This window comes from Alphaproteobacteria bacterium (assembly GCA_041396705.1).
Lineage (GTDB): Bacteria > Pseudomonadota > Alphaproteobacteria > CALKHQ01 > CALKHQ01 > CALKHQ01.
The window spans coordinates 1-112618 of sequence record JAWKYB010000013.1 but is presented as its reverse complement, the minus strand read 5'-3'; the positions used below and the strand labels follow the sequence as shown (position 1 = coordinate 112618).

Here is a 112618-nt window from a genome sequence, read left to right as displayed (position 1 = left end):
GATGGGCCACATGCCGGACGCCGCCTATATCGGCGCGGTCGCGCTCGGCGCCGTGGTGTTCAGCTTCGTCTATTGGGGCTTCGGCTTCCTGCGCATGGCGACCACCGGGCTGACGGCGCAGGCCTTCGGCCGCTGGCAGGCGGTCGGCGATGCCGAGGCGGCGTTGGCGCTGCGCGCGGCGCTGGCCCGGCCGCTGGCGCTGGCCGCGGCGCTGGGGCTGGCGCTGGTGATCCTGCAGTGGCCGATCGGCGCGGTTGCCTTCGCAGTGCTGAACGGCAGCGAAACGGTGGAGGCACTGGCTTCCATCTACTTCACAATCCGCATCTGGGGCGCGCCGTTCACGCTCGGCGGCTATGCCGTGCTCGGTTGGCTGCTGGGCCAGCAGGCGACCCGCGCCGCGGTCGCGATGCAGATCGCGACCAATCTGTTCAACGTCGGCCTCAGCCTGCTGTTCGTGCTCGGCTTCGGCTGGGGCGTGGCCGGCGTTGCCGCCGGCACGCTGGTCGCCGAGGCCGCCGGCCTGGTCTTCGGCCTTTGGCTGGTCCGCCGCCGGTTGTGGCGGACGACGGGAAATGCCGCGATCGCCGTGCCGCGCCCTGTGCTGTTGGATCGGGCCGCCCTGCGGCAGCTCGCCGGCGTCAACTTCGACATCTTCGTGCGCACGCTGTGCCTGGTGTTCGCCTTCTGCTGGTTCACCGACCGCAGCGCGCAGATGGGCGACCGGCTGCTGGCCGCGAATGCGATCCTGCTGCAGTTCCAGAGCTTCATGGCCTATGCGCTGGACGGCTTCGCCTTCGCGGCCGAGGCGCTGGTCGGGCATGCCATCGGCGCGCGCCGGCCGCAGGCCCTGCGTGCCGGCATCCGGGCTGCGGCCGGGCTCGGCTTTGCCGCGTCGGCGGTTTTCGCGGTAGCCTATGGCCTGTTCGGCGATCTGCTGGTCGCGCTGATGACCGACCTGCCGCAGGTGCGCGCGGCCACCGCCGACTATCGCTGGTGGATGGCCACGCTGCCGCTGGTTTCCGTCGGCAGCTTCCTGCTGGACGGCATCTTCATCGGCGCCACCAAGGCGGCCGAGATGCGCAACGCGATGCTGGTCTCGGTGGCGGCGTTCATTCCGGCCGGCTATCTGCTGTCCGCCCAGTTCGGTAACCAAGGCCTGTGGGCCGCCTTCGCCCTGTTCATGCTGCTGCGCGCGGTGACGCTGGGGCTGTACCTGCCGCGGGTGCTGCGGGCGGCGGATCGGCGGTAAGCGTGGCGGCGGTTTACGCGGCGCGTAACAATTCGGCTAAGATCGTCCGGCAGCAGCGAAGGAACCGCGATGGCGCGCCGGTCTGACCATAGTCTGGAGGAGAAGCGGGCGCTCGCGCTGGCTGCAGTGCGCGAACTGGCCGAGGAGGGCGGGCTGCGCGCCATCACCGCCCGCGCCGTGGCCGACCGCATGGGCTATGCGGTCGGTACCATCTACAACATCTACGGCAATCTCGACGAGCTGGTGGCGCGCGCCAATGCCGAGACGCTGGACGCGCTCTACGACGACCTGAGCGCGGGGTCGCTCGGGCGCGCCGCGCACGACCGGCTGCGCGAGCTGGCCCGCCGTTACGTCGCCTTCATCGCCCGCCATCCCGGACGCTGGAGCGCGGTGATCGAGGCGCCTTCGGTAGCCGAGCTGCCGATCGCCGAATGGTATGGCGAGAAGGTCGAGCGTCTGCTGCGGTTGGCCGAGGATGCCATCGCCAGCTTCTTTCCCGCCGGCGAGGAGGCGGCGCGCGCCGAACATGCCCGCGTGTTGTGGAGCGCCCTGCACGGCATCACCATCATCGCGATGCAGGGCGGCAAGCATCGCAACGACACCATCGAGGCCCAGATCGAGACGCTGATCCGGACCTATCTCGCCGGGCTGGCTGCGCCGCGCCGCGCCTGAGTCCGCCTTTCCCAGTAAGCGGCTTCGTATTGAACATCGTTCATTTGATCCCCATGTTAAAATGAACGACGTTCAGTTTTTCGTTCGGAGTTGGGGATCATGCGCTATGTTCTCGTGCTCGCGGCGCTGGTGCTGGCGCTGGCCGGCATGCAGCTGCTCGGACCGGCGGCGACCGCCGGCTGTGTGGAGCGCACCGGCATGGCGGCGGCCTATGACGTCAGCGGGCTGGCCCGGTCGCGCTGGAGCGCGATGCCGCCGGACGTGCAGGCCGCGATCGACCGCGATATCGGCTCCGGTGCCCTGCGCTGTGCCGCCGTCGCCGCCGGTCGCTAAGCCGGCGGACGCCCCGCAATGCCCTGGCACGAGGGTGGCGGGCCGGTGCATGGTGCGGGCGTGACCGACACGCGGCTCAGGGTGCTGATCATCGGCGGCTATGGCGCCTTCGGCGGTCGGCTCGCCGCGCTGCTGGCCGACCGCGCCGGACTGACCCTGCTGGTCGCCGGCCGCTCGCGCGAGAAGGCCGTGACCTTCTGCGCCGGCCTGGCGGCTGCGGCCAGGCTGGAGCCGTGCGCTTTCGACCGCAACGGAGACGTCGAAGCCCGGATCGCCGCGCTGCGCCCGGACATCGTGGTCGACGCCAGCGGACCCTTCCAGGCCTATGGCGCCGACCCCTACCGGGTGGCGCGTGCGGCGTTGGCGGCCGGCGCGAGCTACATGGACCTCGCCGACGGTTCCGATTTCGTCGCCGGTATCGTTGCGCTCGACGACACGGCGAAGCGGCGCGGGCTGTTCGCGCTGTCGGGCGTCAGCAGCTATCCGGTGCTGAGCTTCGCGGCCGTCCGCCGGCTCAGCGGCGACCTGGCGACGGTGGAGCGTTTCGCGACCGGCATCGCGCCGTCGCCGCGCGCGCGGCTGGGCCTCGGCGTCATCCGCGCGATCGCCAGCTATGCCGGCCGCCCGGTATCGCGGCTTCGCGACGGACGCCCGTCGCGCGGCTTCGGTCTGATCGAGGCGCGGCGATTCACGGTCGCGCCGCCCGGGGTCCGGCCACTGGCCAGCATCCGCTTCACGCTGGTCGACGAGCCGGATCTGCGGCTGCTGCCTGCGCAACGGCCGGCGCTGCGCGACACCTGGGCCGGCGCGGGGCCGACGCCGGAGATCCTGCATCGCGGGCTGAGCGCGCTCGCCTGGCTGGTGCGGCTGCGGCTGCTGCCGTCGCTGCAGCCGCTGGCACCGCTGTTCCACTTCGCGAGCGATGCGCTCGGCTGGGGCCCGCACCGCAGCGGCATGTTCGTCGCCATCGAGGGTCGGACCGTGCAGGGCGAGACGATGCGGCGATCCTGGCACCTGCTGGCCGAGGGCGCCGACGGTCCGATGATCCCGTCGATGGCCGTGGCCGCCCTGGTCCGGCGCATCCTCGACGGCGTCACGCCGGCGCCGGGCGCGCGGCCGGCAACCGACGAACTGGAGCTGGCGGACTACGCGCCGTTGTTCGCCGGCCGCCGGATCTTCGGCGGAGTCCGCGACGACGGGCCGGGAACGCAAGCGTTGCCGCTCTATCCGCGGTTGCTCGGCGATGCCTGGGCGGCGCTGCCGGCGCCGGTCCGCGCCCTGCACGAGGCCGGGCCGCTGATGGCCGCGACGGGCCTTGCCACGGTCGAGCGCGGCCGCAACCCGCTGGCCCGGCTGGTCGCCGCGCTGTTCCGCTTTCCGCGCGCCGGCGTCGATGTACCGGTGCGCGTCGAGATCGCGGCCGCGAACGGCCGGGAGACCTGGCGCCGCGACTTCGCCGGCCGCCGTTTCGCCAGCACCCAGGAAGCCGGCACCGGCCGCTTCGAACGGCTGGTGGTCGAGCGCTTCGGTCCGTTCGCCTTCGGCCTTGCGCCGGTGGTCGAGACCGGCAGGCTGCGCCTGGTCCCGTGCCGCTGGACCCTGTGCGGCCTGCCGATGCCGCGCGCGCTGGTGCCGCGCGGCGACGCCTTCGAGGCGGTCGAGGACGGCCGCTTCGCCTTCGACGTGGAAATCGCGCTGCCGCTGATTGGCCGCGTCGTGCGCTACCGCGGCCGCCTGCAGCAGAGCGCGGCGCGCTGACCGCGCCTCAATCGGTCAGTGGATCTCCGGCTCCGCCACCGCCTCGGCGGTCTCGTGCAGGAAGTCGAAGTCGCAGCCCTTGTCGGCCTGGGTGACGTGAGCGGAGAACATGGCGCCGTAGCCGCGCGGGAAACGGGCCTTCGGGGCCGTCCACGCCGCCCGCCGCGCCGCCAGTTCGTCGTCCGGCACCTCCAGCGTCAGCCGGCGGTTGGGCACGTCGAGCGTGATGCGGTCGCCGGTGCGGACCAGGGCGAGCGGGCCGCCGACATGGCTTTCCGGCGCTACGTGCAGCACGCAGGCGCCGTAGGAGGTGCCGCTCATCCGGGCGTCGGAGATGCGGACCATGTCGCGCACGCCCTGCTTCAGCAGCTTCTGCGGGATCGGCAGCTGGCCCCATTCCGGCATGCCCGGCCCGCCGAGCGGACCGGCACTCTGCAGCACCAGCACCGAGTCAGCGGTCACGTCCAGGGCCGGGTCGTCGATCCGCGCCGCCATGTCGTTGTAGTCGCTGAACACCACCGCCGGGCCGCTGTGGCTCAGCAGGTGCGGCTCGGCCGCGCTCTGCTTGATCACGGCGCCGTCGGGGCAAAGGTTGCCGCGCAGCACGACGGTGCCGCCTTCCGCGGAGATGGCGGTGTCGCGGGTGCGGATGATGTCCTCGTAGCCGGGCCAGACCTGCGCGCCTTCCAGGTTCTCGCCCATGGTGCGGCCGTTGACGGTCAGGCAACTGCGGTCGATGGCGTCGCCGAGGTTCGCAATCAGCGCACGGATGCCGCCGGCATAGAAGAAGTCCTCCATCAGGTACTTGCCCGACGGGCGGATGTTGGCGAGGAACGGGGTCGTGCGCGACAGCGCGTCGAACTCCTCCAGCCTGATCTCGATGCCGGCCCGGCCGGCCATGGCGACCAGATGAATGATCGCGTTGGTCGAGCCGCCGAGCGCCATGTCGACGGTGATCGCGTTGCGGAACGCGGCCGCGGTCAGGATGCGGCGCGGGCGCAGGTCCTCCCAAACCATGTCCACGATGCGCTTGCCGACCTGGCCGGCCATGCGCGCATGGCGGCTGTCGGCGGCCGGGATCGACGAGGCGCCGGGCAGCGTCATGCCCAGCGTGTCGGCCAGCGACATCATCGTTGCCGCGGTGCCCATGGTCATGCAGGTGCCCGGCGCCCGGGCGATGCCCTGCTCGATCTCCGCCCACTCCGCCTCGGTGATGTTGCCGGCCCTGAGTTCGGCCCAGTATTTCCAGACGTCGGAGCCGGAGCCCAGCGTCTGGCCGCGCCAGTTGCCGCGCAGCATCGGCCCGGCCGGGAAGTAGATGGTGGGCAGGTTCATCGTGGTGGCGCCCATCAGCAGCGCCGGCGTGGTCTTGTCGCAGCCGCCCATCAGCACGACGCCGTCGATGGGGTGGCAGCGGATCAGTTCCTCCGTCTCCATCGCCAGCAGGTTGCGGTAGAGCATCGTCGTTGGCTTGACGAACGGCTCGGCCAGCGACAGCGCCGGCAGCACGACCGGGAAGCCGCCGGCCTGCCAGACGCCGCGCTTGATCTCCTCGACCCGCTGCGGGAAGTGCGAGTGGCAGCAGCCGATGTCGGACCAGGTGTTGACGATGCCGATCACCGGCTTGCCGGCGTAGTCGGACTTGTCATAGCCCATCTGCGCGGTGCGCGAGCGATGGCCGAAGGCACGCAATGTCGGCACGCCATACCAGCGGTGCGAACGCAGGTCTTCGGGCGCGACCCGGCCTTCGGTCTTGCGGTCGGTTGTCGGGTCGCTCTCGGCCATGCTGCGTCCTCCGGCGTTTCTGCTGCTGGGTTTGCCGGCACATTGTGCGGGTGGGCGGCGACTGTCAAACGGCTCGCCCGGTCCTGGCGTGCGGTGCTCCGGCGGCGCCTCATTGCGACCATATTCCTGGCTAATCTCGGCCCATTGGCGTATCCGGCGCCCGACAGCTAGAGTTGCGAATGGCCGACCCCCGCTTCATCCGCAAGACCTCGACCAACGACTTCCATGCGCTCAGCGCCTCCGGTGCGCCGGTGGTGCGTGCCCATGGCCGAATCCGCGACTTCCTGACCGCCAAGCTGGGCCCGGAGGCCGGCGCCCTGTTCGCCGAGCCGGTGATGGCGCGCGAAGACGGCGGGATGTCGGACAAGATCTCGTGGTATTCGGGCCAGCGCGGCGACGTGGTCAGCCTGGCCGAGCTGGAAGGGCCGCGCCGCGCGGCGGCGGAGGCCGCGCTCGGCGACCGGCTGACCAAGATCGGCCGTTATTTCCGCGACCCGGAGATGGGGCCGCTGCTGCGCCAGGCCGCGATGCTGCCGGGCGAGAACGACATCTACGTGATCGACGGCGAGCCGGTGCTGACCAACTGGGGCTTCGTGCCGGCCGCGGTCGGCAACGATCCTGAGGCGCAGCAGCGCCATTTCCGCGCCACCCTGGGCCGTTTCTTCGATGCCGACCGGCCGAAACGGCCGGTGTCCACCGGCGGGATCCGCCGCCCGGCCGTGGTGGCGGGCGCCGCCGCGGCGGGAGTCGGCGCCAGCGCCGGCATTGCGGCGGCGGCCACCGGCGGTGGCGTTGGCGGCGCGATGCCGCCGCCTCCGCCGGGCGACGGTCGCCGGCCCTGGTACGGCCAGCCGTGGTTCTGGGCGTTCAGCATTGCCGCGCTGCTGCTGGTCGGCGTGGTCGCCTGGCTGGTGTTCCGCGAGCTCGACAAGGATCCCGTGGCCGTGGCCGATGCGACGCCGCCGACGGCGCCGCAGCCCGCGGCCGACGCCGGGCAGGGCGCGGACGCCGGCGCCGATGCCGACACGCTCGACGCGGAGCAGGTCGACGAGCTGCTGGCCGTGCAGCAGGCGGTCAACGACCAGCTCGAGGACCAGATCGCGCGGCTCCGGACCGCGCTGGAGGACGATGTCTGCACCATTGCGGATCCGCTCGGCCCGCCGGTGACGACGACGCCGGTCGCGCCGGAGCAGGGCGCGGCGGCCCCGAACCACGAGGGCACGCTGGTCGACCTGCTGGAGGCGGCGACCGCGCTGGTGATCACCACGCCGGGCGGCAGCGGGCTGGAAATGGGCACCGCGTTCTTCGTCGCCCCGGGCCTGCTGGCGACCAACAGCCATGTCGTGGCCGCGGCGCGGCCCAACGAGATCTTCGTCACCAGTGCGGCGCTCGGCCGGCTGGTGCAGGCCGAGCTGGTCGCCCGCACCAGCACCAGCGATCCGGGCACGCCCGACTTCGCCCTGCTGCGGGTGCCGGGTGCGGCCGACGTGCCGGTGCTGCGCTTCACCACGGCGGTGCGCAAGCTGGACAGCGTGGTTTCCGCCGGCTTTCCCGCACTGATCGTGCTCAACGACCAGAACATGAACCTGCTGCTGCGCGGCGACCTCAGCGCGATGCCCGACCTGGCCATCACCAGCGGCGAGGTCAGCGTGATCCAGACGCTCAACGGCGGGCTGCCGGTGGTCGCCCACACCGCAGTGATCTCCAGCGGCAACAGCGGCGGGCCGCTGGTCGACCGCTGCGGACGCGTGGTTGGCATCAACACCTTCATCAACGTCGATGCGCAGGAGGTCGGCCACGTTTCCTATGCCATCGCGACCGATTCCCTGCTCGCGTTCCTGGCCGACAACGGGGTGAGCGCATCCCCGTCCGCCGAGCGATGCGACGCCGACGCGGTCGCCCAGGCCGAGCGGCTGCCGGTCCAGCCGGCCGCAGAGGAACCCGATGCGCCGGACCCGGCGCCGGACGAGCCTGTCGACGAGGCGGGTGGCGAGGTTGCGGAGGAGCCGGATGGCAGCGCCGCATCCGCTGACGGCAGCGAACCCGCCACCGAGTAGAACCGGCCAGTCAACCATCCGCCGTTCGGCGCGCGCCAAGTCGACTGCCGGCCGGCCTGGCCGGGCCGGCGTGTCGGCCCGGGCGATGCACCCATTACTTCGCGGTAACGTGATGCGGCCGACTTGCCGATTACTGCGCAGCGACCGGCGAATTGTTCGAATTACCGTGACGTTAAGATCGTGTTAACCAAACGGGCCGTCTGATGGTCCGAGCGGCGCCGCCTGGCGCCGCGGCCAATGCCTTGGAGCCGGCAGGCTGGAGCAACGGGCCATGACGCGCTTACCGCACAGCTACCTCAGCGTTCGACGGCTCATATTCGGCGCGCTGACCCTGGTGACGGTCATCCCGCTGCTGATCTTCTGGTTCTGGCCGTTCTCCCGCGCGATCGACGAAGACCTGAACTACGTGGCCCGGGCGCACTTGCTGATCGCCCGCAATCTCGGCGTCGCGCTGGACCGCTACTACACGGACGTCAACACCGTCTTCAACCTGCTGAGTGCCAACATCGCCGCGGGCGACGCGATCCTCGACGTCGAGCCGCTGCTGGTGGAGATGCATTTTCGGCACGTCTGCCTGGTCGAGCCGGACAGCGGCCGCGTCGTCGCCAGCTTCATCCACGACATGCTGACCTGCCCCGACGTGGTGCCGGTCGAGCGCCTGTCGATGTTCCGCACCATGGCGGAAGGCGGCGAGACCGCGCTGAGCGGCGTGATGGCAGGCCCCGACGGGTCGCCCCTGATCTACATCGTCCGGCAGACCGGCGACCTGCTCGCCGTCGGCGCGCTGCAGACCACCTACTTCACCGAGCTGGCGGCGCAGATCAGCTTCGGCGAGCGCGGCCATGCCGCCATCGTCGACCAGTTCGGCCATGTGCTGGCGCACCCGAACGCCGCCTGGGTCCGCGAGACGCGCGATTTGTCCGGCCTGAACGTGGTGCAGCACATGCTGGCCGGCGAGTCCGGCGCCACGACCTTCTATTCCCCGGCCATGCAGGCGGACATGATTGCCGGCTATACCGCCGGCGCGGTCAGCGGCTGGGGCGTGATGGTGCCGCAGCCGATCGCCGAGCTGGAGAGCGAGGTCGGTGCGCTGCGCAGCACCGGGCTCAGCGTGCTCGCGCTCGGCATGGTGGTCGCGCTGCTGGTCAGCTGGGTGCTGTCCGGCCTGCTGGCCAAGCCGATCCGCCAGCTGCTGGCGATCACGCGCTCGATCGACACCGCGCAACCGTCGGCGCGCCTGGCGCCGCTGGCGTGGTACGCGCCGTCGGAGATGCGGGCGCTGGCGACGTCGTTCAACAGCATGCTGGCGCGGATCGGCGACGCCGCCGAGAAGGTGATCCAGGCACAGCAGCGGGCGGAACATGCCAATCGCGCCAAGACCGAGTTCCTGGCCAATATGAGCCACGAGCTGCGCACGCCGTTGAATGCCATCGTCGGCTTTTCGGACGCGCTCGGGCACGGCGTGTTCGGGCAGATCTCGGCGGAGCGCCAGCAGGAGTATATCGGCCACATCCACGCCAGCGCGCTGCACCTGCGCGACCTGATTGCCGACGTGATGGACGTCTCCAGCATCGAGAACGGCGCGATCGAGGCGCACGAGGGCCAGTTCGCGCTGGACCGCGCCATCGACGACGCGATCAACCTGGTCCGCACCGACGCGCTGGCCAAGGGCATCAGGGTCATGGCCGAGCATCCGGACTGCCGGGTGACGCTGTACGGCGACCAGCGGCAGTTCGCCCAGGTGCTGATCAACCTGCTGAACAACGCCGTCAAGTTCACCCGCGGCCCGGCCGGCCGGATCACGGTGACCACCGCGCTCGACCCGGCGGCGGGGCTCAGCATCGCCATCGCCGACAACGGCATCGGCATTCCGTCCGGCCAGGTCGGCGCGATGCTGCAGCCGTTCAAGCGCGGCGAGAGCTCCTATGTGCGCAGCCAGCCCGGTTCGGGGCTGGGTCTGTCGATCGTCTCCAAGATCCTCGACCTGCATGGCGCCAGCCTGAAGATCGACAGCGCCGAGGGCGTCGGCACGACGGTGACCATCCGCTGGCCGCTCGACCGGGTGCTGACATTGCCCGCCGCCACGCCGGCCCGCCCGTCGGAAGCCGACCGTGCCGTCGCAGCGGGCGACGAGCCGCGCCAGCCGGCCGCGGCGGCCGCCGGCAATCTGCGGCTGGTCCACGCCCAGCGCGGCTGAGCGGAGCGGCTCTCAAAAAGCCGATCGGCACTCGATCTAGAAGCCGCGCAACGGCAGCGTAACCGGCCGTTGCAGCCAGTTGTCGGTCGGATAGTCTGCGGCAGGGTCGATCACGTGCAGGGTATAGGCATGACGCGAGCGGCCCGAGCGGTTGGGCGCGCTCCAGTGCGGCAGCAGGCCGTGCAGCACCACCATGCTGCCCTTCGGCACTTCCAGCGGCACGCCATGCCGGAGGTCGAACGGCGCGTCGTCGAAGACATCGGTGGTGGTCCCGCCTTTTCCGTCGCGGCGGAACCGTCGCCGCAGGCCGTCGCGATGGCCGCCGGGCAACGCCCACAGGCAACCGTTGTCGCGATCCGCATCCTCCAGCGCGAACCAGAAGCCGAGGCATCGCGGCGGCTCGGTGACCAGGAAGGTGCCGTCCTGGTGCGGAATGACCTCGCCGCCGATCCGCGGCTGCTTGAAGATGTACATGGATTGCAGCAGCAGTGCCGCCTCGAAGCCCAGGTCGGCCGCGACCTCCGCGATCCGCGGGTCGCGCGAGAAGCGGTCGAAAGCCGGGTCGAGGTCGTGCATGGCATGGCCGAACTTGTTCAGCGACAGCGCCTTGGGCTGGCGCAGCGTGCCGTCCTCGGCAAAGGCCTCTTCCTCGAAGAAGAACGAGATGTTGCTGCCCGACGCCAGGAAGTAGGCGTCCTGGGCGTGGGTCTGGCTGGTGGTCGAGAAGACGGTACGCACGCTGTCGGGGTCGAACGCATCGACCATCGCATCCGCCCTTGCGCGCAGGGCATCGCACTCGGCCGCGGGCTTGAAGCGCTCAAGCACCAGATAGCCGTTGGCTTCGAAGAATGCGCGCTGCTCCGGGGTTAGCATGCCAGTCCGCCCGCCGATCGTCCGTTCGCGACGAATATGGCATTGCGCGACGTTCCCGGCCAGCCGGCCGCGGCTCGGGCCGAACGAGCCCAGTTGGGTGCGTGTCTACGCCTGCGGTCGTTTCGGCGGGCGCCGGCCGTACTTGCCGCTGAGGAAGAAGTCATATCCTGCCCACAACGCCAGACCGCCGAACAGGAACATCCACAGCTCCTCGCCGAGGAACAGCGCTTCGAAAACGACCGCGCCGACGGCGATCAGGAATACGATGATCCGTCGGTAGAAGCGGCTCGAACCACTCGTCGTTCTTGGCCATTGCGCTGCAGGCACCCCGTCGTTTGGTCACGCCCGCCTTGCATAGCCGCGATCGCGCTCTCAGCCAAGCGGCCCGGCTTGACAGCCGACGGCCGCTTCGCGGATGACCGGCTTCATGGTGCGAAATCCCGCGCAGACATCCACCCCGCCGGTCGCCGGCGTGATCCTCGCCGGCGGCCTGTCGCGGCGCATGGGCGGCGGCGACAAGGGCCTGCGCCTGCTGGGCGGTCGCCCGTTGCTGGGTCACGTGATCGCCCGCGCGCAGCCGCAGGTCCGCGCGCTGGCGCTCAATGCCAACGGGGATCCCGCGCGCTTGGCGGGTTTCGGTCTGCCGGTGGTCGCAGACAGCATCGCGGGATTCGCCGGCCCGCTGGCCGGCATCCTCGCCGGCATGGACTGGGCCGCCGCGCACGCGCCGGACTGCCCCTGGCTGGCGAGCTTCGCCGGCGACGCGCCGTTCCTGCCGACCGACCTGGTGGCGCGGCTGCTGGATGCGGTGGCGGGTGGCGACGCCGCGATCGCAACGGTCGCCTCCGGCGGGCAGGCCCATCCGGTGTTCGGGCTCTGGCCGGTCGGTCTGCGCGCGGCGCTGCGTAAGGCGATCGTTGACGAAGATGTGCGCAAGGTCGATGTTTGGACCGCCCGCTTCCCCCTGGCGACAATCGACTATGCAATCGAGCCCTATGATCCCTTCTTCAACGCCAACCGGCCCGACGACCTGTCGGCGGCTGAACGCATCCTGGCGCACCTGAGCCGATGAATCGCACCGTCCGAAGCCGGCTCGCCAGCGGCGCGCTTGGGCTGGCGCTCGCCGTCCTGCCGACGGCCGCAGGCGCCCAGCACCCCGACCCGGATCGCATTGCACAGCTGACCGCGCTGGCCGAGCGCGGGCTCGCCGACGCGCAGACCGCGCTGGGCTATGCACTTGCCACCGGCGACGGCGTCGGCCGCGACATCGCGGCGGCGGAGCGTTGGTACCGGGCCGCGGCCGCCCAGGGCGACGCGACTGCGGCGTTCAACCTGGCCGCGCTGATCGAGGCCGAGGGCGGCGACGCGGCGGAGGCGGCCGGCTTCTATCGCATGGCGGCCGACGCGGGCCTGCCCGACGCGGCGGCGGCGCTGGCGCTGATGTATGAGCAGGGCCGCGGCGTTGCCCAGGATTTCGCCGAGGCGGTGCGCTGGTACCGCATTGCGGCCGATGCCGGAAACCCGGCCGCCCAGGTCAACCTCGCCCGCTACTATCTGCGCGGCGTGGCGGTGGAGCCGGACACCGCGGAAGCCCTGCGGCTGCTGGAAGCTGCGGCCGGGCAGGGCCTGGTCGATGCGCAGCTGGCGCTCGGCCGTCTTTACGATCGCGGAGAAGGGGTGCCGCGCGATGCCGCGCGCGCACGGCGCTGGCTGGATGCCGCAGCGGCGCAAGGCGACATGGCGGCCGCGGCAGAGCTGGGGGCGCTGATCCTGAAGAGCGACGGCGATCCGGCCGAGGCGCATCGCTGGCTGACCGCTGCGGCCGAAGCCGGCGACCTCGGCGCCCAGCTCGACCTCGCCGCGCTGGCCGAGGCCGACGGCGCAATGGAGGAGGCGGCGAACTGGTGGCGCGCGGCCGCCGAGCAGGGCGACATCGCCGCCCAGAACAACCTCGGCCGGGCCTACGACCTCGGTCGCGGCGTCGAGCGCGACGTCGCGCAGGCGCTATCCTGGTACCGGATGGCGGCGGAACAGGGCTATGCACCCGCCCAGTTCAACCTCGGCCTGAAGCTGCTGGAGGGCGACGGGCTGCCGGCCGACCCGGTGGCGGCGCAAGCCCTGTTCGCCAGCGCGGCCGAGCAGGGGCACCCGCCGGCCATGCTGAATCTCGGCATCATGCTGGCCAATGCGGCGACCGAGCCGGACGATCTGGTCGAGGCCTATTCCTGGATCCGGATTGCCGTGGATGCGGGCGTGCCGCATGCGTTCGACGCCTTGCGCACGCTGTCGGAATCGCTGACCGACGAACAGATTGCGGCCGGCCAGGCCCGCGCGGCGGAGCGGCCTCCGGTCCGGTTCTGACCGCCCGCCGTTGCGTTCCGTTCCGAAATTGTGATGCCCGTCACTTGGCGTCCCGTCGCGGACGATGTATGTAAGAAACGTCTTACATTCATGCGACACCAAGCAGGAGGGCGACATGCAGGCACATTCGGTGGTCGGGCGGGACCAGTGGCTGGAGGCGCGCAAGGCGCTGCTGGCAGAAGAGAAGGCGTTCATCCGCGAACGCGACAGGCTGGCGGCTGCACGGCGGGCGCTGCCGTGGGAACGCGTGGAGAAGGCCTATGCCTTCGAAACCGAGACCGGACGCAAGACGCTGGCCGACCTGTTCGAAGGTCGCAGCCAGTTGATCGTCTATCACTTCATGTTCGGTGCCGACTGGGAACAGGGCTGTCCCAGCTGTTCGTTCCTGGCAGAGAATTTCGATGGCTCCGCCGTCCACCTGTCGCATCGCGACGTCGCCTTCGTCGCCGCGTCGCGTGCGCCGCTGGATCGGCTACTCGCCTACCGCAAGCGGCTCGGCTGGCGCTTTCCGTGGGTCTCGTCGCTGGGCAGCGACTTCAACTACGATTTCCATGTCTCGTTCACGCCGGAGCAGATGGCTGCCGGCACGGTGGACTACAACTATCGCGAGGGCCAGTTTCCCAGCGAGGAAGCGCCCGGCCTCAGCGTGTTCGCGCGCGGCGACGACGGCGCGATCTTCCACACTTACTCGACCTTCGCCCGCGGGCTCGATCCGCTGATCAGCACCTATCAGTATCTCGACCTGGTGCCGAAGGGCCGCGACGAGGCGACACTGCCCTGGCCGATGGCCTGGGTACGGCGGAACGACCAGTATGACGACTGACGGCGGATGCTGCGGCGCGGCCGGCCTGTCGCAGGCCGTCGCCGCACTGCCGCCGGGCTGGTGGCGGCGGCCGGTCTATCGGCTGAGGTCGGCCACCGCCCGCCTCAGTGCGGGCAGCGTCTCCGCGGCGAACCACGGGTTGCGCTTCAGCCAGGCGGTGTTGCGCCAGCTCGGGTGCGGCAGCGGCAACATGCGGTCGGGCAGGTAGTCGGCGAAGGCGCGAACCGTGTCGGTCATCGAGGCCTTGCGCCGGGCGTCGAGATAGCGCGCCTGGGCATAGCTGCCGACCAGCAGGGTCAGCCGGATATCCGGCATCAAGGCGCGCAGCGGCGCATGCCAGGCCGGCGCGCATTCGCGCCGCGGCGGCAGGTCGCCGCCCTTGGCGTCCTGCCCGGGAAAGCAGAAGCCCATCGGCATGATCGCGATCCGCGCCTGGTCGTAGAAGGCGTCGCGGTCCATCTCCAGCCACTCGCGCAAGCGGTCGCCGCTGGGGTCGTTCCAGGGAATGCCGGTCTCATGCACGCGGGTGCCGGGCGCCTGGCCGACGATCAGCAGGCGGGCCGTCGCCGAAACGCGCAGCACCGGCCGCGGTTCGTGCGGCAGCGGGCACAGGCGGCAGGCCCGCGCCCGTCGTGCGACATCGTCCAGCGTCTCGACGTCAGCCATCGCCGCCGCACAGGGCATCGACGAATGCGGGCACCGCAGTGCCGGCGGGGCCATGGATGCGGTGGACGAAACGGCTGGCGCCCTCCGACGGTTCCAGGTTGATCTCGACGGTGACGCAGCCGCGCGGGACCGCGTCGACGAAGCCGGCCGCCGGATAGACCGTGCCGGACGTGCCGATCGCGGCAAACAGGCTGGCCTGGCCGAGCGCGTGATAGATCCGGTCGAGCTCCAGCGGCATCTCGCCGAACCAGACCACATGCGGGCGTACCCCGCCGGCATTGCCGCAGGCGACGCAGGGGTGGGCGGGCGCCAGGTCCTCGCGACATCGGATCACCGTGCCGCAGCCGCCGCAGCGCGCCTTCAGGAGCTCGCCGTGCATATGCACCAGCGTGCGGCTGCCGGCCCGCTCGTGCAGGTCGTCGATGTTCTGCGTCACCACCAGCACCGCGCCGGGCCAGTCGCGCTCCAGCCGCGCCAAGGCGGCGTGGGCCGGGTTGGGCAGGACGACCGGGTCGAGCAGGCCGCGGCGGCGCTGGTTGTAGAAGGCGTGGACGCGGGCGGGATCGCGGGCGAAGGCCTGCGGCGTCGCCACCTCATCGATGCTGACGCTGGCCCAGATGCCGTCGGCGTCGCGGAAGGTGTGCAGGCCGGACTCACGGCTGATCCCCGCGCCGGTCAACACCACGACCGCACCATGCGCCGCGCGCAGGGCGGCCATTCGCTCGCGGAAATCGGACGCTTCCCATGCCATGATCGGGCATGATGGGGCGCCCGGGCGCGGGGTCAAGGCCGGACACGGCCGCCTCCCGAAGCCGTCATTGCGCGTGAAAGGCCGTGCCGCATCCATGCGTGTGCTGTTCGTCTGCACCGGCAACATCTGCCGCTCGCCCAGCGCGGAGGGCGTCCTGCGCAGCCGCCTGCGGCACGCCGGGCTCGAGGCGGCCGTCGCGGTCGATTCCTGCGGCACCCACGGCTACCACACCGGCGACCCGCCGGACCCGCGCGCGATCCAGATCGGCGCGCGCCGCGGCCACGACATCGCCGGCCTGCGGGCGCGGGCCTGGCGGCGCGGCGACGCGGACGCTTTCGACCTGATCCTGGCGATGGAGCAGCACCACGCCCGCTGGCTGCGCGACCGCATGCCGGCGGCTGCGCGCGCGACTGTCGCGCGCCTGCTCGACCGCGCCGAAGGCCAGCCGCTGCGCGATGTGCCCGACCCCTACTATGGCGGCCTCGCCGATTTCGAGCGGATGTACGACCTGATCGAAGCCGGCGTCGACGGCTGGCTGCCGGTCCTGGCGGCGGCGCGGTGACCGCCGGCACCGCAAGCCTCGACGCGGCCGACGCGCCGGACAACGTGCCGGTCGGGATCGGCCTGATCCTGGTCGCGGTCCTGCTGCTGTCGAGCATGGACGCGGCGATCAAGCTGCTGGGCGAGCGCTATCCGCTGATGCAGCTGGTGTTCCTGCGCTCGCTGATCGGGGTGGTGCCGGTGCTGGCCCATGTCGCCGTGACCCGCCAGTGGCATGCGCTGCGCACGCGCAACATGCCGGGGCACCTGCTGCGCGGGGTGTTCTCGCTGTGCGCGATGGGCCTGTTCTTCGCCAGCCTGCAAGCGCTGTCGCTGCCGGATGCGACTGCGCTGTTCTTCGTGGCGCCGTTGATCATGACCGCACTTTCGGTGCCGCTGCTGAAGGAGCATGTCGGGCCGCGTCGCTGGGCCGCGGTCGTCGTCGGCCTGTGCGGTGTGCTGATCATCGTGCGGCCGGGCAACGGCGTCTTCGGCTGGGCGGCCCTGCTGCCGATGGGGGCGGCGCTCAGCTACTCGCTGATCATCGTCGCCACCCGCTTCGTCGGCCGCAGCGAGACGGCGCCGGCGATGGCGCTATGGTACACGGCGGTGCCGATCACGGTCGGCGCGGCGGCGATGCCCTTCGTCTGGGTGGCGCCGACGCCGGTCGACTGGCTGATCTTCGCCGCCGCCGGCTGCTGCGGCGGCTTCGGCATCCTGCTGCTGTCGGCCGCGTTCCGGCTCGCACCCGTCGGGGCGCTGGCGCCGTTCGACTACACCGCACTGCTGTGGGCGGCGGCATGGGGCTGGCTGATCTGGTCGGACCTGCCCGACCTGTGGACCCTGGTCGGCGTCGCGGTGATCGCCGCCAGCGGACTCTACATCATCCGGCGCGAGGCGGTGGCGCGGCGCGCGGCCAAGAAAAATCCCCGCCCGGGCGGCCCGGGCGGGGACGGCTAGGCACGACGCTATCGCCGGCTATTCGGCCAGGTCGACGCCGTAGAAGATGTGGCCGCCGAGCGGATCGATGCGGTAGTCGATCACCTCGTTGCGCACCGGCATGAACACCACCGAGTGGGCGATGGTCACCCACGGCGCCTCCTGCTTGAAGATCACCTGTGACTGCTCGTACAGCGCCGTGCGCTCGGCGATGTCGGTGGTGCGCTTGGCCTGCACCAGCAGGTCGTTGAACTCCTGGTTGCACCAGCGGCTGCGGTTGGCAGAGCCGACCGCGTCGCAGCCGAGCAGGACGTAGAGGAAGTTGTCCGGATCGCCGTTGTCGCCGGTCCAGCCGAGCATGAAGGTCTGTTGCTCGCCGTTCTTGGTCCGCTCCAGATACTCGGCCCATTCGTAGGTGACGATCTCCGACTGCACCCCGATCTCGGCCCAGTCGGCCTGGATCAGTTCGGCCATGCGGCCGGCATTGGGGTTGTAGGGCCGCTGCACCGGCATCGCCCAGATGTCGGTGGTGAAGCCGTCGGGGAAGCCGGCCTCGGCGAGCAGCGCCTTGGCGGCATCCGGGTCATAGGGATAATCGACGACATCGTCGTTGTAGGACCAGATGGTCGGCGGGATCGGGTTCTTCGCGACCGTGCCGGCGCCCTGGTAGATGATGTCGATGATCGCCTGCTTGTCGATCGCCATGTTCAGGGCCTGGCGGACGCGCACGTCGTCGAAAGGCTCCTTCTCGACGTTGAAGCCGAGATAGCCGACGTTCAGGCCTTCCTGCTCAAGCAGGGTGATGTCGGCGTTGCTGCGCATGTCCTCGATGTCGGCCGGGTTCGGATACGGCATCACATGGCATTCGCCGGCCTGCAGCTTGGCATAGCGCACGCTGGCGTCGGGGGTGATCGAAAACACCAGCGTGTCGATCGCCGCCGGCCCTGCCCAGTAGTCCTGGAACGCCGCATAGCGGATCACGGCGTCCTGCTGGTAGTTGACCAACTGGAACGGCCCGGTGCCGATCGGCTCCAGGTCGATCTTCTCCGGCGTGCCGGCCGCGGTCATCGCCTCGGCGTGCTCCAGCGACATGATCGAGGCGAAGTCCATCGCCAGGTTGGCCAGGAACGGCGCCTCGGGCGCATTCAGCCGGAAGCGCACGGTGTAGTCGTCGACCCGGTCGATGCCGGCCAGCAGGTCGGGCATGCTCATCGACACGAAGTACTCGTAGCTGCCGCCGGACAGGTCGTGATAGGGGTTCGCCGTGTCCAGTTGACGCATGAAGCTGTGGATGACGTCGTCGGCGTTGAAATCGCGCGTCGGCGTGAAGTCCGCGTTGCTCTGGAACTTGACGCCCTGGCGCAGGTGGAAGGTGTATTCTAGGCCGTCGTCGGACACGTCCCACGACTCCGCCAGGCCGGGCACGACATTAGTGGTGCCGCGGTCGAATTCGACCAGCCGGTTGAAGATCGTCTTCGAAGATGCATCGAACGTGGTGCCGGCGGTGAAGAGTGCGGGGTTGAACCCTTCCGGGCTGCCTTCCGAGCAGTAGACCAGCGTCTTTGCCTGCGCCGCGGCGCCGGCGCAGACCGCGATGGCGGCGCCTGCCAGCAGGCGTTTCATCAGATTGCTCATGACGTCTCCCAAAGCCTGTTCTTCGGTTGCAAAGGTCGATCGGCCGGTATGCCGGCCTGGACGGGCGAAACCGTGCCTTGGCGGGAGACTGTAGCGGCGTGCCCAGCCGGGCGCAAACGGATCGCACTTGGCTGTGCACACCGCCACAAAGCGGAACGGCGGCCCGCAGGCCGCCGTTCGTTGCCGATCCATGTGCCGCTTCGTGCGGCCGGGCGGTCAGTAGCCGATCACCAGCCCCAGCATCGCCGGCAGCTGGCTCGGATCCTGCACGGCGTTGATCTCGCCGATCGAGACCGGGGCCGGCGGGTTGAGCACGATGCCGAGCGAGCCCGATGGGTTCTGGTAGTCCTCCAGGAACTCGCCGAAGGCGTCCAGCGCCGACGAGGCCAGCGGGTCGCTCGCGAACATCGGCTGCACCTGCTCGAGCTGGGCGAAGATGCCCTGCATCATCTGGTCCTCGCTCATGCCTTCCTCGGCCGCCGCGAAGGCGATCACCCGGCGCAGGAAGCCCTGGTCGGTATAGCTGAGGGCCGCATTCTCCAGCAGCGCCGAGGCCATCGCCTCCGGACCCATCATCGCCATGCCCATCAGCGCGGCTGGGTCGACCTGCGACATCTGCAGGGTGAAGGTGAAGGTGCCGAGATCGACCATCTCCACCGTGATGCCGTTGACCGCGAAATCGCCGGTCGCCGCGTCGAGCGCGTAGTCGATGTAGAAGTTCGCGTTGACCGGCTGGTCGCCGAGGATCTGCTGCAGGTCGTTGTCCATCTCCTCGGTCGGCAGCGAGACGCCCTGGGCCGCCAGCTGCAGGAACATCGGCGGGCTGCCGGCACCGATCGAGGCCATGTCGATCCGCGCCACCGACAGCATCTCCATGTCGATGTAGTCGCCCGGCTCCGGCTCGAAATGGACGCCCGACAGGATGAAACCCTCGGGGCTGTCGCTCAGCACCTGGTCGTAGGTCAGCGCGCCGTCGGGCATGCCCGAGGCCGCGGCCATCGCCATCAGCGTCGCGAAGGCACCGTCGCCGGTGGGCGCCGCCGGCGCCACCTCTTCCGTCGCCGGTTCCTCGGTCACCGCCTGGTCGGTGCGCGTCCCCTGGCCGAACAGGCCGCCGCCCTCGGACGGCGCCTCGCCGGTGGTCTCGCCGGACGGAGCGGCCGGCGCGGAACTGCCGCTGCCGTCATAGCTGGCATTGAGGCCTAGCATCGAGACGATGCCGGTCGGGTCCTGCAGCCCGGCCAGCTCGGCCAGGCTGACGGGTGAAGGCGGATTGGCCGTGATGACAAGCGGACCGCCCGGCGCGGCGTAGTCGCCGATGAAGCCGCTGATCGAATCGAGCACGCCGGCCGCGATCGGGTCGGCGGCGAACATGGCGCCCATCGCCTGCATCTGCGGCAGCATCGCCTGGTTGACGAAGCTGTCGACGTCCATGCCTTCGTCGGCGGCAATCATCTCGAACAGCGCGGCCAGGCCGCCGTCGTCGTCCAGCGTGATCGAGACGCCGTTGATCATCACGCCGGTCAGCGCCTCCGGGCCCGCGAACATCGCGCCCATGATCGATTCCATCGACATGCCGGCGACGTCGGCGCTGACCTCGATCCGGCCATAGTCCGGCATCGCGAACATGAACTCGTTCAGGTCGAGTGCCTGCGTGGTCGGGTCGAGCGTGTAGTCGAGCCCGATGTCGAACGTCATGCCGTCCGGGAACATCTCGCGCGCGTCCGCATCCATCGCGTCGGCAGGCACGTGGATGCCCTCGGCCGTGATGTCCATGAAGGCGGGTGGCGCCTGCGTCTGCATCCCCGACATGTCCATGGCGTCGATGCGCAGCCGGTCGATGGTGACCACGCCTTCGCCGGGCTCCGGCTCCATCCGGACACCGGTGATCTCGAAGCTGGTGTCGGTGTCGGAAACGACCTGGTCGTAGGTGAACGCGCCACTCGGCGCGCCCGAGGCCACCATCATCTGCTCCATGGTCTCCAACAGCGTCGCGGCGTGCGACAGCGAGGAGAACCCGGCGACGGCGACAATGGTCAGTGCCGAGGTGCGAAGTAAGCCCTTCTTCATGCCATCCTCATTTGTGCATTACGAATGTATGTTCGCGCGACATGCGGCCGGGCGCGGGGTGCTGGGTGGACGGGACGTTCGCTCGGCTCGTCGGGGTCGGCGGTGGCGCCGCCCATGTTCATGTCGCAGTGTTAATAGGCTATCGCCAAATTGTGGCAGCCGCTAGACCGAACTGCGGCGGATTTTGTCAGAAGGGGAAGGCGGATGGGCGGCGACGCCTCAGCGGGGGCCGGTGCGGCGGCACTGGAATGTCTGGCGGCGCCGGTGATCGGCCTGGTCGAGCAGGCCGGCCGCGCGATCCTGGCGGTCTACGGCCGGTTCAGCGGCCGCGCGGCGTCCAAGGACGACGGCTCGCCGGTGACGGCGGCCGACCATGCCGCAGACGCCGTGCTGTACGACGGTCTGCGCGCGCTGACGCCGGACTGGCCGGTGGTGACCGAGGAGCGCGCCGCGACCCATGGCCTGCCGTCGTTCGCCGGCCCGGTGTGGCTGGTCGACCCGCTGGACGGAACCCGCGAGTTCCTGGCGCGCAACGGCGAGTTCGCGGTCAGCGTCGGCCTGCTGGTCGACGGCCGGCCGCGGTTCGGCGTGGTGCACGGGCCGGTCGCCGCGCTGACCTGCTGGGGCGTGGTCGGCGCCGGTGCCTGGCGGCGGCGCGGCTGCGGGCGGGCGGAGCCGTTGCACTGCCGCAGCGTGCCGACGGCGGGTCCGGTGGCTGCGGTCAGCCGCCGCCACGGCCTGAACGACCGGCTCGACGCCTTCCTGGCCGCCGCGGGAGTCGCCGAGCAGCGCGCCTGCGGCAGCGCGCTGAAGTTCTGCATGATCGCGGCGGGCGAGGCCGATATCTATCCGCGCTTCGGCCCGACCATGGAATGGGACACCGCCGCCGGCCAGGCGCTGGTCGAGGCGGCCGGCGGCAGCGTGACCCTGCCCGACGGCGCGCCGCTGGCCTATGGCAAGGCCGACCTGCGCAACCCGGGCTTCGTCGCCCGCGGGCTGACGCGGTGAATGGCGGGCGCGAACGGCAACGAGGCACGCGTTGCGGCCGGGTGAACACGGCAAGCCGAAATCGGCAGGAGGCATTCCGATTCCGCTTGAAAGCCTTCTGGAATGTGACCAGCTAGAAATGTGAAGTACGCAAAATCTTATTAGAAGAGATGGCGATGACGCTTTGGGAGTTTCTGCTGTCTTCGGAGATGGTGCCGTTCACCGCCGGGTTTGCGCTGATTCTCCTGGTTCTATTCTTGGAAATCGTCGCACTGATCTTGGGCGGCTCGCTGCTTGGCGCGCACGGCGGAGCCGAAGTTCATGCACCCGACATCGACGGCCCGGCCGTCGACGCTCCGCACATCGACATGCCCGATGCGGATCTGCCAGACGTGCATGCGCCAGACGTGCATGCGCCAGACGTGCATGCGGAGGTCGGCGGTGCCGCCGGCATTCTCGGTGCGCTCGGCCTGGGCGATGCGCCGTTCATGGTCTGGCTGATTGCTGCCATCGGTGGCTTCAGCGTCAGCGGCTATGTTGCCCAGTTGCTCGCCCGTGAGGCTCTCGGCGCGCCGCTATCGGCATGGCTGGTCGGGACGGGTGCGCTGGTGTTCGGCCTTGCTTTGGCCAAGAGGGCGTCACGATTCATCGCTAGGATTCTGCCGAAAGTGCAGACCGAGGCGGTGTCCGAGGCGCGGCTGGGTAGCCGGGTCGGCGTGATCACGGTCGGTACCGCCCGCGCCGGGCGGCCGGCGGAGGCGAAAATCACAGACCACTTCGGCAACACCCACTACATCCGGGTCGAGCCGATGCGCGACGGCGAAGAACTGACCGCGGGCACGCAGATTGCTGTGATGCGCCGCAAGGGCCGCGTCTACAGCGCGGTGAAGCTTGAAGACTAGTCCTGTCAAAGGAGGGGTCCATGTGGGAGTTTCTGTTGCCGGTGATCGCCGTCGTCGCGATCATACTCGTGATCGTCCTGATTCTGATGCGGATGTGGCGGCGCGCCACCCGCGAGGTCAGCCTGGTGCGCACGGGCAGCGGCGGCCGCAAGGTGATCATGGACGGCGGCTGCGTATCGCTGCCGGTTTTCCATGAAATCACCCGCGTCAACATGAAGACGCTGCGGCTGGAGATTCGGCGCTCGGCCGAGGCGGCGCTGATCACCAAGGACCGCATGCGCGTCGACGTCGGCGTCGAGTTCTACGTCCGCGTCAATGCGACCGAGGAGGGCGTGTCGCGCGCGGCGCAGACCCTCGGCGACAAGACCTTCAACGTCGATGCGCTGCGCGACATGATCGAGGGCAAGCTGGTCGACGGCCTGCGCTCGGTGGCGGCGCGGATGACCATGGATGAGCTGCACGAGAGCCGGTCGGACTTCGTGCAGGAGGTGCAGAACGGCGTCAACGAGGACCTGGCCAAGAACGGCCTGGAGCTGGAATCGGTGTCGCTGACCGCGCTGGACCAGACCCCGTTCGAGGCGCTGGACGAGAACAACGCCTTCAACGCGGTCGGCATGCGCAAGCTGGCCGAGGTGATCGCCAAGTCAAAGAAGGAGCGCGCGCAGATCGACGCCGAGGCCGACGTGGCGGTGCGGCTGGCCGCGCTGGAGGCCGAGCGGCGCAAGATCGAGATCGCGCGCGACGAGGAGCAGGCCCGCATCGAGCAGGTGCAGCAGCTGGAGACCCTGCGTGCCGCGCAGGAGGCCGAGATCGCCAAGCGCCAGGAGGACAGTGCCCGCCAGTCTGAAGAGGCCCGCATCCAGAAGGAGCGTGAGGTGCGCGCCGCCGAGATCGCCCGCGAGCGTGCGATCCGCGAGGCCGAGATCCAGAAGGACCGCGAGCTCGAAGTCGCCGAGCAGGAGCGGCAGATCATCGTCGCCCAGAAGTCGGAGGAGGAGAGCCGGGCGCGGGCCAGCGCCGACGCCGCGCGGGCCGAGGCGGTGCGGGCCACCGAGGCGGTGACCACGGCGCGCACCGTCGCCGAGGCCGAGCGGTCGAAGCAGGTCGCGCTGATCGAGGCGACCCGCGAGGCCGAGCGCGAGGCGACCCGCATCCGCGTGTCGGCCCAGGCCGAGAAGGAGGCCGCCGCCGACCGCGCCGCCGCGGTGCGCGAGGAGGCGCAGGCCGAGGCCGACAGCATCGCCATCCGCGCCGAGGCGAAGAAGGCCGACCTGCTGGCGCAGGCCGAGGGCCAGCGCGCGATCATCGACGCCGAGAACGTGCTGTCGGCCGAGATCATCCGCATGAAGGTGGAGCTGGAGAAGCTGAGAGCGCTGCCGGAGATCGTCGCGCAGATGGTGAAGCCGGCGGAGAAGATCGATTCGATCCGCATCCACCAGATCACCGGTCTGGGCGGCATCAACGGCGCCGGCGGCAACGGCGCGGGCGCCGAGAAGACGCCGGTCAACCAGGCGATGGACTCGATCCTCGGCATGGCCCTGCAGCTGCCCGCCATGCGCAAGCTCGGCGAGGACCTCGGCCTCAGCATGGACGGCGACCTCGCCGCCGTGGTCAAGGGTGCGGTCTCCGGCGGCGGCGCGGACACGCAGGCGGCGAAAGCGACCGCCGCGCCGAAGAACGGCCGCGGCGCCGACAAGGGCTGAGCCGACCGACAGCGACGGCGCCGCGCGGCACCTCCGCGCGGTGCCAGGTCCATACAATCGAAATGCCCATCATCCCCGGCCTCGTGCCGGGGATGTTTCTTCACGCTCCGCCCGATGGGGGCTGCGACGGCAGTGGAGGTCAATGCGTCCGGCCTCTGCTAAGCATGGCCGCGCATCGGCCGCGCCGGCAACCGTCAGGACCTGTCCTCATGAAGCTCTTTTTCAGCCGCAACCCCAATCCGCGCCTCGCGGTGGCCGTCGCGCGCCATCTGCGCTCGCCGGTCGCGTTCGCGTTCGCCGCGCCGCTGGCGCCCGGCGAGGCCGAACGGTTCCGCCCGCTGAACCCGAACCTGCGCATCCCGATCCTGGAGGAGAACGGCCGCGGGCTGTGGGAGGCCGACGCCATCGCCTGCCGGCTGGCGCGCCTGGCCGGCTCCGGCTTCTGGCCCACCGGCGTCGACGACGAGCCGGAGCTGATCCGCTGGCTGAGCTGGGGCAAGGCCAACTTCGTCCACGCCTGCGACATGGTGCATTTCGAGCGCGGCACCAGGCTGCGCTACGGCCTGGGCCCGGTCGACGAGGCCAAGGTGGCGGAAGGGATGGCCGGTTTCCGCGCCGGCGCCGCGTTGCTGGAGGCGGAGCTGGCCGGCCGCGACTGGCTGCTGGGCGACGCCCCGACCTATGCCGATTTCCGCATGGCGACCTTCCTGCCCTACAACGACGTCGCCCGCCTGCCGCTGGCGGAGTTCCCGGCGTTGCAGGCCTGGTACGGCCGGCTCGACGCCATCGACGCCTGGCGCGACCCGTTCGCTGGCCTCGACGCGCCGCCGCTGCCGCCGATTCCGGCCTGAGCGCGGCGCCCGCCCGTCGCCGGCCTTGCCATTCCGGCGGCGATGCCGGAGCATCGCCATTGCCGCCCCGCGGCGGCGCCCGGCCGCACCGCCGGCGCGCCCGCGGGCCGGACAACTGCGAGGCTTCGGCCATGACCCAGACTTCGCCCGCCGCTGCGCCGGCCGCTGCAACAGGCAACCCGGCGGTCGCGGCCGCCCGCGCCCGCTACGACCGCGACGGCTATCTGTCGCCGATCCGGGTGATGGCGGCCGACGCGGCGACCGCGCTTTACGATGCGCTCGAGGCGCAGCGCCACGCCCAGCCGGACCGCGCGCAGAAGGCGATCGGTCCGAACTGCCACCTGCTGTTCCCCACGCTGTGGGACCTCGCCCACGACCCGCGGGTGCTGGACGCGGTCGAACCGCTGATCGGGCCCGACATCCTGATCTGGTCCGGCCAGATCTTCGGCAAGCCGGCGATGAGCGGCGGCTATGTCTCCTGGCACCAGGACTCGACCTATTGGGGGCTGGAGCCGCCGGACATCGTCACCGCCTGGGTGGCGCTGACGCCGAGCACGGTGGCGAGCGGTTGCATGCGGGTGGTGCCCGGCAGCCACGGCTGGGGCCAGCTCGAGCACAAGGACAGCTTCGCCGACCACAATCTCCTGAGCCGCGGCCAGGAGGTGCAGGTCGACGTCGACGAGGCCACGGCGGTCGACATCGTGCTCGAGCCCGGCGAGATGAGCCTGCACCACGTGCGCATCGTCCACGGCTCGGCGCCGAACCGCGCGGCCCACCCGCGCTTCGGCTTCGCCATCCGCTACATCCCGACCTATTGCCGCCAGGCCCGCGCCCGCACCTTCGCCGCGCTGGCCCGCGGCACCGACGCCTACGGCCACTTCGACCAGCCGCCACGGCCCGACGCCCCGCTCAGCGAGGCCGCCTGGTCCGCCCACGCGGAATCGCTGGCGCGGATCAACGCGGTGATGATGGCAGGGGCCACGCAGGACAGCCGGATCGCGGGGTACCGGGCGGGTTCGTAGGTCGGTGGCCGACGGTTGGCGCTGCCGGGGTGGGACATATTGTGACGCCGCCCGGTGGTCAGAACCCGGCTGCCCGGCCGGTCCATGGCACGCCGAGCGGCACGCCGCAGCTGCCCCAGCTGCCCTGGAAGGCCACCTCCGGCTCGGTCCAGATCACGTCGAACGTGCCCCAGACATAGAGCGGCTGCTGGAACTGAAAGCCTTCGCCGACCAGCTGCGGCGGCGGCGGCAGGGCGATCGGGCAGGCCACCGGCCCGCCGGCGCGGACCCAGCTGCCCTGCCATCGCCCGGTCGCGATGTCCAGCGTGCCCCAGACCAGGCGGGTGCCGTCCTCGTAGATGCCGTAGACGAACAATGTGGGCAGGTCCGGCGCCTGCTGGACGTTCTTGAGGCGCAGAGCGCCCTCGCTGGTATTCCACAGCGCACCCGCGTGGTCGAAGGGCGGTACGGTCCAGACGCCGTTCGACTGGGTCGCGCCGAAGCCCGGGCCGGGTGTCGGGCCGGGCCCCTGCGGCGCGCCCGCCACCGGCACGCAGGCGGCGAGCCCCAGACCCAGGGCGGCGGCCGTGGCGGCAATGGCGGAGGTGCGGCCGGCCGCGAGGGCCCGCCGGCTGTGCGCATGCGACATGTTGCTGTGTCCTTCCGGTCCTGCGGACGGCCGCGGCCCGGTCATTGAACCCGGGGCACGCCCCTCGATGCCCGCAGTCTCGCCCATCGCCGCCGGCATGGCCATGGGGTCGATCCCCCATGTGCGGCCACCGCGGCGGCAGTTCCTGGGCTCGGCCATCGATAACGACCGGTGAGAGTGAGGGCTTTTTCTCCGCTTCGGCGGCGCGCTCGGCTGCCCGGACCTATGAACGAGCCGTCAATGAAGCGAGACCGTCGGGCTTCGCCGATAGCGCGACGAGCGCGCGTATCCGCCGGCCGCGTCGCGCCCATCGGCCTGTCACCCGCGCCGGGCCGCCTCGATCGCGGCGACGTCGATCTTGCGCATCTCCATCATGGCGGCAAAGGCGCGGCCGGCCTCGGCGCCGCCGGCGGCGATCGCCTCGGTCAGCACCCGCGGGGTGATCTGCCATGAGACGCCCCAGCGGTCCTTGCACCAGCCGCAGGCGCTTTCCTGGCCGCCGTTGCCGACGATCGCGTTCCAGTAACGGTCGGTCTCCGCCTGGTCTTCGGTGGCAATCTGGAACGAGAACGCCTCGCTGTGCTTGGCCTGGGGCCCGCCGTTCAGGCCGATGCAGGGGATGCCGCAGACGGTGAACTCCACCACCAGCGCGTCGCCCTGCTGGCCCGACGGATAGTCGCCCGGTGCGCGCCACACGGCCCCGACGGCGCTGTCGGGGAATGTCGCGGCGTAGAAGCGGGCTGCCGCCTCCGCGTCCCCGTCGTACCAGAGGCATATCGTGTTCTTTGCCGTCGTCATCGCTTCGATCCTTCCTGGTGCACGCTGCCGTTTGTCGGGCCGGCGCGCTCCGCCCCAGCATAGCTGGCGGGCAGCGTCCGTCGCCATGGTCGCCGCGTCGGCCGCCCGACAGGTGCCATCGAAACGCGGCGGACCCATTGGAGGAAGGCCGCTTCGCCTCGGTCGGCGCTGCGTGTAGGCGATGCCTCGCCGTTCAGCGATTCCTTGGCCGTTGGCGCCGGCCGGTTCGATGCGCGCGAACGCCGGCCCGCTGACGCGCTATCCCACCTTGTAGTAGACGAACTCGGCGAAGTTGAAGGTGGCATAGGCCTCGGCCCGGAAGAATTGCTGCAGGAACCACGGGTGGAACTGGTCGGCGTTCTTGAAGCACATCAGTCCGCCGTTCGGATCGAAGAACATGAACTCCTTCGGTGCCTTGTACGCCCCGACCATATGGTTCTGTTTCATGGTCTCGGAGCCGAAGCCCATGGTGCAACCGCAGCTCTCATAGGTGTTCCAGAAAATATTCGCGGTGGAGGGAATCAGTTCGTAGCCGGAGACCCTGGCGAGCGCGGTGCTCGCCACATAGGGATCGCCGATGCGTGTGAGGTTCAAGGCGCCGAAGCCGCGGCTGGTGCGGTCGCCGGCGAGGAACCGGTCGAGATAGTCGTGGTCCTTGTTGTGCCGGCCCAGCCGGGTCTGTCGTTGATCGATGTGCTTCATCCTGACGTCGGAGTGGATCAGCCCGACCGTCTCGTTGGTGAGGTAGCCGTGCTTGTGCGAAGACTTCAGCCAGCCGAAGACCAGGGCCTTGCAGACGCCGCCCTGGTTCGACTTGGAGAATGTGGGTTTCTTCCAGTATTGATCGAAGCCGAAATGCTTGGCGTTGTATTGCCGTGCAGTGGACTGCATCAGCTCATAGATGTGCATGGCGAAATACTCGGTGTGCGCGCGAGGCGCGGGGGATTGTCGGTGCGGCCTGCGGGCGGCGTGGCTGCCGCGCCGCCGAGGCGGGGCTAGGGCGGATAGGCCGCGGTCCGGCGCACGTGCCACGCGCTGCACGGGGCCTTCGTCCAGATCGGGCTTTCGATCCGCATGCCAGGCACCCGATTCACCCGCGTCCGCGGCGCGCGCGTCGGCACGGCCGCCGCTTTCACCGGGCAGGCTGCCGGAGGCCAGCGATGCGTCGCGCTGCTTCCCTGTGCCTCCGCCCGGAATGCGTAAGCATAGCGCTCCGGCCGGGAGGGAAGCGGATTAAGCTTGGGCTATCTGCCGGTAATGGAGCCTGACAGGCGAGATCGGTGACGACCCGGCTCGCGGTCGTCGTCGGTGCGCGCCTCGCGCCGATGCGGTCTCAGGCGGCTCCGCTCGGCGCGGTGTCGGCCCGCCTGTCGCGGAGCGGGCGCATGGGCGGCGGCGCGGGCAGCAGCGCGCGGATGTCGGCGAACGGAAAGGCCGGCTCGTGCCGGATCGCTTCGGCAAAGCCGTCATGGCCGCATTGCGCGGCGCGAAACCGCGCCTGCAGCCGGGCCTGCTCGACGAAGCGGTGCGGGTCCTGGCTCGCATGGCAGAGGATCGCGCGCGCCTTCAGGTCGTCGTCGGCGGTGATGTCGACATAATGCGTCGGCTGCTGGCCCACACCCATCGGCGTGTCGAGCCAGGCCAGCGGTGCGCGGAACGAGACCGCCGCGGCCGCCGCCTGCGCCACCGCGCGGTGATCGGCGTGATAGTCGTGCGGACCATGCGACAGCACGAGGTCTGGCGCGACGGCTGCCAGCCGGTCCGCGAGCCGGGCTGCGAAGTCCGGCGCCGCGGCCAGCGCGCCGTCGGGAAAGCCGAGCAGCATCAGCTCGGCGCCGAGCAGCGCGGCGCCGGCGCGCGCCTCGGCGGCACGGCGCCGGGCCAGATCGCGGGGATCGCCCGGGCCGCCCTTGGCGCCGTCGGTGGCGACGACGATCGCGACCTCGGCCCCCATCCGGCGATAGGCCGCGACGATGCCGCCGGCGAAGATCTCCGCGTCGTCGGGATGCGCGGTGACCAGCGCGATGCGCATGTCAGGCCGCCTTAAGGAACTCGAGCACCATCGCGGCGGTCCAGGTGAACGAGGTGCCGCCGCACGGTTCCCCGGTCATCGGATCGTAGTATTCGGCAAAGCCGTGCCGCTCGATCAGGCGCAGGCTGCTCTCGGTGATGCGACGGGCAACCGCCGACTGGCCCTGTGCGGCCAGCCCGTGGGCAACCATGAAGTTCACGATCAGCCACACCGGTCCGCGCCAGTAGCGGCGGGCGTCGAAGCGCGGGTCGGCGGGGTCGTGGCTCGGCACGACATAGGTCGTCGCGCCGGCCAGACGCTGCACCTGGCCGGCTATGGCCTGCGCCCGTGCCGGCGGGATCGGCGCGAATGCCGCGAGGATGCCGGCGACGGACGGGCTGTCGACCCGCTTCGCCGCCGCGCGGTCGTAGCAAAGATACTGGCCGAGACGGTCGTCCCACAGCGTATCGAGCGCGGCAATGCCGCGGGCGACGCGGGCGCGCGAGGCCGCGGCGATGGCGTGCTCGCCGAGCTGTTCGGCCAGGTCGGCCAGGTCGGCGCAGGCGCGAAACAGGATGCCGTTGAAACCCGGATCGACCAGCCGGAACGGCGAGGCGTCGTGCAGCCGGCTGTTGTCCCAGCCGAGCCCGCGGAACAGCTGCACCAGCCAGATGTAGCGCTCATACTGCGCCTGGGTCGGGCGATGCTCGGGATTGGCGTGCTGGGTGTCGCGGCGCACGAAGGGCGCGACGCCGTCGTTCGGCACCCGCTCGAAGGCCTCGTCCCAGTCGATGGAATTGTCGCGGCCGGTCTCCCAGGGATGGATGACGGCGACGAGGCCGGTGCCCTCGGGGTCGCGGCAGCGGAAGAACCACTCGTGCCAGGCGTGGACGCGCGGCAGCAGCGCGCGGGCCTTCGCCTCGGCGAGCGCCCGGTCGCCGGCGCGGGCGAAGAGGCGCGCCACCGCGAAACCCGCGACCGGCGGCTGGGTGATGCCCGAGGTCGGCACCGGCCGGCCGGTGGCCCAGACGTCGGGGCCCGGGAAATAGCCGTCGTCATTCTTGTGGAAGACGATATGGGGAACCATGCCGTCGTCCCACTGATGGGCGAACAGCGTCTCGATCTCGCGCCAGGCGCGGGCCTCGTCGAAATGCGCCTGCCCCAGAGCGGTCAGGCACGAATCCCAGTTCCACTGGAACGGATAGAGGCCGTGGGTCGGCACGGTGTAGTCGCCAAGGTCGTTCTGGCGCAGGATCGCGGCGGCGCGGTCGATCAAGGTCGCAGACATCGGTCACTCCGGAAGGGGGATCAGGAGACGGCAAGAGTCGTTTCGGGGTCGAACCAGCGCACGCGGTCGGCCTGCGGGGCCAACGTCAGCGTGTCGCCGGGCCGGATCGTCAGGTCGCTGTCGAGCACCGCGCGGAACATCCGGCCTTCGACATCGCAGGTGACCAGAAGATGCGCGCCGAGCGGCTCGACGACCTTGGCCACCGCCGCTAGCCCGCTCTCGGCCGGGCGCAGATCCTCGGGACGGACGGCGAAGTTCAGCGGCCGCGACGCCGCGGGGCCGGGCATCCGGCGCCCGGCAACGGTCCAGTTGCCGTCCCCGGCCGGGACGGCGGGCAGGAAGTTCATCGGCGGGTTGCCGATGAAGCCGGCGACGAATTCGGCGGCCGGGTTGCGGTAGACCTCGATCGGCGAGGCCGCCTGCACGACCTTGCCCTGGTGCATCACGCTGATCCGGTCGGCAAGGCTCATCGCCTCGACCTGGTCGTGGGTGACGTAGATCGCGGTGGTCCGGCTTTCCGCCAGCACGCCCTTCAGTTCGGCGCGCATCTCCAGCCGCAGCAGCGCGTCGAGATTCGACAGCGGCTCGTCCATCAGGATCACGTCCGGCTCCATCGCCAGCGCCCGGGCCACGGCGACCCGCTGGCGCTGGCCGCCCGATAACTCGCCCGAATAGCGCTTCAGCAGCTGCTCGATATGCATCAGCGTGGCGGTCCGCTCGACCCGGCGCGTGACCTCGTCGTTCGGCAGCTTGCGCATGCGGAGGCCGAAGCCGATGTTCTCGAACACCGTCAGGTGCGGGAACACCGCATAGTTCTGGAACACCATCGCGATGCCGCGATCCTTCGGCGCCAGGCGGTCGACACGCCGCCCGCCGATCCAGACCTCGCCGGTCGTGGCGGTCTCGAGCCCCGCGACGATCCGCAGCAGCGTGGTCTTGCCGCAGCCCGACGCGCCGAGCAGCACCATGAATTCCCGGTCGGCGATGGTCAGGTCGATGTCCCGCAGCGCCTGGTAGCTGCCGAAGGCCTTGGCGACGTTCTTGATCAGGATTTCAGCCATTGGTCCGGTTTCCTTGCGCACCGCCCTAGCGGTTGGCGATGCCCCACATGGCGAAGAGGTATTTGCGCACGGCGAAGATGAAGATCAGCGCCGGCACGACCAGGATGAAGCCGCCGGCGAACTTCAGATGCAGCGGCGCGGTGTCCAGGTTCTGCAGCAGGAACGCGGTCAGGGTGCGGTTCTCGATGGTCAGGACCGCCGCCGCGAACACCTCGTTCCACGAGATCACGAAGGCGAAGATCGCGGACGCAGTGATGCCGGGAAGGATCAGCGGCAGCACGACCTTGGTGAAGGCGGTCAGCCTTGTGCAGCCCAGGGTCCAGGCGGCCTCTTCCAGTTCCAGCGGAATGCCGGAGAAGAGCGAGAACGTGATCAGCACCGCGAACGGGATCGCCAGCGTCGTGTGCACCAGCGCGAGGCCGAAGACGGTATCGTCCAGCCCGGTGCGGATGAACATCACCGCGAGCGGCAGCGCCAGCAGCGGCAGCGGGAAGGCGCGGGTCAGCAGGATCAGGAGCCGGAACAGCGCCTTGCCGCGGAACTCGAAGCGCGACAGCGCATAGCCGGCGGGCGCTCCGATCAGGATGGACAGGACCATGGTCAGCCCGGCCACCAGCACCGAGTTCTTCAAGGCGCTCAGCATGCCGGCGAAATTGGCGAAGAAGGTCAGCGCGCCGAGGTCGAGTTCGGGGATGAACGGCTTCGGGAAGCTGTTCACCGTTTCCGGCGACGACAGCGTGTTGACGAGGAGCAGGTAGAGCGGGCCCAGCACCCAGGCGCAAAGCAGCACCACAGCGCCGATGTAGACGGCGCGGCCGGCGCGCCTTGCGTCGGGTGCCGCGGCGTCGGTGGCGGCGGTCATATCGTGGCCCCCTTCGGCACGCGCAGGGCGCGCAGAATGACCAGCGTGAAGCCGATCGAGATGGCGAGGACGATCAACGCCATGGCCGCGGCGGCGCCGCCGTTCATGAGATCGAACTGATAGGCGTAGGTTTCGCCCATGAGCACCGGGAACAGGGTGCCGCCGAGCGCCGCGACCACCGCAAACACCTCGAACGCGAGGATCACCCGCAACACCAGCGCGGTCTGCAGCGACGGCCGCAGCAGCGGCAGCGTGATGCGCGTGAAGCGCTTCCACGGCGAGGCGCCGAACACCTCGGCGGCCTCGTAGTACTCCTTCGGGATCAGGCCGATGCCGGCGACCAGGATCACCAGCATGATCGCCGTCGCCCGCCAGATCTCCGCCAGCGCGATGGCGAGGAATACGATGCCCGGGTTCTCGTAGCTGAGGAAGTTCACCGGGCGCTCGACGACGCCGAGCCCGCTCATCATCGAGTTCAGGAAGCCCGACTGCTCGAAGATCGCCAGCCAGATGATGCCGGCGGCAAGGTCGGAGATGCCGAGCGGGATCGTCCAGACGTAGAGGACAAGATCGCGGCGCTTGCCCATCCTGTTGACCATCGTCGCCATCAGCAAAGCCAGGGCGAGCTGGACCGGCACCACGGCGGCGGCCAGCAGCAGCGTGTTCTGGAGCGAGATCGGGAACTTCCAGTAGCCGATCACTTCGCGGAAGTTGTCGAGAGAGAAGCCGGCGTCGGTTTCGAAGGCCTGCCTGGCGACGAGCACGAACGGGTACAGGAAGAACACGCACAGGAACAGCGTGACCGGAAGGATCAGCACATAGGGCAGCAGCCGAGCGTTCATCGGATCGCTCCTTCGCGTGCGCGTGTCGGTACCTGTGGCCGGCAGTCGGGGGTGCCCGGGCGCGCGATGCGGCCCGGGCACCGGGGGGGATGCGTCTGTCGCCCTTACTCGACCGGGCAGGCGCCTTCGGAGGGGGCGTCCGGCGCCCAGCAGGGCGCGCCGGTGGCGTCCATGATCTCGGCGAGCCGGACCTTCTGATCGTCGAGGACGGTACGGATGTCCTGGCCGGCAAGGATGATCCGCTCGAAGGTGTCGACGAAGACGCGGTTGAAGTCGCCGCCCTTGTCGCCGAGGCCGGCCGGCAGGAGGCCTGGGTTGGCATCGGCCGAGGCGCTCATCAGCGCCACCGCGTTGCCTGCCGCCTGCACCGAGGGCGGCAGGTCGGCGGGCAGTTCGACATCGACCACCGGGAAGAAATTGGTGGCACGCAGCGTGGCGACCTGGGTCTCGGGCTGCAGCATGTACGCGACCAGCGCCCTGGCGGCATCCATGTCGGGTGCCGTGCGCGGGATCGCAATGCCGGCCAGGACCGGCATGAAGCCGCGTCCCGTCGGTCCGGCCGGCGCCGGGAACGCCACGAAGTCATCGGGGCGCTCGTTGAACGCCTGCGCCAGACGCGAGGTGTGATCGAACACGATCCAGGCGTCGCCCGACAGGAGCTGTTCCTGCATGAACGAGAAGTTGGTCGAGGCGGGGTTGGTGTGGGACCACAGCTCGCGGAACTTCTCCCAGGCCGTCACCGCCGCGTCGGACGCGAAGGTGCGGACCACGCCGTCGGTGTAGGAGGGATAGAGGTAGCCCTGGAAGAAGCGGTGCTTCAACCCGTCCGGCCCGGCGGGGAAGCCGAACTTGGGCTCGCCGGTCGCCTCGTGGACGTTGGCCGCCCACGCGATCAGCTGGTCGTAGCTCAGTGCGTTGATATCGGCGCCGTCGGGCAGGTACTGCAGCGCTTCCTTGTTGGCGGCCATGATGTAGCTGGCCTGCATCCAGGGGATGTATTGCAGGTTGTCCGTGCCCAGCCGGGCCAGGGTGTTGAACGTTTCGCTGGCCGAGCCGATGCCGAGGTCGTCGAGGTCGACGAGATCGTCGGGGTTCATGGCCGAGAAATCGCCGTGCAGCGCGCCGAGAACGCCGATCGCGCCGGACCCGGCCTCGAGCTCCGCCTGCAGGCGGGTCAACCAGGGCCCGCCGTCGTTGGGCTGGTAGTCCACGGCCTGGCCGAAGCCGGCGAGTACCTGGTCGCGCATCGCCTGGGCTTCCTCCACCGGCTTCGCCTGGGTCGACCAGAACAGCACCTCGGCATGCGCGATCGTCGCCGATGCCAGGATCGCAAGGCTGGAAGCGACTCCCGCGGCTCTCACTTTCACAGACATGTTTTCCTCCGCTTTGAATTCTTCGTGGCAGTTGGCGGGCGTCTCTCCCGCGTGCGTCACAGGAGCACCCGCGCCTATTCGCCCGGGCCGCCGTTGTACGCAGCGGCTGCGCCTTGACGTGCCGAATGGTGGTATAACGTTATATCACCTGTCAATCCGAATTTCCTGCCGGATGTCCGGCCGGCTTCGATCTGGATGGCCAAATCGATTGATCGGACCGCGAGCGAACCCTTATATGGCCTGGCAGGACATGGCGTTGCACAGAGACGATGGAAGACAGGCCGAAACTTGCGACCGTCGCTGAGGCGGCCGGGGTCTCCACCGCCACGGCCAGTCAGGTGCTTCGCGGCACCGGGCGCATCTCGGACGCGACGCGCAGGAAGGTTCTCGCCGCGGCGCAGAAGCTGAACTATGTCCGCGACGCTCGCGCGGCCTCGATGCGCTCGGGCGAGAACCGCGAGATCGGCTTCGCCATCCACCAGATCGCCAACCCGTTCAACGCCGAGGTGATCAGCGGCGTCGCCGATCTGCTCGAGACCGAGGACTATCTGGTCTCGATTCTCGACAGCCGCGACGATGCCGACCGACAGCGCCGAAACCTGGAGGCGTTCATCCGCTCGTCGCGCGGCGGGCTGCTCTGGGTGCCGGCCGAGAACACCGACGACGGGACCTATGACCTGCTGAAGGCCAACGGCATCCCCACCGTGACGTTCCTGCGGCGCTCGGGGCGAGGCCGGTTCGACCATGTCGGTATCGAGAACGCGGCGGCCACTGCCGCCGCCACCGGCTACCTGGCCGATCTCGGCCATCGCCACATCGCGTATTTCGGCGGCACCGCCCGGTTCGGCGTGCGGATCGAACGCTTCGAGGGCTATTGCCGGGTGATGGCCGAACGCGGGCTGGCGCCGCCGATCATGTGGGAATGCGCCGACGACAAGCTGTCCGGCATGTCGGCGGTCGCCGCGTTGCACGCGGCGGAGCCGCAGGTCACCGCGCTGGTCTGCAACGGCGACATGGTGGCGATCGGCGCGTGCTCCGGCATCGTTCGGCTCGGCATGAGCCCCGGAAAGGAAATCTCGGTCATCGGCTTCGACAATGTGCAGGACGCCGCCATCGCCTCGCCGCCGCTGACCACTCTGGCGGTGTCGCCCTATCAGCTGGGGCGCAAGCTGGCGCGGGTCCTGCTCGACAGGATCGACGATCCGCAGCTGCCGAAGGCGGTGTCGCTGGTGCCGGCCGAGCTTGTCGTGCGCGAGACGACGGGGCCGGCAATCGCGGCGGCGCCGGGCTAGAGGCCACCCCGCGACCGGCGAGCCGGCGACCCCCGATCCAAAGCCGGGGAGAGCGCGGCGCGCCTTGACGGTTGCGCGAACCCCGCTGCGGCGTCGGTTGTTGGGCGACCGCGCCCGGCCCCGCTATAGTCCCCCGGCAGCGTCGGATGCCAGGGTCGCGCCGTCGGCCGCTCGACCGGCGCCATCGAGAATGAGGGGAGGAAGCATTGGAAAAGGTCCGTTTCGCCGTGGTCGGCGCCGGGTGGATCTCGCAGGTCGCGTTCATGCCGGGGGTGGCTGGGGCCGGCAACGCGGCGATGACGGCGATCGTCAGCGGCAACGCCGGCAATGCCCGCAAGCTCGCCGACTTCTACGGCATCGACCGCATCTACAGTTACGAACAGTATGACGCGATGCTGGCGGCCGACGTGTGCGACGCTGTCTATGTCGCGCTGCCGAACTCGATGCACGCCGACTACACCATCCGCGCGGCGCGCGCCGGCAAGCACGTGCTGGTCGAGAAGCCGCTGGCGGTCACCGAGGCCGAATGCACGGCGATGATCGCCGCGGCGGCCGAGGCCGGCGTTTGGCTGATGACCGCCTATCGGCTGCACAACGAGCCCGGCACGGTGGAGGTGCTGGAGCGCATCCGCCAGGGTGCCATCGGCACGCCGCGGATGTTCTCGTCGGTGTTCGGCTTCCAGTCGACGCCGGACAATCACCGCCTGCTCGCCGAGCATTGGGGCGGGCCGCTGCAGGACCTCGGCGTCTATTGCGTCAACGCCGCCCGCCACGTGTTCGGCGCCGAGCCGGTGGAGGCGATCGCCATGACCGTGCGCGGCGACGGCGACGACCGCTTCCGCGAGGTGGAAGAGGCGATCGGCGCGACGCTGCGCTTCCCCAACGGCGGCATCGCCCAGTTCATCGCCAGCTTCGGCAGCGCCGGCATCGACCACTATCGCGTGGTCGGCAGCGAGGGCGAGATCTCGATGAACCCCGGCTACCGCTTCGAGACCGCGACGCGGATGCGGCTGACCCGCGGCGCCGAGACCACCGAACGGGTGTTCCCGCAGATCGACCATTTCGGCGCGCAGACCGCCTATTTCGCCGAGTGCATCCGCAACGGCACCCGGCCGGAATCCGACGGCGAGGAGGGGCTGGCCGACATGCGCGCGCTGCTGGCGATCGAGCGCGCGGCGCAGACCGGTACACCGCAGCGGATCGCCTCGCCGGCGCGGGAACGGCACCCGACGCCGGATATGGTGCGGCTGGTGCCGGTGACCGAGCGGCGACTGATGCTGTAGGCCGGGGCTCGGCCCGGCGGCCGATCCGGGTCAGTTCGCGGCGGCGCCCCGGCCGAGGGCGGCGGCCTGTTGCAGCGTGATCGGATGGGCGAGCGGGTCGGCGTGCCGATGCACCAGCCGCCAGCCGTCGGCCTCGCGGCGGTAGACCAGCGTCAGCCGCAGCGCCCAGTCCTGCGCCGGCAGGCCGCCGACCTGCGCGTTGACGCGCTCGATGGTGGCCAGCATCACCATGTCGTCCGACACCACGGTCTGCACGACCTCCTGGGCGAAGGTTCCGTTCTGGAAGAACCGCGCGGTCGCGGCGATCGCCTCGGCCGAGCCGTCGGTGCCCCGGCGCGGCGCGCCGCCGAACGGGTTCATCAGCACGAAGTCGCCGGAATGCGGGATGCGCGCGTAATAGGTTGCGAGGTCGCCCTGCATCAGAGCGGCATTGCCTTCCTCCGACAGTCGGACCAGCTGCGGCAGCGCCTCTGCGCCCGAGGCGGTTGCCGGGGGCAGGTCTGTTCCCTGCGCGCCGGTTGCCGCGGGGATGGCGAAACATGCCGCGCCGGCGAGTGCGGCGCATGCGAAGCGATTCATGGCTGCTGTGTCCTCGTTGCAGGCCGACGGGGTCGTCCGCCGGGCACCGGCTGCTGAGATCGCATTCCCGTTGTGCTGAATCCAGTGATACGATTTCATCGATATGCTGAAGAAAACCGATCTCTCGCGGCGGGACTTGAACCTGCTCGTCCTGTCCGACGCGATGTTCGAGGCGCGCAACGTGCGCCGCGCGGCGGAGCGCCAGCATCCGTCGGCTTCGGCGGTCGGTCACGGGCTCGTGGGGCTGCGCCGCATGCTTGAAGACCCGCTGCTTCTGCGCCCGCCGCGGGGCGTGGAGCCGACGGACCGCGCGATCGAGCTGGCAGCGCCGGTCGCAGACGTGCTGATCCGCGCGCGCAGCCTGATCGGGCGGGGCCTGAACTGGCTCCTGGATCTGCTGACGACACCGCAGGGCCGCCCCCAACTCGTGTGTCGGCTCGCCGCATGACCGCAGCGCGCGCCTGTCGGCGTGCAACGACAGTTCCGGCGGCGGCTGCGACGCGGGCCCGCGGGCGACGGCTCTAGCCGATCTCCTCCCGCGCGAGCGCGGCCAGCCGTTCCGCCGCGTCCCAGGCGTCGACATGGCGGTTGAACAGCGGGGCGAAGCCGAAGCGCATGGTCTCCGGCGGGCGGAAGTCGCCGATGACGCCGGCGGCGATCACGCGCTGCATGATCGCGCCGGCCTTCGGGTGCAGGAAGCAGACCTGGCTGCCGCGCACCGTGGCGTCGCGGGGCACGTCGAGGCGCAGGCCGAGGCCTGCGCCGCTTGCCTCGACCCGGGCGATGAAGGTCGCGGTCAGTGCCATCGACTTGGCGCGTACCCGGTCCATACCGGCCTCCAGCAGCATATCGACGGCGGTGTCGAGCGCTGCCATCGCCAGCACCACCGGCGTGCCGCACTGATAGCGGTCGATGCCCGGCGCCGGCTCGTAGGCGGCGGCGAATTCGAACGGATTGCGGTGGCCGATCCAGCCGGCCAGCGGTTGCTGCGCCTCGCCCTGCAGCCGCTCGGCCACATAGACGAAGGCCGGGCCGCCGGGACCGCCGTTGAGGAACTTGTAGCCGCAGCCGACCGCGAAGTCGGCATGGGAAGCGTCCAGCGCGACCGGCAGGGCGCCGGCGCTGTGCGCCAGGTCCCACAGCGTCAGCGCGCCGGCGGCATGGGCCGCGGCGGTGATCCCGGCCATGTCGGCGATGTGGCCGGTCTTGTAATGGGCGTGGGTCAGCATCACCACGGCGACGTCGTCGTCGATCGCGCCGGCCAGCGCGTCGCGCGGCGCCTCGCGCAGGCGGACGCGATCCTGGCCCAGCAGGCGCGCCACGCCCTGGGCCATGTAGCCGTCGGTCGGGAAGGTCGCGGTTTCGTGCAGGATGGTGCGGCGGTCCGGCCGCATCGCCAGCGCCGCGGTCAGCGCCTTGAAGATGTTGACCGAGGTGGAATCGGCCACCACCACCTGGCCGGGCGCGGCGCCGACCAGCCGGCCGATCTTGTCGCCCAGGCTGCGCGGCAGGCCGACCCAGTCGTTCTTCCACCAGCTCTGGATCAGGTCGGTGCCCCACTCCCGGTCGATCACCTCGATCAGGCGGGCGCGCACGTCCCTGGCCAGCGGGCCCAGCGAGTTGCCGTCAAGGTAGATCACGCCCTCGGGCAGCAGGAAGCGGTCGCGGAACGGTGCCAGCGGGTCGGCGGCGTCGCGCGCCTCGCATTCGGCGCGCGAGGCGGCCGGCGGCATCGGCGTCATCGCTCCGCCCCGGCCCGCAACGCGGAAGCCGCCGCGCGGCGCCGGAGCGACGGCGCCTCAGCTGCTCTCATAGATCGCTTCCAGGTTGCGCAGCGCGCGGGTCAGGCCGAGCAGCGACAGCGGGATGGTGGCGACGCTGCCGTCGGGGCTGACCACCTCGAACTGCCCCTCCAGGCCGCGACGGAAGGCCGACAGCAGGTCCGAGGCCGCCTCCTCGTCCTCCGGCGAGCGGGCGACCTGGCAGTCGACCTGCTGGGCGTAGTTCAGCGGCAGCTCGCTGATCATCTCGTCGTCCACCTTGACCCGCAGCATCGAGCCGTTCGGCGCCGACGGCGGGCACAGGTGGAAGTGCACCACCGGCGGCTCCGAGCCGGGGATGAAGCCGACCGAGACGGAGACCGTCACCGGTTCCGGCAGCGACGGGTCGAGCTGGGTGGCGTCGTTGTAGATCCAGCAGACGCGCTGGTGGGTCTCCGCCATCACGTCGCAGCGCAGGGTCCAGTCGCGATAGCGCCGTTCCTCCTGCGCGGCGGCGTTGCCGGCAAGGACGGCGAGGGTGGCCGCGACCGCCAGGCCGGCGGCGGCCCGATGCAGGATCCCGATGCCGTTCGCCATCAGCAGAACTCCCTGGCCATGGGCGCGCGCCGCGGACCGGCCTACTGGTCGGCCGGTGCCGGCGTGTCTTCGCCGGCAGGCTCGGCCGGCGGCTCGCCGCCGTCGCCATCGCCATCACTGGCGCCGCCTGCCGCGCCGCCGTCGCCGGTGCCGTCGGCGGGCGTCTCGTTCGCCTGGGCGGCCGTGGCGTCCATGGCGCGCTGGTGGATGGTGAGCAGACGCTCATAGGCCGCGGTGAAGCCGAGCAGCGACAGCGGCATGTCGACCTGGCGGTCGCTGTCCTCCAGCTTGAAGCTGACCGTCGCCCGCGAACCGGCGCGGAACTGGGCGATCAGCGCGTCGGCGATCTCGCCGCTGGCGGCCGATCGGCACCAGCCGGTGGTGCAGTCGACGAAGCGGCCGGAGAAGGGCTGCTGGCTGTCGACGCGCAGGCCGAAGCCGGTTGCCGGCTCGGCGGTCTCCGGCACGTCGAGGAACACCACCGGCTGCAGCTGGTCGTTGATGCCGACCATCAGCCGCGTCGCCAGCTCGCCTTCCTCGTTCTCGCCGACCGTGACGGTATAGATGAAGCAGATCACCTCGCCGGTTTCGGTCTCGGTCTCGCAGCGGCCGACCCAGTCGCGGTACTCGTCCTCCTCGGCAACGATCTCGGCCGAAGCGGGCACCGCGGCGAAGCCGAGGACCAGGGCAAGCCATGTCCAGCCGACGCGGCACAGGGCGGGGCTGAGGGCGTCCCTTCGGCGATGCGTCATGTGTCCCCATCCGAATGCTGATCGTCGGCCCGGCCGCCATGGCGGCGTGCGCACGGGCCGACTCGCGCGGCCAGCATATCGCCGCGCCGCCAAGCGGGCCAAAACTTTGCGGGCCCCGTGCCAATTCCGGTTGCGGCCGACCAAACGTTGCACTGCAACACAAACCGGGCTAGACACGCGCCGACCTCTTACCCCCGTTGACTTCTTTGTGGCAAGGACCCTCAGACAATGGCACGCAACAAGATTGCGCTTGTCGGCGCCGGCAACATCGGCGGCACGCTTGCGCTGCTGACCGGCCTGAAGGAACTGGGCGACGTGGCCCTGTTCGACATCGCCGACGGGGTGCCGCAGGGCAAGGCGCTGGACCTCGTCGAGGCCTCGCCGGTCGAGGGCTTCGACGCCCGCTATGTCGGCGGCAGCGACTATGCGGTGATCGCCGGGGCGGACGTGGTCATCGTCACCGCCGGCGTTCCGCGTAAGCCGGGGATGAGCCGCGACGACCTGATCGGCGTCAACACCGGGGTGATGGAGCAGGTCGGCGCTGGCATCCGCCAGCATTGCCCCGACGCGTTCGTCATCTGCATCACCAATCCGCTCGACGCCATGGTCGGCGTGCTGCGCGAGGCGGCGGGCCTGGCGCCGGCCAAGTGCGTCGGCATGGCCGGCGTGCTCGACAGCGCCCGCTTCCGCTATTTCCTGGCCGAGGAATTCGGCGTGTCGGTCGAGGACGTCACCGCCTTCGTGCTCGGCGGCCACGGCGACTCCATGGTGCCGCTGGTGCGCTATTCCACCGTCGCCGGCATCCCGGTGCCGGACCTGGTCGCCATGGGCTGGACCACGCAGGCGAAGATCGACGCCATCGTGCAGCGCACCCGCGACGGCGGGGCGGAAATCGTCGGCCTGCTGAAGACCGGGTCGGCGTTCTATGCGCCGGCCTCGTCCGCCATTGCCATGGCCGAATCCTACCTGCGCGACAAGAAGCGGGTGCTGCCCTGCGCCGCCCATCTTTCCGGCCAGTACGGCGTCAGCGACCTCTATGTCGGCGTGCCGGTGGTGATCGGCGCCGGCGGGGTGGAGAAGGTGATCGAGATCGCGCTGAACGCGTCCGAGAAGGCGGCTTTCGAGGCCTCCGTCGCCGCGGTCCGCGGCCTGGTCGACGCGACCGAGAAGATGCGCGCGGCCAAGACGTGAGGCCGGGCCCGGCCGTGTCGGTGCCGGCGTCGCAATTGATTCACCGGTTCGTGGAACACTTCGGGTCCGTCCCGCAACGCGCAGGATCGCCACATGAATATCCATGAATACCAGGCAAAGGAACTGTTGCGCCGGTTCGGCGTGGCGACGCCCAGCGGCGGCGTGGCCTACACCCCCGACGAGGCGGTCAAGGTGGCCGAGGGCCTCGGCGGGCCGGTGTGGGTGGTCAAGTCGCAGATCCACGCCGGCGGCCGCGGCGCCGGCCGGTTCAAGAACGACCCCGACGGCAAGGGCGGCGTCCGCGTGGTCAAGTCGATCGACGACGTGCGCGCCAACGCCCAGGCGATGCTGGGCCAGGTGCTGGTCACCAAGCAGACCGGCCCGGCGGGCAAGGAGGTCAAGCGCATCTATGTCGAGGGCGGGTGCGACATCGCCCGCGAGCTCTATCTCAGCCTGCTGATCGACCGCGCCAGCAGCCGGGTGACGGTGATCGCGTCGGCCGAGGGCGGCATGGACATCGAGGAGGTCGCGGCGACGCGGCCGGAGGCGATCACCAAGGTTGCCATCGACCCCGCCGTCGGCATGCAGCCGTTCCATGCGCGCCGCGTGGCGTTCGGGCTGGGGCTGAAGGGCGGCGAGGTCAAGTCCGCCACCAAGTTCCTGATCGCGATGTACAAGGCCTTCACCGACCTCGACGCCAGCCTGGTCGAGGTCAACCCGCTGGTGGTGACCGGCGCCGGCGAGGTGCTGGCGCTCGATGCCAAGATGAACTTCGACGACAACGCGCTGTTCCGCCATCCGGACGTGGCCGACCTGCGCGACGAGGACGAGGAGGACCCGACCGAGGTCGAGGCCGCCCGCCACGAGCTGAACTACGTCAAGCTGGACGGCAACATCGGCTGCATGGTCAACGGCGCCGGCCTCGCCATGGCGACGATGGACATCATCAAGCTGCACGGCGGCGAGCCGGCCAACTTCCTGGACGTCGGCGGCGGCGCGACCAAGGAGCGGGTGACGACCGCGTTCAAGATCATCCTGTCCGATCCGAACGTCGAAGCGATCCTGGTCAACATCTTCGGCGGCATCATGCGCTGCGACGTCATCGCCGAAGGCATCGTCGCGGCGGCGCGCGAGATCAGTCTGAACGTGCCGCTGGTGGTGCGGCTGGAGGGCACCAACGTGGAGCTGGGCAAGAAGATCCTGGCGGAATCCGGCCTGCCGATCCTGGCCGGCGACGACCTTGCCGACGGCGCCCGCAAGGCGGTCGCCGCGGTCAAGAACGCAGCCTGAGGAGCGGCAGGATGGCGGTACTGGTCAACAAGGACACCAAGGTCATCTGCCAGGGCTTCACCGGCAGCCAGGGCACCTTCCATTCCGAGCAGGCGATCGCCTACGGCACCCGCATGGTCGGCGGCGTCACGCCGGGCAAGGGCGGCGAGACCCACCTCGACCTGCCGGTGTTCGACACCGTGCACCAGGCCGTGGCCGCCACCGGCGCCGACGCCAGCGCGATCTATGTGCCGCCGCCGTACGCGGCCGACGCGATCCTGGAGGCGATCGACGCCGCGGTGCCGCTTGTGGTGTGCATCACCGAGGGCATTCCGGTGCTGGACATGGTGCGGGTCAAAAGGGCGTTGATGGGCTCGAAAACGCGCCTGATCGGCCCTAACTGTCCCGGTGTGATCACGCCGGAGGCCTGCAAGATCGGCATCATGCCCGGACACATCCACCGCAAGGGCCGGGTCGGCATCGTGTCGCGCTCGGGCACGCTGACCTATGAGGCGGTGGCGCAGACCACCGCGGCCGGGCTCGGCCAGTCGACCTGCATCGGCATCGGCGGCGACCCGGTCAACGGCACGAACTTCATCGACTGCCTGGAGTTGTTCCTGGGCGACCCGGAGACCGAGGCGATCATCATGATCGGCGAGATCGGCGGCTCGGCCGAGGAGGAGGCGTGCGACTTCCTTAAGAAATCCGCGGTAAAGAAGCCGGTCGCCGGCTTCATCGCCGGGGTGACCGCACCGCCGGGGCGGCGCATGGGCCACGCCGGCGCGATCATTTCGGGCGGTACCGGCGGCGCGCCGGGCAAGCTCGAGGCGATGCGCGGCGCCGGCGTCGTGGTGGCGGATTCGCCGGCCGGGCTGGGCGAGGCGATAGTGAAGGCGATGGGGCGCTAGCCGGACCGACAGACCGGCGCCGATTTGCCCCGAGCGGAGACGAGACGATGGATACGACGTCGTTCCTGAACGGGCAGAACGCGACCTATATCGCGCAGCTCTACGAGCGTTTCATCCGCGAACCGGGCAGCGTGGACCCGGAGTGGCGTCAGTTCTTCGGCGGTCTCAACGACGACGAGGCGGCGCTGCTGGGCGAGCTGCACGGCGCCAGCTGGGCGCCGAAGGACGCCGCGGTGATCGGCGTTGCGCTGAACGGCGGCGCCAACGGCGCGGCCCCGGCGGCCGCAACCAACGGCGGGCTGGCGGCCGGTTATCCGGCGCCGGCGATGCCGGCCGAGCAGATCCGCCGCGCCACGCTCGACGCCATCCGCGCGCTGATGCTGATCCGCGCCTATCGCGTGCGCGGGCATCTGGAGGCCAAGCTCGATCCGCTGGACTGAGCAAGCCCGAGCCGCACCCGGAGCTCGATCCGCGCACCTACGGCTTCGGCGACGCCGACATGGACCGGCCGATCTTCATCAACTACGTGCTCGGGCTGGAGACGGCGACGCTGCGCCAGATCATGTCGGTGGTCACCCAGACCTACTGCGGCAAGATCGGCGTCGAGTTCATGCACATCCAGGACCCGGACGAGAAGGCCTGGATCCAGGAGCGCATCGAGGGCGCGCGCAACCAGACCGATTTCACCGAGAGGGGCAAGAAGGCGATCCTCGACCGGCTGACCGCCGCCGAGGTGTTCGAGACCTTCCTCGACAAGAAATACACCGGCACCAAGCGTTTCGGCCTGGACGGCGCGGAATCGCTGATCCCGGCGCTGGAGCAGATCATCAAGCGCGGCGGCCAGCTCGGCGTGCGCGAGATCGTGCTGGGCATGGCCCACCGCGGCCGGCTGAATGTGCTGGCCAATGTGATGGGCAAGCCCTATCGGGCGATCTTCTCCGAATTCCAGGGTAGCCCGGCGACGCCGGACGACGTCCAGGGCTCCGGCGATGTCAAATACCACCTCGGCACCTCGTCGGACCGCGAGTTCGACGGCAATATCGTCCACCTGTCGCTGACCGCCAATCCGTCGCATCTGGAGGCGGTGAACACGGTCGTGCTGGGCAAGTGCCGCGCCAAGCAGCGCCAGCGCAACGACACCGAGCGCGACCAGGTGATGCCGCTGCTGCTGCACGGCGACGCCGCCTTCGCCGGCCAGGGCCTGGTGGCGGAGACGCTCGACATGTCGGGGCTGAAGGGCTACCGCGTCGGCGGCTGCATCCACGTCATCATCAACAACCAGATCGGCTTCACCACCTCGCCGACCTACAGCCGCACAGGGCCCTATTGCTCGGAGGTGGCCAAGATCGTCCAGGCGCCGATCTTCCACGTCAACGGCGACGACCCGGAAGCGGTGGTGCACGTCGCGCGCATCGCCATGGAATTCCGCCAGAAGTTCAAGCGGGACGTGGTGATCGACATGTTCTGCTATCGCCGCCACGGCCACAACGAGGGCGACGAGCCGTCCTTCACCCAGCCGCTGATGTATGCGGCGATCCGCAACCATCCGACCACCCGCAGCATCTATGCCGAGCAGCTGACCAAGAGCGGCGTGGTCGAGCCGGGCTTCGCCGACGGCAACGTGCAGCAGTGGATCGACCGGCTGGAGCAGGATTTCGACGGCGCCGGCAGCTACAAGCCGAACAAGACCGACTGGCTGGAGGGCCGCTGGTCGGGCATGGCAGTGGCCAGCGGCGAGGCGCGGCGCGGGGTGACCGCGGTCGGCACCGAGGTGCTGCGCCAGGTCGGCTTCCAGATGACCGAGATCCCCAGCCACATCAACGTCCATCCGAAGCTGCAGCGCGTGCTGAAGAACCGCCGCGAGGCGATCGAGCAGGGCAGCGGCATCGACTGGGCGACGGCTGAGCATCTCGCCTACGGCACCCTGCTGATCGAGGGCGTGCCGGTGCGGCTGTCCGGCCAGGACAGCGGCCGCGGTACCTTCAGCCAGCGCCATGCGGTGATCGTCGACCAGGAGAACGAGGACCGCTTCGTGCCGCTGAACAGCCTCAGCTTCGGCCAGGCGCCGTTCGAGGTGATCGACAGCCCGCTGTCGGAGGCGGGCGTGCTGGGCTTCGAATACGGCTATTCGCTGGCCGAGCCGCACTGCCTGGTGATCTGGGAGGCGCAGTTCGGCGATTTCGCCAACGGCGCCCAGGTGATCATCGACCAGTTCATCAGCTCCGGCGAATCCAAGTGGCAGCGCATGTGCGGCCTGGTGATGCTGCTGCCGCACGGGTTCGAGGGGCAGGGCCCGGAACACAGTTCCGCCCGGCTGGAGCGCTATCTGCAGCTGTGCGGCGACGACAACATGCAGGTTGTCAACTGCACCACGCCGGGGAACTACTTCCACGTGCTGCGGCGCCAGATCCATCGCGACTTCCGCAAGCCGCTGATTGTGATGACGCCGAAGTCGCTGCTGCGCCACAAGCGCTGCATATCCGACCTCGCGGAGATGGCCGATGGCTCGACCTTCCATCGCGTCCTCTACGAGAACGACCCGCCGTACAAGCCGAAGGACGTGAAGCGGGTCGTGCTGTGCTCGGGCAAGGTCTACTACGACCTGTTGGAAGAGCGCGAAAAGCGCGGGGGCAAGGAGGTGGCGCTGCTCAGGCTGGAGCAGCTCTATCCCTTCCCCGACGGCCCGCTGAAGGAGGAACTGTCCAAATACCCGAAGGCCGAGGTGGTCTGGTGCCAGGAGGAACCCAAGAACATGGGCGCCTGGACCTTCGCCGACCCCCTGCTGGAGGACCTGCTGACCGAGCTCGGCGGCAAGTCGAAGCGGGCACGCTATGTCGGCCGCAAGGCCACGGCGTCGCCGGCGACCGGCCTGCTGTCGCGCCACGTCAAGGAACAGAACGCGCTGGTCGACGAAGCGCTCACCCTCTGACTTGCCAGCCAGGCGAGCCGATCATGACTGAGGTCATTGCATGACGACGGAAATCACGGTGCCCACGCTGGGCGAATCGGTGGTCGAGGCGACGGTCGCCAAGTGGCTGAAAGCCGTTGGCGACAGCGTCGAGACCGACGAGGCGCTGGTGGAACTGGAGACCGAGAAAGTGACCGTGGAGGTCAACGCCCCCCATGCCGGGGTGCTGGCCGACATCGCGGTTGGCGAGGGCGAGGACGTCGCCGTCGGCGCGCTGCTGGGCCACCTCGACGAGCAGGGCGCCAAGGGCGCGGCCGCGCCGAAGCCGGCCGCCAAGGCGGCGCCGGCCAAGGGCAACGGTGCCGCCAAGGGCGACGACGACACCGTCGACATCGTCGTGCCCACGCTGGGCGAGTCCGTCACCGAAGCCACGGTCGCGAAGTGGTTCAAGGGCGTCGGCGAGGCGGTCGAGGCCGACGAGGCCATCGTCGAGTTGGAGACCGAGAAGGTGACGGTCGAGGTGAACGCGCCGGCGGCCGGCGTGATCGCCGCGGTGGCGGCGAAGGAGGGCAGCGACGTCGCGGTCGGCGGCCTCCTGGGCAAGCTGCAGGTCGGCGCGGGCGCCGCGCCCAAGGCACAGCAGGCGGCGAAGCCGGCCGCCGCGCCGAAGGCGGAGCAGGCTGCCAAGCCGGCCGCGAAGGAAGCGGCGCCGGCGCCGGCCGCCAAGGCCGACTCCGCTGCGGCGATGGCGGCGAAGGCCAACATGGCGCACCCGCTGGCCCCTGCCGTGCGCAAGCTGGTCGACGAGCACAATCTCGACCCTGCCGCGATCCCGGCCACCGGCAAGGACGGCCGGCTGACCAAGGCCGATGTGCAGGACTATCTGGAGGCGCGCCGCGCCCGGCCGGCCCCGGCCCCGGCAGCCGCCCAGCCGGTCGCGGCCGCACCGCTGCCGCCGCGTGAGGAGCGCGCCGACGAGCAGCGGGTGCGGATGACACGCCTGCGCCAGCGCATCGCCCAGCGCCTGAAGGAGGCGCAGAACACGGCGGCGATGCTGACCACCTTCAACGAGGTCGACATGACCGCGGTGATGGCGCTGCGCAACCAGTACAAGGACGCGTTCGAGAAGAAGCACGGCGTGCGGCTCGGCTTCATGTCGTTCTTCGTCAAGGGGGCGATCGAGGCGCTGAAGGAGCTGCCGGCGGTCAACGCCGAGATCTACGGCGACGAGCTGATCTACAAGAACTACTACGACATCGGCGTCGCGGTCGGCACGCCGCAGGGTCTGGTGGTGCCGGTGCTGCGCGGCGCCGACTCGATGAGCTTCGCCGAGATCGAGGGCGCGATCGTCGACATGGCGGTGCGGGCGCGCGACGGCAAGCTGTCGATGGCCGAGCTGACCGGTGGCACCTTCACCATCACCAACGGCGGCGTCTACGGCTCGCTCCTGTCGACCCCGATCATCAACCCGCCGCAGTCGGGCATCCTCGGCATGCACAAGATCCAGCAGCGACCGATGGAAGTCGGCGGCAAGATCGAGCTGCGGCCGATGATGTATGTCGCGCTGAGCTACGACCACCGCATCATCGACGGCCGCGAGGCGGTGACCTTCCTGGTGCGCATCAAGGAAGCGATCGAGGATCCGGCGCGGCTGCTGGTCGGCGTTTAGCCGGGCATCGAATTGCCCCATTCGTCGTGCCGGATTCCGGCGCGATCGGCAATGGGAGCGTCATGCCGCTACACAGGAGTCCGGCCTGGCTTTTCGCCATCCTCGGCTTGGCGCAGCCGGCGCAGGCCGAGCGCATTCCGCCATTCGCGGCGCAGTTCGGCATTTGGGCGGTGCGCTGCGACCAGTGCAACGACGATGAGGAAAGCATCTGCGCGCTGAGCGGTCGCACCGGCAGCGGCTGGCTGGTGCTGCGGCCGATCGGCGACGAGACCGAACCCGTCCCGCCGCTGGCGATGGAGTATCTGCCGGTGCGCGAACTGCGGTTCGAGACCCGCGGCACGCTCAGCGTGACAGTGGACGACCTGGCCCTGGCGACGCTGGCCGACCCCGACATCGTCTATCTGGCGATGAGCGGCGGGCTCTATGTCGAGGCGCCGGCAACCGCGGCATTGCTGCCAACCCTGCGTGCCGGCCGCACGCTCGGGATGACGTTCCGCGACGAGGACGGCGCCCAATCGGCCGCATTCCCGCTCGACGGTTTCGATGCGGCGCTGCGCGCGATGATGGCGCAGCTGCCGATCCCGCGGCCGACGGCGGCGGAACGGGCCGCCTTCGGCTGCGAGGGTTGAGCCGGCCTACAGGTGCTCCGGCCGCGGCACGCCGGCCATGCGGCCCGCGGGCGTCGCCTTCCAGCCGTCGGCGGCGGGCTCGATCAGGCCCAGGATCTGCAGCCGCTCGATATGCTCCGCCGGGAAATCGGGTGCCATGTCGCCGTTGACGATGTGCTGCAGCGTTTCCCGCTCCTGATCGGTGATCTTGCTCATCGCGTGCCGGTTCCCTTCGCTGTCCCGCCCGGGCGTCCTGGTCCGCCGGCCGTCGGCGAAGGCTCGGGCTTCGGCCGGTCGGCGGCATTGACGTGCATCAATCGGGGGCGAGGGATGTACTGCCGCTCGGTGCCGCGCGGCGCGCAGGGCCGGAAGGACGGCCGGAAAAGAACGCGCCGCGAGTCCGGGCGGACGTCGCGGCGCGTGTCGGCTCGGGGATCAGCCCTGCGGGCCTTCCGGATAGAACGGGGTCGGCTCGTAGCCATTGCCGCCGCCGCCGACGCTGATGTGCCACTGGCGGTCGCAGATCTTCACGACGCCGGATTCGAAGTACTCGTAGTGGCCGCTGCCGCCGGCGCTGAACAGGCCGCCGAGCGCCTTGCCGACCGCCTGGATCGCCTTGCCGAGCCAGGAGAAGAAGCCCTTGTTGGCCTGGTCGAGCGCGATCGCCTGCTCGGTGACTGGCTGGGTGATGTTGAAGCCCTCGGCCGCCAAGTTGGCGGTCGCGGCGGCGCGCAGGCCGGGCATCACGCTGTCGGCGTCGGCCAGCGATTCGGCGCAGTAGCCGGCCGCGATCCACGCCCTTGCGATGTTGTTGGCCTGGTTCTGGTTGACGGCGCCGGTGAAGGCGATCCGCTCGGCCAGCAGATGGTGGATGCCGCGCTGGTCGCCGGTCAGGCAATAGGCATAGGTCATCGCCCGGACGCGGGCGTTGACCGGCAGGTCGATCATGCCGGACTCGGCTGCCGCCATCGAGGCGCCGCCGAACAGGACCAACAGGGCAAGTAGCGCGCGTTTTAGCATTTCGACTCTCCAGTGCTGGGGGGAATTCCGGGGCCCCCGGGGTGATTCCATGCGACGGTGCGATGCTGCCCCGGAATATCGGGAAGCGTAAAGAGGTAGCATCGCGCTTTGATACGACCCGCTCGCCGAATACCTGCGGCCCGAAATCAAAAAAGTTCTTTCACTGCCTGTGCGTACAATCACAGCGTGTCATTTTTTTGCCGCAATGCTTGTTTGACTTCGTCGGCTTGCTGCTGCGCTGGACGCGTGCGCCGCCGCGCTTCATCCGGCGACGAATTCGGTGATCGGGCAGTCCGGGAGGAGTTGCCTGGCGCTGTCCTCGACGTCGATGCGGTGATGCACCGAGAGCACGTGCGAGAGCCCGTCGCCGTCCGACAGCGGCAGGTCGATCCCGAGCACCTTGATGAACGACCGGTTGTGCTGGGTCAGGTAGCCGGAGGCGATGCCGATGAACGGTGCACGGTCCATCTCCGCGAAATATTGCAGTTCGACCCGATGCCACAGCGCCGGCTCGACCGACGCCTCGCCCAGGGTGTTGTTGGTGTAGTCGATGCCCCACCATCGGGTCAGTGTGGTTCCCCACAGCGTGTAGCGCAGGTCGAACGGGTCGCGCTCGACCTTCGCGATGAAGATCTGGCCGAGCCAGCCGACGAAGTCGTAGAAATCGAGATCCTTGCGGGCCGGCAGCCGGCGGCCATCCTTGCGCCGGCTCTGCCAGGTGGCGACCAGGCCCTCGAACAGGCCGAACCGCTCCGGTTCCGTATCCAGCGGGCACATGCCGTATTCCCAGTCGACGCTCATCGCCGCGGCGCCGGCGTCACGCCGGAAAGGTCTCGAGGAAACGACGCTCTCCGTCCGGCGTGAATGCGACGACCCGGCTGCCGGCGCGGCGTCGCGCCCAGCCCTGCGCCTCGATGTGCGCGAGCAGGGCGGCGCCGAGGCTGCCGGCCAGATGGGTGCGGCGCGCGCTCCAGTCCAGGCACGGGCGGCACAGCGGCCTGCGGCCGCGTTCGAGCCGGGCGAGGTCGATGCCAAGCCCGGCGACGAAGGCCCGGCCGGCGCCGCTCAGGCCCAGGTCGCCGGCCCGGTGCGACAGGAACCGGCGCGCCGCCAGGCTGTCGTAGAGGTGCACGCCGAGGTCGCCGGCAAGATGGTCGTAGCAGACCCGCGCCTTGCGCATTGCCGGGTCGGTGGGTCCGGTGCGCGAGCGCAAGAGCCCGCGGCGGGCGGCCAGGCCCATCACGGCCTCCAGCACCGCGCCGACCTCTGCGTCGGCCAGGGTGAAATAGCTGTGGCGGCCCTGGCGGCGGCGCGCGAGCAGACCGGCCTCCTCCAGCCTGGCGAGATGGGCGCTGGCGGTCGGCGCGCCGACCCCGGCTTCCGCCGCCAGTTCGCTTGCCGTCAGTGCCTTGCCGGCCACCAGCGCAGTCAGCATGTTGGCCCGCGCCGGGTCGCCGATCAGCGCGCCGATGCGGGCGATGTCGGGCCCTTCCTTCATGCTTCGACGATAAACGAAGCGTTGTCGTGCGACAATCGGGTAGGAAGTTGCGAACGGACCGGGTTGGCCGGGCCGACGCAGCCGGCGCCGGCATGGGCCGCACCGGGCGGGAAAGGGTCGGTCATGGGACGGGGAATCGCGCATGCGGCATGACGCGCGGGCGGTCGCCGCCGACACGGCGAGCGGGCCGGCCGCAGGTGCGGCGCGGCAGCGGACGCGGCTGCCGCTGGAACTGGCCCTGCTGGCGCTGCTGGCGCTGCTGTGGGGCTCGTCCTACCTGTTCACCAAGGTGGCGGTTGCCGATCTTCCGCCGGTGACGCTGGTTGCCGTGCGCGTGTCGGTGGCGGCGCTGTTCCTGCTCGCCGTGCTGCAGTGGCGCGGCGAGCGGCTGCCGCGCGACCGGCGCACCTGGGGCATGCTGCTGGTGCAGGCGATGCTCAACAGCATCGTCGCCTGGACCGTGCTGGCCTGGGGCCAGGCCCGGGTCGACAGCGGGCTTGCTGCCGTCCTCAACTCGACCTCGCCGCTGTGGGTGTTCCTGATCTCCTGTGCGCTGCCCGGCCACGGGCCGGCCGGGCTGCGGCCGCTGGCCGGCGTCGTCCTGGGCCTCGGCGGCGTGGTGCTGATCGTCGGGGTCGACGCGCTGGCCGGCCTCGGCGCACAGGTCGCCGGGCAGCTGGCGGCGCTGGGCGGGGCGGTGCTCTACGGCGGCGCCGCGATCTACGGCCGGCGCTTCGCCCACCTGCCGCCGGCGGCGACCGCTGCCGGCGCGATGCTGTGGGCGAGCGCGGTGCTGGTGCCGGCCAGCCTGGCGCTGGATCGGCCTTGGACCTTGGCGCCGTCGTTGGAGGCGGCCGCGGCGGCCCTGGCCCTGGGCGTGCTGAGCACCGGCATCGCGCTGATGCTGTATTTCCGCCTGGTCCGCACGCTCGGCTCGATGGGTGTCGCCAGCCAGGCCTTTCTGCGCGCCGGCGTCGGCGTCGGGCTCGGTGTCGTGCTGCTGGGCGAGACGGTGACGCCGGTGGTCGCGGCCGGCGTCGCGCTGGCGATCCTCGGCGTGGCGCTGATCAACTGGCCGCGCCGGAGCCGGCGATAGACCGCGGCTGCTGCAGGGTTGCGCATGGCCGCCGGCTGGGCTTGTTTACGGTCGAGCCGTCGCCACCATGAGGAACCTGCCCGATGCGAATCGTTCTGCTGGCCGTCGCCGTTGCCGGCACCCTGCTCTCCGCCGGCGCCGCCCAGGCCGACCAGCGCTGCCGCCAGGCGCGGCTGACCTTTTTCAACGAGACCGGCGAGCCGATCCGGATCTTCCGTTTCCGCTACTACGACATCGAGGACCAGGTCATGCGGACCAACGACATCCTAAACGCCGACATCGCGGCCGGCGGTGCGGTCACGGTCTACGAGACCCTGGAATATGTGGGCAACGAGGCGATCGGCGACGTCTCGGTGCAGTTCCGCATCGGGCCGGACGGCGGCCGGATGTGGAGCGACCCGAACCCCGCCAGCGTCACCCGCTGCACGACCCACGAGAGCATCAGCCACATTGTGACGCTGCCCTGATGGCGGCGCGGCCCGCGAACGGCCGGCTCAGCCGCCGACCATCAGCCTGACGATCTCGTCGCCGTCGACCTCGTCGATCCGCCGCTCGCCGGCGACCTCGCCGCGGCGCAGCACCACGATGCGGTCGGCCGCGGTCTTGATGTCGATCAGGTTGTGCGAAATGAACAGGATCGCCACGCCCTGCGCCTTCAGCCGCTCGATCAGCGCCATCACCTTGCGCTGCTCCGGCACGCCCAGCGCCGCGGTCGGCTCGTCCATGATCAGGATCTCGGCGTTCCAGTAGATCGCGCGGCCGATCGCCACGGCCTGGCGCTGGCCGCCGCTGAGCGTGCGCACCGGCCGGTCGAGCCGGTGGATGTCCATATCCAGCGTCTCGATGGCGTCGTGGGCCAGCGCGCGCATGCGCCGGCGGTCGAGCACCGGCACGCCGAGCAGCCGGGTCTTCAACTCGCGGCCGAGGAAGACGTTCTCGCCGACGTCGAGGTTGTCGGCCAGCGCCAGGTCCTGGTAGATCGTTTCGATGCCCATGTCGCGGGCCTGGCGCGGGTTGTCGAAATGGCGGGCAACGCCCTTGTAGACGATCTCGCCCTCGTCGGGCTTGTGCACGCCGGAGACGGCCTTGATCAGCGTCGACTTGCCGGCGCCGTTGTCGCCGGCCAGCGCCAGCACCTCGCCGCGCCACAGGTCGAACGACACGTTGCTCAGCGCGGTGACTCCGCCGAAGCGCTTGGTGACGCCGCGCACCGACAGGATCGGCTCGCCGTCGTGGTTCAGGGCGGCTGCGGCCTGGCCCATCACCCCTCCTCGCTGGTGCGTTCGCCGGTCAGCTTGCTGCGCGACTGGTCGATCAGCACCGAGATGATGATGACGAAGCCGACGCCGATGAACTGGTAGAACGGCGGCAGATTGATGAAGACGAGGCCGTATTCGATCACCGCGATGATCAGCGAGCCGATTAGCGTGCCGATCAAGTTGCCGGAACCGCCGAACAGGCTGGCCCCGCCGATCACCACCGCGGCGATGGCATTCAGCAGCAGCGGCTCGCCGGCGTCGGGCGAGCCGGCGGAAAAGCGGCCGGAGTAGATGATGCCGGCGATGCCGGCGAACAGCGCGGCCAGGACGTAGAGATAGACGGTCTGGCGCTTGACCTTGACCCCGGCGCGGACCGCGGCGGCCCGGTTGCCGCCGATGGCGTAGGTGTACTGGCCGAAGCGGGTCTGGCGCAGCACATAGTGCATGGCCAGCAGCAGGGCGACGGCGATCAGGATCGGCAGCGGCAGCTCGCCGAACAGACGCATGTTGCCGATGTCGAACAGGATGCCCTCGCGGTTGTCGATCGGCACGCGGGTGCCGTCGGCGACCAGATAGCCGACGCCGCGGGCGACGCCGTACATGCCCAGGGTGCCGATGAACGGCGGCACCCGCAGCCAGGCGATCAGGAAGCCGTTGACGACGCCGATGACCGTGCAGCCGGCCAGCGTCACCACGACGGCGCCGAAGAAGCCCAGGCCGGCGCCGGCCAGCGGCTCCAGCAGGTTGACGAACAGCGCGACGACGACCGAGGCGAAGCCGACGGTGAAGCCGACCGAAAGGTCGATGCCGCCGGAGATGATGACGAAGGTCTGGCCCATCGCGATCAGCAGCGGCAGCACCGCGTAGACGCCGATGGAGCGCAGGTTGTGGGTGTTGAAGACGAACGAGGTGCCGACGTCGATCTGCGCCCAGACCTCGAAGAAGACGAGCAGCAGCAGCAGGAACAGCCACGACCACGCGCTGGTCAGGAACTCGACCAGGCGCGACGGGCCGGCGATATGGGGGGTGGCGACGGTCTGTGCGGTCATGGCGCGGCGGCGAAGCGGGGCGCGGGCATGGCTGCCCGCGCCCCGGCTGCGACGGTTGCGGCTATTCGCTGTAGATGAACTTCTGCACCTCGGGGTCGTCGACATTCGAGGCGTCGATGACCGTGAAGCCGGTGCCGATCGCGATCGGAATCGACTGGCCGGTCAGGTGGGCATAGGCGCTGACCACGCCGTAATAGCCGATCTCGGCCGGGTGCTGGGCGATCGCCATGTCGACCAGGCCGGACTTGATGTCGTCGACGATCGACTGCGGCGCGTCGAAGGCGACGACGCGGACCTCGCCGGTCGTGCCGGAGGCGCGCACGCCGTTGGCCGCGCCGACGGCGGAGAACAGGTTGGCGCCGAACACGCCGGCCAGGTCGGGGTTGCGGGCCAGCACCGCCTCGAACTGCGAGGCCGCCTTGTTGGCGTCGTCCTCGTTATACTGCGTCTCCAGCACGTGGATGTCCGGGAAATGCTCGGCCATCTCCAGCTTGAATCCCTCCTCGCGCTGGTCGGTGGTGGAGATGCCGGGGTTCACGTTCGAGACATAGACCGATCCGGTCCCGCCGATCGCTTCGGCCAGCGCCCGCGCCGCGATGCGGCCGCCCAGCACGTTGTCGGAGGCGATGTAGCTGAGCGGGAAGTCGCCGTCGCCGCTGCCGTCCTGGTACATGCCGTCGTCGATGAAGGTGTCGACGGTGATCACCGGAATGCCGGCCTCGACCGCCTGGCGCAGCGGCTCGACCAGCTGCACCTTGTCGGTCGGCGCGATCAGGATCGCGTCGGGCTGGCGCGCGATCACGGCGTCCAGCACCGGCACCTGCAGGGTCGGGTTGAACTCGGGTGCGCCCTGGAACAGCAGCTCGACGCCCAGCGCGTCGGCTGCATGCCGCGCCCCGCGCTCCATGGTGATGTAGAAGGCGTCGGTGGTCAGCCCGGGGATCAGTGCGATGGTCATCTCCTGGGCCGAGGCGGACAGCGCCGTTCCGGCGACCAGCGTTCCGGCGACGACGGCGGCCGCCAGGGGGGCTTTGCGATACATCTGATTTTCCTCCCGTTTTTTTCCCGTGCCGCCACGCGGGCTGCACGAGCGGCCTATAGAACCGACGTCGCGGTTGGGAGGCAAGGCCGAATTGGTCGGACCACTTGCGGAGCGGCTCGACTGGCCCCGAACGGAAGCGGGGCGCCCGCAGGCGCCCCGTCCGGATTCCAGTCCGTGCGGGCCGGACGTCAGGCCGCCTTGACGCTGGTCAGGAAGCGGGTGACCGTGGTGCGCAGGTGCTCCGCATTCCGGGCAAGCTCGGCCGAGGTCGAGCTGACCTGGGTCGACGCCGCGCCGGTGCTCTGCGCCGCCTCGTTGACCAGGATAATGTTCTGCGCCACCTCCTGGGTGCCCTGCGTGGCCTCCTGGATGTTGCGCGCGATCTCCTGGGTCGCGGCGTTCTGCTCCTCGACCGCGGCCGCAACGGCGGCGGCGGTCTGCGACAGCGAGCCGATGCGCTCGACGATGAGCTCGATCGACTGCACCGATGCCCCGGTGCGCTGCTGCATCTGACGGATCTGCTCCGCGATCTCGTCGGTCGCCTTGGCCGTCTGGTTGGCCAGGCTCTTCACCTCCGAGGCGACAACCGCAAAGCCCTTGCCGGCATCGCCGGCACGCGCGGCCTCGATGGTCGCATTCAGGGCCAGCAGGTTGGTCTGCTCGGCAATGGCGTTGATCAGGTCGATGACGGTGCCGACCTTGGTCGCCTGATCGGCCAGGCCGCGCACCTCCACGGTGCTGGTCGATGCCGACTCCGACGCCTCGCGGGCGAGCTCGGTCTGTTGCTGGACCTGGCGCGAGATCTCGCTGATCGAGGCCGTGAGCTCCTCGGTCGCGGACGCGACAGTCTGCACGTTGGCGCTCGCCTCCTCGGATGCGGCCGCCACCGTGGCGGCCTGGGCCGAGGTCTCTTCCGCCGTGGCGCTGAGGTCCCTTGCCGTCGTGTTCATCTGGGTCGAGGCGGAAGCCACGCTGTTCAGCATGCCCTCGACCGTGCGCTCGAAATCACGCGTCAGCGATTCGATCCGCTCCGCCCGCGCTTCGCGCGCCGCCTGCGCCTTCTTGGCTTCGGCCTGCAGCTGGTCGTTGCGGATCATGCTCTCCTTGAAGACCAGTACGGCCTTGGCCATGTCGCCCATCTCGTCGCGGCGCTCGGTGGCGGGGATCTCGGTGGCTCGGTCGCCGCCGGCGAGCTGGGTCATGGCTCCGGTCATCGCGATGACCGGCTGGGCGACGGAGCGGCCGATGACCCAGGCGATGACGGCGCCGAGGATCAGGGCAAGGGCAGCGACCCCGGCGACGAGGATCTCTGCCAGGGCAATGCCGGACTTGGTTTCCCACTTAATCGCGGCCTCGACCTCGAGGGCATGCTCGATCAGCCAGTCGATGTCGGCGATGATCGTTGCCGTCAGCGCCGGCATGCGCTCATGGGTCAGCGCGTGCAGCGCCTCCTGATCGTGCACGACCGTCGCGAAAGCCTCGCGGTAGGCCGCGAACTGGGTGGCCGTATCCTCGACCAAGGCCCGGCCGTCGCTGTCGCGGATCGCCGTGCGAAGGCCTTCGATCAAACGCTCGACCTCGGCGAACTCGGCCTCGGCACGGACGACGTGATCGCGGTTGCCGGGCTCGGCCAGCAGCAGCGTCGTGGCTACCTGGGCCATAAGCACGTGTTCCAGGGTGGTGTGCCCCAAGGTCGCGGCGTCGGCGTTGCCGTCCGTTACATGGCCGACGATTTGCTCCAGATCGTGCACCATCTGCTCGCCGGCCGGATTCAGCACGTCGTGGACCAGGGCGTCGAGATGGCCACGGTCGGTTCGGACGGCGTCGAAATCGGCCAGATAGGCCGCGACGTTGTCCCGCACCGCCGCGATTCGCGCGGTCACCTCCGGTCCGGTGGCGACGTCTGCCGACTTCGCCATCTCGGCGACCAGGACATCCGCGGTTTCGACCGCCGCCTGCGCCGCTTCGGCTTCGCCCGTGTTGGCGAAGTCGTGCACTTCGGTGCGCAGCCGCAGGAACTCCGTTTCGACCCGCGATACGGCGCCGGCGAACTCGACCTCGTGCGAGAACGCGTCGACGCTGCGCGAAACGCTGAAGAATCGCCAGATGGCGAAGGCATCCGCCAACAGCATGACGACAAGCACGGCACCGAAGCCGGCAGCGATCCGCTTGCGGACCTTCATGTTGTTGAGCGACGCGAGAATTGAGGCGGTCATGGCATGCGATCCCTTATGCAATCGTCCGGGGGAGGGATGTCAGGACGCGCCGCCGACCCCGCACGGGGCCCGCAGCAGGTTGTGACGGTTGCGTGGCCAAAGCGGCAACGCTGCCGGTGCAGGCACCTGATCTCGTGCGCGCTCGTTCTGCGGAGCGTCGCCCCCTGTCCGCACGCAGACCGCCGGCGGTACACGGCGCATTGCGCAAGTCGTGCAACGCCGCGCGCGCCGCGGCGCCTGGGACCAGGGGAAGGCACAGCATCGTACATCTCCGATGCGACCCGCATCGACGGGCCGACGGGTGGGTTGCCCCCGAGTTTGCCGCCCACCAGTAAAAAGAATATTTCGAGCCGAAACTATCTGCGGTTTGCCGAAGATCACGCCATGCGCCGCGCGACTATTCTCGCAAGTCCTGCATGTAGAATTGGATCCGGCGTGACGCTCGGGATCAACGCCGCCATGAAAGGGCTGAACGTCCGCGAGCGTTTGGCCGCTACCGGATGACGCTCGCGCGTCTGCGCATTCGGCGGCAGTCGGCTATCCGGATTCGTCTTTCTTTGACGCTCGGATCGCCGCATGGCTGCGAGAGGCGCTCGATGCGCCGTCATTCCGGGTCGGCACGCCATCGCGTGAAGCGGACCGGTTGCCTCCCCGCGGCCGACGGCGGCGGTGCGGGATGCTGGAAGCGCGTGCCCGCCATCGCCAGCATGGTGCGGTACTGGCGTGACGTGTCGATCGGTGGCTTGAAGCGGCTGGACTCGTCGGCGCAGTCGGCCTGAAACTTGGCCGCCGAGCGATACGGCGGCGTCGGTGGCATCCGGGCGAAGCGGCGATGCGTCCGATCTTCCGCCCGCTTGGTCCGCTGCGGCCGCGCGAGGCGCACGAGCGGTGGCGGAATCGCTGCCGGCGGTGCGAGGCGGGGATGGTCCGTTGGGACCCCGATCGCGTCGCGGCTGGCCCGAAAAGCGAACGGGGCGCCCGAAGGCGCCCCGAGAGTCTGAGAGGTCGACGGAGGCGCGGGTCAGGCGGCCTTGACCTCGGCCAGGAAGCCCTGAACGGTCCGGCGCAGCTCCTCGGCGTTGCGGGCCAGCTCGCCGGAGGTCGACATCACCTGGGCCGAGGCGGCGCCGGTGCTCTGCGCGGCCTCGGTCACCGAGACGATGTTGGTGGCAACCTGCCGCGTTCCGATGGTCGCCTCCTGGATGTTGCGGGCGATTTCTTCGGTGGCGGCGTTCTGCTGCTCGACGGCCGCCGCAACCGCCGCTGCGGTCTGGGTCACGCTGTCGATCTTGTCGGCGATCAACCTGATCGAATCGACCGACGTCACCGTGCGCTGCTGCATCTGCCGGATCTGCTCCGCGATCTCGTCGGTCGCCCGCGCGGTCTGATTGGCCAGCGACTTGACCTCGGACGCCACCACGGCGAACCCCTTGCCGGCGTCGCCGGCGCGGGCGGCCTCGATCGTGGCATTCAGCGCCAGCAGGTTGGTCTGCTCGGCGATGGCGGTGATCAGGTCGATGACCGTGCCGACCTTCGAGGCCTGCTCCGCCAGCGCCTTGATCTCTTCGGTGCTGCTCGCCGCCGACCGCGAGGCCTGGCCTGCCAGTTCCGTCTGCTGCTGGACCTGGCGTGCGATCTCGCGGATCGAGGCGGTCAACTCCTCGGTCGCGGCGGCGACGGTCTGCACATTCGCGCTGGCCTGCTCCGACGCCGCGGCCACGGTGGTTGCCTGAGCGGAGGTTTGCTCTGCCGTGGCGGCCAGGTCGCTGGCCGTGGTGTTCATCTGGGTCGAAGCGGAGGCGACCGTGTTGAGCACGACCTCGACCTGCTTCTCGAACCCGGCATTCAGGCTCTCGATGCGCTGTCCGCGGGCGACCCGTGCCTCCTGCTCTTGCGCCTGGGCGGCTTGCAGGTCGCGAGCCCGGATCATGTTTTCCTTGAACACCAGCGTGGTCCTGGCCATGTCGCCGACCTCGTCGTGACGCTCGCCGCCGGGTACCGCGGCGGAGAAGTCGCCTTCCGACAGCTTCGCCATGCAACCGGTCAGCGAACGCACCGGCGTGACGATCGACCGCGCGGTCAGCCACACCGTGACCGCGGCCAGCGCCAGCCCGACGGCCAGCATCGACCAGAGCACGATTTCCAGCAGCCTGGTCTGGTCGGAGATCGCGGTTGCGTCGTTCTGCAGTAGGTCGGTCTGCGTATCGCTCATGCCGCCGGCGCGCGCACCGGTGTCGCCGACGGGGCCGGCCAGGATCGTCAGCAGCGCGCCCGCGCGGGGTGCGGCCTCGGTGATCAGAAGATACTGGGCTTCGTTCCAGCGGTCCGATCCGCGGATCTCGAACATGCGGCCCGGCAGCGGGACAAAGGCTTCGCGATCGGCGCTGAAGGAGTCGAACGCGGCCCGCTGGTCGGCGGTCATCAGCGATCGCATTGTCGCCAGGGCCTCGAAACGGGTCTGGTTGGTGCTCCAGGTCCGGTCGAACTGCGCGCGGAAATCGGCGTTGCCGCTGAGCAGATAGGCGCGGATGTTGGCGAGAGACATCGCCAGGCTGCCACGAACGTCTGCCATGGCCAGCAGCAGCGCCTTTCGCTCCGGCGTGCTCGGCTCGCTGGCCTCGGCGTCGATCATTGCCGTGATCTGGGCGATCATGTTCCCGGCCAGCGGGGCCGCTTCGGTCACCAGGATCTGGGTCGCCGGCAGCTCGTCGGGCGTGTTTGCGATCGCCTCGACCTGCGCCTGGGCGGCGCGGAACGCCTCGAGAATGGGCTTGGCCTCTGCCCACAGCTCGACATTTTGCGGGTTTGTCCAGTCGGCCGACAGCCGGTCCATTGTCGCAATCGTCTGGTCGATGTCGGCCCAGACCGCGCCGCGTTCGGTGCGGAAATTGTCCTTGCCCGTCAGCATCCAGCCGCGCAGCGCCGCCAGCGACGCATAGATGTCGCTGACCAGCCTGCCGCTGGCAGTGGCCGTCGGCTGACGCAGCTGCACCATCCGGTCCACCAGCGTGCTCGATTGCGAGACCATGAACATCGTCGTACCGACGACGCCGGCGAGAATGAGGCAAATGGCCGAAAAGCCCAGCACCAGCCGGCCGCGGATCTTCATCCGTCGCAGAATCGTTCCCATGTTCAATCCATCCAAAGGGGATATGCTCGTTCCCCTTTATGCGTCGGGAATGCTTAACGCTTGCACAATTCGGAAAGAGATAGCTCAAAAAATGGGCAATGCACTGTCCATACTGAAAAAAGCGACGTGCAGTTCCCCAGGCGCAGGCAACGGAACCCTTGATCGTTGGTTAACGTTGGCCAATCCAATTTTTCAAATCGTGCGCTCGCTCCAATATTCGGCCGACTGCATCTCGTTCAGCCGACTTGCCGTTCTCTTGAACTCGAAAGCCAGCGTCTTGCCGCGATAAAGATCCTGCGGCGGCGCGTCGGCCGCCATCACCAGCTTGGTGCGGTGCTCGTAAAGCGTGTCGATCAGCAGCATGAACCGCTTGGTTTCGTCGGCGCGGTCGGCCGGCAGCCGGGGCACCCCCGACAGCACCAGCGCGTGGAAGGTCTCGCACAGGGCGATGAAGTCGGAGGCCCCGCGCGGTTGCCGGCACAGCAGGTCGTAGTCGACCCGTGCCGCACCCTTGGCGTGGCACGCCACCGGCAGCGGCCGCCCGTCGACCGTCAACGTCACCGGCTCGCCGGCGGCATCGTCGGTCAGCCGTGCGAAGGCGTCGGCCAGCGCGCGATCGGCCGCCGCGCCGAGCGGCACGAAATACACAGGCTGGCCGATCATCCGGGCGAGGCGGTAGTCCTTCGCCGCCTTCAGCTCGATGATCTCGCAGCGCGCCCGCACCAGATCGATGAACGGCAGGAAGGATTCGCGCTGCAGGCCGTGCTCGTACAGCAGTTCGGGCGGCCAGTTCGAGGTGGCGACCATGACCAGCCCGCGTTCGAACAGCGCGGTGAACAGCCGCGACAGGATCATTGCGTCGGCGATGTCGGTGACGTGGAACTCGTCGAAGCACAGCAGCGTCGTCTGTGCGGCGATCTTGTCGGCCAGCGGCGGGATCGGATCGTCGATCGCACGGCCGCCGTCGCGAGCCGCCTTGCGCCAGCCGTGCACCGTCCGGTGCACCTCCAGCATGAAGGCGTGGAAGTGGACCCGGCGCTTGGCCGCCACCGGCACCTGGGCGAAGAACAGGTCCATCAGCATGGACTTGCCGCGGCCGACGTCGCCGTGGATGTACAGGCCGCGCGGCGCCGTCGGCACGGGCGCGGGCTCCCCGACCAGGCGGGCGATCCAGCGCCCGAGGCCTGCGGCCGGCTGCGCCGGCGCGGCAGCCTTGTGACCGGCCAGGGCGTCGTGCAGCTGCTGCAGCGCGTCCACCGCCTCCGCCTGCGCCGGGTCCGGCACGATCGTGCCTGCGGCAAGCAGCGCGCGATAGGCGGCGCGCGGGCCGGTGGTGGTCGCCTGGGGTCGCAGCATGTTCATCGGGATTGCGGGTCGCGGGCCAGTGGGGCGGACCATAGGAACGGTTGCGGGTTCGGGCAAGCGGCTCCGCACCGCCGAACGCGGACCCGATTGTCGGCACAATTCTAGGCTAGCCTGCCTTTCGTGGGAATGAACGGACGGGGTTGGCCATGAAGGCACGAGCGGCAACGGGCGCCGCCGCGGCGCTGCTGGCGGGATGGGCCGCCTGCGCCGCGGCGCAGGAAGGCGGGTCGATGCTGACCGGGCCGCAGACGGTGCAGCTGACGCAGAGCGCGCTCACGGTGCTGGGCCACGACCCCGGGCCGGTCGACGGCGCGATCGGACCGCAGACCCGCGCCGCGCTGGACGCCTTCGCCGCGGCGAGCGGGCTGGAGATCGGCTGGGACGGCACCGTCGTCGACCAGGGCCAGGCGCTGTCGCTGAACGTGGCGGCGATGACGGCGCTGGGCGAGCGCCTGGGCCATTATCCCGATGGCAGCTACCTGGAAATCGCGCTGGTCCCCTACGAACAGACCGAGGATCTGCTGGCCGGCCGCATCGCCTTTCTGACCGATGCCGCCGACCTGATCTGCGCCGACCACCCGTCGGAGCTCGCCGAGCTCGACGGCCTGATCTTCATCGAGCCCGGCCAGGCGCCGGTGGTGGTGGCGCCGCAGGGCGACGCCCTGCTGTTCCTGCCGCGCACCGGCCGTTGGCACGAGGAAGCCGAGGTCGGACGGATCGTCATGCTCGACGCCGACAGCTTCGCGCTGCAGCGCGAGGGCGACAACACCGTCTATGCCCGCTGCCTTGCCTCGCCCGTGCTGCGCGAGGGGTGAGCGCCGCACCCGGCCAAATCCGGAACCAGGGATAGAGATCGATGCATTTGCATAAACCGGCATGTGCCGCCCTTGCCGCCGCCTTGTCGCTTGCCGCCGCGCCGGCGCTGGCCAGCGACGGGCCGCCGTCGCAGACCCAGGACGTGCAGATCGCGCAGAGCACGCTCAGCCTGCTCGGCTACTACGACGGGTCGCTCGACGGCGACTTCGACCAGGCGACCCGTGCGGCGCTGGAGCGCGCGCTGCTCGATACGCACTACGCCGGCGCCTTCGACAGCCTGGACGCGCCGGTCATGGGCTTCCTGGCCTCGCTGGCCGGCCCGGCACTGGCCGAGGCGTTCGGCACCGACCCGACCGGCACCTGGGACGTCGACCTGTCCGGCCTGTCGGCGGACGAACGCCGGGCCCTGCTCGACCTGCACCAATGGGAGTCGCTCGCGCTGTGCGCCTCGCCGCTGGCCATGCACATCCAGGGCATGGCGCTGGGCACCTGGCTGTACGGCTTCACCGGCGCGCTGACACTAGCGGACGGCGCGCTGACCCCGCTGCCTGACCCGGAGCGTCCGGACCACCCGCAGCCCGGCTTCACCTTCGTCGACGTCGACACGATGCAGCGGGTGGTCGACGGCGCGATCGAGACCTGGCACCGCTGCAAATAATCCGTGCCGCAGTGAACCGCGCCGCCTGCCGCCGCGACACCAGCGTATCTGAACATCGTTCACGGGGAAATCAGATGCGTGGATTGAGCGTGATTGCAGCCGCGGTGCTCGCCGCCTCCGCGGCCCAGGCGAGCGACGGGCTGTCGCCGGCCCAGGAAATCCAGGTGCTGCAGAGCGGCCTAGCCATCCTGGGCTACGAACCGGGTGCGATCGACGGCCGGATCGGGCCGCAGACCCGCGCGGCCATTGCCGCGTTCGGCACGGCGAACGGCATTGCTGTCGGTGGGACCGAGGTCTCTGCGGCACTGCTCGACGCGGTTCAGGCCGCCATGGAACCGGTGCTGATCGCCCGGCTGGGCGGCGATCCGACCGGCATCTGGGACCTCGACTGGTCGGCAAGCGGGCTGGGGCCCGACGCGGCCAGCGGCGCGCGATGCCGGTCGGACTGGGTGTTCGTGATCGCCGACGGCGTCGTCTGGCGCAACCGGCTTGCCGACTGGCCGCTGGTGATGGCCCTGGTCGGCGACGGTCTGGAGGTGCAGACGCCGCCGGGCGGCGACTTCGTCGAGCCTTACGCGTTCGAATTTGTCGACGCGAACACGATGCGCCGCTCGGTCGAAGGCACGACCGAGATTTGGGTGCGCTGCGGCGAGACCTGATCGGGCCGCGACTGGAAACGGACCGGGATTTCGCCCAGATTTGCCAGGACGATCGCGCGACCCGGCGATCCAGAACGGAGGAACAGCATGCGCAAGCCCATCCTTGCCGCGACATTGACCGTGATGGCGGCCGCCGCCCAGGCCGGCGAGCCGATGTCGCCGGGCCAGGAGATCCAGGCGATCCAGAGCGGGCTGACCATCCTGGGGTACGATCCCGGGCCGGTCGACGGGCTGATGGGCGCGCGCACGCGGGCCGCCATCGCCGCCTTCGAGCGGGACACCGGCTTCGTCGAGAGCGACGCGGTGCCGGAGGGCCTGCTGATCAATGCGGTGCTCGATGCGACCGGGCCGGCGCTGGCCGAGCGGTTCGGCCTCGACCCGACCGGGTCGTGGGACCTCGACCGCGAGGCCAGCGGCTATGGCGCGGCGGAGCCGGGCCAGGAGACCTGTGCAGGCGGCGGCCACTGGTACTTCTCCGGCGGTATCGTCTGGCGCGACTTCGACAGCGGCTCTCCGCTGGTGCTGGCGCTGAACGGCGACCGGCTGGAGACGGTGCCGCTGCCGTCGGGCGAGTTCATCGAAGCCAATGCGTTCGTCGTGGTCGACGACCGCACCATGCACCGGCTGGTCGAGGGCGAGACCGAAGTGTGGGTGCTGTGCGACGACTGGGGTGCCGACGACGGCACGCCCGATGCCCCGGCCGAGGACACGCCGGCGCAATAGCGCGGCGGCGGCGTTCGATGGGGCGGCGTCGGGCAACGGCGCTGGCGGCGGCGGCGCTGCTCGCGGCTGGGACGGTGCCGTCGCGCGCCGCCACGGATGCCGCGCCTGCCGCCTTGGTCCAGGCCTATCAGAGCGGGCTGGCCATCCTCGGCTACGACCCCGGCGCGCTCGACGGCGTCTGGCGGCCGCAGGTCGACGCAGCCGTCGCGGCGTTCGCCGCGGAGCGCGGCCTCGACCCCGCAGACGGCAGCGGAGTCGCGTCGCTGCTGTTCGCCGCGGTCAGGCAGCGGCTGGCGGTGGAGATCGGCATGGACCCGACCGGCTGGTGGGACTTCGACTGGCAGGCCAGCGGCCTGCCGCCGTCCGGCGAGGTGCAATGGCCCTGCCAGGCAGGCGGGTCGTGGCGGGTGAGCGACGGCATCGTCTGGAGCGGCTGGGACGGCAGCGCGCCGCTGGTGCTGGCCCTTGCCGGCGACCGGCTGCAGGCGCTGTCGCCGGAGCCTGGACGATCGATCCCGGCAAATGTGTTCGCGGCCAGGGATGCGGACACCCTGCTGCGCACGGTCGACGGCACCACGGAGGTCTGGGTGCGGTGCGACGGGCCGCCTCCGCCGCCGATGCCCTGCACCGGCGGGACCGGCGAATGACGCGGCTGGGCCTGGCGTCGCGGCTGGCCGCGGCCGTCGTGGCGCTCGCAGCGATGGCTGGGGCGGGCGCGTCGGCCGAGCTGGCGCCGCCACAGCGGGTGCAGCTGGCGCAGAGCGCGCTCGGCATCCTCGACTTCGGTCCGCTCGCCGTCGACGGCATCGCCGGGGCGGCGACCGATCGCGCGCTCGCCGCGGCCGCCGCGGCATTCGGCTGGAACGACACTGCGACGCTGGACGCCGACACCGTCGATCGGCTGAACCGGGCAGCGGCCGCCGCGCTCGCCGCGCGACACGGCATCGCGTTCGACGGCCGCTGGACCCTGGACCCCGGCTGGTGGGACGACGACCTGACGGCCCGTGCCGGCCTTACCGGCCCGGTGTCTCTGGCCGAGGCCTGCGCCGCGCCGCTGCCGGTGACCTTCACCATCGACGGGCTGCTCTACGCGCCGGCGGGCGGCGGGCGTCCGTGGATCCTGATCGAGGAATACGACCGGCTGGTGCCGGTGCCGCCGGAGGGGCGCCCACCGTACAGCGAGGCGCATGGCTTCGCGGTCGTCGACGCCGATACCCTGGAGACCCTGACCGAAGGCGACACCGCGCGCTGGCGGCGCTGCCCGGACCCGTGAGGCGACGCTCTCAGCCGTCGTCGTCCCCGCCGTCGTCGTCCCCGCCGTCGTCGTCCCCGCTGTCGCTGTTCCCGTCGTCATCGCCGCCCCCACCACCGCCACCTTGCAGCTGGGCGAAGACCGGCAGGAACGCCTGGGTAAGGTAGGCGCCGAACTGTTGTGCCGGCGCGATCACGGTGCGCATGTCCACCCAGACCGGCCCGCCGGTCGACGGGTCGTAGGTGACCTGTGCGACGGCCGCGCCGATCATGTTGCCGCTGGCGACGCCGAGGAAGGTGGTCGCGACGGGATACAAGCCAGGCAGCTGTACGTCCTGCCCGCACAGAATCTCGATCTGCGCGCCCTGGCCGAGCAGGCTGGTCAGGCTCATCTGCGCGGCCTGCTGCGAGGTGATCGCGCCCGGCGGCGGCGTCGCGTAGATCTGGAAGGTGGCGGCGCCGTCGGGCGCCATGCCGCGCACCCCGATCGCGCTGCCCTGCTGCAGCGGCACCGCTTGCCATCCGCTCGGATAGTAGAATGCCAGCACCGGCGTCGTCGGGTGCATGAAGAAGGGCCAGTTCGGTTGGGGCGGGAACTGGACCACGGTCATCGCCTGGCGGCCGACCGTCACGTCATAGATGTATTGAAGCCCCTGATCGGGGCAGTTCTGCGCGGTGGCCTGCTGGCCGGCGAAGAAGACGAGCGGCAGGACGAAATACGCAGCACGCAAGCCACGCATGGTCATCACTCCCCACACCGCCGCGCCACATCGCCGGCGGCCGATCGACGGTGCGGCATGCTCGGCGACCGAGGCCGCGCTGTCATCGGCAACGACGCTACACCGGTAGCCGCACGCCAGCAACGCCGCTTGCGCGCCGGCCGGCCCGGCATTGACGGACTCGGGCGGCAGGCCTAGACCTATCCGGGCAAGTTGCAGTGCAGCACGGAGGCGCCGCGGCCCATGCCGGCCCCATCATCCCGTCCCCTCTCCCCGCACCTGCAGGTCTATCGCCTGCCCCTCCTGGCCAAATTGTCGATCCTGCACCGGATGACCGGTGTGGCCCTGTTCTTCGGCACCGTGATCTGGGTCTGGTGGCTGATCGCCGCCGCGGTCGGCGACGACGCGTTCGAGGCGGCACGCTGGTTCATCGGCTCATGGCTCGGCCAGATCATGTTGGTGGGCTGGACCTTCGCGCTGTTCTTCCACCTGGCCAACGGCATCCGCCATCTGGGCTGGGATGCCGGCCTCGGCTTCGAGCTGAAGGCGGCCAACGCGACCGGCTGGCTGGTGGTGATGTTCGCCCTTGGCATGACCGTGCTGGTCTGGGTGGCCGGCTACATCGTCTGGCTGGCCTGAGGGTGGAGGCGTGACCATGCAGAACCCGCTCTCGCGCGTCCGCGGCCTCGGCTCGGCCAAGGAAGGCACCGCCCACTGGTGGGCCCAGCGCGTCACCGCCATCGCGCTGGTGCCGCTGGTGGTCTGGTACGTCGCCTCGCTGGTCACCCTGATCGGGGCCGACCGGGCGCGGGTGGTGGAGTGGCTGCAGTCGCCCTTCGCCGCCATCGCCAGCGTGCTGCTGATCCTGGCCGTGTTCCACCACGCCCAGCTCGGCCTGCAGGTGGTGATCGAGGACTATGTTCACAAATCCTGGACCAAGCACACCTTACTGCTGCTGGCGAAGTTCGGCAGCGCCGTGCTGGCCGCCACCGCCATTTTCGCGGTGCTGAAGATCGCATTCGCCTGAGCCGGCCGTCCGCGCCGGTTCCGCAAGACGAGGTTCCGATGGGCAGTGCATACGATATCACCGATCACAGCTATGACGTCGTCGTGGTCGGCGCCGGCGGGGCCGGGCTGCGCGCCACCTTCGGCATGGCCGCCAAGGGGCTGAAGACCGCTTGCATCACCAAGGTGTTCCCCACCCGCAGCCACACCGTGGCGGCGCAGGGCGGCATCTCCGCCGCACTCGGCAACATGGGCGCCGACAACTGGCGCTGGCACATGTACGACACGGTCAAGGGGTCCGACTGGCTCGGCGACCAGGACGCGATCGAATACATGTGCCGCGAGGCGATCCCGGCGGTGATCGAGCTGGAGCATTACGGCGTGCCGTTCAGCCGCACCGAGGAGGGCAAGATCTACCAGCGCCCGTTCGGCGGCATGACCACCGAGTTCGGCGACGGTCCGCCGGCCAAGCGCACCTGCGCCGCGGCCGACCGCACCGGCCATGCCATCCTGCACACGCTGTACCAGCAGTCGCTGCGCTACGACACCGACTTCTTCATCGAGTATTTCGGCCTCGACCTGATCATGGACGAGGACGGTGCCTGCCGCGGCGTGATGGCCTGGAACCTGGACGACGGCTCGATCCACCGCTTCAACGCCAAGCTGGTGGTGCTGGCCACCGGCGGCTACGGGCGGGCCTATTTCTCCTGCACCTCGGCCCACACCTGCACCGGCGACGGCGGCGGCATGGCGCTGCGCGCGGGCGTGCCGGTGCAGGACATGGAGTTCATCCAGTTCCATCCGACCGGCATCTACGGCGCCGGCTGCCTGATCACCGAGGGCGTGCGCGGCGAGGGCGGCTTCCTGACCAATTCCGAGGGCGAGCGCTTCATGGAGCGCTATGCCCCCTCGGCCAAGGACCTGGCCAGCCGCGACGTGGTCTCGCGCTCGATGACCATCGAGATCCGCGAGGGCCGCGGCGTCGGCAAGGAGAAGGACCACATCCACCTGCACCTGGAGCACCTGGACGCCAAGGTGATCCACGAGCGGCTGCCCGGCATCGCCGAGACCGCGCGCATCTTCGCCGGCGTCGACGTGACCAGGGAGCCGATCCCGGTGCTGCCGACCTGCCACTACAACATGGGCGGGGTGCCGACCAACTACCACGGCGAGGTGATCAACCCGACCAAGAAGGACCCGGACCGGGTGGTGCCGGGGCTGATGGCGATCGGCGAGGCGGCCTGCGTCTCGGTGCACGGCGCCAACCGGCTCGGCTCCAACTCGCTGCTCGACCTCGTCGTGTTCGGCCGCGCCGCCGCCAACCGGGCGGTTGAGCAGGTCGAGCCCGGCGCGGCCAACAAGCCGCTGCCGCGCGATGCCGGCGACAAGGCGCTGGACCGGCTCGACCGCTTCCGCCATGCCAGCGGCGGCACCCGCACCGCGGCGCTGCGGCTGGAGATGCAGAAGATCATGCAGAACAACTGCGCCGTGTTCCGCACCGGCGAGGTGCTGGACGAGGGCACCAAGCTGATGGGCGAGGCCTGGGCCAAGCGCGGCGACCTGCAGGTCAGCGACCGTTCGATGGTGTGGAACTCCGACCTGATGGAGACGCTGGAGCTCGACAACCTGCTGGTCCAGGCCAAGGTGTCGATCGAAAGCGCCGCCAACCGCCAGGAAAGCCGCGGGGCGCATGCCCGCGAGGACTTTCCCGACCGCGACGACGAGACCTGGATGAAGCACACGGTGGCGTGGTGCGACGACAAGGGCAAGGTCAAGCTCGACTACCGCCCGGTGCACCTGCAGCCGCTGACCAACGAGGTCCAGAGCTTCCCGCCCAAGGCGCGGGTGTATTAGCAGGCCGAGCCACCGACCCGTAGCCCGGATGGAGCGATAGCGTAATCCGGGATGCCGACGCGGGCGCTGGGCGCTGGACCGCCCCGGATTGCGCTGCGCTCCATCCGGGCTACCGGGCGGATGCTCTCATTCTCACGGTCATTGCGAGGCGCCGTCAGGCGGCGCGGCAATCCAGGCGATTGCGCTGACGGTCCAGGGCGGCCGATGCGGCGGGCGGTTGACGTCGCACCCGTGATGTGTTCCTGTTATGTTCGAAGCTGCGCGGACACGTTGCCGATCCGGCGGCCGTGCCGCGGCCGGCGATGAACGATGGACATGAGCCTTTCCGGCATGGCTGCCACCATCCTCCACGCCGACCTCGATGCGTTCTACGCCTCGGTCGAGCAGCTGCTCGACCCCGCGCTGCGCGGTCGGCCGATCGCGGTCGGTGGCGGGGTGGTGCTGGCCGCCTCGTACGAAGCGAAGGCGTTCGGAGTGCGCGGCGGTATGACCGGGCGGCAGGCGCGCGAACTCTGTCCGCAGCTGGTCTTCGTCGGCGGGCACTTTGCCGAATACCAGCGCCTGGGCGACGCGGCGATCCGCGTGCTCGGCGACTTCACGCCGCTGGTCGAGCGCATCTCGATCGACGAGGCTTTCGCCGACGTCGCCGGCTGCACCCACCTGTTCGGCCCGCCGGCTGCGATAGCCGCCGCGGTGCGGCGCCGGGTGCGGGCGGAGCTTGGGCTGGCGATCTCGGTCGGCGTCGCCCGTACCAAGCACCTCGCCAAGATCGCCTCGCAGGTGGCCAAGCCCGACGGCCTCGTGGTGGTCGACCCGGCCGGCGAGCGCGAATTCCTGCACGACCTGCCGGTCGGGCTGATGTGGGGCGTGGGGCCGGTGACCGAGGCCAGGCTGGCGGCCGAGGTATCGTCACCATCGGCCAGCTCGCCGCCGCGGGCGCGGCCGGGTCGAGCGCCTGTTGGGCCGTGCCGCCGGTGAGAAGCTGTCGGCGCTGGCCTGCAACCGCGATGCACGCGCCGTGCGGACGCAGCACCGTGCCGGCTCGGCCGGGGCGCAGGCGGCGCTGGGCCGACGGCCGGCGGAGACGGCGGTGATCCGCCCGACGCTGCGCCACCTGGCCGACCGCATCGGCGGCCGGCTGCGCGCCAAGAACCTGGCCGGCCACACGGTGACGGTGCGCGTGCGCTTCGCCGACCTGCGCGCGGTCACCCACGCCGTCACGCTGCCGCAGCCGGTCGCCGCCACCGCCACCCTGGCCGAGGTGGCGGAGGAACTGGTCCGCGCCGTGCTGGCCGCCCATGCGCAGGAGCGCTTCCTGTCGCTGCTGGCGATCGCGGTGTCGCAGCTGGTACGTGCGCCCGCGATCCAGCTCGAGCTGCCGCTGGGGCTCGGCGACGAGGCGCTGCGGCCGGGCTCGCGCCAGGGGCTGGCGCGGGCCGATGCCGACCGTGCCGTCGACCGCATCCGCGCCCGTTTCGGCCGCGAGGCGGTCGGCTATGCATCCGTCGCCCTCGGCGGCCGCGGCGCGGTGCCCGACGCGTTCCGTGCGCTGGCGGAGAAGGAGCTGTAGCGGCGGGCATCGGTCGGTTCGGCTTGCCGGCTTCGCCGGATGCGGCCATGTATAGGGGCGAGGCGCGTCGCGCGCCGCCCCCGCATCGGCTGCCGGGCCCGCCTGGCGCCGTCCCGACTGGAGCCCGCCCATGGTTGAATTCGCGCTGCCGAAGAACTCGAAGATCAAGCCGGGCAAGCAATGGCCGAAGCCGGCGGGCGCGACCAACCTGCGCGAATACCGCATCTATCGCTGGAGCCCGGACGACGGCGAGAACCCGCGCGTCGACACCTACTGGGTCGACATGGACCGCTGCGGGCCGATGGTGCTCGACGCGCTGATCATGATCAAGAACGAGATCGACTCGACCCTGACCTTCCGCCGCTCCTGCCGCGAGGGGGTGTGCGGCTCCTGCGCCATGAACATCGACGGCACCAACACGCTGGCCTGCACCAAGGCGGCCGATGATGTGAAGGGCGAGGTCAGGATCTATCCGCTGCCGCACATGGCGGTGGTCAAGGATCTGGTGCCCGACCTGTCGCAGGCCTATGCGCAATACGCCGCGGTCAAGCCATGGCTGACCAATTCGACGCCGCCGCCGGAGCGCGAGCGGCTGCAGAGCCACGAGGACCGGGAGAAGCTGGATGGGCTCTACGAGTGCATCCTGTGCTTCTCCTGCACCACCTCCTGCCCCAGCTACTGGTGGAACGGCGACCGCTATCTCGGCCCGGCCGTGCTGCTGCAATCATACCGCTTCCTCGCCGACAGCCGCGACGACGCCAAGGGCGAGCGGCTCGACGCGCTGGAGGATCCGTTCCGGCTCTATCGCTGCCACACCATCATGAACTGCACCAGCACCTGCCCCAAGGGCCTGAACCCGGCCAAGGCGATCGGGTCGATCAAACAGATGCTGGTCGAACGGCGCGGGTAGGCGCCGGCCGTGCCCGACCAGGCGACGCTGCTGACCTATCTCGCGATCCTGCTGGGGTTTGTGTTCATCCCTGGGCCGGCGGTCTTGCTGACGCTGGCTCGCGCGACAAGCGCCGGTACGCGCGTGGGGCTGGCGACCGGACTCGGCATTGCCGTTGGCGACCTTATTCACACCGGGATGCTGGTCGTCGGCATATCGGCACTGGTTCTGGCGTCGGCGTTCCTGTTCACGCTCGTCAAGTATCTCGGCGCGGCCTACCTGGTCTATCTCGGCATCCGTGCGATCGTGGAGAAGTCCGCAGCGCTGTTGCCCGCATCCGGGTTGAGGGTCACGCCCGGTGCCGCCTTCAGGCAGGCGGTGATCGCCGAGGTGCTGAACCCGAAGTCGGCGCTGTTCTTCCTCGCGTTTCTGCCGCAGTTCGTGCGACCCGAGAATGGCGCGATCGAATTGCAGCTCATCATCCTTGGCGCGTTGTTTGTCCTCCTGGGCCTGCTGAGCACCGTTGCGGTGGCGCTTTGCGCCGGTCGCGTCGGCGCGTTCCTGCGCCGCAGCCCGACGATCCTGCGTTGGCAAGGCAAGTTTGTCGGCGGCATCTACTGCATTCTCGGCGTGAGATTGGCGCTGCAGGACAAATAGGGCGGGAGGCGCCGCGGCGCGTCGGCTTGTTCTTTGCGCGGGCGGATGCAACGGTCGCACGCGGAAATCTGAAGGGAACATCATGACCAAGAAACTGATTGCAGGCCTCGCCGCGGCCTTGCTGACCGGCTGTGTGTCGGCGGGCGGACCGTCGACCGGAACAGGGCCCAACGGTGCGGCGTCCTACCGCCATGTGCCGGTCGCCGGCCCGCAGGCCACTGGCGAGGAGCGCGCCGCCTGCGCGGCGGTCGGCGGCGAGATCCGTCCGGTCGGCTTGCTCGGCTGGGACAATTGCATCCAGCGTCTGCCCGACGCCGGCACGCCGTGCACCGATTCCGACCAGTGTCTCGGCCGCTGTCTGGTCGCCGGCGCAGGTGCCGAGTCCGGCCAGCCGGCCACTGGCCGATGCGAGCCGACCGACAGTCCGTTCGGGTGCAACCAGCAGGTCATCGGCGGCATCGCCGACGCCGAACTCTGCGTGGACTGACCGCCGTCCCGTGACCCTGTCGCCCGTACGATACGTCTTGAACTCGTCAACTTTGCTATGCAAAGTGATCTGCATAGAAAATCAGTTGGCGGAGGGATGTCATGGTGGACGGGGTGCATGAGGACGCGGCACCGCAGCGGCCACGGCAACAGAAGCGTGTCGATCTTGGCGGCTTTCCGGCCGGGATCACGGCACGCGCCTGCCTGATCGCAGCGATCGCGTTCGCGATGCTGGTGCCGCTGTTCCTGCTGGGACAGCTGGTCGCGGAACGGTCGCAGCGGCAAACCGAGGCGATCGACGCCATTGCGGAGAGCTGGGGCCGGCGCCAGGCGGTGGTCGGTCCGCTGCTGGTGGTGCCGATCCAGGAGGTGACGGAGACCGAGGACGGGCCGCAGGTCGCGATGGGCCATGCGGTTTTCCTGCCGGAAACGCTCAGCGTCGAAGGCGACGTGCCGGTGGAGACCCGTGCGCGCGGCATCTACGAGGCACTGCTGTACAGCACCGAACTGACCCTGACCGGCAGCTTCGCCCGGCCGGATTTCGCCGGCTTTCCGCCGGCGCGCGGCGTCGAGCGCACGATCCTGTGGGACCGGGCCACCCTGGCGCTCGGCCTCAGCGACGTTTCGGCAATCGCGGCGATGCCGGTCGCGACCTGGGGCGGGCGCAGCCTGACCTTCCGGCCCGGCGAGGCGACCCAGGGCATCGGCCGCGGCATCCACGCGCCGCTGGGCGCGGCGGGGCTGGGCTCGCCGGCCGGCGCCGACTCCGCCGTCGACTTCTCGATCAGGCTCGCCTTCAACGGCAGCAGCGGCCTGGCGGTCGCGCCGGTCGGCGCCACCACCGAACTTCGTCTGACCTCGGACTGGCCGCATCCGAGCTTCGGCGGCGGCTTCCTGCCGGACAGTCACGACATCGCCGCCGACGGCTTCACCGCCGCATGGAGCGTGTCGAGCCTGGCGCGGGCCTATCCGCAGAGCTGGCGCACCGACCACGAGAGCCACGAATACGATCTGCTGTGGTCGACGCTGGCGGTCGAACTGGTGCAGCCGGTCGACGTCTACACCCAGACCGAGCGGGCGGTGAAATACGGCATCCTGTTCATCGGGCTCACCTTCCTGGCGGTGTTCCTGGTCGAGATCAGGAGCGGCCGGCCGGTGCACCTGGTGCAATACGGCCTGATCGGTGCGGCACTGGCGGTGTTCTACCTGCTGCTGCTGTCGCTGTCGGAGCATGTCGGCTTCCTGCCGGCCTATGTCGCCGGCGCACTCGCCGTGCTGGCCGCGATCGGCTGGTACAGCGTCGGCGCGCTCGGCAGCGTTGCCAGGGCGGCGGGGGTGTCGGCGATCCTCGCCGGTCTCTACGTCGTGCTCTACGTGCTGCTGAGCCTGCTCGACTATGCCCTGCTGGTCGGCTCGTTCGTCGTCTTCGCCGCGCTGGTCGTCGCGATGGCGGCGACCCGGAACCTGCGGCACGAGCCGAAACCGTCCGACCCGCAGCCCGCCGCGGCGCCGGCGGCGTAGCGCAACGAAAACCCCGGCCCTTGGCAGGGGCCGGGGTTCCGAAAGGCAACCGGAACTGGCAGGGGCGGCGCCGCGGCGCCGCCCTTCGCTTCAGCAGATGTTGCCGCCGAGCAGGTTGCCGCTGGCGACCACGCCGCCGCCGGCGTCATAGAAGGTGGCGCGCTGACCCTGGAAGATCACGTTCTGGCAGTTGTTGAACGCGTTACGCTGCGGGATCGTATAGCAGATCTGGTTGCCGGCCACTGCCCAGCTGCCCTGGTAGTTGCCCTGGCCGTCGCGGCCCATCAGCTGGCCGGTCGGCCCGTGATACTCGCAATAGGCCGCACCGTTGTTGAGCGCGCCGTTGACCGAGAAGTTGGTGACCGTGTTGTAGATCTGCTGGCCGGTGGCATAGGTCGGGCCGAAGCTGCCCGGGCCGACCGGCACGCAGCTTGCCACCCCTGCCGCAATCACCGCCAAGCCGATCATCGTTACGCGCATAAGCCCATACTCCCGAAGAAAAAACCGTCGCCGGATCATCCTCCGGTTTCGGCAATCCTGTCAAACCCTCCACGGTGGCGTGCCTGCCACCGGCCGGCGCAGGACCGGCGCCGTTCAGGACGTGCACCATGGTGTGGTTGTGCAGCGACGACCGGCCGTCCCGGTTACGCACACGGAGGCAAGGGTGCGCCGCGAGCCGTGTCGGCGCGCTGCAAGCCGGACTGCCGTCTACGAACGCTTCGCCGCTTGGCGCTTGGGGGCGGGCGCCTATGCCGGGCCGGCCGCGACCTCCGGCACCGGCACGAAGCGGCCGCTCTCCTCGTCGAGCCACTCCAGCAGGCCCTCGCCGATGGAGAACCAGGCGCCGTGCAGCCTGAGCCGGCCGGCCGCCAGCGCGGTCGGCACCGGCGGGTAGGCCGCCAGGTTGGCCAACGAGTGAATGATCGCGACGTGCTCCAGCAGGCGCTGGCGCGCGTCGCCGCCGGCGCCGGGATGCATGCGGTCGACCTCGTGGCGTGCCGGCAGGGCCTCCTGCATCCATTCCGCGACGTGGTCGGCGCTGTGGTCGACACCGTCGTGCATCTGCAGGCAGGCGGCGATGCCGCCGCAGCCGCCGTGCCCCATGACCACGATGTCGGAGACGCACAGCGTGCCGACCGCGAAGGCGAGCGCGGCGCCCAGCGAGCGACTGCCGCGGCCGCTGGGCGAGGGCACTAGGTTGGCGACGTTGCGCAGAATGAACAGTTCGCCCGGCCGGGCGGAGAAGATCGTCGCCGGGTCGACCCGGCTGTCGGCGCAGGCGATCACCATCAGGTCGGGGCGCTGCCCGGCGGCCAGATCGTGGTACAGGCGGGCCTGGCTCGGATAGCGGTCCGCCCGGAAGTGCTGATAGCCGCCGAGGAGGCGGGAAGGGATCGTTCCCGCAACCTGTTCGGCCAAGCCTTGCGTCATTGGGCGGTGTTCTCGTCCGCTTCGATCAGTTCGCCCTGGGCGGCGCCCGGAACCAGCATGCGTAGTACCGCATAGCCGATCACGGCTGCAACGACCGAACCGCCCAGCACGCCCAGGCGCACGCCGGCGGCCGCCTCCGGCGCGGCGAACGACAGGCTGCCGATGAACAGGCTCATGGTGAAGCCGATGCCGGCGAGGAAACCGACGCCGGTCAGCCGCGGCCAGCTGACCCCGTCGGGCAGGCTGGCGACGCGCAGGCGCGTGGCCACCCAGCATGCTCCCAGAATGCCGATCGGCTTGCCGACCAGCAGCCCCAGCGCGATTCCCAGCGGAAGCGGGTCGAGCAGCGTGGCGAACGACGCACCGCCCAGCGGCACGCCCGCATTGGCGAAGGCGAAGATCGGCATCACGCCGAACGCGACATAGGGGAGGAGCGCGTGTTCCAGCGACTTCAGCGGCGGAGTTTTCCTTGGCGTCGCGCATCGGGATCGCCAGCGCAACCACGACGCCGGCCAGCGTCGCATGCACGCCGGACTTCAGCACGAACACCCACAGCACGATCCCGACCAGGATGTAGGGCGCGATCCGCGCGACCTTGAGCCGGTTCAGCAGCACCAGGGCGATCACCGCGGCGCCGGCCAGGGCAAGCGATTCCAGCGACAGGTTCGCCGTGTAGAACACGGCGATCACCACGATGGCGCCCAGGTCGTCCATGATGGCGAGCGCCAGCAGGAAGACCTTCAGCGCCAGCGGCACGCGGCTGCCCAGCAGCGCGAGGACGCCGAGCGCGAAGGCGATGTCGGTGGCGGCCGGGATCGCCCAGCCGTTCAGGTTGTCGGGCGTGCCCAGGTTGACCAATACGAAGATCGCCGCCGGCACGGCCATGCCGCCGATCGCGGCGAAGCCGGGCAGGGCGACCTGGCTCAGGCTGGACAGTTCGCCTTCGACGATCTCGCGCTTGATCTCCAGGCCGACCAGCAGGAAGAACACGGCCATCAGGCCGTCGTTGATCCACAGCAGGATCGGCTTGTCGATGGCGAAGGTGCCGATCTGGACGGTGGCGCGGGTATCCAGGATACCGAAATAATCCGCCGACCAGCCGCTGTTGCTGATCACCAGCGCCGCCACCGCGGTGGCGAGCAGAAAGATGCCGCCGGTCGCCTCGTGCTGGATGAATGCCCGTATCGCGCGCAGCGGCATGCGGCCTCCCCTTGCGTCTCCCTCCAGCAGAGATAGGAGAATGCGACGCGATATCAAGCGGTTGCGGGCACGCGTGGCGGCGATGCCGCTCAGCCGGCCAGAGCCTGCTCCAGGTCGGCGATCAGATCGGCCTCGTGCTCGATGCCGACGGACAGTCGCAACAGGTTGGCAGGCACTGGGCTTTCCGGGCCCTCGACGGTCCTGCGGTGCTCGATCAGGCTCTCGACGCCACCGAGCGACGTGGCCGGCAGGAACACCCGCGTGCGGGTCGCGACCCGCAGCGCCGCCGCGCCGTCGCCGTCCACCAGCAACGACAGCATGCCGCCGAAGCCGCCGGTCATCTGGCGTGCGGCCACCGCGTGGCCTGGGTGGTCCGTCAGCCCGGGATAGAGCACGCCGGCGAGCCGCGGGTGGCGCTCGAAATGGCGGGCGACGGCCAGCGCGTTGGCCGAGGCCCGCTCGAACCGCACGAACAGGGTGCGCAGCCCGCGGATCAGCAGCCAGGCGTCGAACGGCCCCGGCACGCCGCCGGTCATGGTGCGCAGGGTGCAGATGTCATGCCACCGGGCGGACTCGGCGGCGGCGACCAGCACGCCGGCCAGCACGTCGCTGTGGCCGTTCAGGTACTTGGTGGCGGAATGGAACACGAAGTCGGCGCCAAGCTGCAGGGGCCGGGTGGTGCAGGGCGGGGCACAGGTGCTGTCCACGGCTAGGTTCGCGCCTGCGGCGTGCGCGGCGGCGGCCGCGGCGGCGATGTCGGTGATCGCCCAGGTCGGGTTCGACGGCGTTTCGCACCAGACCAGGGCGGTGCGCCCGGTCTGTATCGCCGCCGACAGTGCGTCCGGATCGTTCTGGTCGAACAGGGTCAGCGCGATCCGCCCCTTCGCCGCCAGCCGCCGCATCAGCGCCTGTGCGCCGTAGTACATCACCTTGGGCGCGACCACGTGCGCGCCGGCATCGAGGCTGTCGAGCAGGCAGGCGATCGCCGCGATCCCGGAGGCGAACAGGCGGGCGGCGATGCCGCCGTCGAGATCGGCGAGCACCCGCTCCGCCAGATCGACGGTCGGGCTCGCGTTGCGGATGTAATTGTTCTCCGCCGCGCGCAGCGCATAGGCGCCGTCGCGAGCGAAGGTGGTGGCCAGGTGCAGCGGCGGCACGACGGCGCCGGTGGCGGCATCGAAACCGTTCAGGGCATGGGCAAGGCGCGTGCGTGGATCGGTCATCGGCTCGGACGCTGGAACGGAGGGCGGGCCCGCGCTGGGGCCCGCACCGATGCTATTGCGCGTCCTGCCGCGAGGCGAGCGCTATTCGCAGCTGCCGTAGTAGAGCCGGCCGATCAGGCAGGTGGTGCCGTTGGGCAACGCACAGCTGCCCTCGATCTCGTCCAGCGAGGCGTCGATGGTATCGACCATCGAGACCTCGCCGCCCAGCCAGGCGCAATAGCTGGCCGCCACGGTGGCATAGCCGGTGATCTTGCGGCCGCCCTCCGGGCAGTAGCCCTCTTCCATCGCCTCCAGCGTGCAGCCGCGGTTGTCCTCGAACTGGCAGAAGTTCGCGGTGGCGCCGCTGCCCAGCGTGATGATGCGGCCGTATTCGGCGCCCAGTGCCTGGCAGGCGCTGTTGACCGCCGCCTCGTCTTCGGCGTTTGCCGCACCGGCGAAGCCCGCGCCGCAGGCGAGTGCGATGCCGGCCGCGACCGCGATGGATCTGAACTGCATGGAAGTTCCCTTCTGTGCGGGAGTTGCGGGACGGGGCATCAATTGCCCAGCAATATGTCCATTTGATAGCGATTGAGGATGCCGGTCTCCTCGTCGCCCAGCGAGGCCTGGAACGCACTGACGGCCGCGCGGCTGGCCGGCCCGAACATGCCGTCGACCTCGTCCTCGTAGAAGCCGAGCGCTTTCAGCGCCGACTGGATCGCCTCGCGGGTCTCCTGGTCCAGCGACTGCGGCGGCACCATTGGCGGCTCGCGCTGCAGGTCGTCGATCCCGTAGATGCCGTCGCCGAAGGCAACCGCCAGCAGCCGGTCCGGCGCAACCAGCGCATAGTAGACGGTGGAGCCGATCTCCGATGCGCCGAAGCACTGGCTGTGCAGGACGGCGACGTCGCCGTCCGGCAGGCGCCCGCGCAACCCCTCCGCGATCGGCACGCCGTCGTTGTCGAACACCGCGTCGGCGCTGAGTTCGGCATAGAGCGCCTGGCCGTTCACCGTCTGGAACGCATGCTCGAAGCCGGCGGTGCATTCCGTTGCTGTCATCGGCCACTCCTGGCGGCCGCGGAACTGGACCGTGCCGTTCTCGGTCAGCCTGATCCCGCCGGGTCCGGAGACCTGGAACCAGTTCCCGAGCATGGCGCCGTGGTCCTGGGCCTGTGCCGGCAGGCTCGCCGATGCGATGCCGACCGCGGTGGCGACAGCCGCCGCGGATCTGAAGATGGTCTGCTTGTTCATCGGCTTCCCCCTGGGATCGGTGGGCCGCGCCTGACCGGCACGGCCGCTTCAAGAACAGATGTTGCCTTCGTTCAGCCGCCCCTCGGCGGCGAGCGCGCCCTCGGCGAAAATGGCGATCCGGTCGCCGGAGATCACCGCTCGCGCGCAGCTTCGCCTGTCGCCGCCCTGCTCGAAGGCATAGCAGATGGCGTTGTCCTCGATCGTCCACGAGCCGCTGACCAGGGCCGGGTCGCGCCCGATGAAGCGGCCGCTCTCGGCATGGTACAGGCAGACGGCGGCACCGTCCGCCCGGGTGCCGACCAGGCTGGTGTCCGGCAGCGCCCGCGCCAGGGCGTCGGCATCCGCAAAGGCCGGAACGTCCGCATCGGCGCAGCCGACCAGCGCAAGGCCGGCGCCGATCGCCGCCCACCATGCAGGCGGCCGAGGCGGTTGGGCTGCTGTCATGGTGTCGCCGCGACTCCTCCCATTCACATCCGGGCGCGAAGCTTAGTGGCGAATTGGGGCGTCCGCGAGGCGCTTCGTCGCGCCGCGGCGGCAAGGCCGGCGCAACGGAACCTTAACCCTGAACGCCGCCATATTGGCCCGCCGCAAGCGAGGACCCCGGCCATGGACGGATCGGCAGCGCCGCCGACCAGCACAGCTACGATCGCGTCGCCGCGCCTGGCGCCGGCCGAGGCCTGCGGCTGCCTGCTGGTCGTCCCCAGCGCTGCGCTGGCGCCGGCCGAGCTGCAGGCGGAATTCGGGCCGGTGCCGACGGGCATGGTGCCCTATCGCGGCCGCCCGGCCTATGCCCACATCGTCGAGCAGAACGACGTCGATGCCGCGGTGATCGCGGTTTCGGCGAATGCCGCCCCGCTGTGCGAGCACGTCGCGCACGCGTTCGGCACGGGTGCCGCCTGCGTCGACGTCGGCCGCACCGAGAGCCTGGGCGAGACCGTCTGCGCGGTGCTGGACGACTGGGTCCTGCGCGGCCTGCCGCCGCCGCGTCAGCTGCGCATCCAGTTCGCCGACACGCTGGTCGAGCTCGACGACGGCGCCATCCCCGACGCGACCACGATCTTTCACGGCCAGGCGGTCGACCTGTTCCGCTGGACCTGCTTCACCGTCGACGACGATGGCGCGATCGACCGCTTCATCGAGAAGGGTGCCGACAAGGCCGGCGACGACGTCTATGGCGTGGTGATCGGCGCCTTCGCCATCGCCGACGTCACCGATTTCCACGTCCGCCTGCGGATGGCCTGCGCCGCGGGCCCTGCCGAGGGCGTCGACCCGTTCTATGTGGCCCTACGCGAGCACTACAATGCGACGCCGGCGCATCGGCGCGCGCTGCGGCCGGTGCGCGGATGGACCGACCTGGGCCATCTCGACACCTACTACGCCGCCCGGCGCAAGGCGGGCATGAACGCCCGCGTTTTCAATGCACTCGATGTCAGCGACCGCCGCGGCGTGATCCGCAAGACCAGCGCGAACAGCGGCAAGCTGGTCGACGAGATCCGCTGGTACCTGCGCCTGCCCAAGACGCTGGCCCACCTGGCGCCCCGGGTGCTGGACTACGACCTCGACCCGGTCGACCCGTTCGTCGAGATGGAGTTCTACGGCTACCCCGCGCTCAGCGACATGTTCCTGTATGGCGCGCACGACGGCGGGGTGTGGGAGCGGGTGATGGCGGCGCTCGGCGATGCGCTCGACCTGATGGCCAGCCACCGCTACGCGCCCGCCGACGGCCGCACGCTGACGACGGCGCTGCGCGCGGTGTACCAGCAGAAGACGGCGGAACGGATCGCGGCGCTGCCTGCGGACGGCCTGCCGGTGCTGTTCGGCGGCGACACGGTGACCATCAACGGCGTGCGCCGGCCCGGCCTCGCCGCGATGGTGTCGCAGCTGCCGCGGCTGGCCGATGCGGTCGGGCTTTACGACTGCGACGCGTTCAGCGTCGTGCACGGCGATTTCTGCCTGTCGAACCTGCTGTTCGACCGGCGCAACTGCTTCCTGCGCTGCATCGACCCGCGCGGCCGGTTCGGCGCCTTCGACATCTACGGCGACCCGCACTACGACCTCGCCAAGCTGATGCACAGCTTCGTCGGCGGCTACGACTTCCTGGTCAACGGCCTGGTGCGCGTCGACGTCGACGGGCGCGACGACATCCGCTTCGCGACCCTGCGCCAGCCGCATCATCGCATGGTCGAGACGCTGTTCCGCCGCTGGCTGGCACGGCGCGCGGCCGATGCGCTGCCGCGCATCCGGCTGATCGAGGCGCTGCTGTTCGTCAGCATGACGCCGCTGCATGCCGACCGGCCGCAGGCGCAGGTGGCGATGATGGCGACCGGGCTCGACCGTTTCGGCCGGCTGGCCGAGGAGGCCGGCATCGCATGACCGCGACGATCATCGTCACCATGGCCGGCGAGGGGCGGCGCTTCCGCGACGCCGGCTTCGACCTGCCGAAATTCGCCATTCCGGTGCACGGCCGCACCCTGCTCGACTGGTCGCTGTACAGCCTGACGCGATTCGCCGCGGCGCGCGCCAGGGTGGTTTTCGTCGCCCGTGCGGCGGACAATGCCATCGGCGCCATCGCGCGTGCCTGCGCCGCCACCGGCTTCCAGGACTGGTCGGTGGTGACCGTCGACGGCCCGACCGACGGCCAGGCCACCACCGTGCTGCGGGCGGAGATCGCGGTCGCCGACCCGCAGGAACGCCTGCTGGTCTACAACGTCGACACGCTGGTCTGGCCAGGCGCACTCGACCCTGCCGCGTTCCGCGGCGACGGCTGGATTCCGTGCTTTCCCGGCGCCGGCGAGGCCTGGAGCTTCGCCCGCGCCGACGCCGCCGGCCGGGTCGCCGAGGTGCGCGAGAAGCGCCGGATCTCGGCCGACGCCACCGTCGGCCTGTACGGCTTCGCCAACTGGCAGGCATTCCGCGCCGCCTACGATGCGACCTATGGCGGCGGCGCGCCGCGCGAGGCCGGAGAATGCTATGTGGCGCCGCTGTACAATGCGATGATCGCGGCGGGTGCCGACGTGCGGCTCAGCCGGCTGCCGGCGTCGGCGGTGGTTCCGCTCGGCACGCCCGACGACGTCGCGCGATTCGCCGCGACCGTGCCGGTCGAACCCGACTTCGCCCCCCGCCGGCGCGAGGCCGCTGCTTGACCCAGCCGATCATCCTGCTGAAGGGGCAGTCGCAATACGGCGCCCTTCGGCTGCATGTCGACCAGCTGGCCCGTGCCTTCCAGGCGCTGGGGCAGCCGACCTGGATCTTCGACTACGCCACCGACGGCATGGACCGGCTGATCCGCGCGCTCAACGAGGGCTGCCGCGCGGTGGTGTCGTTCAACGGCATCGGCCTCGACGTCGCGGTCGACGACAAGCCGTTCTACGACGTGGTCCAGGTGCCGCTGCTCACCCTGGTGGTCGACCACCCGGCGCACCATCACAAGCGCCTGGCCGCGGCCGGCAGCCGGGTCGTCGTCGACCTGATCGACCGCAGCCACCTGGCCTGGCTGCACGACGTGTTCGGCGCCGACCGCTTCGCCATCGCCGGCGTACTGCCGCCGGGCGGCAACATCGAGACCGCACCGGCCGATGCCGACGCCGACGGGTTCCTGGCCCGGCGCGACATCGCGCTGCTGTTCACCGGCACCTATCGCGGTGCGCCGGAGCGGCCTTGGTCCGGGCTGGCCAGCGCCTTCGTGCGCCGGATCCTGGATGCGGCGGCCGACCTGTGCCTGGCCCACGACATGCTGCCGGTCGAGGAAGGGCTGCGCCGCGCGCTGACGGCGCTCGACGTCGCGCTCGCCGGCCCGGTGCGCCAGCAGTTCTGGCGGCTGTCTGCGATGCTGACCGACTACGTGCACAGCCTGCGCCGGCATCAGGCGCTGAACGTGATCGGCGCATCCGGCCTGCCGCTCAGCCTCTACGGCCGCGACTGGGAGCCCTATCTGGAGGCGCATCCGCACGTGGCCTATGGCGGCGAGGGCAGCTTCGAGGAAACGCTGCACCACCTGCAGCGCACCCGGATCTGCCTGAACACCAACACCAATTTCGTCGCCGGCGCCCATGAGCGGGTGTTCGCGGCCCAGCTGGCCGGCGCGGCCGTCTGCACCGATGCCAGCGCGTGGTATGCCGACCACTATGCCGACGGCGAGGACATCCTGCTCTACCGCTGGACCCGGCTCGACGCGCTGCCGGCGTTGCTGCGGTCCCGGCTCGACGATCCCGCGGGCCTCGCCGCCATCGCGCTGGCCGGCCGGGCAAGGGCGGAGGCTTCTCACCGCTGGAGCCACCGGGCCGAGGTCCTGCTCGGCCAGATCGACCTGCACTACGGATTCGGGCGCTCCCAGCCGGGGCACTGAGCCGCATTGCCGCGGCCGCGGATTTCCGCTGAAATGCCCGTGGCGCGATGGCCGGCGGAGGACAGCATGCGGCTCAGCGAAGACCAGTTGGCGGCATTCGACCGCGACGGCTGGCTGATGATTCCCGAGGCGTTCGCGCCGGCGGAAGTCGCGCTGCTGAAGCGCGAGGCCGACCGGGTCTATGCGCTCGACCGGCCCGAGGTGTTCCGCGAGAAGGACGGCAAGACCGCACGCACCGCCTTCGCCGCCCACACCTACAACGAGGCGTTCCGCCGCCTGGGTCGCCACCCGCGGCTGGTCGAGCCGGTCGAGCAACTGCTCGGCGGCCCGGTCTATATCCACCAGTACAAGATCAACGCCAAGGCCGCCTTCGACGGCGACGTCTGGCAATGGCACCAGGACTACGGCACCTGGGCGCGCGACGACGCGATGCCCGAGGCACGGGCGATGAACGTCGCGCTGTTCATCGACCCGGTGACCGAGTTCAACGGCCCGCTGATCTTCATTCCCGGGTCGCACAAGCAGGGCGTGATCGAGGCCGGACACGACGTCACCACCACCTCATACCCGCTGTGGACCCTCGACAAGGACACGATCCGCAAGCTGGTCGCCCATGGCGGCCTGGTCGCGCCGAAGGGCCCGGCGGGCAGCGTGCTGATGTTCCACGCGAACCTGGTGCACGGCAGCCCGAGCAACATGTCGCCATTCGACCGCACCATCGTCTATCTGAGCCTGTGCCGTACCGACAACCACATCCGCCAGTTCAAGCGCCCGGAATGGATCGCCCACCGCGACTTCGCGCCGATCGCCTGCCTGGCCGACGACTGCCTGGACGAACTGGTCCACGCCGCGGCGGCGTGAAACACGGAAGGTCGAGATGAACCTGCATGCCCTGATGCGCGCACGGGCCGACCGGCCGGTGCGGGTCGGCCTGATCGGCGCCGGCAAGTTCGGCGCCATGTTTCTGTCGCAGGTGCCGCACATGGCCGGCATCCATGTCGCCGCCATCGCCGACCTTCGGCCCGACGGCGCCCGCGCGCGGCTGGCTGCGGTCGGCTGGCCGGCGGGCCGCGGCGATGCGGCCGACCTCGACCAGGCACTGCGCGACGGCGGCACCTGGGTCACCGACAGCGTCGACGCCATGCTGGCCGAGGACCGGATCGAGGTGGTGATCGACGCCACCGGCGACCCGGTGGCGGGCGTACGCCATGCGCTGGCCTGCTTCGAGCGGGGCAAGCACCTGGTGATGGTCAACGTGGAGGCGGATGCGCTGGCCGGGCCGATGCTGGCGGAACGCGCGCGTGCCGCCGGGGTGATCTATTCGCTGGCCTATGGCGACCAGCCGGCGCTGATCTGCGAGCAGGTCGACTGGGCGCGCGCCTGCGGCCTGACCGTCACCGCGGCCGGCAAGGGCACGCGCTATCGGCCGGAATTCCACCAGTCCACGCCCGACACCGTGTGGGGCTATTACGGCCTGACGCCCGAGCGGGCCGCGGCCGGCGGCATGAACCCGAAGATGTTCAACTCCTTCCTCGACGGCACCAAGTCCGGCATCGAGATGGCGGCGGTCGCAAACGCGACCGGTCTGACGCCGAGCCCGGCCGGCCTCGGCTTTCCTGCCTGCGGGGTCCACGACCTTGCCCGGATGATGCGGCCGAAGGCGGACGGCGGCTTCCTCCACCACAAGGGCCAGGTCGAGGTCGTTTCCAGCGACGAGTGGGACGGCCGGGCGGTTGTCGGCGACCTGCGCTGGGGCGTCTATGTCGCCTTCGAGGCACCGAACGACTATGCCGCGCGCTGCTTCGGCGAATACGGCCTGATCACCGACCCGTCGGGCCGCTGCAGCGCGCTGTGGCGGCCCTACCATCTGATCGGGCTGGAGCTCGGCGTGTCGGTGGCCAGCATCGCGGCGCGCGGCGAGGCGACGGGTGCGGCCCAGGCCTGGCTCGGCGACGTGGTGGCCACCGCCAAGCGCGACCTCGCGCCCGGCGAGGTGCTCGACGGCGAGGGCGGCTACACCGTGTGGGGCAAGCTCTATCCGGCGGAACGGTCGCTTGCGGTCGGCGGCCTGCCGATCGGCCTTGCCGACAAGGCCCGTCTGCTGCACCCGGTCAAGGCCGGCCAGCCGGTCCGCTGGGCCGACGTGGCGCTGGACGAGAGCGAGGCGGCGGTGAGGCTGCGCCGTGAGATGGAACTGGCCTATGCGCCGGAGGCGGCCGACGCCGCCGAATGACGCTCAGGCCGTGGCCTGCTTCGGCCGAACCGCGATCTTCTCGATCACGCCGAGGATCGCCATGCGGCCGAAATCGCCCTCGCGGAACGGACAGTCGATCGACTCGATGTCGATCTCCTCGCCGTAGAGGCCGGTGATGGTGCCGCGGACCATGTGGCAGCGGCCGGTGGCAGCCACTTCCTCGTAATAGTCGACCAGGTCCTTCGCCCAGCGGCTGTCGGACTTGCCGTCGATCGAATCGGGCGTCTTCGCCGACGGGAACAGCGCGTGCACCTCCTCGCCCTTCAGCGTGAAGAACCACGAGCGCGCCGCCAGCCGCTTGACCAGGAACACGCTGGCGATGATCGACGGGTGGTCGGTGATGTCGAACTGCGACCAATAGGGCGGCAGGCCGCCGGCCGCACGCCGCCACCACTCGAACATGTAGCGGACTTTCTCGCTCGTGCAGTCGATGTCGTCGTCCAGCCGCGAGACCACCGCACCCGTCAGCGACGAGTTCTCGCGTTGGCTCGACGGTGGAACGACGGCAGCAGGGGGCATCGTTTTGCGCATGTCGCGACTATTTCCCGAGGCGTGTTAATATTCGATTTTCAGGTAGATTTCTCGCGCGCGTCTCAAATTCCATTTGGACCGAGTGGAATCGCCGTGCCGGCGCACTGGCTGCCCGCCGGACGGCTTGCCGTGTCGTCGAAAATGGGCCAGAACCGCGCGGCCCGCTGAGCCGTCGGACCGGCCGGCCGCGTCCACCGATGAAGTCAACCATGCCGCCTCCCGCGATCCTGTCGATCCAGTCCCATGTCGCCTTCGGCCATGTCGGCAACGCCGCCGCCGTGTTTCCGATGCAGCGGCTGGGTTACGAGGTCTGGCCGATCCACACGGTGATGTTCTCCAACCACACCGGCTATCCGTCGTTCCGCGGGCCGGTGTTCGCGCCGGACGACCTGGCCAGGGTGGTGCTCGGCATGGACGAGCGCGGCGTGTTCGGCGGCTGTGCGGCCGTGCTCAGCGGCTACATGGGCACACCGGCGCTGGGCGAGGTGATCCTCGATGCAGTGGCGCGGGTGCGCGCCGCCAGTCCCGCCGCCTTCTACTGCTGCGACCCAGTGATGGGCGACGTCGGCCGTGGCGTGTTCGTGCGCGCGGGCATCCCCGAATTCATGGCTGCCCGCGCCGTCCCGGCCGCGCGGGTGGTCACGCCGAACCAGTTCGAGCTGGAACTGATGACCGGCACGCGCACCGACACGCTGGCGGCCGCCCTCGCCGCCACCGCCATGCTCAGGGCCGGCGGCCCGGAGTGGGTGCTCGTCACCAGCCTGATCCGCTCCGACGCACCCGACGACGCGATCGAGATGCTGCTGGCGGGCGCCGACGGCGCCTGGCTGATCCGGACGCCGCGCCTGGAGTTCCCGATCGCGCCGAACGGATCCGGCGACGCCACGACCGCGCTGTTCCTGGCGCATCTGCTGCGGCACGGGTCCGGGCAGGCGGCCCTGGAGGCGGCCACCGAGGCGATCTACGCGATCTTCGAGGCGACCGCGGCCGCGGGCACGCGCGAACTGCAGCTGATCGCGGCGCAGGACGCGATCGCGTCGTCGCGGCCGGGCGGCCGCTTCCGCGCCGCAAAGGTCGCCTGAGCGGACGGCCGGGCGCCGCATCGCCGTCAGAACAGGCCGTCCAGGTCGGCGCGCGGCTGCGGCACCGCCCAGTGCCAGCCGTCGTCGCGCCGGCAGACGGTGGCGACCAGGATGCGGGTGTCGTCGCCGTCGTCGCGGGAGAAGATGATCTCGCGGCAGCGCGTTTCCAGGCCGAACTCGCGCACGACTTCCAGGCTGCCGAAATGTCCGCCGCCGGCCCAGCCGATGACGTCGCCGGGTTCGGCGTCGGAGGTGGCGGTTGCGATCGCCTGCTGCAGCGCATCCAGCTGCTGTTCCTCGTAGATGTCGAAGGCGGTCGACGCGCTCCAGCTGGCGATCACGCCGGCGGCCAGGCCGATGATCGGATTGCCGGTCGCGGTGCCGGCGGTGATGCCGACGCCCAGCCCGGCGCCCTGTTGCGCGGTCTCGCGGCCGAGCGAGCAGCCGGCGAGCGCGGCGAGGGCTGCGACGAGGATGCCGCAGCGGGCGCGGCAACGGAGGGATGGCGGCATGCGGGCTCCTGCATGGTGCCGGCGGACGCTTGCCGCCGGGTTCCGGGACGGGAACGCGGCGGACCGACGACGGTTCCCCCGGGGTCAGCCGCGCTCGGCGGGCCTGTCCCGTTCGTCCACGACGGCGGCCAGCGCCTTGCGTGCCCGGTCGAACACCGCATCCCAGTCGCCCGGGGTCTGCTGGCGGAACAGCCGCATCGAGGGGTACCAGGGCGTGCGATCGCCGTCGACCGGATAGATCCAGTAGGGGTGATAGGGCAGCAGGTTCCACACCGGCTTGCCGAGCGAGCCGCACAGGTGGGCGACCGAGCTGTCGGTCATGATGACCAGGTCGAGCGCTGCGATGGCGGCCGCGCTTTCCGCGAAGTCCTCCACCTTGGTGCCGATGTCGATCATCAGCGAATCGGCGCCGGACTCGGCGAGGTCGCCCTCGCGCGGCCCCTTCTGCAGGCTGTAGAGCTGCACGCCCGGAACGGCGGCGAACGGCAGGAAGCGGTCGACCGTCACCGCGCGCTTGGCGTTGCCCTTGAACGTCACGCTGCCCGACCACACCACGCCGACCTTGAACCGGCTGCCGCCCGGCGCCACCAGCGGCGCGACCCGAGCGGTGGCGGCCGACGGGATGGTCAGGGTCGCCGGCGGCGGCGGCGCCGCGCAATCGGCGCCGACCAGGCGGGGAATGCCCATCAGCGAGCAATGGTAGTCGAAGTCGGCGAAGCGGTCCTCCGGCGCGACCAGCCGGTCGGCACCGGCGACGCCTTCCAGCAGGCGGCGCAGCGGCGGTTTGCACTCCAGCACCACGGTGGCGCCGGCCGCCTTGAGCTGCGGCAGGAAACGCAGCGCCATCAGCGTGTCGCCGAAGCCCTGCTCGGGATGGACATAGAGGGTGCGGCCGGCCAGGGGCTCGCCGTTCCATTCCGGGGCCTTGTAGGGACGCGGCTTGACGTCGCCGGTCTCGCGCCGGGCCTCGTAGTCGGCCCAGCCCTGGGCGCTGCGGCCGAGATGCAGCAGCACCAGCGCCCGGTCCCAGCGATAGGTGGCGTTGCCGGGCTGCGCCGTCACCAGCCGGTCGAACTGGTCGGCGGCCTCGGCATAGCGCGCGGCCTCGCGCAGGGCGATCGCATAGTTGTGCCGCGCCCGCTCGTCGTCCGGGCTGGCGGCGACGACGCGCTCGTGCAGCGCGATCGCCTCGTCGAGCCGGTCGAGGTCCTTCAGCACGTTACCGAGGTTGCCCATCGCGGCGGGGTCGCCCGGAGACAGCTCCAGAGCCCGGCGATAGCAGGCCTCCGCCACCGCCAGCTGCTTGCGTTCGCGATGGGCGACGCCGAGGTTGCACCAGATGCCGACGTCGCCGGGCCGCTGGCGCAGATAGTCGCGGTAGAGCGCGATCGCCTGCGCCGCCTTGCCGGCCTGATGCAGCTTGATGGCGCCCGCGCGCATCGCGGCGAGCGGATCGCGCGAGGCGGCAGGCGGCGGCTGACGCGGATTCGCCATCGGCCGCCGCCCGCGTCTCGCGGTCAGGCGGCCGCGCGCAGGTGCTCGCGGGTGAGCAGCTCGGCGATCTGCACCGCGTTGGTGGCGGCACCCTTGCGCAGGTTGTCGGCCACGACCCACATCGACAGCCCGTGGGCGACGGTCGGGTCCTTGCGCAGCCGGCTGACATAGACCTTGTCCTCGCCGGCGGCCTCGGCCGGCGTGACATAGCCCTCGTCGGCCCGGTGGTCGACGACGCCGACCCCGTCGGCCTCGCGCAGGGCGGCGCGGGCCGCTTCCTCGCTCAGCGCCTCGGCGAATTCCACGGTCACCGCCTCGGCATGGCCGACGAACACCGGCACCCGCACGCAGGTGGCCTGGACCTTGATGTTCGGGTCCAGGATCTTGCGGGTCTCGACCGCCATCTTCCATTCCTCCTTGGTCGACCCGTCTTCCATGAAGACGTCGATGTGGGGAATGACATTGAAGGCGATCTGCTTGGTGAATTTCTCCGGGCGGATCGGGTCGTTCACATAGACGCCGCGCGTCTGGTTGAACAGCTCGTCCATCCCCGCCTTGCCGGCGCCGGAGACCGACTGGTAGGTCGACACCACCACGCGCGTGATCGTGGCCAGGTCGTGCAGCGGCTTCAGCGCCACCACCATCTGGATGGTGGAGCAGTTCGGGTTGGCGATGATGCCGCGCTTGGCATAGCCGCCGACCGCGCCCGGGTTGACCTCCGGCACCACCAGCGGCACGTCGGGGTCCATGCGGAAATGCGAGGTGTTATCGATCACAACGGCCCCGGCCCGCGCCGCCCGCGGCGCATGCTCCGCCGAGACCTTGGCGCCGGGCGAGAACAGGGCGATGTCGATGCCTTTGAAGTCGTAGGTCGCCAGATCGCGCACTTTGAGGATGTCGTCCTCGCCGAAGGAAACCTCGCTGCCGATCGAACGGCTCGAGGCAAGCGCCACCACTTCGTCGGCCGGAAATTGCCGCTCGGCGAGCGTGTTCAGCATCTCGCGTCCCACGTTGCCGGTGGCACCGACCACCGCGACCCGATAACCCATTTCTCACTCCAAGTGACTGTGCCGGCACAGGCCCGCCTCCGCAGGGGCTGTGCGGCGGCCGGCGACGATGGCATCATGCCCGCGCCACGCCGGCACCGGCGTGTGACATAGAGACTTTGACCGGCAGTTGCAATGCGCCGCTTGCGGCGCGGGCCGGCCGGCACGGCAAGGAGGACGGCATGGCCGCGCGCTGTTCCACCTATCGCGAGTTCTGGCCGTTCTACCTGGGGGAGCACGCCAAGCCGGCGACCCGCCGGATCCACCTGTTCGGCACCGCGCTCGCGCTTGCGCTGCTGGTGCTAGCGCTGGCGCTGCAATGGTGGTGGCTGCTGATCGCGGTGCCGATCGCCGGCTATGCGCCAGCCTGGTATGCCCACTTCTTCGTGGAGCACAACAGGCCGGCGACATTCATCCATCCGGTCTGGTCGCTGGTCAGCGACTTCCGCATGTTCGCCCTGTGGTGCGCAGGCCGGCTGGAGCCGGAACTGAGGCGCCACGGGCTGGCATAGCCCGGCGGTCCGGCCCGCCGGCTAGAAGTACTTTGCCCGCAAGGCCAGCCCGAATGCCTTGCGCAGCATGTTCTCGCAGATCGGCTCGTCGGCGAAGGCGCCGAGGCCGGTGGTCCACAGCTCCTCGTCGCGGCCGTCCTTGGTGGTGCCGGTCAGCGCGAGCAGCGAGTGGATCAGCTCGTGGCCCAGCACGATGTAAGGGTCTGCCTTCTCGCCCTTGCGCGTCATCACCTGGGCGTTGTGGAACCGCATGAAGCAGACGCTGCCGGTGCCGTTGCCGGCGGCCATGGTGTCCACCGCCGCATTGCTGCTGCCGCCGTCGATCCAGAACGGACAGCCGTCCGGCGCATAGGCCGGGTTGGCCGACGGCGACATGCCGGTGACGGTCCGCGAATGATCTTCCTCGTAGACCGCCTCCAGGCGGTGGCCGGACTGGACGAAATGGATTTCGGTCGGCACCGCCATGACGTTGACGCCCGGCGGGAAGTCCCCGCGCTGGCGCGGGTTGGCGCCGGCGATGTCGTCGAGAAGCTTGCGGCCGAGATCGACCGACTTCAGCTTGCGCAGGTTCTCGACCATGATCGGCCGGAAGAACGGGTTCTTGTTCGGATCGTACTGGCAGGCAAAACCCGGGAAGTCGGGCAGCAGTTCGGTCACGTCGGCCATGACATCCTCCGCGTCGCGGCTAATCGTCCGCGCCGCAGACTAAGCCACAATGGTTTGCACCGCCTTGTTTTCGCGTTTCGCCGGGACCGGAGCCGATACCCGCTGCGCGATCCGTTGCGCTTGGGTGCGCAGCGGCCGGCCGGCAAATCCGTTTCCGGTCCGCTGCCACGGTCGCGTCACCACAGGCTGCGCAATTTCTCCCAGCCGTCGTCGGAGGTCAGGATCGCCACCGCGGTGGTCATCGTCTCGGCATCGCGATCGCCGGTCAGGCTCCAGCTGCCGGACAGCAGGAACACGGCGCCCATCGCGGCCGTGCAGCCGCCGCGCGCCGACGTGACCAGGTCGCGGCTCACCCGCTCCTTCGGGCGCACTTGGCCCACGAGCTTGGAGTACAGCTTCTTGCCGGCGGAATGAATGCCCTTGAAGATCGTGGCTGCGCCGACCGTGCCGACGGAGATGGCGACCAGCGCCGCATTGCGTTCCTTCTTGTCGATGACATAGCCGATGTTGGACGCGCACGCGCCGCAGCGGCAGGTATAGTCGACATTGCCGGCGCGGGATTTCTGCGCGTCGGCCTTCAGGTCGTACAGGCTGAAGATCTTGCCCGCCTGGTTGGCGATGATCGCTGCGCCGATCCAGGGCCCCAGCGCCGCTCCGATCGGGGCGAGCGTGGTGCCGATCGCCACGCCGCCGATCGCGACGCCGACGTGAACGCCGCTGGATACGCCGGCGGCGGAGATGGCGTGCGTCGCCGCCTGCTGGATCGCCATCGGGCCGAGCTTGGCGCGGAGCGCGGCCTGCACGCTCTTGAACTTTTCCCAGGCGCCATGGCAGAGCTGCCCCTGCTTTGCGATCTGCTTGCCGAGCTCGGCAAGCTGTTCCGGTGACGGCAGGCCCATTTCGCGGCTCCGATCCACAATCCCGCCGGATTGTGCACCGGAAGCGGTTAACGATCTGAAATATGGACCTGTTTTCCGTGCCGCCGCGACCTGCACGGGTGCGTTGCCGCTATTCCGCGGCTGCGGCCTCGGCCATGCCGCGCAGCCGCGCCGCGCAGTACTTGAACTCCGGAATCTTGCCGAAGGGGTCGAGCTGCGGGTTGGTCAGGATATTGGCCGCCGCCTCGTTGTAGCAGAATGGAATGAACAGCACGCCGCGCGGCACGTCGCGGTCGGCGCGTGCCTTCAGCGCGATGGCGCCGCGCCGGGTCTCGACTTCGACCATGGCGCCGGCGGCCAGGTCCAGCTCGGCAAGCTGGCCGGGATGGACGTGCACCATCGGCTCGGGCTCGATGGTGTCGAGTACGTCGGAGCGGCGCGTCATCGCGCCGGTGTGCCAGTGCTCCAGGATCCGGCCGGTGGTCAGGATCAGCGGGTAGGCGGCATCGGGCACCTCGTCCGGCGGCAGCACGTCCGCCGGCACGAAACGGCCGCGGCCGCTGGCGGTGGGGAAGCCGTCGCCGAAGATCACCTCATGGCCGGGCTCGTCCAGGCTGTCGACCGGGTAGACCACCGAGCCCTCGCGGTCGACCCGCTCCCAGCTCATGCCCTTGATCGAGGGCATCACGGCGTGCATCTCGGCGAACACGTCGCGCGGATGGGCGTAGCGCCAGTCCAGCCCCATGCGCCTGGCGATCTCCTGGACCAGCTCCCAGTCCTGCCGTGCCTGGCCGGGCATCGGCAGCGCCTTGCGGCCCATCTGCACCTGGCGGTTGGTGTTGGTGAAGGTGCCGTCCTTCTCGGGAAAGGCGCTGGCCGGCAGCACCACGTCGGCGTGGAACGCCGTCTCGGTCAGGAAGATGTCCTGCACCACCAGGTGTTCCAGCCTGGCCAGCGCCTGGCGGGCGTGGTGCTGGTCGGGGTCGGACATCGCCGGGTTCTCGCCCATGATGTACATGCCGCGGATCTGGCCGGCGAGAATGGCGTTCACGATCTCGACCACGGTTAGCCCGCGCTTCGGGTCCAGCGCGGCACCCCAGACCTCCTCGAAATGCGCCCGGATCTGCGGGTTCTCCACCGACTGGTAGTCGGGGAACACCATCGGGATGAGGCCGACGTCGGACGCGCCCTGCACGTTGTTCTGGCCGCGCAGCGGATGCAGGCCGGAGCCCGGCCGGCCGACATGTCCGGTCATCAGCGCCAGGCTGATTAGGCAGCGGGCGTTGTCGGTGCCGTGCACATGCTGGCTGATGCCCATGCCCCAGAAGATGAGCGCGGCCTTCGCCCGCGCGATCTTGCGTGCGACGGTGCGGATCTCCTCGGCGTCGATGCCGCAGATCGGCGCCATCTCCTCCGGCGCGAATTCGGCGACATGGGCCTTCAGCTTGGCGAAGTCCTCGGTGTAGCCGTCGATATACTGCTGGTCGACCAGCCCTTCGGCGACGATGACGTGCATGATGGCGTTGAGCAGCGCCACGTCGGTGCCGCCACGGAACTGCAGGCGGTGGGTGGCGTGGCGCGACAGGCCCTGGCCGCGCGGGTCGGCGACGATCAGCTCGGCACCGCGCTTGGCAGCCTGCTTGATGAAGGTCGCCGCGACCGGATGGTTGACGGTCGGGTTGGCGCCGATGACGACGATGACGTCGGAATTCATGCACTCCCAGAACGGCGCGGTGACGGCGCCGGAGCCGATAGTCTCCATCAGCGCGGCCACCGACGAGGCGTGGCAGAGCCGGGTGCAGTGGTCGACGTTGTTGGTGCCAAAGGCGATGCGCACCAGCTTCTGGAACAGATAGGCCTCCTCGTTCGAGCCCTTGGCCGAGCCGAAGCCGGCCAGCGCGCTGCCGCCATGCCCGTCGCGGATGCGGCTGAGGCCGGTCGCCGCGCGGTCCAGCGCCTCCTCCCAGCTCGCCTCGCGGAAATGGGTCCAGGGATTGGCCGGGTCGACCTGGTCCTCCGCCGACTTCGGCACGCCGTCCTTGCGGACCAGCGGCACCGTCAGCCGGTGGGGGTGGTGCACGTAGTCGAAGCCGAAGCGGCCCTTCACGCAAAGCCGCTGCTGGTTCGACGGGCCGTCGCGGCCGGTGACGAACAGCAGGCGGTCGTCCTTGATGTGATAGGTCAGCTGGCAGCCGACCCCGCAATAGGGGCACAGCGAATCCACGCTGCGGTCGGCCCGAAGCGCGCGCGTTCCGTCCCGATCCAGCACCGTATTCGGCAGCAGCGCGCCGGTGGGACAGGCCTGGACGCATTCGCCGCAGGCGACGCAGGTGCTGTCGCCCATCGGGTCGTCGAAGTCGAACACGATCTTGGCGTGCGGGCCGCGCAGCGCCATCCCGATCACGTCGTTGACCTGGACCTCGCGGCAGGCGCGGACGCACAGGTTGCAGTGGATGCAGGCGTCGAGCTGCACGGCCATCGCCGAATGGCTCATGTCGGCCGACGGGCTTTCGCTGTGCGGGAACCGGCTGTCGGCGATGCCGATGCGGTCGGCCCATTGCCACAGCCGCGACTCCGGGTCGTGGGCGCGTTCGCGCGCCGGCTGGTCGGCCAGCAGCAGTTCCATCACCATGCGCCGCGCGGTCTTGGCCCGCTCGGTCGCGGTGGTGACCTTCATCCCATCGGTCGGCTTGCGGATGCAGGAGGCGGCCAGCACCCGCTCGCCGTCGATCTCCACCATGCAGGCGCGGCAGTTGCCGTCGGCGCGATAGCCGGGCTCGTCGGCGTAGCACAGGTGCGGGATCGCGACGCCCTCGCGCTGCGCCACCTGCCAGATGCTCTCGCCCGGCGCCGCCTCGACCGCGCGGCCGTCGAGGGTGAAGCTGATCCGTCCGGTCATCGGACCTCCTCCGGGAAGTGCTTCAGGACGCTGAGCAGCGGGTTCGGCGCCGCCTGGCCCAGCCCGCAGATCGAGGCATCCATCATGGTGCGCGACAGCTCTTCGAGCAACGGCGCGTCCCAGTGCCGGTTCGCCATCAGCGTGACCGCCTTCTCGGTGCCGACCCGGCAGGGGGTGCACTGGCCGCAGCTCTCGTCCTCGAAGAAGCGCATCAGGTTCAGCGCCACCGCCTTCATGTCGTCCCGGTCCGACAGCACGATGATCGCGGCCGAGCCGATGAAGCAGCCGTGCGCCTGCAGGGTATCGAAGTCCAGCGGCACGTCGTCGATCGACGCCGGCAGGATGCCGCCGGACGCGCCGCCCGGCAGATAGGCCTTGAAGCGGTGGCCCTCGGCCATGCCGCCGCAATATTCGTCGATCAGTTCGCGGACCGTGATGCCGGCCGGCGCCAGCTTGACCCCCGGCTCCTTCACCCGTCCGGAGACGGAGAACGAGCGCAGGCCCTTGCGGCCGTGCCGTCCGTGGCCGGCGAACCAGTCGGCGCCCTTCTCCAGGATCGCGCGGACCCAGTAGACGCTCTCCACGTTGTTGATCAGCGTCGGCCGGCCGAACAGGCCGACCTGGCTGGGGAAGGGCGGCTTGTGCCGCGGCAGCCCGCGCTTGCCCTCGATGCTCTCCAGCATCGCGGACTCCTCGCCGCAGATATAGGCGCCGGCGCCGCGGCGCAGGTGCAGGCGCACGCCGTCGGCGAGCCCGCTCGCCTCGAGCGCGGCGATCTCCTCGGCCAGCACCGCGTGCAGGCCCGGATACTCGTCGCGCAGATAGATATAGACGTCCGACGCCTCCACCACCCAGGCGCCGATCAACGTGCCTTCCAGGAAGCGGTGCGGGTCGGTCTCCAGGTAGTGACGGTCCTTGAACGTGCCGGGCTCGCCCTCGTCGGCGTTGATCGCCATCAGCCGCGGCGCCGGCTCCTGCCGCACGAAGCGCCACTTGCGCCCGGTCGGGAAGCCGGCCCCGCCGAGGCCGCGCAGGCCGGACCGTTCCAGCGTCTCGATCACCGCGTCGGCGCCCAGCCCGCCGTCGCGGCAACGCTGCAGCAAGGCATAGCCGCCGGCGGCGCGATAGGCGTCGAGGCCGGGATAGGGCGGATTGAGGGGATGGACATGCCCCTCGCGTACCGCGTCGGCGACGGTCGCTGCGGTGGCCAGGCCGACATGGCGATGGCCGACCTCGCACACCGGCGCGCTGTCGCATCGCCCCATGCACGGCGCCCGCACCACCCGCACATCCGCGCCCAGGGAGTCCACCAGCGCGGCGCGCAGCTGGTCCGACCCCATCATCGCGCAGGTCAGGCTGTCGCAGACCCGCACGGTCAAGGCCGGCGGCGGCGTCTGGTCGTCGAGCACGATGTCGAAATGGGCATAGAACGAGGCCACCTCGTAGACCTCGACCAGCGCCAGCCGCGTCGCGTGGGCGAGGGCGGCCAGATGGCGGGCGGCGAGATGGCCATAGCGGTCCTGCAGCCGGTGCAGGTATTCGATCAGCATGTCGCGCCGGTGCGGGCCGGCACCGATCAGCGCGACGACCTCCTGCAACGCGTCTTCGTCGTACTGCCGCCCTTTCGGTGCCGCCAGCCCCCTGCGGCGGCCGGTGCCCGGGTGAATCCGGCGCTGCACCTGCTCTGCGCTTGGTCGTTGCTGATCGTCGGCCATCATCGGTTCCTTCCTGGGCGGACGCTGCGCCGTCCAGCGCTAGTCGGCATCGGGGTCGGTCGCCTTGAGCGAGATCATGGCCGCGTTGATGACCTGCTTGCCGGCATGCTCGAAATTGACCGTGATGCGCCCGTCGACGGCCGACTGCACCTGGCCCAGCCCCCAGTCCGGCCGGCCGGGGTGGCGCACGAAGACGCCAGGGGTTAGTGCGCTGTCCATCTCGGGCTCCATCGGCGGCCGCGCCCGGCCCCGGCCGCGCCGCGCGGTCGGGCCCCGCGGGTCGGTCGACGGTTAGCAAAGCCTTTATTCTTAAGCAACAAAGCTGCCGTGCGGCGGCGCCGAATAGGTGGACCATTCCCGGACCGCTCGCTACCTTGGCCCGAGCCGAAAAGGACGATTCGCATGGCAGAAATCGACGAGATCATGGTGGTGCGGCTGGCCTGTTCCAAGCTGTGCCATGACCTGATCAGCCCGGTCAGCGCGGTCAACAACGGGCTCGAGCTGGTCGGCGTTCGATGGCGTCCGATGCCGAGGCCATGGACCTGATCACGTCGAGCGCGCGCGCCGCGGCGGATCGCCTGCAGTTCTACCGCGTCGCCTTCGGCTATTCCGGCGGGTCGGGCCAGTCGCTCGGCGCGCTGCAGACCCTGCTGAAGCCGTTCGTGGCCGATGCCAAGTGCGAATCGTCGTGGTCGATCGACCCGGCGGTTTCGCAGTCGGTGCTGTCGCTGGACGCCGCCCAGATCGTGCTGAACGCGGTCGCGCTCGGGCTCGACTGCCTGCCGCGCAGCGGTCAGGTCAGGGTGAGCCTGGAACCGGCCGCCGGCGAGCGAATCAGCATCCGGGTCGATGTCAGCGGTCCGTCGGTGCGCATCCGCGAAGAGGTCTCGCGGGCGTTGACGGTGCCGCTGGGCGAGGTCGAGATGGCGGTCAGGGCCATCCACGCGATCCTGTTGCGCATGGTCGCCGCGCGGGTGGGCTCGGTCGTCGCCCTGGCCGCGGCCGAATCGCGCGTATCGCTCTCGGTCTCCTCCGTCCCGATCGAATCCTAGGCCGCTGTACGGCCCCGGAGCCGCGCCGCGCAGCATGGTCCCCGGCAGGACGGATGCCGCATCGGCCGGGCTTGCGCCGGCGGCGATTCGCGCGCCGATGCGGCGGCGCAGTCGAGCGCTGGCGAATACAACAAGCCGAAATTGTTTTACTGGCGGACGACCTGAGGAATACGCGGCGTAACCCTCAAACGGCCGCCTTTACAGGTTTTTTATCAATTTGCTCGACCATCCGAGCATTCCACGCGGTTGGGCCCGGCTGTGCCGAAGTACGGCGACCCGGCCCGCGCCTGTCGAAAAGATTGGATGCTGCACGATGGACGATCTTCTGAGCGAGTTTCTGACCGAAACTGCGGAGAGCCTCTCGGTCCTGGATGTCGAGCTGATCAAGCTCGAGCAGACTCCGGACGACCCCGACCTGCTGAGCAGCATCTTCCGGCTGGTCCACACCATCAAGGGGACGTGCGGCTTCCTGGGCCTGCCCCGGCTTGAGTCGGTCGCCCACGCGTCCGAGAACGTGCTCGGCAAGGTGCGCGACGGTGCCATCCAAGTCACCCCGGTGGCGATCTCGACCGTCCTGGAGTCGCTCGACCAGATCAAGTGGATCCTGTCCGAGCTCGAGGCCAATGAGGCCGAGCCGGCCGGCGACGACGCCGAGCTGATCAGCCGCCTGAACGCCATCGCCGACGGCGCTGTGGTCGAGGCGGCGGCTCCGGCCGCGGCCGACGAGTTCGATGCCGAGCCGGCGATGGACGCCGAGGCCGAGGCCGAGGCGGAAGCCGAGGTCGTGGCGGAAGCCGCGGTCGAGATCGAGCCGGCGGTCGAAGAGGCACCGGCGGTCGAGGAGGTGGTCGCGCTTCCCGAGCCGGTGGCCGAGGCGATCGCCCCGGCGCCGACCGGCAAGGCGAAGAAGCAGGCACCGGCCGACGCAGCCGAGAAGAGCACCAAGGAATCTTCGGTCGCGAACCAGACCATCCGTGTCAGCGTCGATCTGCTCGAGAACCTGATGACGCTGGTCAGCGAGCTGGTGCTGACCCGCAACCAGCTGCTGCAGATGGTCCGCAACCAGACCGACAGCGAGTTCAACGTCCCGCTGCAGCGGCTGAGCCACGTGACCTCGGAGCTGCAGGAAAACGTCATGAAGACGCGGATGCAGCCGATCGGCAACGCCTGGGCCAAGCTGCCGCGCATCATTCGCGACCTGGCGGTCGAACTGGACAAGAAGATCGAACTGGAGATGATCGGCGCCGACACCGAGCTGGACCGGCAGGTGCTGGAGCTGATCAAGGATCCGCTCACGCACATGGTCCGCAACTCGGCCGACCACGGCCTCGAGACCCCGGCGGAGCGCGCCGCGGCCGGCAAGAACGAGACCGGCACCGTTGTCCTGCGCGCCTACCACGAGGGCGGCCACATCATCCTCCAGATCACCGACGACGGCCGCGGCCTGAACCTGGAGCGGATCAAGCAGAAGGCCGTCGCCAACGGGCTCGCCACCGAGACCGAGCTCGAGGCGATGACCGACCAGCAGATCCAGCAGTTCATCTTCAAGGCCGGCTTCTCGACCGCCCAGCAGGTGACCAGCGTGTCCGGCCGCGGCGTCGGCATGGACGTGGTGCGCACCAACATCGAGAAGATCGGCGGCACCATCGAGCTGTCGTCGACCCAGGGCAAGGGCAGCCGCTTCACCATCAAGATCCCGCTGACTCTGGCGATCGTCTCTGCGCTGATCGTCGAGGCCGGCGGCGAGCGCTTCGCCATGCCGCAGTTGAGCGTGGTCGAGCTGGTGCGCGTCTCCGCCAAGTCCGACCACAAGATCGAGACCATCAACGGTGCGCCGGTGCTGCGCCTGCGCAACCGCATCCTGCCGCTGATCTCGTTGCGCAACCTGCTGCGCCTGAACAACGCCAACGACGACGAGCCGCATGGCGAGGACGCCAAGGCCGACAACGGCACGGCGATCCTGCACGGTTCCACCGAGCACTTCATCGTGGTGACCAAGGTCGGCACCTACGACTTCGGCATCGTGGTCGACCGTGTGTTCGACACCGAGGAAATCGTCGTGAAGCCGGTGGCGCCGATCCTGCGCAACATCTCGATGTTCTCCGGCAACACGATCCTCGGCGACGGCAGCGTCATCATGATCCTGGACCCGAACGGCATCGCCGGCGCGACCGGCGAGATGGCGCCCGATGCGGCGGCCGAGGCCAACGCCCGCGTTGCCGCGCACGGCAGCGAGGAGAACGTGACGATGCTGGTGTTCAAGGCCGGCGACGACACCCCGAAGGCGGTCCCGCTCGCCCTGATTGCGCGGCTCGAGGAGATCGAGGCGCACAAGATCGAGTGGTCCAGCGGCAAGCCGATGGTCCAGTACCGCGGCAAGCTGATGCCGATCGTCGCAATGTCCGACGACTACCAGATCAAGCGCGAGGGCATGCAGGCGGTGCTGGTCTTCTCCGACCAGGACCACAGCATGGGCCTGGCGGTCGACGAGATCGTCGACATCGTCGAAGACCGGATGAACGTGGAACTGTCGGCCGATCGCGCAGGCTACGTCGGCAGCGCCGTCGTGGCCGGCAAGGCGACCGACGTGATCGACGCAGGCTACTTCCTGGGCCGCGCCTTCGCCAATTGGTTCAGCGCCAACCACCGCCTCGGCGACGACGCCGAGGTCACGTCGAATAACCTCCTGCTGGTCGACGACAGCCCGTTCTTCCGCAACGTGCTGACGCCGCTGCTGTCGGCCGCCGGTTATGCGGTGACCTCGGTTGAGAGCGCCAAGGACGCGCTGACCCTGTGCGAGCAGGGCCGGATGTTCGACGCGATCATCAGCGACATCGAGATGCCGGAGATGTCGGGCATCGAACTCGCCGAGGTGATCCGCGACTCCGCCCAGTGGCGCGACACGCCGATCATCGCGCTGTCCTCGCACAGCAATCCGCGCGACATCGACCGCGCCCGTGCCGCCGGCTTCAGCGACTATGTGGCGAAGACAGACCGCGAGGGACTGCTGCAGACCTTGTCGGAAACGATCGTCCAGCTGCGCGGCGCGGCCTGAGACCGCGTGACAGTTCAAGCCAGGGTATGACCATGAGCGAAGCCATCAATCAGAATTCGGACTATGTGACCGTCACGGTCGCCAAGCAGCTGTTCGGCATCCCGGTGCTGACCGTGCAGGACATCCTCGGGCCGCAGCGGATCACGCGGATCCCGCTGGCGCCGCCGGAGGTTGCCGGTGCGCTGAACCTGCGCGGCCGCATCGTCACCGCGATCGACGTGCGCAGCCGGCTCGGCCTGCCGCCGCGCAAGCCCGGCGACGAAGGCATGGCGGTGGTGGTCGAGCACGACCAGGAACTCTACAGCCTGCTGATCGATTCCGTCGGCGATGTGCTCAGCCTGCCGGCCAGCACCTTCGAGCGCAATCCGACGACGATGGATGCCCTGTGGCGCGAGGTCTCGGTCGGCATCCACCGGCTGAAGGACGAGCTGATGATGGTCCTCGACGTCGATCGGCTGCTGAACATCGACAAGGCCCTGGCGGCCTAGCCGTTCGCGAGGGAACCGACCCCCAACGCCCGTCACCATGGGCCACGGAGCCAGCAAGCCAATGCGGTGCCTGATTGTAGACGATTCCGTCGTGATCCGCAGGGTCGCCCGGAAGATCATGGAGGAGCTCGTTCGAGGCCGTCGAGGCCGGCGACGGGGTCGAAGCGCTGGAGGAATGCCAGCGCAGCATGCCGGATGCGATCCTGCTGGACTGGAACATGCCGCGGCTGGACGGCCTCGCCTTCCTCACTCAACTGCGTCAGATGGACGGCGGCGGCGGCCCGGTGGTGGTGTTCTGCACGTCCGAGAACGGGCTCGAGAAGATCGGGACGGCGCTGAAGAGCGGCGCGAACGAATACATCATGAAACCCTTCGACAGCGAGATCATCCAGTCGAAGCTACAGCAGGTCGGACTGATCTAATGACATTTCCAACCCGACCCAGAAACGGCGAAGCGCCGGGCACGGCCGATTCCGAGCCCTATCGCGTCTTGCTGGTCGACGACTCGGCCGTCTATCGCGGCCTGGTCCGACGCGAGATCGCGAAATGCCCGGACATCGCGGTCGTCGGCGCCTGCGGCGACGGTGCGTCGGCCGTGCGCACGCTGCGCACGACCGAAGTCGACGTCGTCGTGCTCGACATCGAGATGCCGGTGATGGACGGTCTGACCGCACTGCCGCAGCTGATCGAGGCGCGCCCGACCGCCAAGGTGATCATGGCGTCGACCCTGACGGAGCGGAACGCGGACATCAGTCTGCGCGCGCTGCAGATGGGCGCGGCCGAGACGATCGCCAAGCCGACGTCGACCGGGCTCGGTTCCGATGCCGAACGCTTCGTCGAGGAACTCATCCGCAAGATCCGGGCCCTTGGCGACGCCGCCCGCCGGGCGCAGGTGCGGCTGGAGCGCCGCGCCGCGACCGGCTTGGCCAGCCGGCCGGCGGTGCCGGCCGCCAGGGCCCGTGCCAGCGCCGTCGCGGAGGCCGGCACCGGCCAGACCGGCGCCGACTACACGCTGCGGCCGGCGCCGACCCGGGCGCCGACGCTGATCGCCATCGGCTCGTCGACCGGCGGGCCCAAGGCGCTGATCACGATGCTGGAGACGATGACCAAGACGGTGCGCGTGCCGATCGTGATCACCCAGCACATGCCGGCGACGTTCACCTCGATCCTTGCAGCCCACATCGCCCGTGCGACGGGGCGCAAGACCTTCGAGGCGACCGAAGGCATGCCGGTTCACGCCGAGCACATCTACATCGCGCCCGGCGACTTTCACATGACGCTGCGCCGCGACGCGCGCGGCGGCATTACGCTGCATCTCGACCAGGGGCCGCCGGAGAATTTCTGCCGGCCCGCGGTCGACCCGATGCTGCGCTCGGTCGCCACCACCTTCGGCCCCAACGCTCTGGCCATCATCCTGACCGGGATGGGCCATGACGGAGCGAAGGGCGCCAAGGACCTGGTCGCCGCCGGCGGCAGCGTGATCGCGCAGGACCAGGCGACCAGCGTCGTCTGGGGCATGCCGCAGGCTGCGGCAAAGACCGGCGTCTGCAGCGCGGTTCTCCCGCTGGAGGAGATCGCACCCTATGTGGCCAAGCTTGCAATGAGGCACGCGGCATGAATACCGAGGGCTTTGAGTTCATTTCCGCGCTGCTGAAGAAGCGCAGCGGCCTGGTCCTGACCCGAGACAAGATGTACCTGCTCGAGAGTCGGCTGACCCCTGTTGCACGCCAATTCGGCGTGGGCGGGCTCGACGCGCTGATCGATGCCATCCGGCAGCGACAGGACGCGAAGATGATCGACGCGGTGGTCGAAGCGATGACCACGAACGAGTCGTTCTTCTTCCGCGACATCAAGCCGTTCGACCAGTTCCGCGATTTCGTGCTGCCGGAGCTGATCAAGTCGCGCGCGACCACCAAGCACATCCGGGTGTGGTGCGCGGCCTGTTCCAGCGGCCAGGAGCCCTATTCGCTGTGCATGATCCTGAAGGAGCGGGCGGCGCAACTGGCGGGCTGGCGGATCGAGATCGTCGCCACCGACATCTCGCGCGAGATGCTGACCAAGGCACGCCGCGGCGTCTATTCCCAGTTCGAGGTGCAGCGCGGTCTGCCGATCGGCAACCTGGTCAAGTACTTCACCCAGGAAGGCGACAAGTGGACCATCTCGGCCGAGCTGCGCAACATGGTGCAGTACCGGGAGTTCAACCTGCTGGAGAGCCCGCGCGGGCTCGGCATGTTCGACGTCGTGTTCTGCCGCAACGTGCTGATCTATTTCGACCAGGCGACCAAGGGCAAGGTGCTGGAGGGCATCGGCGGCGTGATGCGGCCGGACGCCTTCCTCTACCTCGGCGGCGCCGAGACGGTGCTGGGCGTGACCGATCGCTTCGCCCCGATCTCCGGCATGCGCGGGATCTACGGCCACGTCAATCGCGACTCCGGCGGTTCGATGCGCGCCGCCGGCTGACCGGCGATGCGGCCGCGCCCGCGCGCGGCGACTGGCTAACTATACGACAAGGGGCGGCCGCCGGGCCGCCCCTTCTCGTTTCCGTCGCGGCCGACTGTCGTCGCGGCGACGGATGCGGCCGGGGTCCGGGCACGGCCCTGTCGCCAGCCCAAAAGAAAACCGCCGGGGATGCCGGCGGTTCGCGAGCGCTGCGCCGCGCAGGTGCGCGGCGCGATCGGGGTCCAGGCTTAGCTGGCGCGGGCGAACGACATCAGCCCGTCGTCGTCGTGGCCGACCGGCACGCCGGCACCGGCCTGGCGCTGGGCGCCGCCCTCCGCCTGCGGATCGCGCAGCACATAGCCGCGGCCCCAGACGGTCTCGATGTAGTTGTCGCCGCCGGTGGCGGTGGACAGCTTCTTGCGCAGCTTGCAGACGAACACGTCGATGATCTTCAGCTCCGGCTCGTCGATGCCGCCATAGAGATGGTTCAGGAACATCTCCTTGGTCAGCGTCGTGCCCTTGCGCAGGCTCAGCAGCTCGAGGATGCCGTATTCCTTGCCGGTCAGGTGCAGCGGTTTGCCGTCGACCTCGACCGTGTGCGCGTCCAGGTTGACTGCCAGCTTGCCGGTGCGGATCACCGATTCCGAATGGCCCTTCGAGCGTCGGATGATGGCGTGGATGCGGGCGATCAGCTCGGCCTTGTCGAACGGCTTGGTCAGGTAGTCGTCGGCGCCGAAGCCGAGGCCCTTGACCTTGTTGTTCGGCTCGTTGAGGCCGGACAGGATCAGGATCGGGGTCTGCACCCGCGCCGCGCGCAGCCGCCGCAGCACCTCGTAGCCGTCGATGTCGGGCAGCATCAGGTCGAGCACGATGATGTCGTAGTCGTAGAGCTTGCCGATTTCCAGGCCGTCCTCACCCAGGTCGGTCACGTCGACGACGAAACCCTCCGACTGCAGCATCATCTGGATGCTGCGCGCGATCGGCGTATCGTCTTCTACCAAGAGAACCCGCATGTTCGACTCCTCACTGAGTGCGTGGACAGGCCGTCGACGGGTGGGGGGCGGCGGCCGCTGGAAAGTCGCATCTGATTAACATTAACGATGTCACTCAAACTTTAAGCAAGGGTAAACGCGCCCGTACCGCGTGACAGAATCGTTCACCAAAGCCGTGCGCCACCGGGTCGCGTATTTTACTCCCGCTTAATGTGCGGGCCGTAGGATTGCCCGGGAATTAACAGTTAACCGGACGTATGTATGTCGCAGCTGGTCGATCACCTGGTGCGGGAGGTTTCTAACATCCCGAGCCCGCAGATCTTTGGTCGGGTGACGGCCGCCCAGGGCATGCTGATCGAGGTCGGCGGCGCCCACCGCGCCATGTCGGTCGGCGACCGCTGCCGCGTGCGCACCCGCGGCCGCGCGCCGCTGCGGTGCGAGGTCGTCGGCTTCCGCCAGGATCGCGCGATCGTGATGCCGTTCGGGCCGGCGGAGGGCATCGGGCTCGGCTGCCGGGTCGAGCTCAGCGGCGCGGCCGCCTATGCGCATCCCAGCCGCGGCTGGCTCGGCCGCGTCGTCAATGCGCTCGGCGAGCCGATCGACGGCAAGGGGCCGCTGCCGCAGGGGCCGCAGGGCTACGAGATCCGGTCGCTGCCGCCCGCCGCCCACACCCGCGAGCGGGTCGGCCGCAAGATCGACCTCGGCGTGCGCGCGCTCAATGCCTTCGTCACCTGCTGCCGCGGCCAGCGCATGGGCATCTTTGCCGGTTCCGGCGTCGGCAAGTCGGTGCTGATGTCGATGCTGGCCCGCTACACCCAATGCGACGTCGCGGTGATCGCCCTGGTCGGCGAGCGCGGCCGCGAGGTGCAGGAGTTCATCGAGGACGACCTCGGCGCCGACGGGCTCGCGCGCAGCGTGGTCGTCGTCGCCACGTCCGACGAGCCGCCGCTGATGCGCCGCCAGGCCGCGCAGCTGGCGATGGCGGTCGCCGAGAGCTTTCGCGACGAGGGCCGCGACGTGCTCTGCCTGATGGACAGCGTGACCCGCTATGCCATGGCGCTGCGTGAGATCGGACTGTCCGCCGGCGAGCCGCCGACCACCAAGGGCTATCCGCCGTCCGTGTTCGCCGAACTGCCGAAGCTGCTGGAACGGGCCGGCCCCGGCCAGTCCGGCCAGGGCAGCATCACCGGCCTGTTCACCGTGCTGGTGGAAGGCGACGACCATAACGAGCCGATCGCGGATGCGGTGCGCGGCATCCTCGACGGGCACATCGTCATGGAGCGGCGCATCGCCGAACGCGGCCGCTATCCCGCCATCAACGTGCTGCGCTCGGTCTCGCGGACGATGCCGCAATGCAACGCGCCGGAGGTCACGGCGCTGGTGACCAAGGCCCGCCAGCTGATGGCGACCTATGCCGACATGGAAGAGCTGATCCGCCTCGGCGCCTATCGGCCGGGCAGCAACCAGGAGGTCGATGCCGCGATCGCGGTGCAGCCGGACCTGGAGGCCTTCCTGACCCAGGCCAAGAGCGACTGCACCGATTTCGAGACGACCTACGCCAGGCTGGCCGAGATTCTCGGCGAACCGGCGCCGCAGGGGAATGAAGCATGAAGAGTCTGGACACCCTGATCCGCCTGCAGAAGTGGCAGCTGGACGAGAAGCGCCGCCAGCTGGTGGAGTTGCGCCGCATGTATGACGACCTGTGTACCGCGATCGCGCGGCTCGACCAGGAGATCGCGGCCGAGGCGACGCTGGCGACCAGCGACCCGTCGCTCGGCGCCACGTTCGGCGTGTTCGCCCAGGCGGCGCGCGGCCGGCGCGACAAGCTGGTGGCGTCGCGGGCCGAGCTCGACGCCCGGATAGAAGGAGCGGAGCAGGAGATCGCCGAGGCGTTCGGCGAGCTGAAGAAGATCGAGGTGACCAAGCAGGGCCGCGAGGCCCGGGCGCAGGCTCAGCTGGCCCGGCGCGAGCAAGCCGCACTCGACGAGGTCGGCGGACTCATGATGCGCCGTCGCCAGGTGGCCGCGGCGGCCGACTGACCGGCGTCAGGCCGTGACCTCGGCGTGACGCGGATCGGCGCTGACCGCCGGCGGCGGCAACTCCGCCTGCTGCACGAAGCGCAGGTGCCCATTCAGGCCCATCGCGCCGATCGTATCGTCGAACAGGGTACCGAGTTCGTCGCGCGTCGCCGCCGGCATCGCCGTGCGCGACACCAGCAGCAGGTCGAGCCGTCCCGGGCCGGCGAGGCCGTCGAGACGGATCGGGCCGAGCCTGGAAAAGCTGAAATCGACCTGGAAGCGCATGCCGGACTGTTCGTCCTCGTCCTGCCGTTCGGCGGATTCGCGCCAGGCGACCCGCAGCGGCTGCCACCCTTCCACGGTCGCCAGCGGCAGGTACACGCTGCGCCAGACCTCGCCGGCGCCGCTCGCCGGGTCGGTTTCCACACGGGTCGCCTGCTGACCCATCGCCGAGCGGATCCGCTGCAGCAAGCCGTCGCGGCCGCCGCGCAGCAACGCCTGCTCGGTCTCGGCACCCATCCACCCGCGCGCGCCGCCGCCTTGCAGCGCGCTGAGCAGGAACATGACGCCCGCGGTCATCCGCGGCCCGAAGCGCGGCACCCGTTGTTCGGCGATGCCCGCCGCCAGCGCGGGCTGCAGTGCGGCGAGTGCCGCCAACATATCGTCCATCGCCTCTGCCATCGCCGCGATGGCGGGCGCGGCCCGCGCTGCGGGCGCGCCTGACGGCAACAGCTCGAGCTGCACCCGGGCCCCGGCCGGCAGGGTCTTGCCTTCGATCTGGATCGTCCCGTTCTCGGTGACCAGCAAGCTCTGGCCGCCTGCTGACTGCGTGGCGACACCGGAGACCAGCTGCGGCACCTGCCCGGCGACGCCGCCGGCAGGCGGCGCAACGCCGGCGCTCCCTGCGGTCAGGGCGGCGCCGGCGGCAGCCTGACCCTGGACGGCTTGGCTGCCCGGCTGCTGGACCGTCACGATCCGTACCGCCAGGGGCGTCCCGCCCGACGGGGCGGCGCCGGCCGTGTTCGTGCCGGCGGGTCGCAGCCTGCCCTGGACCACGTCGCCGGCCGTCGCGGCGCCCGGCGCCGCGGCAGGGGCGTTGGCGGCCGGCTGCTGGCCCGGCACCGGCTGCAGCCGGACCGTGCCGCCAGGCCCGACCAGCAGCTTCACCGCCGCGCCGGGCTGGCCGGCGCTGCCGGAAACGGTCACGGTCAGCCGGCCCAGGGCCGTCTCGATCTCGACCCGGGCAGATTGCGCCCCGCTGTCGACCGCCACGATCTTGCCGGCCAACGTCGCCGGCGAAGGCAGGCTGGCCAGGTCGAACGTGCTCGACGCGACGGTGGCGGCGGTGCCGGGCTGCACCGGGGCCTGGGTCGGGGCAGGGGCGGGGGCCTGCTGGCCGGTGCGCCCCTGCGCCGCGGCCGTGTCCGCCGCCGGCTGGCGCGGGACCGCGGCGTCGCCGGCCGGCGCCGCCGGCGTGCTCGGGACCGGCGGTGCCGTTCCGAGCGAGGCCGGCAGGATCTCAGCCATGTGCCGCCGCCCGCTGCGACGCCAGCGCGGCGGCGATCGCCTTCACGTCATGCGCCGCATCGGCATCGGGATGGCAGGTCAGCAGCGGCGTCTGGCGCCGGATTGCTTCCTTGACGCGCCGGTCGGCGCGCACGATCCCCAGCAGCGGCGGGGCGAACTTGAGGAAGGATTCGCAGGCCCGGCGCATGGTCGCATAGGTCCGCTCGCCCTCGCGCGGGCTGTCGGCCATGTTGACGACGACGTCGAATCCCAGCTGCGGGAACCGGGTGCGGGCGACCTTGATGAAGGCATAGCCGTCGGTCAGCGAGGTCGGTTCGTCGGTGATCAGCACGATACAGCGGGCGGCGGCGCCGGCCATGCGCATGACCGATTCCTCCACCCCGGCGCCGAGATCGAGCACGACATGGTCGTAGCGCGGGGCGAGGGCGTCGAGGCCGATGACGAGGGCGTTGAGCTGGGCCGCGGTCAGGCGACCGAGCGAGCCGGAGCCGGACTGACCGGCGATCACGTCGAACAGCCCGCCGAGCGCCGGTTCGACCACCTTGGCCAGCGGCACGCCATTGACCACCGCACGGGCGACGTCCTGTTCCGGCATCAGGCCGATCTGGACGTCCACGTTGGCCAGGCCCATGTCGGCGTCGAACAGCAGCGCCTTGCGCCGGCGCAGCGCCAGCGCCTGGCACAGGGACACGGAAAACCAGGTCTTGCCGACGCCGCCCTTGCCGGAGGCGACGGCGACGATGCGATCCGGGGCGAAGTCCGCCATGGCCGTAGCACGCTGCAGCGGTGTCATGCGCATTCCTCTTGGCTGAGCGAAGACCAGTCCTGGACGCTGCCGGCCTCGAACGGGTCGAGCAGCAGCTTCGCCAGGCTGACGGGGGTGATGGGCCTGAGCCCGTTGCCGATTCGCGGCGAGATGCCGACGCCGCAGAACTTCAGGCTGCGGCCGTCTGCGCGCGCGGCCGCCGCGGTCAGCAGGCCGCCGAGGCGCCGCGCCGCATCGACGCGCGTGACGATCAGGTGGGTGGCGCCGGCCTCGGCGAAGGCGCAGGCGATGTCGGCCTGCTCCAGCGGGTCGCCGCCGGCGCCGAGCACCAGCACGCCGTGGCCGCGCACGCCGGCGATCAGGGCGCCGATGCGGGCGAGGTCCTCGGGGTCGTAGGGATTGGCGCCGGTGGTGTCGACGATCGCCTGCACCGGCCTGCCGGCGGCCTCGTGCGCCGCGCGGCGCTGGCGCCAGCCGGCGGCCAGCGCGGCGAGATTGTCGCCGGTCTCGACCGTCAGCTGCATGTGCCGGGCAAGTCCCGCCAGCTGCTCGACGGCGCCGGTCTTCACCGTGTCGGCCGCCATCAGGTCGACGGCGGCGCCGTTGACCACGGCCTGGGCGGCGAGCTTGGCGGCGGTTGTCGTCTTGCCGGCGCCGGGCGGTCCGACCAGCACGATCGGCCGCAGGCTCGGCCGGAACGGGGCGCCGCCGAACTGGAGCCGATCCTCCAGGGCGGCGGCCAGCGCCAGCTCGGCCGGCAGGTCCGACAGGCTGCCTGCCGCTTCGGCCAGCCACCGGACCAGGGGGTCGGGCACGCCGTGCCCGGCCAGCGCGTCGGCGACGCCCGTGCGGACGCTGGAGTCCGCGGCGGCGTCGGCGATTGGCTCATGCGACGCCGCCGGAAAGGCCTCCGCCGTCAGCGGCTCGAAGT

At 70.0% G+C, this 112618-nt stretch carries 104 protein-coding genes and 5 pseudogenes (1 of these 109 cut by a window edge); 57 read left to right on the top strand and 52 right to left on the bottom strand.

Features of this window, described 5'->3' with window-relative positions; all coding sequences use genetic code 11:
* From R3F55_18550 to R3F55_18535, 4 genes are all read left to right on the top strand, one after another.
* Nucleotides 1-1249, top strand: the 3' portion of a protein-coding gene (locus tag R3F55_18550) for an MATE family efflux transporter (GenBank protein ID MEZ5669393.1). It extends 116 nt beyond the left edge of the window; the window shows 1249 of its 1365 coding nt (coding positions 117-1365); the start codon falls outside the window, past its left edge; the stop codon is at nt 1247-1249.
* Nucleotides 1250-1318: 69 nt separating this feature from the next.
* Nucleotides 1319-1921, top strand: coding sequence for a WHG domain-containing protein (locus R3F55_18545; GenBank protein MEZ5669392.1), 603 nt, complete (start codon nt 1319-1321; stop codon nt 1919-1921).
* Between the two features lie 99 nt (nt 1922-2020).
* Nucleotides 2021-2254, top strand: coding sequence for a hypothetical protein (locus tag R3F55_18540; GenBank protein MEZ5669391.1), 234 nt, complete (start codon nt 2021-2023; stop codon nt 2252-2254).
* Between the two features lie 18 nt (nt 2255-2272).
* Nucleotides 2273-4012 (top strand): DUF4166 domain-containing protein, encoded by a 1740-nt coding sequence (locus R3F55_18535; protein ID MEZ5669390.1) that lies wholly within the window; start codon nt 2273-2275, stop codon nt 4010-4012.
* A 15-nt stretch (nt 4013-4027) separates the two neighbouring features.
* Here R3F55_18535 and araD read toward each other — a convergent pair whose 3' ends face one another.
* A complete protein-coding gene (araD, locus tag R3F55_18530) occupies nt 4028-5797 on the bottom strand; it encodes an L-arabinonate dehydratase (protein ID MEZ5669389.1) in 1770 nt (589 codons plus the stop codon).
* 179 nt (nt 5798-5976) lie between these two features.
* Between araD and R3F55_18525 the strand changes: the two genes are divergently transcribed.
* Nucleotides 5977-7854 carry a trypsin-like peptidase domain-containing protein gene (locus R3F55_18525; protein ID MEZ5669388.1) on the top strand — a complete coding sequence of 626 codons (1878 nt, stop codon included), beginning with the start codon at nt 5977-5979 and terminating at the stop codon, nt 7852-7854.
* Between the two features lie 271 nt (nt 7855-8125).
* The gene (locus R3F55_18520; GenBank protein ID MEZ5669387.1) at nt 8126-10051 is read left to right on the top strand and encodes an ATP-binding protein; all 1926 of its coding nucleotides are present in this window, start codon (nt 8126-8128) and stop codon (nt 10049-10051) included.
* A gap of 36 nt (nt 10052-10087) precedes the next feature.
* Here R3F55_18520 and R3F55_18515 read toward each other — a convergent pair whose 3' ends face one another.
* Both R3F55_18515 and R3F55_18510 read right to left on the bottom strand, forming a co-directional pair.
* Nucleotides 10088-10924 (bottom strand): phytanoyl-CoA dioxygenase family protein, encoded by an 837-nt coding sequence (locus R3F55_18515; GenBank protein ID MEZ5669386.1) that lies wholly within the window; start codon nt 10922-10924, stop codon nt 10088-10090.
* Nucleotides 10925-11029: 105 nt separating this feature from the next.
* Entirely contained in the window at nt 11030-11251 is a 222-nt protein-coding gene (locus R3F55_18510; protein MEZ5669385.1) for a hypothetical protein, read from the bottom strand.
* A 100-nt stretch (nt 11252-11351) separates the two neighbouring features.
* Here R3F55_18510 and mobA point away from each other — a divergent pair, with 100 nt between their 5' ends.
* From mobA to R3F55_18495, 3 genes are all read left to right on the top strand, one after another.
* Nucleotides 11352-11996: a molybdenum cofactor guanylyltransferase MobA gene (gene mobA, locus R3F55_18505; GenBank protein ID MEZ5669384.1), complete on the top strand. Its 645-nt coding sequence runs from the start codon at nt 11352-11354 to the stop codon at nt 11994-11996.
* Entirely contained in the window at nt 11993-13285 is a 1293-nt protein-coding gene (locus R3F55_18500) for a tetratricopeptide repeat protein (GenBank protein ID MEZ5669383.1), read from the top strand. The genes mobA and R3F55_18500 overlap by 4 nt, the downstream gene beginning before the upstream one ends.
* 115 nt (nt 13286-13400) lie before the next feature.
* A complete protein-coding gene (locus R3F55_18495; GenBank protein MEZ5669382.1) occupies nt 13401-14108 on the top strand; it encodes a thioredoxin family protein in 708 nt (235 codons plus the stop codon).
* A gap of 75 nt (nt 14109-14183) precedes the next feature.
* Here R3F55_18495 and R3F55_18490 read toward each other — a convergent pair whose 3' ends face one another.
* Nucleotides 14184-14774: a uracil-DNA glycosylase family protein gene (locus tag R3F55_18490; GenBank protein MEZ5669381.1), complete on the bottom strand. Its 591-nt coding sequence runs from the start codon at nt 14772-14774 to the stop codon at nt 14184-14186.
* Complete coding sequence (locus R3F55_18485; protein ID MEZ5669380.1) at nt 14767-15525, bottom strand: NAD-dependent deacylase; 759 nt, start codon at nt 15523-15525, stop codon at nt 14767-14769. Before R3F55_18485 ends, R3F55_18490 begins: the two co-directional genes overlap by 8 nt.
* Before the next feature lie 94 nt (nt 15526-15619).
* Here R3F55_18485 and R3F55_18480 point away from each other — a divergent pair, with 94 nt between their 5' ends.
* Together R3F55_18480 and R3F55_18475 are read left to right on the top strand one after the other, a co-directional pair.
* Entirely contained in the window at nt 15620-16087 is a 468-nt protein-coding gene (locus R3F55_18480) for a low molecular weight protein-tyrosine-phosphatase (protein MEZ5669379.1), read from the top strand.
* Complete coding sequence (locus tag R3F55_18475; protein MEZ5669378.1) at nt 16084-17025, top strand: DMT family transporter; 942 nt, start codon at nt 16084-16086, stop codon at nt 17023-17025. Before R3F55_18480 ends, R3F55_18475 begins: the two co-directional genes overlap by 4 nt.
* An 18-nt stretch (nt 17026-17043) precedes the next feature.
* Here R3F55_18475 and R3F55_18470 read toward each other — a convergent pair whose 3' ends face one another.
* Together R3F55_18470 and R3F55_18465 are read right to left on the bottom strand one after the other, a co-directional pair.
* Nucleotides 17044-18627 (bottom strand): ABC transporter substrate-binding protein, encoded by a 1584-nt coding sequence (locus R3F55_18470; protein ID MEZ5669377.1) that lies wholly within the window; start codon nt 18625-18627, stop codon nt 17044-17046.
* A 228-nt stretch (nt 18628-18855) separates the two neighbouring features.
* A complete protein-coding gene (locus tag R3F55_18465; GenBank protein MEZ5669376.1) occupies nt 18856-20709 on the bottom strand; it encodes a hypothetical protein in 1854 nt (617 codons plus the stop codon).
* Between the two features lie 204 nt (nt 20710-20913).
* Here R3F55_18465 and cysQ point away from each other — a divergent pair, with 204 nt between their 5' ends.
* From cysQ to R3F55_18440, 5 genes are all read left to right on the top strand, one after another.
* A complete protein-coding gene (cysQ, locus tag R3F55_18460) occupies nt 20914-21717 on the top strand; it encodes a 3'(2'),5'-bisphosphate nucleotidase CysQ (protein ID MEZ5669375.1) in 804 nt (267 codons plus the stop codon).
* 155 nt (nt 21718-21872) lie between these two features.
* Complete coding sequence (locus R3F55_18455) at nt 21873-22598, top strand: DUF1449 family protein (GenBank protein ID MEZ5669374.1); 726 nt, start codon at nt 21873-21875, stop codon at nt 22596-22598.
* A gap of 20 nt (nt 22599-22618) precedes the next feature.
* Complete coding sequence (locus R3F55_18450; GenBank protein MEZ5669373.1) at nt 22619-24301, top strand: flotillin domain-containing protein; 1683 nt, start codon at nt 22619-22621, stop codon at nt 24299-24301.
* A gap of 209 nt (nt 24302-24510) precedes the next feature.
* Nucleotides 24511-25152 (top strand): glutathione S-transferase family protein, encoded by a 642-nt coding sequence (locus tag R3F55_18445; GenBank protein MEZ5669372.1) that lies wholly within the window; start codon nt 24511-24513, stop codon nt 25150-25152.
* A gap of 131 nt (nt 25153-25283) precedes the next feature.
* The gene (locus R3F55_18440; protein ID MEZ5669371.1) at nt 25284-26174 is read left to right on the top strand and encodes a phytanoyl-CoA dioxygenase family protein; all 891 of its coding nucleotides are present in this window, start codon (nt 25284-25286) and stop codon (nt 26172-26174) included.
* Nucleotides 26175-26232: 58 nt separating this feature from the next.
* On the opposite strand, the gene R3F55_18435 is transcribed toward R3F55_18440, so the two are convergent.
* The 9 genes from R3F55_18435 to R3F55_18395 form a co-directional block, all read right to left on the bottom strand.
* The gene (locus R3F55_18435) at nt 26233-26802 is read right to left on the bottom strand and encodes a hypothetical protein (GenBank protein ID MEZ5669370.1); all 570 of its coding nucleotides are present in this window, start codon (nt 26800-26802) and stop codon (nt 26233-26235) included.
* Nucleotides 26803-27120: 318 nt separating this feature from the next.
* The gene (locus R3F55_18430; protein ID MEZ5669369.1) at nt 27121-27600 is read right to left on the bottom strand and encodes a VOC family protein; all 480 of its coding nucleotides are present in this window, start codon (nt 27598-27600) and stop codon (nt 27121-27123) included.
* 258 nt (nt 27601-27858) lie between these two features.
* Entirely contained in the window at nt 27859-28509 is a 651-nt protein-coding gene (locus R3F55_18425; GenBank protein MEZ5669368.1) for a YopT-type cysteine protease domain-containing protein, read from the bottom strand.
* A gap of 424 nt (nt 28510-28933) precedes the next feature.
* Entirely contained in the window at nt 28934-29632 is a 699-nt protein-coding gene (locus R3F55_18420; GenBank protein MEZ5669367.1) for a PIG-L family deacetylase, read from the bottom strand.
* Nucleotide 29633: 1 nt separating this feature from the next.
* Nucleotides 29634-30899, bottom strand: coding sequence for a trehalase family glycosidase (locus tag R3F55_18415; GenBank protein MEZ5669366.1), 1266 nt, complete (start codon nt 30897-30899; stop codon nt 29634-29636).
* Between the two features lie 20 nt (nt 30900-30919).
* A complete protein-coding gene (locus R3F55_18410; GenBank protein MEZ5669365.1) occupies nt 30920-31960 on the bottom strand; it encodes an ABC transporter ATP-binding protein in 1041 nt (346 codons plus the stop codon).
* A 25-nt stretch (nt 31961-31985) separates the two neighbouring features.
* Nucleotides 31986-32822, bottom strand: coding sequence for a carbohydrate ABC transporter permease (locus tag R3F55_18405; protein ID MEZ5669364.1), 837 nt, complete (start codon nt 32820-32822; stop codon nt 31986-31988).
* On the bottom strand, nt 32819-33664 hold the full coding sequence (locus R3F55_18400; protein MEZ5669363.1) for a sugar ABC transporter permease: 846 nt from the start codon (nt 33662-33664) through the stop codon (nt 32819-32821). Before R3F55_18400 ends, R3F55_18405 begins: the two co-directional genes overlap by 4 nt.
* A 104-nt stretch (nt 33665-33768) precedes the next feature.
* The gene (locus R3F55_18395; GenBank protein ID MEZ5669362.1) at nt 33769-35037 is read right to left on the bottom strand and encodes an ABC transporter substrate-binding protein; all 1269 of its coding nucleotides are present in this window, start codon (nt 35035-35037) and stop codon (nt 33769-33771) included.
* Nucleotides 35038-35306: 269 nt separating this feature from the next.
* Here R3F55_18395 and R3F55_18390 point away from each other — a divergent pair, with 269 nt between their 5' ends.
* Together R3F55_18390 and R3F55_18385 are read left to right on the top strand one after the other, a co-directional pair.
* A complete protein-coding gene (locus R3F55_18390; GenBank protein MEZ5669361.1) occupies nt 35307-36329 on the top strand; it encodes a substrate-binding domain-containing protein in 1023 nt (340 codons plus the stop codon).
* 206 nt (nt 36330-36535) lie between these two features.
* Entirely contained in the window at nt 36536-37612 is a 1077-nt protein-coding gene (locus R3F55_18385; GenBank protein MEZ5669360.1) for a Gfo/Idh/MocA family oxidoreductase, read from the top strand.
* Nucleotides 37613-37642: 30 nt separating this feature from the next.
* On the opposite strand, the gene R3F55_18380 is transcribed toward R3F55_18385, so the two are convergent.
* Nucleotides 37643-38191: a nuclear transport factor 2 family protein gene (locus tag R3F55_18380; protein MEZ5669359.1), complete on the bottom strand. Its 549-nt coding sequence runs from the start codon at nt 38189-38191 to the stop codon at nt 37643-37645.
* Nucleotides 38192-38294: 103 nt separating this feature from the next.
* On the opposite strand from R3F55_18380, the pseudogene R3F55_18375 reads away from it, so the two are divergent.
* A pseudogene (locus tag R3F55_18375) lies at nt 38295-38558 on the top strand (LysR family transcriptional regulator).
* 154 nt (nt 38559-38712) lie between these two features.
* On the opposite strand, the gene kynU reads toward R3F55_18375, so the two are convergent.
* The 3 genes from kynU to R3F55_18360 form a co-directional block, all read right to left on the bottom strand.
* Complete coding sequence (gene kynU, locus R3F55_18370; GenBank protein MEZ5669358.1) at nt 38713-39924, bottom strand: kynureninase; 1212 nt, start codon at nt 39922-39924, stop codon at nt 38713-38715.
* A gap of 66 nt (nt 39925-39990) precedes the next feature.
* Nucleotides 39991-40548, bottom strand: a complete 558-nt coding sequence (locus R3F55_18365; protein MEZ5669357.1) for an invasion associated locus B family protein — start codon at nt 40546-40548, stop codon at nt 39991-39993.
* 41 nt (nt 40549-40589) lie between these two features.
* The gene (locus R3F55_18360) at nt 40590-41300 is read right to left on the bottom strand and encodes an invasion associated locus B family protein (GenBank protein ID MEZ5669356.1); all 711 of its coding nucleotides are present in this window, start codon (nt 41298-41300) and stop codon (nt 40590-40592) included.
* Between the two features lie 228 nt (nt 41301-41528).
* On the opposite strand from R3F55_18360, the gene mdh reads away from it, so the two are divergent.
* The 6 genes and pseudogenes from mdh (at nt 41529) to R3F55_18330 (ending at nt 49874) form a co-directional block, all read left to right on the top strand.
* Nucleotides 41529-42491 (top strand): malate dehydrogenase, encoded by a 963-nt coding sequence (gene mdh, locus R3F55_18355; GenBank protein MEZ5669355.1) that lies wholly within the window; start codon nt 41529-41531, stop codon nt 42489-42491.
* Between the two features lie 93 nt (nt 42492-42584).
* Nucleotides 42585-43781: an ADP-forming succinate--CoA ligase subunit beta gene (sucC, locus tag R3F55_18350; protein MEZ5669354.1), complete on the top strand. Its 1197-nt coding sequence runs from the start codon at nt 42585-42587 to the stop codon at nt 43779-43781.
* A gap of 11 nt (nt 43782-43792) precedes the next feature.
* Nucleotides 43793-44668 (top strand): succinate--CoA ligase subunit alpha, encoded by an 876-nt coding sequence (gene sucD, locus R3F55_18345; protein ID MEZ5669353.1) that lies wholly within the window; start codon nt 43793-43795, stop codon nt 44666-44668.
* A gap of 47 nt (nt 44669-44715) precedes the next feature.
* Nucleotides 44716-47597: pseudogene (locus tag R3F55_18340) on the top strand (2-oxoglutarate dehydrogenase E1 component).
* 40 nt (nt 47598-47637) lie between these two features.
* A complete protein-coding gene (gene odhB, locus R3F55_18335) occupies nt 47638-49245 on the top strand; it encodes a 2-oxoglutarate dehydrogenase complex dihydrolipoyllysine-residue succinyltransferase (protein MEZ5669352.1) in 1608 nt (535 codons plus the stop codon).
* Between the two features lie 62 nt (nt 49246-49307).
* Nucleotides 49308-49874, top strand: coding sequence for a hypothetical protein (locus R3F55_18330; GenBank protein MEZ5669351.1), 567 nt, complete (start codon nt 49308-49310; stop codon nt 49872-49874).
* A gap of 6 nt (nt 49875-49880) precedes the next feature.
* Here the strand turns inward: R3F55_18330 and R3F55_18325 are convergent, their stop codons facing one another.
* From R3F55_18325 to R3F55_18310, 4 genes are all read right to left on the bottom strand, one after another.
* Nucleotides 49881-50069: a hypothetical protein gene (locus R3F55_18325; GenBank protein ID MEZ5669350.1), complete on the bottom strand. Its 189-nt coding sequence runs from the start codon at nt 50067-50069 to the stop codon at nt 49881-49883.
* Nucleotides 50070-50288: 219 nt separating this feature from the next.
* Nucleotides 50289-50873: a hypothetical protein gene (locus R3F55_18320; GenBank protein ID MEZ5669349.1), complete on the bottom strand. Its 585-nt coding sequence runs from the start codon at nt 50871-50873 to the stop codon at nt 50289-50291.
* Nucleotides 50874-51134: 261 nt separating this feature from the next.
* Nucleotides 51135-51674, bottom strand: a complete 540-nt coding sequence (locus R3F55_18315; protein ID MEZ5669348.1) for a PAS domain-containing protein — start codon at nt 51672-51674, stop codon at nt 51135-51137.
* Nucleotides 51675-51690: 16 nt separating this feature from the next.
* Nucleotides 51691-52371: a metalloregulator ArsR/SmtB family transcription factor gene (locus tag R3F55_18310; GenBank protein ID MEZ5669347.1), complete on the bottom strand. Its 681-nt coding sequence runs from the start codon at nt 52369-52371 to the stop codon at nt 51691-51693.
* 142 nt (nt 52372-52513) lie between these two features.
* Here R3F55_18310 and R3F55_18305 point away from each other — a divergent pair, with 142 nt between their 5' ends.
* Entirely contained in the window at nt 52514-53467 is a 954-nt protein-coding gene (locus tag R3F55_18305; protein ID MEZ5669346.1) for an EamA family transporter, read from the top strand.
* Nucleotides 53468-53550: 83 nt separating this feature from the next.
* Entirely contained in the window at nt 53551-53934 is a 384-nt protein-coding gene (locus tag R3F55_18300) for a hypothetical protein (protein MEZ5669345.1), read from the top strand.
* Between the two features lie 27 nt (nt 53935-53961).
* Here R3F55_18300 and R3F55_18295 read toward each other — a convergent pair whose 3' ends face one another.
* From R3F55_18295 to zapE, 7 genes are all read right to left on the bottom strand, one after another.
* Nucleotides 53962-54729: an ATP-binding cassette domain-containing protein gene (locus tag R3F55_18295; GenBank protein MEZ5669344.1), complete on the bottom strand. Its 768-nt coding sequence runs from the start codon at nt 54727-54729 to the stop codon at nt 53962-53964.
* The gene (locus R3F55_18290; protein MEZ5669343.1) at nt 54729-55775 is read right to left on the bottom strand and encodes a ribose ABC transporter; all 1047 of its coding nucleotides are present in this window, start codon (nt 55773-55775) and stop codon (nt 54729-54731) included. Before R3F55_18290 ends, R3F55_18295 begins: the two co-directional genes overlap by 1 nt.
* 61 nt (nt 55776-55836) lie before the next feature.
* Complete coding sequence (locus tag R3F55_18285; GenBank protein MEZ5669342.1) at nt 55837-56817, bottom strand: ABC transporter substrate-binding protein; 981 nt, start codon at nt 56815-56817, stop codon at nt 55837-55839.
* A gap of 188 nt (nt 56818-57005) precedes the next feature.
* Nucleotides 57006-59033 (bottom strand): methyl-accepting chemotaxis protein, encoded by a 2028-nt coding sequence (locus R3F55_18280; GenBank protein MEZ5669341.1) that lies wholly within the window; start codon nt 59031-59033, stop codon nt 57006-57008.
* 604 nt (nt 59034-59637) lie between these two features.
* Nucleotides 59638-59850, bottom strand: a complete 213-nt coding sequence (locus tag R3F55_18275; protein MEZ5669340.1) for a hypothetical protein — start codon at nt 59848-59850, stop codon at nt 59638-59640.
* 204 nt (nt 59851-60054) lie between these two features.
* On the bottom strand, nt 60055-62163 hold the full coding sequence (locus R3F55_18270; GenBank protein MEZ5669339.1) for a methyl-accepting chemotaxis protein: 2109 nt from the start codon (nt 62161-62163) through the stop codon (nt 60055-60057).
* Between the two features lie 192 nt (nt 62164-62355).
* Nucleotides 62356-63519 (bottom strand): cell division protein ZapE, encoded by a 1164-nt coding sequence (gene zapE / locus R3F55_18265; protein MEZ5669338.1) that lies wholly within the window; start codon nt 63517-63519, stop codon nt 62356-62358.
* 155 nt (nt 63520-63674) lie between these two features.
* On the opposite strand from zapE, the gene R3F55_18260 reads away from it, so the two are divergent.
* From R3F55_18260 to R3F55_18235, 6 genes are all read left to right on the top strand, one after another.
* The gene (locus tag R3F55_18260; GenBank protein MEZ5669337.1) at nt 63675-64343 is read left to right on the top strand and encodes a hypothetical protein; all 669 of its coding nucleotides are present in this window, start codon (nt 63675-63677) and stop codon (nt 64341-64343) included.
* A 41-nt stretch (nt 64344-64384) separates the two neighbouring features.
* Nucleotides 64385-65002 (top strand): peptidoglycan-binding protein, encoded by a 618-nt coding sequence (locus tag R3F55_18255; protein MEZ5669336.1) that lies wholly within the window; start codon nt 64385-64387, stop codon nt 65000-65002.
* Nucleotides 65003-65013: 11 nt separating this feature from the next.
* Nucleotides 65014-65661 (top strand): peptidoglycan-binding domain-containing protein, encoded by a 648-nt coding sequence (locus R3F55_18250; protein MEZ5669335.1) that lies wholly within the window; start codon nt 65014-65016, stop codon nt 65659-65661.
* A gap of 87 nt (nt 65662-65748) precedes the next feature.
* A complete protein-coding gene (locus R3F55_18245; protein MEZ5669334.1) occupies nt 65749-66384 on the top strand; it encodes a peptidoglycan-binding domain-containing protein in 636 nt (211 codons plus the stop codon).
* Nucleotides 66385-66401: 17 nt separating this feature from the next.
* On the top strand, nt 66402-67031 hold the full coding sequence (locus R3F55_18240) for a peptidoglycan-binding protein (protein ID MEZ5669333.1): 630 nt from the start codon (nt 66402-66404) through the stop codon (nt 67029-67031).
* Nucleotides 67028-67657, top strand: coding sequence for a hypothetical protein (locus R3F55_18235; GenBank protein MEZ5669332.1), 630 nt, complete (start codon nt 67028-67030; stop codon nt 67655-67657). The genes R3F55_18240 and R3F55_18235 overlap by 4 nt, the downstream gene beginning before the upstream one ends.
* 10 nt (nt 67658-67667) lie before the next feature.
* Here the strand turns inward: R3F55_18235 and R3F55_18230 are convergent, their stop codons facing one another.
* Nucleotides 67668-68498: a hypothetical protein gene (locus R3F55_18230; GenBank protein ID MEZ5669331.1), complete on the bottom strand. Its 831-nt coding sequence runs from the start codon at nt 68496-68498 to the stop codon at nt 67668-67670.
* A 99-nt stretch (nt 68499-68597) separates the two neighbouring features.
* On the opposite strand from R3F55_18230, the gene sdhC reads away from it, so the two are divergent.
* From sdhC to creD, 8 genes and pseudogenes are all read left to right on the top strand, one after another.
* On the top strand, nt 68598-68993 hold the full coding sequence (gene sdhC, locus R3F55_18225) for a succinate dehydrogenase, cytochrome b556 subunit (GenBank protein ID MEZ5669330.1): 396 nt from the start codon (nt 68598-68600) through the stop codon (nt 68991-68993).
* Nucleotides 68994-69009: 16 nt separating this feature from the next.
* Nucleotides 69010-69381 (top strand): succinate dehydrogenase, hydrophobic membrane anchor protein, encoded by a 372-nt coding sequence (sdhD, locus tag R3F55_18220; GenBank protein ID MEZ5669329.1) that lies wholly within the window; start codon nt 69010-69012, stop codon nt 69379-69381.
* 38 nt (nt 69382-69419) lie between these two features.
* The gene (gene sdhA / locus R3F55_18215; GenBank protein ID MEZ5669328.1) at nt 69420-71213 is read left to right on the top strand and encodes a succinate dehydrogenase flavoprotein subunit; all 1794 of its coding nucleotides are present in this window, start codon (nt 69420-69422) and stop codon (nt 71211-71213) included.
* Between the two features lie 330 nt (nt 71214-71543).
* A pseudogene (gene dinB / locus R3F55_18210) lies at nt 71544-72783 on the top strand (DNA polymerase IV).
* Nucleotides 72784-72913: 130 nt separating this feature from the next.
* Nucleotides 72914-73693 carry a succinate dehydrogenase iron-sulfur subunit gene (locus tag R3F55_18205; GenBank protein ID MEZ5669327.1) on the top strand — a complete coding sequence of 260 codons (780 nt, stop codon included), beginning with the start codon at nt 72914-72916 and terminating at the stop codon, nt 73691-73693.
* Nucleotides 73694-73702: 9 nt separating this feature from the next.
* Entirely contained in the window at nt 73703-74329 is a 627-nt protein-coding gene (locus tag R3F55_18200; GenBank protein ID MEZ5669326.1) for a LysE family translocator, read from the top strand.
* An 82-nt stretch (nt 74330-74411) separates the two neighbouring features.
* A complete protein-coding gene (locus R3F55_18195) occupies nt 74412-74816 on the top strand; it encodes a hypothetical protein (protein MEZ5669325.1) in 405 nt (134 codons plus the stop codon).
* A gap of 101 nt (nt 74817-74917) precedes the next feature.
* Nucleotides 74918-76336, top strand: a complete 1419-nt coding sequence (gene creD / locus R3F55_18190) for a cell envelope integrity protein CreD (protein MEZ5669324.1) — start codon at nt 74918-74920, stop codon at nt 76334-76336.
* 90 nt (nt 76337-76426) lie between these two features.
* Here creD and R3F55_18185 read toward each other — a convergent pair whose 3' ends face one another.
* The 7 genes and pseudogenes from R3F55_18185 to R3F55_18155 all read right to left on the bottom strand — a co-directional run bounded on the left by R3F55_18185 (nt 76427) and on the right by R3F55_18155 (nt 81860).
* Nucleotides 76427-76816, bottom strand: coding sequence for a hypothetical protein (locus tag R3F55_18185; protein MEZ5669323.1), 390 nt, complete (start codon nt 76814-76816; stop codon nt 76427-76429).
* Nucleotides 76817-77083: 267 nt separating this feature from the next.
* Entirely contained in the window at nt 77084-77626 is a 543-nt protein-coding gene (locus R3F55_18180; GenBank protein MEZ5669322.1) for a carbonic anhydrase, read from the bottom strand.
* 137 nt (nt 77627-77763) lie between these two features.
* A pseudogene (gene nhaA / locus R3F55_18175) lies at nt 77764-78967 on the bottom strand (Na+/H+ antiporter NhaA).
* Nucleotides 78968-79056: 89 nt separating this feature from the next.
* A complete protein-coding gene (locus R3F55_18170) occupies nt 79057-80190 on the bottom strand; it encodes a PLP-dependent aspartate aminotransferase family protein (GenBank protein ID MEZ5669321.1) in 1134 nt (377 codons plus the stop codon).
* An 81-nt stretch (nt 80191-80271) separates the two neighbouring features.
* Nucleotides 80272-80685, bottom strand: a complete 414-nt coding sequence (locus R3F55_18165) for a hypothetical protein (GenBank protein MEZ5669320.1) — start codon at nt 80683-80685, stop codon at nt 80272-80274.
* A gap of 38 nt (nt 80686-80723) precedes the next feature.
* Complete coding sequence (locus R3F55_18160; GenBank protein MEZ5669319.1) at nt 80724-81416, bottom strand: peptidoglycan-binding domain-containing protein; 693 nt, start codon at nt 81414-81416, stop codon at nt 80724-80726.
* Between the two features lie 48 nt (nt 81417-81464).
* Nucleotides 81465-81860 (bottom strand): hypothetical protein, encoded by a 396-nt coding sequence (locus tag R3F55_18155; protein ID MEZ5669318.1) that lies wholly within the window; start codon nt 81858-81860, stop codon nt 81465-81467.
* A gap of 162 nt (nt 81861-82022) precedes the next feature.
* Here R3F55_18155 and R3F55_18150 point away from each other — a divergent pair, with 162 nt between their 5' ends.
* From R3F55_18150 to R3F55_18130, 5 genes are all read left to right on the top strand, one after another.
* Nucleotides 82023-83789, top strand: coding sequence for a phosphotransferase (locus R3F55_18150; GenBank protein MEZ5669317.1), 1767 nt, complete (start codon nt 82023-82025; stop codon nt 83787-83789).
* Nucleotides 83786-84559, top strand: coding sequence for an NTP transferase domain-containing protein (locus R3F55_18145; GenBank protein MEZ5669316.1), 774 nt, complete (start codon nt 83786-83788; stop codon nt 84557-84559). Before R3F55_18150 ends, R3F55_18145 begins: the two co-directional genes overlap by 4 nt.
* Entirely contained in the window at nt 84556-85761 is a 1206-nt protein-coding gene (locus R3F55_18140) for a glycosyltransferase (protein MEZ5669315.1), read from the top strand. Before R3F55_18145 ends, R3F55_18140 begins: the two co-directional genes overlap by 4 nt.
* Before the next feature lie 66 nt (nt 85762-85827).
* Nucleotides 85828-86622, top strand: a complete 795-nt coding sequence (locus R3F55_18135; GenBank protein MEZ5669314.1) for a phytanoyl-CoA dioxygenase family protein — start codon at nt 85828-85830, stop codon at nt 86620-86622.
* A 16-nt stretch (nt 86623-86638) separates the two neighbouring features.
* Nucleotides 86639-87994 (top strand): SAF domain-containing protein, encoded by a 1356-nt coding sequence (locus R3F55_18130; protein MEZ5669313.1) that lies wholly within the window; start codon nt 86639-86641, stop codon nt 87992-87994.
* A gap of 3 nt (nt 87995-87997) precedes the next feature.
* Here the strand turns inward: R3F55_18130 and R3F55_18125 are convergent, their stop codons facing one another.
* Complete coding sequence (locus R3F55_18125; GenBank protein MEZ5669312.1) at nt 87998-88546, bottom strand: hypothetical protein; 549 nt, start codon at nt 88544-88546, stop codon at nt 87998-88000.
* Nucleotides 88547-88755: 209 nt separating this feature from the next.
* On the opposite strand from R3F55_18125, the gene pdxY reads away from it, so the two are divergent.
* Nucleotides 88756-89628 (top strand): pyridoxal kinase PdxY, encoded by an 873-nt coding sequence (gene pdxY, locus R3F55_18120; GenBank protein MEZ5669311.1) that lies wholly within the window; start codon nt 88756-88758, stop codon nt 89626-89628.
* A 26-nt stretch (nt 89629-89654) separates the two neighbouring features.
* Here pdxY and R3F55_18115 read toward each other — a convergent pair whose 3' ends face one another.
* From R3F55_18115 to R3F55_18105, 3 genes are all read right to left on the bottom strand, one after another.
* Entirely contained in the window at nt 89655-90140 is a 486-nt protein-coding gene (locus tag R3F55_18115; GenBank protein ID MEZ5669310.1) for a hypothetical protein, read from the bottom strand.
* A gap of 84 nt (nt 90141-90224) precedes the next feature.
* Nucleotides 90225-91634, bottom strand: a complete 1410-nt coding sequence (locus R3F55_18110; protein MEZ5669309.1) for a tetratricopeptide repeat protein — start codon at nt 91632-91634, stop codon at nt 90225-90227.
* Nucleotides 91635-91657: 23 nt separating this feature from the next.
* The gene (locus R3F55_18105; GenBank protein ID MEZ5669308.1) at nt 91658-92683 is read right to left on the bottom strand and encodes an aspartate-semialdehyde dehydrogenase; all 1026 of its coding nucleotides are present in this window, start codon (nt 92681-92683) and stop codon (nt 91658-91660) included.
* Between the two features lie 179 nt (nt 92684-92862).
* Between R3F55_18105 and R3F55_18100 the strand changes: the two genes are divergently transcribed.
* Nucleotides 92863-93192 (top strand): DUF962 domain-containing protein, encoded by a 330-nt coding sequence (locus R3F55_18100; protein ID MEZ5669307.1) that lies wholly within the window; start codon nt 92863-92865, stop codon nt 93190-93192.
* Between the two features lie 21 nt (nt 93193-93213).
* On the opposite strand, the gene R3F55_18095 is transcribed toward R3F55_18100, so the two are convergent.
* The 5 genes from R3F55_18095 to R3F55_18075 form a co-directional block, all read right to left on the bottom strand.
* Nucleotides 93214-93858, bottom strand: a complete 645-nt coding sequence (locus tag R3F55_18095) for a hypothetical protein (protein MEZ5669306.1) — start codon at nt 93856-93858, stop codon at nt 93214-93216.
* Between the two features lie 176 nt (nt 93859-94034).
* Complete coding sequence (locus R3F55_18090) at nt 94035-94853, bottom strand: hypothetical protein (GenBank protein MEZ5669305.1); 819 nt, start codon at nt 94851-94853, stop codon at nt 94035-94037.
* A gap of 13 nt (nt 94854-94866) precedes the next feature.
* On the bottom strand, nt 94867-97635 hold the full coding sequence (gene fdhF, locus R3F55_18085) for a formate dehydrogenase subunit alpha (protein ID MEZ5669304.1): 2769 nt from the start codon (nt 97633-97635) through the stop codon (nt 94867-94869).
* Nucleotides 97632-99350 (bottom strand): NAD(P)H-dependent oxidoreductase subunit E, encoded by a 1719-nt coding sequence (locus tag R3F55_18080; GenBank protein ID MEZ5669303.1) that lies wholly within the window; start codon nt 99348-99350, stop codon nt 97632-97634. The genes fdhF and R3F55_18080 overlap by 4 nt, the downstream gene beginning before the upstream one ends.
* 39 nt (nt 99351-99389) lie before the next feature.
* Nucleotides 99390-99569: a DUF3553 domain-containing protein gene (locus tag R3F55_18075; protein ID MEZ5669302.1), complete on the bottom strand. Its 180-nt coding sequence runs from the start codon at nt 99567-99569 to the stop codon at nt 99390-99392.
* Nucleotides 99570-99752: 183 nt separating this feature from the next.
* Here R3F55_18075 and R3F55_18070 point away from each other — a divergent pair, with 183 nt between their 5' ends.
* From R3F55_18070 to R3F55_18040, 7 genes and pseudogenes are all read left to right on the top strand, one after another.
* Entirely contained in the window at nt 99753-99896 is a 144-nt protein-coding gene (locus R3F55_18070; GenBank protein ID MEZ5669301.1) for a hypothetical protein, read from the top strand.
* Nucleotides 99887-100402 carry a histidine phosphotransferase family protein gene (locus tag R3F55_18065; GenBank protein ID MEZ5669300.1) on the top strand — a complete coding sequence of 172 codons (516 nt, stop codon included), beginning with the start codon at nt 99887-99889 and terminating at the stop codon, nt 100400-100402. Before R3F55_18070 ends, R3F55_18065 begins: the two co-directional genes overlap by 10 nt.
* Before the next feature lie 313 nt (nt 100403-100715).
* On the top strand, nt 100716-103457 hold the full coding sequence (locus tag R3F55_18060) for a chemotaxis protein CheW (GenBank protein ID MEZ5669299.1): 2742 nt from the start codon (nt 100716-100718) through the stop codon (nt 103455-103457).
* A gap of 32 nt (nt 103458-103489) precedes the next feature.
* Nucleotides 103490-103945 (top strand): chemotaxis protein CheW, encoded by a 456-nt coding sequence (locus R3F55_18055; GenBank protein ID MEZ5669298.1) that lies wholly within the window; start codon nt 103490-103492, stop codon nt 103943-103945.
* Between the two features lie 61 nt (nt 103946-104006).
* Nucleotides 104007-104367: pseudogene (locus tag R3F55_18050) on the top strand (response regulator).
* On the top strand, nt 104367-105563 hold the full coding sequence (locus R3F55_18045; protein MEZ5669297.1) for a chemotaxis response regulator protein-glutamate methylesterase: 1197 nt from the start codon (nt 104367-104369) through the stop codon (nt 105561-105563). Before R3F55_18050 ends, R3F55_18045 begins: the two are co-directional and overlap by 1 nt.
* Entirely contained in the window at nt 105560-106405 is an 846-nt protein-coding gene (locus R3F55_18040; protein MEZ5669296.1) for a protein-glutamate O-methyltransferase, read from the top strand. The genes R3F55_18045 and R3F55_18040 overlap by 4 nt, the downstream gene beginning before the upstream one ends.
* 227 nt (nt 106406-106632) lie before the next feature.
* Here R3F55_18040 and R3F55_18035 read toward each other — a convergent pair whose 3' ends face one another.
* On the bottom strand, nt 106633-107397 hold the full coding sequence (locus R3F55_18035) for a response regulator transcription factor (GenBank protein ID MEZ5669295.1): 765 nt from the start codon (nt 107395-107397) through the stop codon (nt 106633-106635).
* Between the two features lie 240 nt (nt 107398-107637).
* Here R3F55_18035 and fliI point away from each other — a divergent pair, with 240 nt between their 5' ends.
* Together fliI and R3F55_18025 are read left to right on the top strand one after the other, a co-directional pair.
* Entirely contained in the window at nt 107638-108987 is a 1350-nt protein-coding gene (fliI, locus tag R3F55_18030; protein ID MEZ5669294.1) for a flagellar protein export ATPase FliI, read from the top strand.
* Nucleotides 108984-109415, top strand: a complete 432-nt coding sequence (locus tag R3F55_18025) for a flagellar FliJ family protein (GenBank protein ID MEZ5669293.1) — start codon at nt 108984-108986, stop codon at nt 109413-109415. The genes fliI and R3F55_18025 overlap by 4 nt, the downstream gene beginning before the upstream one ends.
* 6 nt (nt 109416-109421) lie before the next feature.
* Here R3F55_18025 and R3F55_18020 read toward each other — a convergent pair whose 3' ends face one another.
* From R3F55_18020 to R3F55_18010, 3 genes are all read right to left on the bottom strand, one after another.
* Nucleotides 109422-110921, bottom strand: a complete 1500-nt coding sequence (locus tag R3F55_18020; protein MEZ5669292.1) for a hypothetical protein — start codon at nt 110919-110921, stop codon at nt 109422-109424.
* A complete protein-coding gene (locus R3F55_18015) occupies nt 110914-111714 on the bottom strand; it encodes a P-loop NTPase (protein ID MEZ5669291.1) in 801 nt (266 codons plus the stop codon). Before R3F55_18015 ends, R3F55_18020 begins: the two co-directional genes overlap by 8 nt.
* Nucleotides 111711-112618: zeta toxin family protein (locus tag R3F55_18010; protein ID MEZ5669290.1), on the bottom strand; the 908-nt coding region annotated here is incomplete at its 5' end. The genes R3F55_18015 and R3F55_18010, both read right to left, overlap by 4 nt.

Excerpts from the sequence above, each read along its gene's own strand:
- R3F55_18100 (MEZ5669307.1), top strand. The coding sequence starts at position 92,863 with ATGGCCGCGCGCTGTTCCACCTATCGCGAGTTCTGGCCGTTCTACCTG.
- R3F55_18060 (MEZ5669299.1), top strand. The coding sequence starts at position 100,716 with ATGGACGATCTTCTGAGCGAGTTTCTGACCGAAACTGCGGAGAGCCTC.
- mobA (MEZ5669384.1), top strand. The coding sequence starts at position 11,352 with ATGGTGCGAAATCCCGCGCAGACATCCACCCCGCCGGTCGCCGGCGTG.
- R3F55_18415 (MEZ5669366.1), bottom strand. The coding sequence starts at position 30,899 with ATGTCTGCGACCTTGATCGACCGCGCCGCCGCGATCCTGCGCCAGAAC.
- sdhD (MEZ5669329.1), top strand. The coding sequence starts at position 69,010 with ATGCAGAACCCGCTCTCGCGCGTCCGCGGCCTCGGCTCGGCCAAGGAA.
- kynU (MEZ5669358.1), bottom strand. The coding sequence starts at position 39,924 with ATGCCGCCGGCCGCCTCGCGCGCCGAATGCGAGGCGCGCGACGCCGCC.
- R3F55_18325 (MEZ5669350.1), bottom strand. The coding sequence starts at position 50,069 with ATGAGCAAGATCACCGATCAGGAGCGGGAAACGCTGCAGCACATCGTC.
- mdh (MEZ5669355.1), top strand. The coding sequence starts at position 41,529 with ATGGCACGCAACAAGATTGCGCTTGTCGGCGCCGGCAACATCGGCGGC.
- R3F55_18020 (MEZ5669292.1), bottom strand. The coding sequence starts at position 110,921 with ATGGCTGAGATCCTGCCGGCCTCGCTCGGAACGGCACCGCCGGTCCCG.
- R3F55_18480 (MEZ5669379.1), top strand. The coding sequence starts at position 15,620 with ATGCGTGTGCTGTTCGTCTGCACCGGCAACATCTGCCGCTCGCCCAGC.
- R3F55_18520 (MEZ5669387.1), top strand. The coding sequence starts at position 8,126 with ATGACGCGCTTACCGCACAGCTACCTCAGCGTTCGACGGCTCATATTC.
- R3F55_18055 (MEZ5669298.1), top strand. The coding sequence starts at position 103,490 with ATGAGCGAAGCCATCAATCAGAATTCGGACTATGTGACCGTCACGGTC.
- R3F55_18420 (MEZ5669367.1), bottom strand. The coding sequence starts at position 29,632 with ATGCGCATCGCGCTGGTCACCGCGCATCCCGACGACGCGGAGATCTTC.
- araD (MEZ5669389.1), bottom strand. The coding sequence starts at position 5,797 with ATGGCCGAGAGCGACCCGACAACCGACCGCAAGACCGAAGGCCGGGTC.
- R3F55_18260 (MEZ5669337.1), top strand. The coding sequence starts at position 63,675 with ATGAAGGCACGAGCGGCAACGGGCGCCGCCGCGGCGCTGCTGGCGGGA.
- R3F55_18500 (MEZ5669383.1), top strand. The coding sequence starts at position 11,993 with ATGAATCGCACCGTCCGAAGCCGGCTCGCCAGCGGCGCGCTTGGGCTG.
- fliI (MEZ5669294.1), top strand. The coding sequence starts at position 107,638 with ATGTCGCAGCTGGTCGATCACCTGGTGCGGGAGGTTTCTAACATCCCG.
- R3F55_18180 (MEZ5669322.1), bottom strand. The coding sequence starts at position 77,626 with ATGGTGATCGCCTGCGCCGACAGCCGGGTCGACCCGGCGACGATCTTC.
- R3F55_18235 (MEZ5669332.1), top strand. The coding sequence starts at position 67,028 with ATGACGCGGCTGGGCCTGGCGTCGCGGCTGGCCGCGGCCGTCGTGGCG.
- R3F55_18125 (MEZ5669312.1), bottom strand. The coding sequence starts at position 88,546 with ATGCGCAAAACGATGCCCCCTGCTGCCGTCGTTCCACCGTCGAGCCAA.
- R3F55_18320 (MEZ5669349.1), bottom strand. The coding sequence starts at position 50,873 with ATGCTAAAACGCGCGCTACTTGCCCTGTTGGTCCTGTTCGGCGGCGCC.
- R3F55_18450 (MEZ5669373.1), top strand. The coding sequence starts at position 22,619 with ATGTGGGAGTTTCTGTTGCCGGTGATCGCCGTCGTCGCGATCATACTC.
- R3F55_18015 (MEZ5669291.1), bottom strand. The coding sequence starts at position 111,714 with ATGACACCGCTGCAGCGTGCTACGGCCATGGCGGACTTCGCCCCGGAT.
- sucD (MEZ5669353.1), top strand. The coding sequence starts at position 43,793 with ATGGCGGTACTGGTCAACAAGGACACCAAGGTCATCTGCCAGGGCTTC.
- R3F55_18185 (MEZ5669323.1), bottom strand. The coding sequence starts at position 76,816 with ATGCGCGTAACGATGATCGGCTTGGCGGTGATTGCGGCAGGGGTGGCA.
- R3F55_18065 (MEZ5669300.1), top strand. The coding sequence starts at position 99,887 with ATGGACCTGATCACGTCGAGCGCGCGCGCCGCGGCGGATCGCCTGCAG.
- R3F55_18195 (MEZ5669325.1), top strand. The coding sequence starts at position 74,412 with ATGACCAAGAAACTGATTGCAGGCCTCGCCGCGGCCTTGCTGACCGGC.
- R3F55_18150 (MEZ5669317.1), top strand. The coding sequence starts at position 82,023 with ATGGACGGATCGGCAGCGCCGCCGACCAGCACAGCTACGATCGCGTCG.
- R3F55_18400 (MEZ5669363.1), bottom strand. The coding sequence starts at position 33,664 with ATGAACGCTCGGCTGCTGCCCTATGTGCTGATCCTTCCGGTCACGCTG.
- zapE (MEZ5669338.1), bottom strand. The coding sequence starts at position 63,519 with ATGCTGCGACCCCAGGCGACCACCACCGGCCCGCGCGCCGCCTATCGC.
- R3F55_18300 (MEZ5669345.1), top strand. The coding sequence starts at position 53,551 with ATGCGAATCGTTCTGCTGGCCGTCGCCGTTGCCGGCACCCTGCTCTCC.
- R3F55_18365 (MEZ5669357.1), bottom strand. The coding sequence starts at position 40,548 with ATGGCGAACGGCATCGGGATCCTGCATCGGGCCGCCGCCGGCCTGGCG.
- R3F55_18245 (MEZ5669334.1), top strand. The coding sequence starts at position 65,749 with ATGCGCAAGCCCATCCTTGCCGCGACATTGACCGTGATGGCGGCCGCC.
- R3F55_18445 (MEZ5669372.1), top strand. The coding sequence starts at position 24,511 with ATGAAGCTCTTTTTCAGCCGCAACCCCAATCCGCGCCTCGCGGTGGCC.
- R3F55_18110 (MEZ5669309.1), bottom strand. The coding sequence starts at position 91,634 with ATGGCGAATCCGCGTCAGCCGCCGCCTGCCGCCTCGCGCGATCCGCTC.
- R3F55_18440 (MEZ5669371.1), top strand. The coding sequence starts at position 25,284 with ATGACCCAGACTTCGCCCGCCGCTGCGCCGGCCGCTGCAACAGGCAAC.
- R3F55_18360 (MEZ5669356.1), bottom strand. The coding sequence starts at position 41,300 with ATGACGCATCGCCGAAGGGACGCCCTCAGCCCCGCCCTGTGCCGCGTC.
- R3F55_18410 (MEZ5669365.1), bottom strand. The coding sequence starts at position 31,960 with ATGGCTGAAATCCTGATCAAGAACGTCGCCAAGGCCTTCGGCAGCTAC.
- R3F55_18305 (MEZ5669346.1), top strand. The coding sequence starts at position 52,514 with ATGCGGCATGACGCGCGGGCGGTCGCCGCCGACACGGCGAGCGGGCCG.
- R3F55_18405 (MEZ5669364.1), bottom strand. The coding sequence starts at position 32,822 with ATGACCGCCGCCACCGACGCCGCGGCACCCGACGCAAGGCGCGCCGGC.
- R3F55_18280 (MEZ5669341.1), bottom strand. The coding sequence starts at position 59,033 with ATGACCGCCTCAATTCTCGCGTCGCTCAACAACATGAAGGTCCGCAAG.
- R3F55_18495 (MEZ5669382.1), top strand. The coding sequence starts at position 13,401 with ATGCAGGCACATTCGGTGGTCGGGCGGGACCAGTGGCTGGAGGCGCGC.
- R3F55_18540 (MEZ5669391.1), top strand. The coding sequence starts at position 2,021 with ATGCGCTATGTTCTCGTGCTCGCGGCGCTGGTGCTGGCGCTGGCCGGC.
- fdhF (MEZ5669304.1), bottom strand. The coding sequence starts at position 97,635 with ATGACCGGACGGATCAGCTTCACCCTCGACGGCCGCGCGGTCGAGGCG.
- creD (MEZ5669324.1), top strand. The coding sequence starts at position 74,918 with ATGGTGGACGGGGTGCATGAGGACGCGGCACCGCAGCGGCCACGGCAA.
- sucC (MEZ5669354.1), top strand. The coding sequence starts at position 42,585 with ATGAATATCCATGAATACCAGGCAAAGGAACTGTTGCGCCGGTTCGGC.
- R3F55_18470 (MEZ5669377.1), bottom strand. The coding sequence starts at position 18,627 with ATGAAACGCCTGCTGGCAGGCGCCGCCATCGCGGTCTGCGCCGGCGCC.
- R3F55_18275 (MEZ5669340.1), bottom strand. The coding sequence starts at position 59,850 with ATGCCACCGACGCCGCCGTATCGCTCGGCGGCCAAGTTTCAGGCCGAC.
- R3F55_18165 (MEZ5669320.1), bottom strand. The coding sequence starts at position 80,685 with ATGCAGTTCAGATCCATCGCGGTCGCGGCCGGCATCGCACTCGCCTGC.
- R3F55_18390 (MEZ5669361.1), top strand. The coding sequence starts at position 35,307 with ATGGAAGACAGGCCGAAACTTGCGACCGTCGCTGAGGCGGCCGGGGTC.
- R3F55_18545 (MEZ5669392.1), top strand. The coding sequence starts at position 1,319 with ATGGCGCGCCGGTCTGACCATAGTCTGGAGGAGAAGCGGGCGCTCGCG.
- R3F55_18040 (MEZ5669296.1), top strand. The coding sequence starts at position 105,560 with ATGAATACCGAGGGCTTTGAGTTCATTTCCGCGCTGCTGAAGAAGCGC.
- R3F55_18270 (MEZ5669339.1), bottom strand. The coding sequence starts at position 62,163 with ATGGGAACGATTCTGCGACGGATGAAGATCCGCGGCCGGCTGGTGCTG.
- R3F55_18380 (MEZ5669359.1), bottom strand. The coding sequence starts at position 38,191 with ATGAATCGCTTCGCATGCGCCGCACTCGCCGGCGCGGCATGTTTCGCC.
- R3F55_18080 (MEZ5669303.1), bottom strand. The coding sequence starts at position 99,350 with ATGGCCGACGATCAGCAACGACCAAGCGCAGAGCAGGTGCAGCGCCGG.
- odhB (MEZ5669352.1), top strand. The coding sequence starts at position 47,638 with ATGACGACGGAAATCACGGTGCCCACGCTGGGCGAATCGGTGGTCGAG.
- R3F55_18330 (MEZ5669351.1), top strand. The coding sequence starts at position 49,308 with ATGCCGCTACACAGGAGTCCGGCCTGGCTTTTCGCCATCCTCGGCTTG.
- R3F55_18115 (MEZ5669310.1), bottom strand. The coding sequence starts at position 90,140 with ATGCCGCCATCCCTCCGTTGCCGCGCCCGCTGCGGCATCCTCGTCGCA.
- R3F55_18035 (MEZ5669295.1), bottom strand. The coding sequence starts at position 107,397 with ATGCGGGTTCTCTTGGTAGAAGACGATACGCCGATCGCGCGCAGCATC.
- R3F55_18170 (MEZ5669321.1), bottom strand. The coding sequence starts at position 80,190 with ATGACCGATCCACGCACGCGCCTTGCCCATGCCCTGAACGGTTTCGAT.
- R3F55_18435 (MEZ5669370.1), bottom strand. The coding sequence starts at position 26,802 with ATGTCGCATGCGCACAGCCGGCGGGCCCTCGCGGCCGGCCGCACCTCC.
- R3F55_18025 (MEZ5669293.1), top strand. The coding sequence starts at position 108,984 with ATGAAGAGTCTGGACACCCTGATCCGCCTGCAGAAGTGGCAGCTGGAC.
- R3F55_18515 (MEZ5669386.1), bottom strand. The coding sequence starts at position 10,924 with ATGCTAACCCCGGAGCAGCGCGCATTCTTCGAAGCCAACGGCTATCTG.
- R3F55_18255 (MEZ5669336.1), top strand. The coding sequence starts at position 64,385 with ATGCATTTGCATAAACCGGCATGTGCCGCCCTTGCCGCCGCCTTGTCG.
- R3F55_18465 (MEZ5669376.1), bottom strand. The coding sequence starts at position 20,709 with ATGAAGAAGGGCTTACTTCGCACCTCGGCACTGACCATTGTCGCCGTC.
- pdxY (MEZ5669311.1), top strand. The coding sequence starts at position 88,756 with ATGCCGCCTCCCGCGATCCTGTCGATCCAGTCCCATGTCGCCTTCGGC.
- R3F55_18535 (MEZ5669390.1), top strand. The coding sequence starts at position 2,273 with ATGCCCTGGCACGAGGGTGGCGGGCCGGTGCATGGTGCGGGCGTGACC.
- R3F55_18455 (MEZ5669374.1), top strand. The coding sequence starts at position 21,873 with ATGACGCTTTGGGAGTTTCTGCTGTCTTCGGAGATGGTGCCGTTCACC.
- R3F55_18095 (MEZ5669306.1), bottom strand. The coding sequence starts at position 93,858 with ATGGCCGACGTGACCGAACTGCTGCCCGACTTCCCGGGTTTTGCCTGC.
- sdhC (MEZ5669330.1), top strand. The coding sequence starts at position 68,598 with ATGCCGGCCCCATCATCCCGTCCCCTCTCCCCGCACCTGCAGGTCTAT.
- R3F55_18105 (MEZ5669308.1), bottom strand. The coding sequence starts at position 92,683 with ATGGGTTATCGGGTCGCGGTGGTCGGTGCCACCGGCAACGTGGGACGC.
- R3F55_18160 (MEZ5669319.1), bottom strand. The coding sequence starts at position 81,416 with ATGAACAAGCAGACCATCTTCAGATCCGCGGCGGCTGTCGCCACCGCG.
- R3F55_18395 (MEZ5669362.1), bottom strand. The coding sequence starts at position 35,037 with ATGTCTGTGAAAGTGAGAGCCGCGGGAGTCGCTTCCAGCCTTGCGATC.
- R3F55_18045 (MEZ5669297.1), top strand. The coding sequence starts at position 104,367 with ATGACATTTCCAACCCGACCCAGAAACGGCGAAGCGCCGGGCACGGCC.
- R3F55_18315 (MEZ5669348.1), bottom strand. The coding sequence starts at position 51,674 with ATGAGCGTCGACTGGGAATACGGCATGTGCCCGCTGGATACGGAACCG.
- sdhA (MEZ5669328.1), top strand. The coding sequence starts at position 69,420 with ATGGGCAGTGCATACGATATCACCGATCACAGCTATGACGTCGTCGTG.
- R3F55_18285 (MEZ5669342.1), bottom strand. The coding sequence starts at position 56,817 with ATGTATCGCAAAGCCCCCCTGGCGGCCGCCGTCGTCGCCGGAACGCTG.
- R3F55_18240 (MEZ5669333.1), top strand. The coding sequence starts at position 66,402 with ATGGGGCGGCGTCGGGCAACGGCGCTGGCGGCGGCGGCGCTGCTCGCG.
- R3F55_18290 (MEZ5669343.1), bottom strand. The coding sequence starts at position 55,775 with ATGACCGCACAGACCGTCGCCACCCCCCATATCGCCGGCCCGTCGCGC.
- R3F55_18310 (MEZ5669347.1), bottom strand. The coding sequence starts at position 52,371 with ATGAAGGAAGGGCCCGACATCGCCCGCATCGGCGCGCTGATCGGCGAC.
- R3F55_18425 (MEZ5669368.1), bottom strand. The coding sequence starts at position 28,509 with ATGCACATCTATGAGCTGATGCAGTCCACTGCACGGCAATACAACGCC.
- R3F55_18295 (MEZ5669344.1), bottom strand. The coding sequence starts at position 54,729 with ATGGGCCAGGCCGCAGCCGCCCTGAACCACGACGGCGAGCCGATCCTG.
- R3F55_18525 (MEZ5669388.1), top strand. The coding sequence starts at position 5,977 with ATGGCCGACCCCCGCTTCATCCGCAAGACCTCGACCAACGACTTCCAT.
- R3F55_18205 (MEZ5669327.1), top strand. The coding sequence starts at position 72,914 with ATGGTTGAATTCGCGCTGCCGAAGAACTCGAAGATCAAGCCGGGCAAG.
- R3F55_18070 (MEZ5669301.1), top strand. The coding sequence starts at position 99,753 with ATGGCAGAAATCGACGAGATCATGGTGGTGCGGCTGGCCTGTTCCAAG.
- R3F55_18145 (MEZ5669316.1), top strand. The coding sequence starts at position 83,786 with ATGACCGCGACGATCATCGTCACCATGGCCGGCGAGGGGCGGCGCTTC.
- R3F55_18075 (MEZ5669302.1), bottom strand. The coding sequence starts at position 99,569 with ATGGACAGCGCACTAACCCCTGGCGTCTTCGTGCGCCACCCCGGCCGG.
- R3F55_18130 (MEZ5669313.1), top strand. The coding sequence starts at position 86,639 with ATGAACCTGCATGCCCTGATGCGCGCACGGGCCGACCGGCCGGTGCGG.
- R3F55_18430 (MEZ5669369.1), bottom strand. The coding sequence starts at position 27,600 with ATGACGACGGCAAAGAACACGATATGCCTCTGGTACGACGGGGACGCG.
- cysQ (MEZ5669375.1), top strand. The coding sequence starts at position 20,914 with ATGGGCGGCGACGCCTCAGCGGGGGCCGGTGCGGCGGCACTGGAATGT.
- R3F55_18490 (MEZ5669381.1), bottom strand. The coding sequence starts at position 14,774 with ATGGCTGACGTCGAGACGCTGGACGATGTCGCACGACGGGCGCGGGCC.
- R3F55_18485 (MEZ5669380.1), bottom strand. The coding sequence starts at position 15,525 with ATGGCATGGGAAGCGTCCGATTTCCGCGAGCGAATGGCCGCCCTGCGC.
- R3F55_18155 (MEZ5669318.1), bottom strand. The coding sequence starts at position 81,860 with ATGACAGCAGCCCAACCGCCTCGGCCGCCTGCATGGTGGGCGGCGATC.
- R3F55_18135 (MEZ5669314.1), top strand. The coding sequence starts at position 85,828 with ATGCGGCTCAGCGAAGACCAGTTGGCGGCATTCGACCGCGACGGCTGG.